Source organism: Shewanella sp. GJ50-10 (genome assembly GCF_055808815.1).
Genome location: NZ_JBVVSS010000001.1, coordinates 2,249,185 through 2,364,527, shown reverse-complemented (window position 1 = coordinate 2,364,527; position 115,343 = coordinate 2,249,185). Strand labels below are relative to the sequence as shown.

Sequence of the window (115,343 nt, the reverse complement as noted above, 5' to 3'; positions counted from 1 at the left end):
TGTCGTTACAGGAATCAGAGCTATTTACAACAGAAGAATTGGCATCAAAAGAATCGACAACACAAGCATCTAAAACAGCTGGTAATAACTCCAGTGTGATTTACTTTGAGCATCAAGAGCTGGACAAATGGGTCGCAGACTTGATACACAAAGGGATTCAGTTTGAACAACTGCCAGTTGATGAGGCATATTTATGGCGCGAGGCGGTTTTATTTGACCCTAGTGGTAATAAAATCAAGCTGTATTGGGCAGGTGAAAACAGGTTAAACCCGCCATGGCGAGTGGATATTCAAGCTAGTAGTTAACTTATGTATACGATAAGTCATTGCACAACCCCATAAAAAAGCCTACTGAATAACGCAGTAGGCTTTAATTTATCCTAATTACACATTAAAGCTGATAAGCATGGATTCGGCTTAGGAAGCTAACTAATGACTTAATTTTATTATTGCTTCCACGGGTTTTCGCTGCCGCTGCCATTAGGTACCGAACTTGGCTTGTTATCCGATGAGCGTTCATTGCGTCCACTTTGTGATGAGCCATGACTGCTTTTAGAAGCATTGGATACGTATGGTGAGCGCGAAGACCCACTGGCTTCTTCTTGGTTAAACTTTTTGGCTTTATTTTTGTTGTAGTGGTTATTCTTTGGTTTGTCTGACTTACCACGAGACAATTTAGGCTGTTCTTGATCCGACTTTGGTTTTGGCGTTTTAGGGTTTTTAGGCACAAAATCTAAAATCGAAATAGGCACCTCTTTTCTCGGCGCAAAACCTTCAATCTCTTTACGTTCAATAATATGGCCTAAACGTCGTTCAATGGCGCAAAGGTTTTTGAAGTCATCCTTAGACACTAAAGAAACTGCAGTACCTTGTGCTCCAGCTCGACCTGTTCTGCCTATTCGGTGAACATAGTCATCAGCTGGAAAGGGTAGGTCGTAGTTAATTACCAATGGCAAATCATCAATATCAATACCACGAGCAGCAACGCCTGTGGCGATTAAGTAGGTAATTTTACCTGCTTTAAAATCAGCTAAGATTTGTTCACGAATAGGCTGGCTTCGCCCACTATGGAAAGACTCTGCAATAATGCCGCGTTTTTCGAGTTGAGTTACCAGTTTCGCTGCGCCGTGCTTGGTTTCGATAAAGATTAAGGCTTGTTTCCAGTCATTTTCTTGGATCAAATGACTTAGTAGCGCAGATTTTTTATCTTTATCAACGGTCACTAACCATTGATCAATTTTTGGTTTAGCAGCGGCATCCGTTTCAACAGAAATCTGCACCGGTGTTTTCATTGCCGTTTTAGCTAAAGCGCGAACTTGATTAGACAGCGTCGCTGAAAACAGCATGTTCTGACGTTCATCTGGTAAGAGTTCGATAATGCGGTTAATGTCTTCAATAAATCCCATGTCGAGCATGCGATCGGCTTCATCGAGGACAAGTACTTCAAGCTCATCAAAGTGGACTGCACGCTGGGTGTATAAGTCTAATAAACGACCAGGTGTTGCCACTAAAATATCAATACCTTCGATGAGGCGCTGCTTTTGTTGTTTACTATCAACTCCGCCGTACATCACCATTGAATTGATGGATAAGTGCTTACTGTATTGCTGAATGTTTTGCTCTACTTGCACTACTAGCTCACGGGTTGGAGCAAGTACCAGTGCTTTAACTCGTTTACCACGCACTTTACGAGGTTCTTTAAAACGCTCAAGTATTGGCAAGACAAAGCTGGCAGTTTTACCCGTTCCTGTTTGCGCTGCAGCAATGATATTTTTACCCGACAAGGCCACTGGAATTGCTTTTTGTTGAATTGGAGTCGGTGCGCTGTAGCCTAATTCATTAAGAGCAAGTGTGATGGGTTCGCTTAATCCAAGCTTGGAAAATGGCATGTGTTATCTCAGGTAAAATGTCAGTAGTGTCTGTAATTTTAGTTGATAAAATTAGGACATTGAAAAGCATAGTATTATAGCAGAGTGGATAAAGTATAGGATAGTTGAGTTTGTGGCTAAGGATTAAAAAAGGGAGCAAATGCTCCCTTTATGGTTCGATGTTTAAAGCTATTAAAGCTATTAAAGCTATTAAAGCTATTAAAGCTATTAAAGCTATTAAAGCTATTAAAGCTATTAAAGCTATTAAAGCTATTAAAGCTATTAAAGCTATTAAAGCTATTAAAGCTATTAAAGCTGAAAAAGGTAAGGTTACGCTTTCATGGCTTTATCACCACGTGCAAGACCTACAACACCCGAACGAGACACTTCAATGACTTTAGTGACTTCTGCAAGCGCACCAATAAAGGCATCTATTTTATCACTGGTTCCGGCCATTTGGATGGTATACAAACTCGAAGTAACATCGACAATTTGACCACGGAAAATATCAGCTGTGCGCTTAACTTCTTCACGCATATCGCCTTGAGCTTTTACTTTAACTAATGCCAGCTCGCGTTCGATATGCGCGTTTTCAGTAATGTTAGACACTTTAAGAATATCGATAAGTTTGTGTAGCTGCTTTTCGATTTGCTCATGGGTGTCAGCTTCAGCATTAACAGTGATATTAAGGCGTGACAGTGTCGTATCTTCAGTTGGTGCCACGGTCAAACTTTCAATGTTATAGCCACGTTGTGAGAATAATCCCACTACGCGAGATAATGCACCGGGTTGGTTTTCAAGTAATACAGAAATAATACGACGCATTAGCTTCTCTCCGTTTTGCTTAACCACATATCTTTCATTGACTCACCACGAATTAGCATTGGGTAAACGTGCTCTGTTTCATCCACGCTGATATCCACAAATACCAGTTTATCTTTCATCGCTAGTGCTTCAGCAAGCTTGGATTCAAGCTCGTTTGGATCGCTAATGGTCATACCAACATGCCCGTAAGCTTCGGCAATTTTGGCAAAGTTAGGCACAGAGTCCATATAAGAATGTGAATGACGGCCTGAATAAATCATGTCTTGCCATTGTTTTACCATGCCAAGGAAGCGGTTATTCAAGTTAATAATTTTTACTGGCGTGTCATATTGAAGCGCTGTTGAAAGCTCTTGAATATTCATTTGGATTGAACCATCACCTGTAACACACACTACGGTTTCATCTGGCATTGCCATTTTAACGCCCATAGCAGCAGGTAAGCCAAAGCCCATGGTGCCAAGACCACCAGAGTTAATCCAGCGACGTGGTTTATCAAAAGGGTAATACAATGCTGCAAACATTTGGTGCTGACCAACATCCGAAGTCACGTAGGCATCGCCATCAGTTAGCTTGTGTAAGGTTTCAATCACTTGTTGTGGCTTAATACGATCAGTTGTTTTGTCGTACGCTAAACTGTCGCGTTCGCGCCACTTATTAATTTGTGTCCACCAAGTATCGAGTGCTTCACTGTCATTGGTTTTTTGGGTTTCATCCAACAGCTTTAGCATGCTGTTTAGAATATTTTCAGCAGAGCCAACAATAGGAATATCGACACGAACGGTTTTTGAGATCGATGCAGGATCAATATCAATATGTAATATGGTTGCGTTAGGGCAGTACTTTTCAACATTATTGGTGGTCCGGTCATCAAAACGTACTCCAATACCAAAAATAAGGTCACTTTCGTGCATGGCCATATTGGCTTCATAACGGCCATGCATACCTAACATACCTAAGAATTGCGGATGACTTCCAGGGAAGGCGCCTAAGCCCATCAGGGTATTGATAACTGGGATGTTTAAACGCTCTGCTAACTGCAGTATTTGCTGGTCACACTCTGAAATGATTGCACCACCACCGACATACAGTACTGGTTTTTTTGCAGATAATAATGCGTGTAAACCTCGGCGGATCTGACCTTTATGGCCTGAGGTTGTTGGGTTATATGAACGCATATTCACCGACTCTGGGTATACATAGTCGTGAAGCAATTCTGGGTTTAAACAGTCTTTTGGTAAATCAACAACAACTGGACCAGGTCGGCCTGTTGACGCGATAAAAAATGCTTTTTTGATGATTTCAGGGATATCGCGAGGATCTTTAACTAAAAAGCTATGTTTAACTATTGGGCGTGAGATACCAATCATGTCACATTCTTGGAATGCGTCATTACCAATGAGGTTGCTTGGTACTTGACCCGATAACACTACCATCGGAATAGAATCCATATAGGCAGTAGCGATACCGGTAATAGCATTGGTAGCACCTGGACCAGAGGTCACCAAAACAACTCCAACGTCGCCAGTTGCGCGTGCATAGCCATCGGCCATATGTACGGCAGCTTGTTCGTGTCTTACAAGGATGTGTTCTACACCTGCAATTTTATGAAGTGCATCGTAGATATCGAGAACTGAGCCACCAGGGTAGCCGAAAATGTGTTTTACGCCTTCATCGATTAACGAGCGCACAATCATGCTTGCGCCGGATAATTTTTCCATTGCTAAATCCTCTTAAGTTACCGTTGTGGGTAAACAGTATCTTGTTACAACGACGGTAATCGTTCTAAAAGTAAGCCCGAATGGTAATTCGAACTCGTTTATCTTTGCAGTCGATAACCGCCTTAGATAATTGCCTTGATATAGGTGATGTTGAGATAACATCAAGTGAAACAAGGTAAATTCATCATAATTAATTTTGAACTTGAAACAAGGGGCAATTTGAAATTAATTAAGAAACTTGAGTGTATTTCATGAATATTGAAAATTAATAAAAATTAACTCGTAAAAGTGCACTAAATCATCAATTAATTGCACTTTATTAAATACGGCCTTATTAAATAGCACAGCTGAATTGCTCAGTGCTTTAACCTCAGTTGTATCCATATTCAACAATAATCTTATAAATGCTTCTTTTTTAGTAACCAGACTAAGGCATCAAGGTATGTTCGTTATAGCCAGCGTGAATGAGTGTTTAAGCTTTTTTATTTGAGTTTTCTTATTACTAAAACTTAAATTTATCAGTAAGTTCTACCAACTTAAAACTTACCCAGATGTCTAATAGTTTTTGTCATATAAATCTGCTAAGTTCATATGATAATTAGAATTAATCTCGATATTTAGCTTATCAGTTACCCACAGCATTGATGATCCATTAAGTTATTTATTAAGAGACGATATAAAAAGAACAAGGAATGGTTAATGACGGCACAGTTAAATAGTGAGCAAGTTATTCGTAGGCTTTACCAAATTACCCATGATCATAAAAAAGGATTTGAAGCTCAAATAGTCGAGCTAATACAAATGGGGTTAGAACGTTTTGGATTAGATATTGGCATTCTTTCTAAAATAGAAAACAACAACTACTTTGTTAATCACTGTGTCACTCCAGAAGATGTTCCTATGAAACCTGGTGACAGGTTTGATTTTGATGCCACTTACTGCAGTATTACTTGTTCTGCAAAGGCGCCTGTGGCAATTGAACATGTTGGTAATGACAAAAGGTTCGCTTTTCATCCTGCCTATAAAGCATTCGGCTTAGAGTCATACATTGGGGTTCCAATTCATTTTAAAGATGAATTATATGGCACGCTAAATTTTTCTAGTCCGACTCCTTTTTCAAGACAATTTCGTGATAGTGATATAGATGCACTGCAACTAATGGCTTCATGGATAGAAGTTGAATTGATCCGCAGGGAGCAAGAAACAGAGCTGAAAAACTTGAATAATAAGCTTAAATATCAAGCTAATTATGACAGTCTAACTAATATTCCCAACCGCCGAGGCATGCATAGAAAGCTTTTAAAAGGTATGAACCATTTAAATCGTATGGGAGGGGAATGTACTCTAGCCATAGTCGATATAGATCATTTTAAGAAGTTAAATGATGCTTATGGCCACCCAAAAGGCGACGAAGCATTGGTGATTATTGCCAATGGGATTAATGATTCATTACGTGACTATGAGTTTGTGGCGAGATTAGGCGGTGAAGAGTTTATGATCTGGTTACCAGACACTAACGCCAAAGGTAGCTCAATAGTGTTTAAACGAGTGATGAAAACAATCTCTGAAATTTCGATTATTCCAGATCCCATAACTGTGTCCATTGGAGCTGCCTATTATAAATTTAATGACAGTAAACAGATTAATTTAACAGAGCTAATCGATAACATGATGGGAAAGGCCGATAAGGCGCTTTACGATGCTAAACAGCAAGGCAGAAACCGCTTTAAACACTCAGAGGAGTAACGTTCAGTTTCACCATGGTGTTTGTGAAATGAACGTTCAATAGAGTTGTCAACTTACAGAATACTAGCCAGTGAACTCAGTGCGCCATTAACTTCAGTGCGCCATTAACTAAAGTATAAAGCTGATTTCATTGTTAGCTCTTATATAAATTAATTTACTGGTTGAGTTCGCTGGAATAGCAAACAAGCCATAACTAACATTACCGAAATCAGCATCATTGCAGAAAATGGTACTGCAGTGCCTGTGTAAAATAGCGCAAGCAAAGGACCTGCAAGAGAGCCAAACCCAAACCGTAATGTTCCAATCACAGCAGTCGCAGTTCCTGTTTCTTTTTGAAATTTCATCAACACAATCGCATCAGCGTTAACTGACATTATGCCTAAACAACCCATCAATGGAATAAGCATTGCTACGGTATAGTGGTAGCTCAGATCGATTAGATTCACGATGATCAATCCAGTTGCTGATAACGTGGCAAAAACTGTCGCAACGAATAACATTCGATTTGAACCATAACGGCCGACAATTCTTGAGTTAACAATATTGGCCAGCATCAACGCGCCGACATTGGTGCTAAACAAAATGGCGAATAATGATTTGTCGAGACCAAATACTTCCATATAAATAAATGGTGATGCGGTCAGATAACAAAAGAATGCGAATGATGTCAGCACGCCACAAGTAATATTAATTTTAACCCCCTGGCGGGTTAAAACAGTTTTGTAAGACTTGAGAAATGACTGAGTACTGCGTGACTCTTTGGCTTTATCGCTTGGCATTTTAAGTTTTAAAAGCACAATCATTAACAGCACAATGGCATAACAGCTTTGGCTTAAAAAGATTAATGGCCACTCGCCAAACTCTAAGATTAAGCTACCTAAGGTGGGTGCGAGTAAAGGCGCTAACATCATAATTAAACTGACATAAGACATCCCTTTAGCGGTGTTATTACCATAGACCTCTTTAATATAGCCAGGCACTACAACTGTTGCAGCAGCGCCGATAAATGCCTGTACAAATCGTAAAGCTAAAAACACCTCAATACTGTTAGATAAAGAAATGAATAAACTAATGAGTGTGAATCCACTTAAGCCAAAAATGACTAATGGTCGACGACCAAACCTGTCGGCTAATGGACCAAATGTCAGCATACCTAAGGCATAACCAGCTAAGTAAATACTCAGAGACTGCTGCACAGTCGTGACATGGGCATCATAGCTTAATGCAATTGCCGACATCGCAGGTAAGTACATATCAATTGCTAATGGAGTGATGGCGACAATCGCAGCCAGCATTGGAATCAACAAGGCAAGATTTGGAGAGTTCTGCGCCGTAGCACCAGAATGAGTGTTAGAAGACGTGCTCACACATACCTCGGTTTTACAAAAAAAGAGAAGAAGACATGGAAAGGGAAGCTGAATATTCCATTGAGAATTTTAACATGATTAGTGTTTGCTAAAGAGATTTATTTAATAAGAACTTGTATCAAAATCTTTACTGGAACAATCAACTAGGGTGTAACAATACCTTAACAAGAGTGTCGTTTGACTGTCATTGAACTTGGTTAGCTTACTTGAAATTTTTATAACAAGTACGCAACAGGAAGAAAATGATGAAAAGCAATATTTTACCACTAGCAGCGATTGTTTCTATGATGCTTTTATCTGGTTGTGATGGCGATGACGGCAAAGATGGTAGCAATGGAGCGGATGGTACAAATGGTCTGTCATCATTATTAGTGACAAGCACCTTGGCATCGGGGAATAGTTTATGTCCTTTTGGCGGCAAGCAAATACAAACAGGTATTGATGCTAACAATGATGGAATTTTGAATGATGATGAAATCATAACTGCACAAACACAAGTTATCTGTAATGCTTCGCAAGCTACTTTATCTATGGAGCTCATTGGCCGTTATGAATCTGGCGTGTTTGGAAAAAGCGCCGCAGAAATTGTCGATTACCATGGAGCAAGCCATTTGGCTTATGTTGTGAATGCGCAGAGCGGAATGGTCGATGCTATCGACTTGTCGACGTTAAATTCACAAGCAGCCGAGACTATAGAATCAAGTACTCTAAATAATCTAAGTAAATCCTTTAGTTTAGATGTTGTTGCGGATAGCGAATTATCAGGCTTAGGCAGTGTAAACAGTATCAGTATTTATAATGATCTGTTGGCTGCGGCTGTTGAGCGTGCTGATAACATAGGTAATGCTACGCAAGGCAATGGCATTATTGCCTTTTATCAATTATCAGCATCGGGTGAACCAAGTTATATTAAAGCGGTAACTGTGGGCGCTTTACCTGATAATGTGGTTTTTAGTCACGACGGTACCAAAGTCATTGTCGCTAATGAGGGGGAGCCTAACTCTGCTTACACGGTAGACCCAGAAGGTACAGTGGCAGTGATTGATGTGATTGATAATTTACCAGCCGATGAAGCGACAATGATTACCTTTAACGACTTTGATGCAGGTAATGCGCGTTTCGATGAGCTAAGTGAATTAATTAAATTAAACGGGCCAAATGCTTCGGTATCTCAAGACTTAGAGCCTGAGTATATTGCTGTATCAAAAGATGACAAATATGCCTATGTCAGTTTGCAAGAAAACAATGCCATTGCAGTTATTAATCTTGAAGATAAAAGTGTTGAAAGCATTAATGCTCTGGGACTTAAAGACTATGGTTTAGTTGGTAATGAAATCGATGCCAGTGACAAAGATGACGCAATTAATATCATGGCTTACGAGGGTGTTTATGGTATGTACCAACCTGATACCATCGCCAGTTATCAATGGCGTGGCCAAGACTTTATTGTAACTGCCAATGAGGGCGATGCCAGAGACTACGATGGCTTTTCAGAAGAAGAACGCGCCGAAGATTTAACCTTAGACCCAAACCATCCACAAATATTAGCCGCCCAAGATAACACTCAACTTGGGCGTTTAAAAATCACCACCAGTATGGGAGATGAAGACGGGGATGGCGATATGGATAAAATTCTTTCATATGGCGCTCGGTCTTTTTCTATTTGGAGTCATGATGGTCAGCAAGTTTTTGATAGTGGTAGCCAATTTGAGCGAATTACAGCCGCGATTTTAGGTCATAACTTTAATAATCATAATGAAGAAAGCAAAGGTGATAGTCGCAGCGATGATAAAGGGCCTGAACCAGAGGCGTTAGCTATAGGGGAAATTGGTGATAAAAAGTATGCCTTTATCGGTTTAGAAAGAACCGGTGGTATTATGGTTTACGACATTACTAATCCTTTTAATGTGAGCTTTATTGATTATGTCATCAATCGTAATTTTGATATCGATTTTGAAATTGATGGAGATGATATTAGTGGCCAACCTGAACTTGCTGGAGACTTAGGGCCAGAAGGTATGAAGTTTATCGGCGCAGAATCAAATCCAACTGGCATGCCTTTATTGGTGATTGGTAATGAGGTGAGTGGGACAACGAGTGTCTATCAACTGACATTTGATCTATAAGATGTTCAGTTTTAAAAATGAGTCGTCATTAAGTTATCGTTAAACCGTCATATTAATAGGTTTAACTGAAGTTGTTGGTAACAGTTCCTTCTGAATACTGACTCATATACTCAACGACAGCGCCAGCTGTACAAAGCCAATATTGCAAAATATTGGCTTTTTATTTGGCTCAATTTAACGTTCGGGATAATGAGAAACTGAAACCTAAAAAACAAAACCTAAAACATAAATTAAAAATGCAGAAGCGATTAATACAGTTATTGTTTTTCCGAATAAAAAGGTGATTTTATTCTGCTCTAGATCATGTATTCTGTATTTGTGTGAGTAAGTTAACTATTTAATGGAGAAGTAAATGGCAGAAGTAAACATTGATACTTGTTTATCTGGTGAACATGTCATTTTAGAACCACTGACACTTGAGCATGTGGCGGCATTAAGCCTAGCAGCATCGGATGGTAATTTATGGGAGCTTTGGTTTACCACGGTCCCGCATCCTGATGACATGAAGGCTTATGTTGAAAAAGCATTGGCCCAAGAGAGCCGAGGAGAAGCACTCGCGTTTGTGGTAAGAGAAAAAACCTCAGGTGCCATTATCGGTTGCACACGCATTTGTAATTGGGACCAGCCTAATAGACGATTAGAAATCGGCTATACATGGTACGCCAAACGAGCTCAGCGTACTGCAGTGAATACAGAGACTAAATTATTAATTTTGGGCTACGCATTCAACACTTTGGATGTAATGGCTGTTGAGTTTCGTACTCATTGGCACAACCAAGCTTCAAGGCAAGCCATTACGCGTTTAGGTGCGAAACAAGATGGTGTATTAAGAAATCATAAGTTGTTGAAGGACGGTACAGTTCGAGACACAGTTGTTTACTCGATCATAGACTCCGAATGGACCACAGTGGAAAAGCATTTAAAACATCGCCTAGATTATTATCAACAGCAAAATGCCAACGCCATTTTACATACCGAGATTAATTACTAAATCACAAATCGTTGATTTAAAAATTAGCGTTTTTAATAAAACTAAGTAATAAAAGCGACAAAAGTAATGAAGGATATTTCATGTTAAACAAAGGATTTCAAATAGTTGCTGTTGCAGCATTAATGACAGTTTCTTTCCATAGTGCCGCACAAGACAAAGCAGAAGAGGCTTTTAGTAATGAGCTAGTGCAATGCGCTGCATATTATGAAATTGCCTCAGGTGTAATCATGGGGATGGATGCGCCGCAAATGCAAGCCGTTGGTGGAAGGCTTAAAGATTCAGGAATCGAAGCTGAAAAATTAGCAGGCCAATATATGCCAGCAGATAAAGTTGATGCAGCAGTTGCAACAGCAAAAGAGCAGCAAATTGCTAGTTTGGGTGGTTCAAGTGGCTTAGGTCCATTGATGGGGAAGTACAAAGACTTATGTAAGAAAGTGGTATTGGATCCAAAATCTAGGCTTGAATACTGGGCGATGGTAACAATGTAAGTTGTTGACGAACTGTATAAAGAATTTGCACAGCGTATCGGTTGGTTTTAAGTTAAATCGACCGATACTGACTTAGCTAATGCAGCTAATGTAGCTAATGCAGCTAATTCAGCTAATTCAGCTAATTCAGCTAATGCAGCTAATGCAGCTAATTCAGCTAATGCAGCTAATGTAGCTAATGTAGCTAATGTAGCTATCGTAAATATTGTTACTACTAATAAGTTTAAAGTTTTGTTTATTAATAATATTTTTTGATGTCATGCTAGTAGCTTAAAAACATCGTATTACTGTTTAATTTTTATCAGCTTTAACATCTCACTTTTATTCAATTTCATTTATCAATCATCTATTCGACTTTGACATTATATTTGTCAGCGATTCGTTTTAGCCTGCCTGATTTTCTAATTTGATTAAACCAGTTGCTGATGTCATTGGTCGAAACAATAGAATTGGGACTGAGTAAAATACTATGGGTGTATGCTTGATCTAATCTGTCAGAAATTAATAACTGGGATCTGGCTTTAGGGTGAACCTGTAAATAATGTTGAAGATATGATTGAGTCACTGGCGCGACATCCGCTCGTCCTTTCAAAACACTTTCAATTGATGCACTGTTGCTATGAACAAACTGAATATCAAAGTTAATCCCGAGTTCATGGCTATTAGTATTCCAATCGGCAAATTGATAATGGTAGCCGCTGACTAAACTAAGGGATTTATCATTAAATGATGCAAAGTAATCTTGATTCTTTTCACTGTCTCGTAAGGTAATGAATACTTCGCCATCAATAATATCGAGCGGGATAAAACTGGTATCAAAATTCTGCCAACCCCAGATAGGGCTTTCAAAAATCATCATATCAAAGCGACCAATCTCATAGGCTTGATAACGGTTTTCAATGCTGGTATTTACAAATTGGAATTCTACTTCGGCTTGCAGTTCATTGAACGCGGCAATTAAATCGATGGTAAAACCTTGAAACAAGCCTTCGTCAGTTAAATTAACATAAGGGGCAAACAAATAGCCGCCAACATTAACGACAGGTTTGGCTTGTGCAGGAGAAATTAGAAATATAAGTGCTGTTAGTGCAGAAAAAATTTTGTTCATATGCTCAAAAATAAATACGCCAGTGAATATGACACTAGACAAAAAATTGACTATGTAACAAATGTAACACTTTTGGATTACAAAAAGAATACCCAGTAAGAGAGTAAGGATATACAAAGTCTGATTTGGGAGGATTAATTAACTCGTTATAAATACAAAAAGCAGGACGAGAAAACTATAGAAATAATTTTGATTTCTATTGAGTGTAATTACTTTATTTATTAATTGGTTAATAAAGAAAAGGTCGATGTACTTCAAAGGTGATACTTATATTCAATGTAGAAATGTCATCTCTTTTAAAGCAGTTTAAGATTGCCAAGCTTTAAAATTATAATGACAATTTACATTGTAAGTGCAGTCAATACCTTGGGTGAAAGCACTATTTTTGTTGCCATTTACCTGCGGCAGTTTGAACGTAATGATTTTTATCAGCTGCTGCGATTGCTTTTTTTGCCGCTCTATTAGCCACATCAGCAGTTGAAAGTTTATTCTTTTTGGCTATTTTTTGATAATGCTGTTTGCGCTTATTGTTAACTTCTAACATTAAAGCTTCAGCTTCAGGGTTATTAACGACTAAGCCTAAATATCCATTGGTTTGCTCGCCTACTAAACCTTGTGTTTTAGCTTGTTGCAGTGTCAAAGCATAGGCGTTTGCAGACATTAATAGCCCTGTTAATAAGGCAATGATGGGTAACTTCATAATCTGATTTCCTTATTAATTAAAATAACTCGTCATCTTCTAATAGTAAGTCGAGCTCTTTATCAATTTTAATGATGATTTCGTGCTCGATTTTTACATTGAGATTAATCTCAATGGGTTTATCGGGTGGCGCTATTTTTACTGTGGGTGAGCACGCTGAGATAAAAAAAGTGCTGGCACACATTAGTAATAAATTATTAATCGAATGAGTTTTCACTGAGTCGTCCTTACTGCTTAAAAGTCATTAAATAAATTGCATCAAAAATTCACGCTTAAATGTGTTCTGCTCAAGTATTCATTTCACGGAACGTTCTATGTCATTTTGCAGTTGGTTCCCAATTTGAGTACTTTTGTACAGTTGAAATAAGTTCTCTTCATGAGAGTAGTTCAAATGTATAGGTCTTTCAATATCTTGGCTTTTCCCTTTAACCTGAACTTTAAGAAGTGCATCGCCATTATCTTCCATATCAAAGCTACTACTCAATTGGCTATATTCTAGATGTTCAAGAGCTTGCACTACAAAATCTAAGTATGGCTGTGTGGTTCTAATTTGTTCAAGGGCAGGGTTGTTAGAAACTTGAATGAGTCCGCCAGGTTGTCTAGCAGCTAAATGTCCTCCCTTAATCGTCACTTTCCCATCGATTAAAGAGGCGGGTAACACGCCGTCAAAAATACCGTCGGCATATACTCCGACCTGAGGTTGCGCTGCTAATAATGCCTCCAAACTGATGCCATTTAAAACAAAATAACCTTCTGACTGATCGTGCAATTTTACATAAAATTCTGGTACTAAGAATTCACCATCTAACAAATTACCACTCGCGGTTAAATTAATGTCAGTATCACTGAGTCCACTAATTTCTTGTAACCAATTTTTCGCTGCAATTTCATCATTCTTTCCTAAGGAAATATTGGCGTTGAGCTTGATGTTTTCAAGATTAATACCGACATAGGCATCAGCAATATTAAGCTCAGCTTTCTGGCAAAGTAGTCGGCTCTGACTGAAGGTCGTTGGCTGGCTGGGCGTGCTATGCACTTGTTGCCAGTTAAATTGGCAGTTAGAGGTTAAATTAGCGTCATAAAAGAAGTTTTCATTATATTGTGCATCTAATTGAGTCAGTTGTTGCTCAAATTTCATTTCAAATAAAGATACGCCTTGGCTTTCATTTAATGCGAACCCCGCATTTAACTTGTTATGCCCTGAAATCATTAAGTTATCAGGTAACATTTGAGTTTGCCCAAGTGTGCTGATTACTGACTGTAAATCAGTATCAACCTTCCATTGACCTGCTAACGATACAGGCATCCCTTGTTGAGGTAATCTTAATAAGTGATAACTTGATAAATTAAGATCATCTAGCTGCCAAAGTTCTGTGCCCCTTAATAGCTGTTGCTGTAAAGCTAAGGTTTGCTTGATTGTTACATCGTCAAGGCGTAACACTTTATAGCGTCTAAGCTTTGATTTAGAAGGAATAAGTTTATCGATACGTATGTCTTGTAGTTGCCAATCTAATTGAGCTTGATTGGTTTGTGCGAGTATTTGCTCAATTAATGGCGGCTGTTCATCGCTGTTTTCAGAATCAGAACTAAAGCCAGAGCCTGAAGTAAAAGGTGTTAATAGTTCAATGTTTTGCCTAGCATCAATCTCAAATTGTCCTAAATGAATCTCAAATTTTTCTGATGTTAATTGTTTTTCGTTGTTTACCGAATAGGCGAACGAGTCAAAACCAAGCTTAAAATCACCTAGGGTGAACTTTGATGTAGCTTCTGTGGATGAGATTAAAGAGGATTGCTTATTTACAGGGCTTAACGGTTTAGTCAGGCTAATCACTGATGGCTTTTCAAGTCGCCAGTGCAATTGTTCAAAAATCATTGAGTTATGGGGCGTTTGTATATCAAGCTGCTGCGTTTGAATTGCCGACTGTGGAAGTAAAGTCAATTCTGCAAAATGGTCTTTAACTGACATTTGTGCACTTAGGTTTATTTGTGTGCCTGCAACGAAAATGGTGTTATTGATTGACTCTGGTATCTGAGCTTCAGGTACGTTTTGACTTATTAATTGGCTGGTTTTTATAGTCGTTGTAAGATTTTTAGCGGCTATTAAATCAAAAGTTTGATGTTGATGAATATTAAGGTCGAGTTGAGAGGTTATTTGAAAAGTAGCCTCATCATGTTTAGTAATATTATTAAAACTAGAGATAGGCAAACTAGTTGCAGATAGTTTGTCTATATTCAATGTCGCTGAGGCTACAGGGTGCACAAGAGATAACTTAATATCAGTTTCCATGACATTAATTAATGACGGCGCATTCAATGGCATTTCAATAGTCAGTGGCTGTTCAAGAGCTAATGACCAATCAATTTTCTGTTCTAGTTCTGCAAGAAATGGCTGCAGTTGATGACTAATCTCTGGGTTATCTAATAACGCGATAATATCTGTTAATTGCTGCTGATTAGTACTTATTTGCCATAGTATAGGTTGAAGATTAAATATCAGAGTTGCAGTTGTCTGCTGTTCTTCAGGTGTTTGCTCTTTTTGAGGAGCGAGCTCTTTTCTAGGTTCATAAGTTATTGAAAAAGTGACTTCTTCTTTTGGTGAGAAATCAATATTTGGCAGTAACTCACTGCTAATCATTGGGATAAAAGCAGATTGATTAACAGGTAGAGCTTGGGACGATATAGGAATAATTTGATGTTGGCTTTCGATAGAACCATGAATCAAATCAAGTTCAGTTTGACTTTTCCACTTGCTATTAACCATTAATTTTAAATCCTCGATGGGTTTTAAAATAGTTTCTATATCATCAATTAGCTGCGGTTTTGCAGACTTTATCATTGAATTATTATTAGCAGTATTAACACCAGATTGCTGTGAAAGGTTATTTTGCAAAGCAAGGGAGAGTGCTTGATTAAAACCTGATAAAGCTGAAATTAAGGTCGCTATATCTGTTTGATGACTTAGGACCCACTGTGTTTGCTTCATCTGTAAATCAAACAACAATACGGATTGCTCCATCAAACTTAGCTCACCTGACAAGGTGTGTTTAATGTCTGAAGCTTTTGCTTGCTCAAGCTTTAGGTTATGAGTTTGAATTATCGGGAATGGTATTTGTGTTTGAAGTGATTTAGGTAGGTAAACACTGATATTGTCCAGTGATATTTGCGGGATTTGATTTAAGCTTAAACCTATATTATCCGAGTTTTCACCTTGCTCTTGGCGAGTAATAAAACTTTTTCCTAAAGTGACCTTTATATCGCCGATGTGTAACTCGCGAATATCTTCAACAGATAATGACATGCTCTTTAGGGTATTGTAGCCATCCTTTAAATCTAACCTGATATCTTGAAGCTCTATTAAACTATCTTGATAGCGCATTTGCAGCCAAGGCAATGACAGTTGGTTTAGATCGCTCAGCTTAAATTTATTAAGTTCTGTGACATTAATTTTGAGAGCGTTAACTTCAACATCTATGACCTCAATATTGTAGGGCTGAGTTAAAGAGTTAACGATATTGAGTGCGATAGGTCTGAAGTTTTGTTGGAGCAGCAGTAGACCTAATGCGATTAAAAAAAGCAGAATAAAAATAATCGCTTAACAGTAAAAATTCGAACTGCCATTAGGGTTTTATGTCTTTTAAAATATTGATTTATTTGATTGAGCAAAGAATAGCATAGCTTAACTATAATGGCTCCGTGTCATTGATATTTGATACGAAAGCATTTGAGTTCCAGTGTATTTATGCGCCTGATACTAGAGTTTGAAATTGGGGCTGGCTAACTTTGATTTAGTTACAGTTTTAGCTTGGATAAAACCTACTGAGTAGGCCTGACCAAGCTACATCAAAAATAGACATCAGACTAAGTCGGGCTTAAGCCCAACGAATATGAGTGGTGAGGGTATGACTTTCCCCTGATGCTAATTGCACTTCATCTTCAAGAACATTAGCCGCTTCGTGGCACACCATGGTTAAGTAGTCATTATCATTAAAGCGCGATAATCGCTGAGATTTATCAATCCACGGATTCCAAAGCACTGCAGACTGGCTATTCTCACGACTGACTTCAATAGTGCCATTTGGAGTATGTAACAGCTGTTTGTGGGCTAAGTCTGTATAGACACGGTCAGTTTCTCGAGTAAAGCTGACCTCATCACCGTCTTGCTGATAGGGGCCTTTACCAAATTCAATATATTTAGACCCGCTAAAGCCAGTGCCTTTTAACTGATGTATATCTTCAATAGGGAAATAAGTATGTAACGCTTGGGTAAGGTTAACTGGGTAGTCGCAGTTGTTTTTATTAACAATGCTGACTGATAATGATTCACCAAGGGTAAACAGCACACTGACTTCGGTATCGTGAGGCCAATATTGTTTGTTTTCTTCGGTAATTTTTAGGGTGAAGATTAAATCAACCACTTGGTTGCGCATTTTTACTGATGCTAAAGACCAGATACTGGTACGGGCAAAACCATGTTGCGGATAACCTTCAATAGGACTTGCACCAAACCAAGGCCAACACACAGGAATACCACCACGGATCCCATTACCAGGCTGGTAATCATCGGCTTCAGATACCCAAAGCAATGGTGCTTTGTTCGCTGGTTTAAAATAATCTATTTGTGCGCCCTGAAGAAAAATACTCGCTTGGCATAAATCAGTATTCACTTCGACATAATCTAAACCGTTAGGGTGTTTTTTAGTGGTAACCGAACCCATAATGCGCTGTCCTTATGTGAGGTATTTATTGTGTATCTGATACTAGCTTACAAATTTTTTACTAGTAATTTAAGAGGCTAACTCTTTGTTATTACGGTTTGAGTGTTTGATAAATGACATAAACAGAATCGATTAACATCGACTGAAATGAAGTAGTCGATTATTTGCAGGCATCTCGATATCTGACTGTAATGTTAAGCCTTGTCCTTGAGCCAGTGTTATGACCCACTCAATATCACGAATGCCACTTTCAGGATTGTTTTGCTTTAACCATTGATCAAATGAGGCGTTACTTTCACTGCTAAACTTACCTTGATAGTTAAAAGGTCCATATATTGCGACATTTGCAGTTGTTGATAACGCTTGTCCTAAGCCATTAAAGAAGGCTTCAACCATCGCTTTACTCATAATATGTAAAGTATTTGCGCTGAATAAACCATCTAGCTTGGGAGATATCATGCTTATTGGCCAATCAAGGGTAACGTCTAGTCCAAAAGCGGGTAATAAATTAGGACTACCGACTAGCTCAATACGAGCATTTAAGTGGGTTAGATAACTGTTTTGATCGCTGGCTTGCCAAGTTAAATGGGGCAGATTAGCGGCAAAATGAACACTATGTTGACCTGTGCCGCTGCCGATTTCTAATACTTGCTGGCTATCTGAAAAAATATACTTTAACTCAGCAAGTATTGGTTCTTTATTGTTTTCACAGGCTTGAGAAAACGGCAATTGAGAAACATGACTTAAGATAGGTCTACCTTTTCCATTTCAAGTTGCTGTAATGCAATAACTGCTTGGGTGCGATTTCTAACACCTAATTTACGGAAAATAGCCGTAGCATGAGCTTTAATTGTCGCTTCAGAAACGCCAAAGTCATAGGCAATTTGTTTATTCAGCAAACCTTCAGCAAACATCTGTAAAACACGATATTGCTGTGGAGTTAAGTCAGATAGCTTACTGGCCATTTGACTGGTTGGATCGTCATTGACCTCGAGTATTTCAGTTCCTTCTGGCAACCAGATATCACCATAAAGCACTGCGTCTAGCGCTTCTTTTAATGTATCCATCGAAGCAGATTTAGGAATAAAACCAGAGCTGCCGTAATGGATAGCGCGGCTGATAGTCTGAATATCTTCATGGGCTGAGATAACGACGACAGGAATGTCTGGATAATGGCCTCGAAGATGAATTAACGTCGAGTAGCCGTGAGAACCAGGCATTTGAAGATCAAGTAAAATCAAATCAAGATCAGTTTCTTTATCATCAAGAATTTTTTGCAGTGCATCGGCACTGTCTGCTTCAAACCAATTAGTACCTTGAAAAGCATTATTTAATGCTTGTCTTAAGGCATTACGGAATAAGGGATGATCGTCAGCAATAATAATATTTAAATTTTGTAGCTTCATGGCTTTTTAGTTGTCTTGGTTGCACGTGAAGGTAATTTTAATGTAACAGATAACTTGGTTATCGATCCACGCTAAAATGCAAGAGTATAACGAAAACAGTTAAATAATATTATGAGTTAGACTTTGGTCTAGTGTTGATGCAGCATTCTGGCAAAATCCAAAATTATTAACTGCTTGCGAACAGTTGCAAGCAGTTAATGTTTGGTTTGTTTTATGAACAATAGTCTAAAACGAACATCGTCATGTGTTGTTAAATAATGCCATTCTCAGCGAATAGAGCAATTCAGGTGCTATAGGATTATTAGTATGTTAAACACTAACGCTCGTTTATACGCTAGTTTTTACTGGCCAAACTGGAATTGGGTTTCTTTGTTCATCCACAGCCACAAAAGTGAATACGCCTCTTATGGCATGTTCACGTAAGTCTTGGTACATGTCTTCGACAAATATATTGACCTCAACTTTTAAAGACGTGTTACCAACATGAATAACCCGAGCCACGAGTTCAGCTAAACTGCCTGCAGGTATCGCTTTTTTAAAATCAATTCGATCAGAACTCACTGTCACCAAGGCTTTTCGGCAAAAACGGGTCGCTGCAATAAAAGCGGTTTCATCCATCCATGCTAATGCATCACCACCAAATAAAGTGTTGTGATGATTAGTATTTGACGGAAAAATTGCCTTAATCACTTTAGCTTCAGATTGGTTGATTCTGTCACTAATTTCTTTTGGTAATGATGGGTTTTCTTCAGGTGATACGTTACTGGTAAAGGGCATTCAACTACCTAATTGTTATTTTTAGTACTTCTAGTAGGAGGCCGGATTATACGGATATGTGATTTAAATAGGTAGAGTAGATAAACAGACTTACTCATTTATCTTTATGAAAAAGAGAAAACGGCGAATAGAGCAAAAATAATACAAAGGATTTGTCTGATATTGAGTGTCGATATTGAGTGTTGATGATAACTGTTGATTTGTACTTTTGGTGTTAAGTACTGAAGCTAAGTAATAGAGCTAAGCGCTGGTAAAATCTATATAGCTAAACACAGGCTTAGGTGTGAGGACTTTAACGGACTTAATCTGTTCTATCTCAACAATAACCTGAGAGTTATCATCATTTATAGCACCTTTGATTACTTCCTTTTTATTACCGTTAATTTCGGTGAATCCAGTATCAGTAAATTGGTCGTTAATTACCGATTTATCTAACATGGTTAACTCTACTTGGTATTGATACAAGCACATAATTTCAAGGTAATCATGTAAGTCACACTTGAGCATAATGCTTCCTTTACTATCTTTTGAAGTCCAATTATTGGCATCCTGGACAAATGACATTCTAGGCCTAAATACTCGCTTAACCCCTAATAACGTAATACTAAGGTGCTTACTTCATTACCTATGCTGGTTAATACATATAACCTATCAAACTCACTTTGTTCATTAATATCTTCGCCAGCATCTCCGCCTAAGAGTGTCACTAGTTCTGGCGTGGTGTTGCTATGGCCAACAACTAAGATATGCGACTGTGAACTGGATTGAAGCTTTGATGCAAAAGCAGCAAGTTGACGTGGGTCGTAATGCGTTAAAGGGATAGCAGTAAGTTCAGAGGTCGGCAGGGCTGTTAATTTTGTTCTTTTGTAATCAGTGCTATAAATCGCAGATAACGGCACAGAAGAGAGTGTATCAGCAAGTCGCTTGGCTCTTTGCTGGCCTTGTTGAGTTAATTCGGGATTATCACCTTTTTGTTTCTCTGCGTGGCGAACTAAAATGTAAGTCTTATTATGAATATCTGAAGCTTGATTAATTGAGTTTTCAGCAGCGATTAAACCACTACTAAACATCATGATACTTAATACAGTTATTAATCCAAAGGTCATCAATAATCCTGTGATATACCTTCGGTTAAGTTGTTTTTTGTAGTTGCTATCCATGTTGACTTCCACGTTTTATTGTAATTATTTTTGTAATTTTATTGATTAATCCGCTAGGTAATACTCTATGGTCGAGACCACTCTCACACGTTTAATGTGTGGGTTATTTTTGTCTCTATTCGAAATACTGAATTGGCCTTGGGATGCACGTTTAATTTTGCCTAGCTGGCTTTGTGAGTCAGTGGCAAACTTTTCAGCCACTAAGCGGGCATTATTAGTCGATTGTTCAATCATTTGCGGCTTTATTTCGTTCAAGCGGGTAAAGATGTATTCAATTTGTGCATCGTAGTTGTTTTGCGAGAAAACTATCCCTTGTTTACCTAGCTGAGAAAGTGTCGGCATGGCAGCGCGCACCTTATCTATATCTGTTGAATAAACGGTAATAGTTTGTAGTGCGGTATAACGAAATTCTACGGTTTGGTTACCGCCATATTGTTGAGCTAACTTATCTGTAATGGTAGGTGCTGAAATTGAAATTTCGTCAGTACTAATGCTGTTTTTTATCAAAAAGTCATTGATGAGAACGTTTTGTTTATCAACCTGTGCGTATAAATCTTCTAATTTATTGCTTGCTGCTGTGTACTGGATAGGCCAAATAACAACATCAGCAGGGTATTCGTTTTCAGCAAGCCCTTTTACGGTGACGCTTCGATCAAGTAATTTGTACTCAATGATGGCCTGTTTGAGCGACAAGCCTAGTACTGACAAGCCAATCAACAGCAATAAACCAAGAATGGCGGCGCTGGTTTTAGACTGGGTATTTAGCGTGCTGTTCACTAGATATTCTCCTGTAGCCTTGTTAATCATTTACTTGAGTCGATTTAAGTGTTGCGCGCTAGAATCTATAACATTGGGGGATTTTATCTAGCCAAATTTAACGTTAATCTAACACTTGATTATTAAAGACCTTATCCGTAAGTTGACGTCTTAGTCAACTTTTTAGGTTTTTAGGTTAATTAATGCACATTGAAGTGCCAAAGGAATAAAGGATTATATTTGAATTTAAATAGCGAGTATCACTATCGTTAGCCATCAGTTTTATATTGATAAGTCAGGTTTCTTTTGCCGAAACATATCAACATGCCAACTCATTTGAGGCTTTTACTGTTGAAAATGATGCGGAAATTGATTTAAGCGTGGTTAAGCAATTTACGTAGCAAGTCGGTCGTGACCGAAGCTTGTGTTAGGTTATTTAAGTCAATCGATTGAATATAATGACCAGCAATAAAAGAGCCATTGGTGGCATTATTTCGAAAACAAAATGAAGTCCGTATCAAGATTGGAATACAATTCATATTCCAGAAAATCGAGTATTACAATCGATGGCAAATCAAGAGCATAATGGTATGGCTCTCAATCATGAGTTAACTCATGTGCATGCTGTGAGTTATCAACGTAAAAAATTAAAAATGGTTATGAAGATCGTTTTTATGATGATGGTTTAGCTGTTATCTTACAGCACCGCTTTGGCAACAAATCTGAATATCCTAATTTTGGTATTGATTTATATACTCAGACTGCAAAATTAGCAGCTAAGCACGGACCGTTAATTTTATTATCTAAAGCTGAAGATGCTAAACATGAATCTAGCACACGAGTTGAAAGACAATTAGCTTATGTGCAAGAAGGTGCCTTTCCCCAATTCTTGATTGAGAACCCTTAGCTATAAATAGTGGGCTAGATGCTTATTTTAAAATCTATAAAGGTCAAGATATAAAAGAGGTGACAGGTAAAAGCTTTGGGAAATTAGAGCAAGAGTGGACTGCAATGGTTAATCTATTTAATTAATGTTTGATGCTCAGTGTTTATAGAGGTTGGAGGACAACGGCTGTTGCCCTCTTATTTCAAATATCTAACCTATCTTATAATCCAATTGAACGGTTGATGTGGCTTTAACAGGTTTACCATCAACGAATTTAGGGGCGTAGCGCCATTGCTTAAGGACTTTAATACTTTCTTTTTCAAAAGCTTTACCACCTTCAGATCTAATGACTTCAGGTTCGGATACGAAACCTTGTTCATCGACAACAAAGCTTAATTGCACCAGCCCTTCAGCTCTTGATCTGAGCTTACTTGATGGATATTCAGGGTTTACACGGTAGATAGGTGTTTGTTGCTGTTCTTGACTCCAAGGCTTCATGCTTCCGATCGCTAAGCAATGTTGAGTGGCAAGATCTGTTTTTTCTCTTTCACTATACATGGCAACTAAACGTGCATGTGCTGCTAACTCATAAGGGTGGGTATAATCCAGAGCTTGGTACTGATTGATTACTTCCAGTAATTCTATTTCTGCTTTGTCATATTTTTTATTTGCTAGGTAAACTGCTGAGCTTTCAAATCTTGAATTAACCAAAACAGTCGAGTCAATTGGAAGGAACTCACTGTATATTTCCTTTGCTTGTAAAATATATTTACGGACTTGTTTCTTATCGTATTTAGTTTGGACAAGTTTGTCATAAGAAGCTGAAAGAGTATGGGCATATAAAATTGGATTTTCGCTATCTGAAGCAATGCTTCGGGCTTCAGACAGTAAGCTTTTAGCGAGTTTTAAATCTTTAATTTTATCAGCATAGGTTAAAAGAGGATCTACCAATTGAACACTATCGTCACCGTAATGTGTTCTATATTGCACCAATGTTTGCTCAAAATAAGGGGCCGCTTCTTCATATTGCCTATTATTGCTAAGAGCAATGGCCAGATTAAAGCCTAGGTTAGCTGTATCTATACTGGCTTCACCATAAATACTTCTACCTAATTCATAAGCTTGTTGGGCTGATTTAGCGGCTTGTTCGGTATTGCCTGACTCAAAGGCGACATTATAAGCTTCATAGGCTTGCTTAAATTCTGTAGGCGTAGCTAATGATTGCGAAGAAATCAATAAACTGCCTACCAGTATGCTTATATTGCTTATCTTCAAGAAATTTAACTGGTTTGATACTAGCTTAGCGGGTGTTAACTTAGCTGGATAACGACTCATTACAAATCCTTTTTGAATATCACTGAACATTTCCATTTTATATGTTCACCTTATCTTTTGGTTGACTTCATAACAATAACAATTACGTATCAAATTAATTCATTTGTACTTTGGGAGTATCGAATGTTGCTTTATGGAAGAGATCAACAATAATTAATTAATAGTTTTGAAATACTTTTATAAAGCTTGGCACTTCAAGGATGAAATATGTCACTAGCAGGTTTGCCGTTTATTGAAAACATCACTATTGGAGATTCTCTAGCTTATTGGCGGAGAGTTATTTTTAATCGTATTTTTGGTTTGTTAGCCATTGTCTGTATCCCCGTATATTTCACAAGTATTTACTTGTGCATTCAAGCTAATCTTTATGCTATGGCGGTATTCGATACTATTGTTTATGCCATCTTACTGTTTATTATTTATGACAAAAACCTCACTGATAAGGCACGTTTTAACATTGGCTGCATGTTGGCTTTTAGTCTTGGACTCGGTTTTTTAATCGCCATTGGACCAAGTGGTGCAGGGTTCTTCTGGTTATTTATATTCCCACCGTTAACTTGTGTTTTGTTGGGAAAAATAGCCAGTAATTATGCGCAACTCATTAACCTTATATGTCTTTTGGGGTTAGGCGTGGCTTTTCATTTTAATCTACATATATGGCCCAATATTGAAGGCTACAGCACGATAATTTGGGCTGTGGTTGTAATCAATTTTATTGCCACCAATGCCATAGTGACTATGTCTATTGCCTTCTTATTAGGCAAACTATCGCACTCCTTAGAAAGTACGTTAACATCAAGGCGAGCAACGGTAATTGGTTTAGCAAAACTAGCCGAGTATCGTGATAACGAAACAGGTGCGCATTTATTGAGAATGCAGCGATACGCAGCAATGTTAGCCACCCAAAGATACAGCGAGTTTGACGCGCCAAAAGAACTGACCGTGTCTTTTATTGAAGAAATCACTTTGTCTTCAGTACTACATGATATTGGCAAAGTCGGCATTGCTGATGCTATTTTACTTAAACCGGGAAGATTAACGCCTGACGAGTTTGAACAAATAAAAGCTCACCCTGTCATAGGTGCTTCGGTTTTAAATAGTCTGACTGAATATGCGCCAGATTGTAATTTTATAAAAATGGGACGTGATATTGCTGGCGGTCATCATGAGAAGTGGGATGGTAATGGCTACCCTAAAGGTTTATCAGGTATAGAAATTCCTCTTGCTGCGCGTATCGTTGCCTTAGTTGATGTGTACGATGCGTTAACTTCACCTCGATGTTATAAAAAGCCCTTTAGCCATCAAGATGCGGTTAAGTTAATCGTAGAGGGGAAGGGCAAACATTTTGACCCTAAACTAGTAGAAAGTTTTATGGTAATTAACCATTTGTTTCAGCAACTTTCATTGGCATCAATTGAAGAGGATGCAATTGAAGAGGATGCAATTGAAGAGGGTGCAATTGATGCCAGTATTGCCTAAATGAAAATCACAAAGTTTCATAAACTTATTCCTGCCAATAAAAAAGCCAGTCATATTCATGACTGGCTTTCATTTCTATCAGTTTCGATTGTTTACAAAACTCATGCTAGATAAGTGAAAATAATCCTAAGTTATTTAAAAATAGCTTTTAAATAACTTATATAGGTCTATTTGCTTAGCAGGGCTTTACGCTCTTTTGAAGCCTGAGCTAAATCACGTAGTAGCTTTTCCGAGTCTTCCCAGTGTAAACAGGCATCTGTTATGCTTTGACCATAAGTTAAAGGCTGACCTTCTACGACTTTTTGATTACCTTCAATCATAAAGCTTTCAGCCATAATACCTGCAACAGCTGTGCTGCCACTGCGCATTTGTTGCATGATGCTGTCGGCAACGTTTAACTGGTTTTTATGTTTCTTTTCACTGTTACCGTGGCTGAAATCAACAACCATACGTTGTGTTACACCTACTTTTTCAAGTTGTGCACGCACGACTTCGACATCTTCTGCCGAATAGTTCGGCTTTTTGCCACCGCGTAAAATGATGTGACCATATGGATTACCGTGAGTACGGTAAACAGCCATTGCACCATCTTTATCTGGAGAGTAAAAAATGTGTGGAACTTGCGCTGCACGGACGGCATCAACTGCAATGTTGATATTACCGTCAGTACCGTTTTTAAAACCAACAGGACATGAAAGTGCCGATGCCATTTCGCGATGAATTTGGCTTTCCGTTGTACGAGCACCAATAGCGCCCCAAGTAATTAAATCAGCAATATACTGACCATTCACCATGTCTAAAAACTCAGTTGCGATAGGGAGTTTTAATTCAGTAATTTGTTGCAGCAAATGGCGCGCCATTCTCAAGCCTTTGTTTGGGCTAAAGCTGCCATCCAAATCAGGATCAGATATTAATCCTTTCCAACCTACGATTGTGCGTGGTTTTTCAAAATAAACACGCATTACAATACATAAGTCTTCTTTTAGCTCATGATGTAATTTGGCAAGACGCTGAGCGTATTCTAATGCAGCTTCTGTATCGTGAATTGAGCAAGGGCCGATGATAACGAGTAAACGTTGATCTTCGCCTGCAATAATGGCTTCAACTTCACGACGTTGCTCAACTAAGTAGTCAGCAGCATCTTGGGTTAATGGATATTCAGATGCGAGTTGCGCAGGTGAAATTACCTTACATAAAAGTGAGGTACGTAGTTCATCAGTTTTAATTGTCATTCATTTTACCGAGCATGTTTGCGATGAATTAACATCATATTGCTCGGGATTATAACTAATTAGCCAGCGTTAGACACGCTGAAATCGAGTTAGATATGGAACAAAAGCGGACAAATTGGAATAAGTTAGCCGAAAATGCTGCGTTATTAACATTTTCGGCCATTCAAGTTGTAGTTAACGTTTTGTCTCAATAACCATTGCGACTTAGAACATGTGGCGTTTTAGGCCCGTGATATCGAGGATTTTTGCAGAAATTTCTTCTACCGAATGGAAAGTGGTGTTCACAAAAGGAATGCGCTCTTTCTTATACATCATTTCAACTTCTTTGACTTCAATTCGGCATTGCCTTAATGAAGAGTATCGACTGTTTTCCATGCGCCCTTGACGAATTTCATGCAATCGATTTGGGTCGATGGTGAGGCCAAATAATTTCGATTTATTGCGCTTTAATGCTTCAGGCAGTTTTAAGTTATCCATATCGTCTTCAGTAAACGGATAGTTGGCTGCTTTTATCCCAAATTGCATCGATAAATATAAGCTTGAAGGGGTTTTACCACAGCGCGAAACACCCAATAAAATGATGTCGGCTTTATCCATATGTTTCATGGTTTGGCCATCATCGTTCTCCATTGTGTAATTTATCGCTTCTATCCGAGAGTCATAGCCCAAGTTACTTTTACCATGAGTTCGGTTCATCACCGGCTTCGCTTCTATACCCAATTGTTTTTCTAACGGGCTAACGAAAGTGTTCAAAAAATCATAATCCAAGCCTTCGCTTGAATAAATAATGTCACGGATTTCTGGTTTGACGATTGAATGGAAAAGTATTGGTCTTTCGCCTGTTGTAATAAAACAATCATTAATTTGCTGCTTAACCTTCTCAGCTTTTTGAGTTGTTTCTACAAATGGAATTGTAAGTGCTTCAAATTCAACTGGAAATTGTGAAAGCACAGCATGTCCAAATACTTCTGCAGTGATTGCAGTCCCGTCTGAGATATAGAATACTTTTGGTGCCATTATGACCTCTTGTAGTAATAAAATTACAAATAAAATTATAGATTTACGTCACTTGTGTGGGAGTGTAGAATGCCGCTGCCCTCGTGTGAAGGGGCCATTGAAATAAACTTGTGGAGAGATAACTGTGCAGCAATACATACTCTGGTATCAAGAACTAGGCATGGGTGATGTAAACAAGGTTGGCGGCAAGAATGCGTCACTTGGTGAAATGATCAGTAACCTAGCAAACGCAGGCGTTCAAGTTCCAGGCGGATTTGCGACAACTTCTCATGCGTTTAATGAGTTCCTAGAGCAAAGTGGTGTTAACCAGAAAATTTTCGACATTCTAGCAACTTTAGATGTTGATGACGTTAATGAATTAGCGAAAGTTGGTGCACAGATCAGACAGTGGGTTATCGATACCCCATTTCAACCAGAACTAGAAAACGCAATTCGCGAAGCTTACGAGCAACTTTCTAGTGAGACTCAAGAAGCATCATTTGCAGTACGTTCATCAGCAACTGCTGAAGATATGCCTGATGCATCATTTGCGGGTCAGCAAGAAACTTTCCTAAACGTTAAAGGCTTTGAAGCGGTACTACTTGCTATTAAGCATGTATACGCATCGCTATTTAACGACCGTGCAATTTCTTACCGTGTTCACCAAGGTTACGAGCATCAAGGTGTAGCATTATCTGCTGGCGTACAACGTATGGTACGTTCAGATAAAGCATCATCAGGTGTGATGTTCACTATGGACACTGAATCAGGTAACAACGACGTTGTCTTTATCACTTCATCATTTGGTTTAGGTGAAATGGTAGTACAAGGTGCAGTTAACCCTGATGAATTCTACGTTCACAAACCAATTCTAGCGCAAGGGCATCAAGCCGTTGTGCGCCGTAATATCGGCAGCAAGTTGATTCAAATGGTTTACTCTGATGATGCTTCACATGGTAAGCAAGTGAAGATTGAAGATATTCCAGCTGAGCAGCGCAGCATTTTCTCAATTAATGATGAAGAAGTGATGGAGCTTGCTAAACAAGCTGTCATTATTGAACAGCATTATGGCCGTCCAATGGACATCGAATGGGCTAAAGATGGCAACGACGGTAAGTTATATATCGTTCAAGCGCGTCCAGAAACAGTTCGTAGCCGTGAAGATGTGCAATTAATTGAACGTTACCACTTAAAAACTAAGGGCGATGTTGTCTGTGAAGGCCGTGCTATTGGCCATAAAATCGGTACTGGTGTAGCTAAAGTGCTTGCATCAATCGAAGACATGGATCAAATCGAGCCAGGTGATGTACTTGTCACTGACATGACTGACCCAGATTGGGAACCAATCATGAAGCGTGCAAGCGCAATCGTCACTAACCGTGGTGGCCGTACATGTCACGCTGCGATTATCGCACGTGAACTTGGCGTACCAGCAGTTGTTGGTTGTGGTGATGTCACTGACCGTATTAAAAATGGTCAAGTGGTGACAGTATCTTGTGCTGAAGGTGACACTGGTTTCATCTATGACGGCAAGCAAGAGTTTGAAGTTATCACTAACCGTGTTGACTCATTACCTGATTTACCGATGAAAATCATGATGAATGTGGGTAACCCTGATCGTGCATTTGATTTTGCTCGTTTACCAAACGAAGGTGTAGGTCTTGCGCGTCTTGAGTTCATCATCAACCGCATGATCGGTATTCACCCGAAAGCATTGCTTGAGTTCAACTCACAGCCTGCTGAGCTTCAAGAAGAAATCAACGAGATGATTGCTGGTTATGAATCGCCAGTTGAATACTATGTTGCTCGCCTTGTTGAAGGTATCGCGACTATTGGTAGTGCGTTCTACCCTAAGAAAGTAATCGTACGTATGTCAGACTTTAAGTCTAACGAATACGCTAACCTTGTTGGTGGTGACCGTTACGAGCCAGAAGAAGAAAACCCAATGTTGGGCTTCCGTGGTGCTAGCCGTTATATCTCTGAGTCATTCCGTGACTGTTTCGCACTTGAGTGTGAAGCGATTAAACGCGTTCGTAACGATATGGGTCTAAAGAACGTAGAAATCATGATCCCGTTTGTACGTACTGTTGATGAAGCTGCTCAAGTCATTGAATTGCTGAAAGAGCAGGGCTTAGAGCGAGGAATAGACGGACTTCGCGTTATCATGATGTGTGAGCTACCTTCTAATGCATTGTTGGCTGATCAGTTCTTAGAGCACTTCGATGGTTTCTCTATCGGTTCTAACGATTTAACTCAGTTAACTTTGGGTCTTGACCGTGACTCAGGCATCATCAGCCATTTATTCGATGAGCGTAATGATGCGGTTAAAGCATTACTATCGTTAGCGATAAAAGCGGCTAAAGCGAAAGGTGCATACGTAGGTATTTGTGGCCAAGGCCCATCTGACCATGCAGACTTTGCACAATGGTTAGTTGAGCAAGGCATCGACACAGTTTCACTTAACCCTGATACTGTTATCGACACTTGGTTATACCTAGCAGAAGAGCACGCTTAATTGCTCGGTTAATTTGGCTAATAAGTTAGCTAAATGAAAAAAGCCGCTTAAATGCGGCTTTTTTGTGTCTGTAATTTGTGTTTTTTTATTGTGACTCTGTTTAAGTCTTTAACTGCCAGACATATATTATGGCTTTATCAAGACATGGAATTTAGTGCTTAGGTATAAATTGAGATTTATGAATAAAAGGATAGATTCAAATGGCATTAGCAAAAATCATTAGTTGTCATGTTACTGACGAACAAAAAGAGAGTTTTTCCCACAGCCAAAGCCAATGGGGCTTAAGCGCATTAATTAAAGTCATACCATCTATTAGGTACAATTTTTTATTGAGTTTGATTGGATATATTTCCTAAATAAATACTAAATGTAAATTGCGCTCAATGAAGGTTTAATTTAAAAATGAGTCGCATTGTAATGACTTTTCTTTACTGAAAATAACTATATCAAATAAGTAAAGTGTTCTTATTGTAAATGTATAGATAGCTGTGGAATAAAAAGCACGAAAGCTTATTTGCTTTTGTTTGTAGCTGGGGAGCTGAAATTAGCTTGGACTAATAAGTAAAAACACCTCTTGTTTGAAAGAAGTGTTTTAATTTGTATACTGAACAAACGTTTACCTAATGTTCGAGCTGACTTGATTCGCTAAGTATTGATGTATTGCAGTCGCTTTTTGCTGAACCTCTACACAACGTTTAGTGATTTGTTTGTAGTTTTCGACGTTTGAGCGACCTCTATATTTGTTTACAGCTAATCTAACTTCGTTTTGATTTTCAAACAAATTGAGAACGCCTTCAATTTCAGTAGTGTTTTGACTCCATACCTCACGTGTTGCATAGCATTCAGCTAATTCTGCTATTAAATCTTGCTCTGCTTTTGAGCTATCTTTAGCACTGTTATTAATTAAACTACTATTTGCGGACAAGTCGAATGAACATAAAGAAACTAAGCTTATGATAATCAATAAATATGTCTTCATAAAATTGTACCTGTGATGGTTTACTAACCTTAGAAAACATAAACTGTTTATGTTTTCTAAGAGTTAGGTTTAAGACATTTATAATTGAGCTAACTTTACTCTGCAGCTAAGTTGGTTTTTTCATTAACATAGTTGTTAATGGATACCGCTCTTTGATTGATTCGAGTACATCCACGTGCGATTTGAGTTCGATCTAAGCTTTGAACGCCTAAAGCCATTGTTTGATAAAAACGGCTGTTATATTTATTTATAGATACTCTCACTTGCTCTTGATCATATAAACTTAAAACATTTTCTATTGACGTTGTATCTTTGCCTAAAAAATCAAACTTAACGTAACAATCTGTGAGATCTTTTAATAACTCATTTGCTACGTAATGATTTTGATTTGCTTGCGGCACATTATTTTCTGCAAAGGCGTTAAGGCTAACTAAAGTTGTCAAAGCTATAGCTACTGATAGAGTTTTCATCATATTAAATTTCCTAAAATATAGTTGGTAACTAGGTAAAGGCAATATAATCAATCATTTGCTCAGATACAGAAAAGGGTGAAGAATACGTTACTCTTTCCATGAGCTATTGCGTCCATTCCTTGGTTTGATTTCATCTAAGAACAATGCGGATAGCTTAATACATTACATAATCTTAGTAATATAATCATAGCAGATATTTTAACCATGTCTAAGGTAATTTAGGAAGGGCTAAATTGGTGTTAATGTGTATATTTTTCAGATGATTAAAGTTTGCATGGAGTTGAATTATTTTCTACACTTGCTTTATATAGTTAGGTATTCCTAATCGTGCTATCGATATTACTAAATTATCAGTTGAACCAGAAAGATCATTTATAATTTTTAATGACATTCCTATACTAATCATCTGAGAGGATAAGAATACAATCAATTTTTTGTAATTGAGACATGTTATCAATCTTGTATTACCGAAATAACAGTTTACTCAGTGTTGACTGTAATTGAGTGCATAATTTCACTTAAGTAGAAATTTATTGATGAAAGTTAAACCACCTACCATTAACTACAACTAAACTTGCCTATTTTGACAGCTTGATAAGCCTCAATGATGTGCTGCACATTGGCAGTTTTGCCGTTTTGAATACGTTGATAATGAGCTAATGTTTTATTCAAATAACGTTTTGGGGTATTTGTTTGTTCAAGCTTTTTTGAACTCCAAATTTGTTTGCCTGCTAGGCTGACTGCTTCATACTTTGATTTATGATGAATATCATTTTGATTAGAGGTTAAAATGATTTCATAAAAGCGCTGATTTTCTTCAATCAATACTTCATGCTCTAAACTAAATTTTAAAGCTATTAGGTTTTCTCTTAAGCTATATTGATGATGAACAGGGCAAAGTAAGAAATCAATTTTTAACGCTGAATATCGCTGTTGAATACTGGTAATAAAATCATTCATCAAATCGCCGCCAACGCCTGCAATAATAACCAAATGTTTGCCTGAATATTGTGTTAAAGGTAGCACCGCAACATCAATACAATGTGTAAACCATTTAGATTGTACTGGTTTGTTCAGTTGAACTTTTTGGGTCAACTTTTTACCTGCCCCTGAATTGGGGGAAGAGAACTCGTTAAAGGTTTCATCTTTAACAATCTTACTGTGCGAAGCTGGAAAATATTTAGTTAAGCTTTTATCAAGCTTAGCCATTAGCTCAGGCACTATATCAACAAAGTGTATGTTAGGCGCGGCGTTACGCTTTAATAAAGCAGCACCAAGAAACCCATGGTCACAACAACAATCCCAAATATGCTCATAGTCTTTTTCAACCATACTATTGATCTGCTGTAATCTTTTACTGAGTTTCATTTGATATTTAATCCGAGCTAAAAAATGGTTTGATAATGTGCAGCGACTGGAATGCTTTCAAAATGGTGTTGAAAGTTGGAGGAGTTTAAATTGAATTAAATATTAAAACTTCTAATCCCAAAAAATTGCCGCATAAAGCGGCGCATTGTAATGGTTTTCAGTGGTTATGGCTAAGTATTCATAACAGTACAACTGGATTAGTTTATGTCTGCGATCATATCTTTGTATAACTTAAGTAAAACGAGCAAGGTGGTTCACTTCTTCAGGTCATGGGTTAATAAATCAATAGCGGTATGATCTTTTAAATTCAATTTTCGCTTTGCATTTCGCAAGGGGCTTTTATCTGTTCTATGAAATGAGAATCTGTCTATTTAAACTAATTATTACCTTAAAGTTATGCAAATATATCAAAGTAAATTAAAACAGAACCTTAGCTTAGTATGATGACTTTTCAGTAAAGATAATTTATCAGCTAACTGACTGATGAAAATTACTAACTCAACTACTTAGCGGCTCTTTTTTTGTTTATAATGATCACAAAATTACTATAAACAGAAGTCCAATATGCTGCCGCTGCTATCTCATCATCAAACTTTAGAACCTATTTATTTAAGCTTTCTAGATGCGCTTGAAGCGTCATCGTTTGCAGGCGAAATAGATAAGCGTTACAGCGCAAGATTGATTCAAGCAACCGACAATTCTGTTTATCAATTTCTGCCACAAGCGGTTATTTACCCATTCAATCAAACTGATGTCGAGCTAGTATTAACCCTGGCAGCAGATCCTCAATACAAACAAGTAACGTTTAGTGCACGGGGTGGCGGGACAGGTACTAATGGTCAGTCGCTTACCCATGGTCTAATACTTGATGTTTCAAGACACATGAACCAAGTGCTTGAAGTTAATGCCGAAGAGGGCTGGGTAAAGGTTCAGGCTGGTGTGGTCAAAGATGCGTTAAATGATGCACTGCGACCTCATGGTTTCTTTTTCAGTCCTGATTTATCGACTTCAAATCGCGCAACCGTGGGTGGTATGATCAACACTGATGCCTCTGGTGCAGGTTCATTAGTGTATGGTAAAACTTCTGATCATGTTTTAGGGCTTACCAGTGTTTTAGTGGATGGTAGCGTATTAACTACGGCTCCTATTAAGGCTGAGACTGCGCTTAATCAGCAAGTTGAAGCTAATCCATTTGCGCAAAATATCATTGGTCAGATTGCAAAGCGTTGTCATGACAAACGCGATTTAATTGTTAATCAGTTTCCTGCTTTAAATCGCTTTTTAACTGGTTACGATTTACGTCATGTTTGGAACGATGAGCTAACCCAATTCGATTTATCGCGTATTTTAGCCGGCTCTGAAGGCACTTTAGCAGTATTAACCGAAGCGAAGCTTAACATTACGCCGCTTCCAAATACGCGAATGATGCTGAATATCAAATATGACTCGTTTGAATCGGCATTACGCCATGCACCTTCTTTGGTCGCTGCGAGCGCTACAGTGGTTGAGACCATTGACTCGAAAGTATTAAATCTTGCCCGCGAAGATATCATTTGGCATTCGGTATCGCACCTTATTGAAGCAGTACCCAATAAAACCATCGAAGGCCTCAACATGGTTGAGTTTGCAGGCGATGAAGATGACGTTAAGCAACGTATTGGTAAACTTGAGGCGGTTTTAGCAAGCCAATTGGCTAATGAAGAGGCTGGCGTTGTTGGGTATCAAATCACTTCAGATAAACCGAGTATCAATAAAATTTATGCCATGCGTAAAAAAGCTGTGGGACTACTTGGGGCAACAAAGGGCCGCCGTAAGCCATTAGCCTTTGCTGAAGATACCGCTGTACCGCCAGAGAATTTAGCTGATTTTATTATGGAATTTCGTGACTTATTAGATGGTCACAAACTGCAATATGGCATGTTTGGTCATGTCGATGCTGGAGTTTTACACGTGCGTCCCGCACTGGATATGTGTGATGAAGCAGATGAAAAACTGTTAAAAACCATTTCGGATCAAGTTGCTGAGCTTACCCTTAAATATGGCGGGTTAATGTGGGGTGAGCATGGTAAGGGGGTACGCGGCGAATATGGTCCAGCGGTATTTGGCGATGAACTGTATGGTGAACTAGAAGAAATTAAAGGTTTATTCGATCCGCAAAACCGCTTGAACCCAGGTAAGTTAGTTGCTCCGAAAGACAGTGGTCCAATGATGTTTAATGTTGATAGCGTTAAACGTGGCACATTCGACAGACAAATCCCAGTTCAAGTACGTGATGCCTTTCCTGATGTGATGAACTGTAATGGTAATGGGCTGTGTTTTAACTACAGTAGCTATTCATTCATGTGTCCGTCATTCAAAGCAACAGGGGATCGTATTCATTCGCCCAAAGGGCGCAGTGGATTAATGCGTGAATGGCTACGTTTGCTAGAAGCTGAAGGTGTTGATGTTGATGCTCTGGCTAAGTCAAAACCTTTAAGCTTTTTACAACGGGCTCAAAATAGCTATAACGCAGAGCGTGACTACGATTACTCCCATGAAGTTATGGAGTCATTAAAAGGCTGTCTAGCTTGTAAAGCGTGTTCAGGGCAATGTCCTGTAAAAGTGGATGTGCCAAAATTTAGAGCGCAGTTCTTCAATATTTATTACAAGCGCTATATGCGTCCAGCAAAAGATTACCTAGTTGCAGGTATCGAAGACTTGCTACCTATGATGGCAGCTATGCCAAAAGTGACTAATTTAGCGTCACAAAATAAGTTAAGCCAATGGGTAATTAAAAAGTCGATTGGCTATGTAGACTCGCCAGCGTTATCTGTTCCTACCCTTAAACAACGTTTAGATGGTCATGAAAGCCGTGGCTATGATTTAGAGGCACTACAAAAAATTCCAGAATCTGAACGTTCTGAATATGTGTTAGTGGTACAAGATCCTTTCAATAGTTTTTATGATGCAGAGCTGGTATATCGCTTTATTCAGCTGATTAAAGAAATGGGCTTAAAACCAGTGTTACTTCCATTTAAACCCAATGGTAAGCCGACACATATTAAAGGCTTTTTAGATAAGTTCGCCAAAACAGCGCAATCCAGTGCTGACTTTTTAAATCAAGTTCATACACTTAATATGCCGATGGTGGGGTTAGATCCTGCACTTGTGCTTTGTTACCGCGATGAATATCAGCAAGTGCTTGGCGATTCCCGTGGTAATTTTGAAGTGTTACTGGCAAATGAGTGGCTAACCTATGCCATTAAAACAATGCCCGCGCTGAATAAAACTGAGCAAAAGTTTAGCTGGTTTAGTCACTGCACAGAATCTACAGCAAAACCTGCCACGCCAGCTGAATGGAAAACCATTTTTAGTCATTTTGGTGCTGAATTTGATGTGATAAACGTTGGTTGCTGCGGTATGGCGGGTACATACGGCCATGAACAAGATAACTTGGGTCGCTCTACTAAATTGTTTGCCATGTCTTGGCAGCCAACGCTCGACAATATTGACGATAAAACCCAAATTTTAGTGTCTGGGTATTCTTGTCGTAGTCAGGTTAAACGATTTGCAGGCTTTAAACCCAAGCATCCAATTGAAGCACTGCTTCAATTAATTGTACAGACGAGCAAAGCTAATGGCTGAACCGGTTAATATTGCTAAGCAAATTGGGCAGTTATCAACTGCTCATTCCAATAGCAATGAAGTCGAACTTTGCAGTGAAACACCCATGTTTGAGATTAACGGCGAGGGGGACTGGTCATACCTAAACAGTCCGCTTCCTGCTAAGTTTGCTAAGTTGTTTTCCAGTGTGCTGAATTACATTGATGGGGAATATTTTTTAATAACCCCCGTTGAGAAAGTCAAAGTGCTCGTTAAACGACATGCGATAGTGTTGGTGGATTACGATATAAACGATCAAGATGGATTAACATTCATTAGCAGTATCGGAACTAAGCATGCTATAGCTAATACATCAGCTGTTATTTTGTTAGATGATGCCATTGAAATTGAAATTGAAATAGAAAGAGGAGTTAAAGCGGGCTTAGGACGTGCTTGTTACTACCGATATATTAATCAATTTGTAACAGACTGACTAAAATAACGGTCTTATACGTACTATGTCTAATAATCAGTGGCATTATAAAATCAGATTGTAGTAAAGCCATATTAAAGTGAAAACTTGTTTATATGATAGTAATCTAAAGTACAACTCAACAGTCGTATTCTTAGCTTGATTCATCTACTGACCAGTAGCTAAGACTTGATGAGCATGTAGGAGCGGTTTATGAAACGTTATGAAAGTCTTTATTATCAAATATCTCACCTCAACATCATGCTGCAAAATGAGCTTGATGAACGCCTAAAACGCTACGAACTAGACGTTAAACTTTGGCCTGTGTTGTTTTCGTTGTGGCAAGAAGAGGGCATAAGCCAAACTGAGCTATCAAAGCTTTGTGATGTGGCTAACTACACCATGACGCGCCTACTCGATCAACTTCAAGTGCAAGGCTATATTACTCGCCATCAAGAGTCAGACAATCGCCGTGCATTCCAAATTTTCTTAACTGACGCGGGTAAAGCGCTAGAGCAAGATTTAATCCATGAAGCGCAGTGGGTTAATGAGAAGTGCTTGGAGGCTCTTGATGAGCAAGAACAGCAAACCTTATTGCAGTTATTGAATAAGATTAATCAATAAAGTTTATTGATAGTGCTGCGCTTGATTCATAGCTTTGATTACTGATCACATTCTTTATTTAATATCATCACTGCTCCACATTAAACATCACAATAGTCTTGAGCACCTATCGCCAAACTTAGTAATTTGGTTCGAAAATTAGTACTTTTATTTGAAACTCATTGCTGTTGCTTGAAGTTTAGGCTTGAAGCTGAATAATTTAGTTGAAGCTGCTAATACATAATATGATGAGTGTTTTTAAAGAATAAACTGTGAAATTTAAGCTTAATTTACATGGCATCGAGTGGGTAAAACAAACATTATCTGTTTCAAGAAGGAATCGAGTTGAACAATTATTTTGAAAGCCCTTTTGTTGGTAAGTCTCTGAAAGAACAAGTGACTAACCCTAATATTATAGTGGGCGAGCATAGCTATTACTCTGGTTATTATCACAATCATAGCTTTGATGATTGTGCGCGTTATTTACTCGCTGACAGGACTGATGTAGATAAATTAATTATCGGAAGTTATTGCTCAATAGGTTCTGGTGCTGTGTTTATGATGGCGGGCAACCAAGGGCATCAACATCATTGGGTTAGTACGTTTCCATTTTTTTACCAAGACAATGAAAACTTTGCTGAAGCTAAAGATGGTTTTGTACGTTCGGGTGATACGGTCATAGGAAATGATGTTTGGATTGGCACTGAAGCAATGATTATGAGTGGTGTATGTGTTGGCGATGGTGCAATTATCGCAAGCCGCGCAGTCGTCACTAAAGATGTGGCACCATATTCTATTGTTGGTTCAAACCCTGCAAAACATATACGTTACAGGTTTACAGAGACTGAGATTTTACAGTTATTAGAAATGAAATGGTGGCAATGGAGTGATGAACAAATTAAAGGTGCAATGAGCTTTATGTGTTCATCAAATATTGAAGGGCTTTACGAATACTGGCAAAACATGAAGCGTATGTAACAAACACATTGTCATTGAAGCCCAATTAAAAAGGCCGCTAATGTTATCATTAACGGCCTTTTTAGTGCTCATGTATTGGGTTTAATCCTTATGCTGATAACTCTTCATGCTTATGCACTAAGTTAAAGTCAGCTAGTACCGCGTAGGCACTAGGGATAATAAATAACACCAACAAGGTTGAGGTGAAAATACCGAACACGATTGAAATTACAATCGGTTTAACGACTTGTGCTTGCAAAGAGGTTTCCATAAGCAACGGTAATAAGCCTGCAGCTGTTGTTAGTGAGGTTAAAAATACCGCTCTGAATCTATCTCGACTTGCCTTAACCACGGCTTCTTGAATGTTATCGCCAATGTCGACATGGTGGCGAATATATTGCACCAGCAAGATGGAGTCGTTCACTACAATCCCGGCTAATGAAACGAAGCCTAAAATTGATGGCATTGATAAACTATGACCTGTGAGTAAATGTCCCCAGAACACGCCAATTAACGCAAGAGGAATGGCTAACATGACCACGAAAGGCTCTAAGTAGCTTCTAAATTGGAAACTTAAAATCGCGAATAAACCAAATAAACCAATGATAAAACCTTGCATGAAAGATGCACCGGTTTTAGCGGTTTCTTTAGCTGCGCCTTCATAATCCACTCTTAGCCCTGGGTATTTTTCGCGAAGTTCGTGGGCATATTCATTTTGTACTTTACTGACTATTTCACTGCCATTGGCTTTAGTGTTATCTATGTCTGCCATGACAGTCACCGTGCGTTGGCTTTCAATTCGTTGAATACGAACATATGAGCGCTCGTAATCAAGGGTGGCTACAGCGCTTAGGGGTAACTGATTACCATCACCTAACATAATGGGGAAGTTGGCTAATGCCTGTAAGTCACCAGCTTGTTGTTTGTTTAAACGTACCTGAATTTCAATGTTTTCAGGCCCTGCTTGCACGTCATCTGCGGTCTGGCCAAAGTATGCTGCACGTAATTGTGATGCAATCATTTGCCCGTCGACACCATAGTTTTCAGCGCCGTCTCGCAGTTTTACAAGCACTTCTTCTTTACCTGGGCGCATGTCATCTAATATGCCGTTGACGCCTGAGAACTGGCTTAAATAAGACTGTAAATCTACTGAGGCCATTTTAAGCAATTCAAGATTGTCATGTTGAAGTCTGACTTCGACATCTCGTCCTGCAGGGCCCATGCTAGGCTGTTTGAAGACGAGAGATAATGGCTCAGCGATATCACCACTTTCTAAGCGCCAGTCCCGAATAAAATCGTCAATTAAGCTTTCGCGGGTTTCAGCTGATAGCAAATCTAAACGAACCGTTGCCACGTGTGGGCCTGATTCACCTGCATCGGCGTTCATGTTGTATTGCTCGGTGATATAACGAATTAAATCTGAGTCTTCTTGATTTTCTTCGGTATAACGTTCGCCCACTTTATTGGCACTGGCAACTAACTTTTCTACCACTTGTTTAGTTTGATCGAGTGTTGAGCCCGGCGGCAAAATAATCCGCGCTTCGGCGATATCACCATCGAGTTCTGGGAAACCGACAAACTTAACAGCGCCGCCAGCGACGAGGGCAATAGAGACAAACAATAACCCTAAAGTTGCGCCAAGGCTTGCATAACGCCATTTAACTACAAAGGTCACGGCATTGACTAAATTGTTATTGCGAAAGTGCTCAAACTTTTCCAAGAAAACACGTTTAAATTTAAGTGGTGGCTTTTCATTTTTATTTGATTTTAAAGAGTGACTTAAATGATTCGGTAAAATCAAAAATGCTTCAATTAGGCTGACGCTGAGCACCATGATAAGCACTAAAGGCACCACTGATAATACATCGCCCATTTGGCCATCAAGCCATAACAGGCTACCAAAGATGAATACAGTGGTTAAAAAGGATGAAAATACCCCTGGGGCGACTTTTTTAACACCTTGAGTCACTGCATCATTTATGGGTAAACCTTTTTCAACGTGGGCGGCTACAGATTCAGCAATCACAATCGCATCGTCCATCATAATACCAATGGCCATTAATAGACCCACTAGGCTCATGATGTTGATTGATACGCCAAATACCCACATTAAAAATAGCCCTCCCATAAAGGCTACTGGCAGACCTGCCGACACCCAAAAAGAGTAACGCAGTGAGAAAAATAACCACATTGAGAAGAACACTAAGATGATCCCTTGCCAACCATTTTTAAGTAGCATGGATAATCTATCTTGCAGTAAGGATGACATATCGTTAGTGAGGGTCAGAGTCACGCCATCTGGCGCGACAAGTTGCTCTTGGGCGACAAATTCAGTGACACGTTCTTTTATTCGTAAGGCATCATCAGCTTTGTTTTTCTGAATTTTAAGCACAGCAGCGGCTTTACCGTTAAATATGGTGTGCTCTTCTTCGAGTTCAAACAGATCTTCAATTTTGGCTATGTCTCGCAAGCGTACTACGCCGCCTTCAGGGTTAGATGACACGATTATTTTACCCAAATTTTCAGGGGTAATACGGCGCTCATCGAAGCGAATTAATAAGTTTTTATCTGATAATTCAACGCTACCGGCTGGCATTTGTACATTTTGTCTACCGACTTTATCGGCAACTTCTGCAACTGTTAGCCCTAAACGCCTGATGTCCGCTTCGTTTAACTCAACCCGTATTTGATGATCAGAAAACCCAGAAACGGTAACTAAGTTCACGCCAGCATCAATTTTTAAACGACGCTTTAAATCTTCTGCATAAGACTTTAAGTGGGGTAAACTTGCATCGGCTGCAATGGCGATATCTACCACAGGTTCAGCCCAATCAAGTTCTTTAACCGTTGGCGGATCAATTTGTGATGGGAAGTCTTTAATGGCGTTAATCTCAGTTTGGATATCAACTAGACTGCGCCCCATATCCGCATCGCCGGTTAATTTAACGGTTAACGAAGCAAAACCTTCTTGGGCATCACATTTGGTTTCTTCAATGTCGCTTAACCCATCAATGGCATCTTCCATTCGCAGACATAAGCTTTCTTCAACTTCAGCTGGAGAAGCACCTGGGTAAACCACGCTGGCAATAATGTAAGGTGGGCTAAATTCAGGGAACGTCTCTCGTTTAATCTTGCCAATACTGCTGAGACCGACGACAAAGAATGCCAACATCATCAAGTTTGCAATTGTCGGGTGACGAGTGAAAAAATTAATCACTGGTTAGACTCCTCAACATTTGGCTTGTTGTGCTCAGCAATTTTTAAACTCATGCCTGCAATGGCTGGAATGAGATCGTTAGTGACTATTTTATCGCCTTGAACTATTGGGTTTTCGTTTGTTTGGCTTTCAATGGCGACGCCATCTTCAGTGCGATATACCACATTGACCTTGGTAATCTGTAACTTGTTTTCTGCATTCATAACATAGATTTGGTCGCCATGGAGCGCTTTTTCAGGGATGACAAATTGTTTCGATGGGTAGCCATGAATATAAGCAGTCACAAACATCCCATTGGTTAAAGGCGGGCGTTTAACTAAATTCATATCATTGAAGTCTTGTTCGACTTCTAAGTAAAAACCAATGGTTGCCTGATCTGGGTTGATGGTGTCGGCAATACGAGTCAGTTTTGCTTGCCACTGGTGATGCTTTTGACCCATGTTGATTTCAACGAGAGAGTCAAAGTTCACCTTTTCAATTGAGGGTAATGATGCAGTGTCACGGGGAATGTCCGAAATGCTGCTAATTAAAGTTTCAGCATCTTGCAGTGATAACTCTGCTTTTATTTCAACCGCGCCAAGCTGGTGGGCTTCAAATAATACTGAACCATTATTAACAGCTTGTGCACGTTCAATATTAACCTCGGCAATACGGGCATCAAAGGGCAGGGTAAAGCGAGTATTATTTAATTGCCTTTGTGCATCATTGAATAATGCTTGGTTTACTTTGACCTGAGCCTGGGTGACTTTTCTATCGTCAGGTAGCAAGCTTAGGCTACTGTTTAAATCTTGCACTAAGTTACGCTGCGCCAGAAGAGCCTGTTTTTGGGTTTCAAGTTCTGATTTAGAAATCAGATTCTTGGCATTCAGGGCCTGTTTACGTTGGTATTCTTGATCCACTAAGGTGAGCTTTTGTTGCTCGATTTCTAAACTGGTTTCAAGGTTTACTTGTTTTTGAGTTAGCTGAATAAGCTGCGCTTCTGCCGAATTTACATTCGCTTCAGCTTGGGCTAGTTTTAGTTCGTATTCAAGCGGGTCAATAGCAAGCACTAAGGTGTCAGCTTTTATTAAACGACCAGTCTCAAGCTCTGGATGACGGTAAATGATTTTACCACCCACTTCAGCAATACCCTGCCAACTATGCTTTGGTGCAACGCGGCCATAGGCTTTAATTACTGGCATACTTTGCTGTTTGTCGAGGCTAAATACTTCAACCAAACGAGACTTATCATGACCTGCTTCGAGTTCGGGTGAAGATCGCATCGCAATGGCAATAAATAAAATAATAAATCCAGCTGCAATGCCGGGAAATACGTAACGTCTTTTTAAGCTGGTCATGTTTAGCGGTCCTGACTTGGTTTAGATTCATCGGCGATTAGCCCATGACGTAAAAGTGATGCATTGTGTTTAGCGAGTTTTTGAAAAAATTCAGGATTTGTTTTTATGCCCACGGCTTGTTTAATTAAGTCCGGCATAAGAAATGGAAATACCAAAAGGCTGATAAAACTCATTTTGGCGCACATGATATCTACATCTGATTTAAGCATGTCAGCTTGTTTGAGTTGATCAAATATCGTCATGCGAGTCGTTGGAAATATTGCGAATAAATTCGCTTGTAGTTCTTGATTTACTTCAGTAGCAGCAAGATTAGCTGTGCGGAAAATAAGCTTGGGGAAATCTGGGTTTTGACTCATTAAGGTATAATAAGTCGTTAAAATATCCTCAGGAGAACTGGCAGCAAATTGTTTATTGGTTTGTTGAATCTTTTCAAACATAGGCGCTAAAGTTTCTTTTAGCATTTGACTGAATAAACCCATTTTAGAGTGAAAATAATAGCGAATAAGGCTGGCGTCGACATCGGCTTTTAATGCTATGGCGCGCACTGATACTTTTTCATAATCATTTTCAACAAATAAAGATCTCGCGGCATCGATTAAAGCACCACGTTTATCCATTTGTGTTAATGGTCTTCCTGCTGACTTTTTAGTTGTTGCCATGATATCTGTGGGTTTGAGTGTAATTATTCAAGTGTAGAATATAGTAAGCTAATGTGGTGACATCGCTAAGGGAATTAATTCTACAATATTCATCTAATGATGAATAAATTGCGGTTATAAAGGTTAGATCACACTTTAAGCTTCATTTAAACAAACGTTTAGCTGAAAACAAAACAGGCTAGCAAATTGCTAGCCTTCGAAATGACTTACCGAAATTATAAATATAATTACATTTTAAAAAGCATGAGCCTAACTTATAAAGCCGTTGTTAAAATCTCACGGCTCACAGCTAAGTCGATATCGCCATGTTCACCTAATTTGGTCATGCCGTGCTTTTCAAGTGCTGCAACTAATACATCCACTTGCTCTGCGCCAACATCAATATCACTTAAGCGTGTTGGTACTTGCATTAGCTTGAAGAAGTCTTCAGTTGCGCTAATGGCTTGATCAATTTTTTGCCCATCAGTGCCAGTTGTAATGCCAAATACACGTTCAGCGTACTGGACTAATTTGCCATGTTTTTGCTCACGGCGTACTTTCATGACTGCTGGCAAAACTATTGATAACGTTCTTGCATGGTCAATACCGTGGCTGGCAGTTAATTCATGACCAATCATATGTGTTGACCAATCTTGAGGAACACCGGCGCCAATTAAGCCGTTTAGTGCCATAGTCGCAGACCACATGATATTGGCTCTGATTTCTAAGTCTTCTTTAGTGTCTGCAGCCAGTGCTTTCGGGCCTTCTTCGATTAATGTTTGCAGTAAACCTTCACTGAAACGATCTTGTACTTTACCGTTTACATCGAATGTTAAATATTGCTCCATAATATGGATATAAGCATCAATAACGCCGTTGCCAATTTGGCGATCTGACAGTGAAAGAGTCACCGCAGGATCAAGTACTGCAAATAATGGGCGCAATAACGGGCTACCAAAAGGAAGTTTATTGCCATCACGAGTGATAACACTACCACCGTTAGACTCTGAACCTGTCGCAGGCAGAGTTAATACTGCGCCAATAGGTAATGCGTCAGCAACTGAAGCGCCTTTTGCAACCATATCCCACGGGTCTTGACCTTCAAACTTAGCAGCAGCGGCAATAAATTTAACCCCATCGACCACGGAACCACCGCCCACAGCCAGTAAGTAATCAATCTTTTCTGCTTCAATGATGGCTTGAGCTTTCATTAGGGTGTTGTATTGAGGGTTTGGCTCAATACCTGAAAATTCAAACCAAGTGTGGTCTTTAAGTGCTTCAGTCACTTGCTGATAAACACCGTTAGATTTAATCGAACCACCGCCGTAAATCATTAACACTCTTGCATCAGTAGGGATTTCACTACTGATTGCATTAATTTGGTTCTCACCAAAAAGGATTTTGGTGTTGTTTTGAAATGAAAAATTAAGCATGAGATTGTCCTAAATAATGTGTTATGCGCTGATATGAGAGACGAGTTTTTGCGCTGTAATGGACGAGCTTGCAGGGTTTTGACCTGTTATTACTAAGCCATCTTGTACCGAAAATGCATGCCAGTCAGCTACTTTTTGATAGTCTGCATCACGTTTTTGTAATTCATCTTCAAGAAGAAACGGTACAACATCAGTTAATTGAACAGCGTCTTCTTCAGTATTACTAAATCCTGTTACTGCTTTACCAGCCACTATATAGCTACCATCGTTATTTTTCGCATTTAATAGCGCTGCACTTGCATGGCAAACAGCAGCGACAGGTTTGCTTTGTTTAATAAATTGCTCGATTAATGCAATAGAGTCAGCATTATCTGTTAAATCCCATAATGGTCCATGACCGCCTGGGTAAAATACTGCGTCATAATCGTCTGCTTTGACTTCAGATAATATTAACGTTGAAGCGAGATGTGCTTGGGCTTCTTTATCGTTATCAAATCTACGTGTGTCATCGGTTTGAAAGTCAGCAAGTTCGCTGCTTGGATCAATAGGCGGTTGCCCGCCAGCAGGTGATGCTAAAGTGATTTCAAAACCCGCATCTTTAAATACAAAGTAAGGCGCGGCGAACTCTTCTATCCAAAAGCCAGTCTTGTTACCTGTGTCACCTAAAGCATCATGTGATGTAAGCACCATTAATAATGTTTTTGCGTTTACTTGAGTCATGAGAAATCCTTGTATGCTGTTTATATCAAACCGTGTTTGGTTTTAGTCTGTTATCTAAATCTTGAAGCCAGTATAGAAACAAGAACTAAATCAAACAATGCAGACTTTTTAGACTTCATTGTTTGAATAATTGATACAATGGTGCGGTTAAGGTAGATTTATGCCTAGTGTTGATCCGGTTAGAACAAGTTGAGTGAATAATGAATGTATCTTTTGAGCAATTAAAAAGTATGGTGGTTTTTTCGCAAGTGGTTGAACAAGGCAGTTTAAGTGGGGCAGCTAAGCATATTGGCCTTTCAAGGGCGGTAGTGAGCTACCATTTGAAAAAGCTAGAAGAACATTTACAAGTCAAGTTACTCAATCGTTCAACAAGAAGTATCAGACTTACCGAAGAAGGGCATGCTTATTACCAATCCTGCAAGGTCATTGCAGAGCAAGCTTATTCGGCGAATAAACAGATTGAAAATATGAAGAGCGAGCCTATGGGCTTGATTAAAATAACTTGTCCTGTCAATGCGGGCCTTGAAACCATTGTGCCTGCATTAAATGAATTCAAAACCTTGTATCCAAAAATTGAGTTGGATGTCATGTTGACTGATGAAGTTGTCAACATTATTAATCAAGGCATTGATATTGCTATTCGAGGTGCACCACTGGTTGATTCAAGTTTACAAGCCACTAAATTATCTGTGTTAAAAACCTGCTTATGTGGTGCGCCAGAATATTTTGAAAAACACGGTAGACCGAAAAATCCGGGGGATCTTAGTGCTTATGACTGGGTGGTATATAAACCATTAAAGAAAATATTAGAGCTAAAAAAGGGCACTCGCTCCTTTAGTATCGAAATGAAAGGCAGTATTACGACCAATAACGCATCTGCTCGAACTGCTTTTGTAGAAGGAGGACATGGCATTGGCCGTATACCAACATATGATGCTTGGCCTAAAGTAAAGCAAGGGACGTTAGAAACTGTGTTAGATGATTACCAACTATCTGACATCAACATTTATGCGGTATTTCCTCCCGGTGCTGCCGACTCCAAAAAAGTCCGTTTATTATTAGATTTTTTGAAGGTTTACTTCGATAAGAAGGTAAACAGTCTCGAGATAGGCTTGAAATAGAACTATAAAATGTTGTTCTTAATTTTGATAATCAATTACTTGGGTGAAACTTTTGACATTAACTTAATGAAAATTTTGTGTTTGATTAAGGTAATGTTCCGATATGACAGTAGCTCAGGAAGAGTAATGACTAAGCAATAGCAACCAAAAAAGAATGACCAAGCAGCAAATAAAAATGTAAAGCTCACAAAAGGGTGATTGTTGTTCAGCGAATACATTTTTAAATCTAGAATGACTGAATACCAGAAATAGGATGACAATGTAATCAATATACCGCTAGCAACAGCTAAAGAAATTGAAGATACAGTGCGTTGTTGATGCTTAGAAATTTTTTGTGCTTTAAAGTGATAATTACAAAGACTTTTATCATGCTTTATACATTGTTTTTGGCAGGCACATTTGTCTGAAATTTTAACAATTTCTGTCTGACACCGAGTACAAACGACTTTTCCCTGATTAACTTTACCCATTACTTCGGTACCCCCAATACCTTAGAAATTTTTACTTAGCCTTTCTTTTTATTTTATTACCTTAACGATTGTTACAATTGTTTTCTTTGCATTAAATCAATAAAGATTATAAATATTAAAAAATAGAGTAATTAATTATCAAGCAGCTTGAAAATATAAAGGTAACTTTTCATACATTTAAAGTCGTTTTAATAATATTTTTATTGCTGATGAAAGTTTTTATCATATCTCGAGGTCTTATAGTTTGTGTGGTGTGAAATGAATTTTATATGGATTAATTTATCGAGACTGGAGTTTGACATGAATACTAAATTAACTTTATCAGCAGCGTTAAGTTTACTTTTAACAAGTTTTGCTGCGCAATCTTCAAGCATAACCTTACATGATGATCTTGATATCGATAGTGTCAATGGCATCGTGATTGAATTTCAACGTGAAGTGGATCTTGTTGCTGGTGAGCAGCTCATTGAAGTCAGCTACAGTGACTTGTTTCAAGACAATGCAGATGACTCAGGTCATTGGGTTAAATCTGAACCACTATACTTAAAGCTGGATGTGGCTGGTAATGAGAATTACCATCTTGAATTACCAGAGCTTTATTCGGCTGAGGCTGCAAAAGATTTTCTACAAAACCCAGTCATGACTTTATCAATTGATGGTCAATCTAAAGACGTCACTTTATTGAGCCAGTCTCAATTATTTACTTTACTTTTATTAAAGCAATAGTAAATAGTATTAAAGCGGTTGAATTTTTTTATAAGTTAATATTAATAATTCACTATTTTACTCTTAAATTATTAGAGTATGCTTTATTTTACGACTAAATTGAATACATTGAATAATGTGTTAATTTTTCAATGTGAATATACATTAATGTCCTTCTTTAACTTTTCTTTATATTAATAAAGTATATAGCTGTAAAGTTATAAATAATAATTTCGTCATTAATTTAGCTAAAGCATAGGATCTGTCCTAGGGGAAACGCCATTTAAATTATTTAAATGGCGTTTTTATTCAATAATTTAAAAATTATTGAATCTGCTGTTAATCAGGAGGTTTAGTCCACAAAATCCGTCTAATTGCTGATTGTAACTTGCGTTCCCATGTTAGGATCCTTATCATCGCGATCCCAAAATGAAAAAGGCAACATCATGGCTATCAGAATCAAGCTAAGACCCAAGCGTGAAAAATCACTAGAACGTAAACACCCATGGGTTTTTGCTAGTGGTATACATAACATTAAAGGTAAACCACAAGCGGGTGAAACTGTAGATGTTGTTGCGCATGATGGGCATTGGTTAGGCCGTGGTGCATGGTCACCAGAGTCTCAAATCCAAGTTAGAGTTTGGACTTTTGATAAAGAAGAACAAATAGATAAAGACTTCTTTATGCGTAGAGTTCAGCGAGCTCAAGCTGGGCGAGAAGCGCTTATCTTAGAGCAGGGCTTAACTGGCTACCGTTTGATTGCCGCTGAATCTGATGGGTTACCGGGAATTACCATTGATAAGTACGCTAATGTTTTGGTCTGTCAATTATTAAGTACAGGTGCTGATTATTGGAGAGATACCTTAGTTGAAGTATTAGCTGAGCTTTATCCTGATTGCGCTATTTACGAACGCTCTGATGTGGACTCTCGCAAAAAAGAAGGTCTAAAACCTGTTACAGGTTTATTGCATGGTGAATTGCCTGAAATGCCAGTCGTTATTGAAGAGAATGGTATTAAAATTTCGGTAGACGTCACTAAAGGGCATAAAACTGGCTTTTATTTAGATCAACGTGATAATCGTGCTATTGCTGCGCGTTTCGTTAAAGATAAAGCGGTATTAAATTGCTTCTGTTATACGGGGACTTTTGGTTTATATGCTGCAAAAGGTGGAGCTGCTAGTATTGAAAATGTCGATGTGTCTAAACTCGCGTTAGATACCGCCCGTTTAAATATGGAAATTAACGGCTTTAATGATGATCATGTTAACTACCATGAAGCGGATGTTTTTAAGCTATTACGCCAATATCGTGATGAAGGTAAAACCTTTGATGTCATTGTATTAGACCCGCCGAAGTTTGCAGATAATAAAGCACAGCTTAATGGTGCTTGTCGTGGTTATAAAGACATTAATATGATTGCGATGCAATTACTTAATCCTGGTGGAACTTTGCTGACTTTCTCTTGCTCTGGTTTGATGGCCGCTGATTTATTCCAAAAAGTGGTTGCTGATGCAGCGTTAGATGCTAAACGTGATGTACAGTTTATTGATAGATTGAGCCAAGCAAGCGATCACCCTATTGGCAGTGCTTTCCCTGAAGGCTTCTACCTTAAAGGTTTAGTGGCGCGAGTTTTCTAAATTTGGTAATGACTTCTAGCTATTTGCTAAAAGCTAAAGGCTACCTAAGGTAGCCTTTTTTGTTTTAAATTCGCTAATTAGTGTAGTTTGGTCAATGATTATAGTTATAAGCTGATGTCGTTATTTCGATAAATTTGGGTCTGTCGTATATAGGTGAAAGTGATGAAGTTATTTACTAAAACAATAGCGTTAATATCAATGTTCATGCTCACGTTTGTAAGCATTGCCCCTGCTCAATCCCATGAGTTGTATGAGTTAACTACATCAAATGGTGGCACATATGTGAAATCCTTCACCTTTAACAATGGTCAAAGTGTTGTGGTTGCAGAAGGGCGTATTGAACCTCGCTCAATTGGATCGATAAGCATCAAATTATATAAAGACCTCAATGTGGGTGATTTTACTCAAGGGATTTTTATACCAAGAGATGGCACTATTTTATCTGTCGAAGTTGTTGAAGATACTATTGATAAACAGAAGCTTAAAATAATTACAGTAACCGCAGGTAGTGGAAATTATCAGGCTATTGGTTATGTTTGTGTTGAAAATGAGCAAGTTAGCCAATGTGAGTAACGCACTAATTTAAGTTGGAAACTGATATAAAAAAAGCCGCAATAGCGGCTTTTTATGTGATTGAATTTCGCACCAGATCTAGACTGACATTATTTAATCATTAACTAAGAATCTGGACGTTTAGCTTAACCAATACAGCCCTAAGCTGCTCATACATGCCAGCATCAAAGAGGCTTCAAAAACCATTTTGCTACTGAACAAGCTCTGCTTTCCTTGTTTTAAACTCGCTATAAACTCATTCTGCTTATAAAGCTTGCAGGTAAGTCTCTCTGTTTGAGGATCAATCAGTAATTGTAAGCGACAGGGCTTACCATTGTTTAGCTTAATTTTGTGGGTACTACGTTGTCCAAAATTAACTTTTGTCGATACGATCTTGTCATTTACAAGTACACGCTCTAAACCAATCCAGTCACTAGCCAGCAATTCTATTTTTTCCTGATTTAAATGATATTTGAAACTCGTCATGAATATCTCCTTGGCCTGTGAACCTACCCTAAGATAAGCAGACAAATGTGACGTTTTCCACCAAGAAAAATGAAGTTTATTTGAATGAAAGGGTATGTGACTGTTGAGATTAAGGAATTTATTTTTATTATTTTTTATTGACAACAAAGGGTTTTGAACTAGCTACAAATTGATGGTTGGCATATGAAAGCGCAATTAAAAAGTTATTAAAACAGTAGGTTAACCTTATCTTTTGTCTGTGTCGTTAACTTATTCCTTTAAAGCACAGTAATGACCTAATAGATCCCGCCAACTGACGATCCCAACTAATTCATCATCTTGCAGTACTGGAAAGCAGGTAATACCTTTGGTCAGCATTAACTGTGACGCAGTTTGAATATCAAGCGAAGGATTTACTGTAATAGGACCATGTGCCATGACTTGATGTACCCGTTTATTGAGTGTTTCAATATCACGTGTTAGCTCAGCTGCAGTGCCAATATTTGGGCTGATGGCGTTGATTAAATCTGTTCGAGCCAAAATACCTGCAATGGTATTATTTTCGTCAAGCACGACTAAATGATGAAAAGGCACATTATCAAAGATTTCTTTGGCAGTGCTGATGCGGTCATCCATTTCGATGGTGACAACTCTTGGGCTCATTATTTGCTCAATTGTGACCATATTGCTTCTCCTTTTCAATTAATCTAGTTATATCAGACAATTGTAAAGTGAACAAATAAACCCATTGTTCTTAAAGCTTATAAGTGCGGCATAAAAATAATCAAGAGTCACGCAGTAAAGATAATAGGCTTAATTTTAATACATGACTTTCTGCTGTTAAGTACATGATGTCTTAATCATGTTTTTGCACGTCTAAATGAAAATCAATATAGCGCTGTCTTTTTTTCGGTTTCAGCGCATGTACGTCCACTAATACAAGCCCATCAATACAATTACCAAAATCGGTATCGATACCAAAATCAACAAACTTCACTCCATCTTCTTGGCAGAGTTCGCCATATTGCTTGTACAGGGGGGAACAGCAGCGCCCATATTGGCTAGGGTGTGTTTTAACACCTTAAAACAACTTGAATAGTCATTATCTACATATAAACGGTTTAATTCGTGTAATCGTTTATCAGTGAACTGATATGGACAGTTAGATGTTGCTAATTTTACTGGTATTGAAAAATGTTGTTGGTAAAAGTGGACCATCATTTCTTTGGCTTGTTCTGGTAATTGATCGCTAATAGACACGGGACCAAATAAGTATCGGAACTGTGGATTTTTAGCCAAATACGCGCCAATGCCTAACCAAAGGTAGTCAAGGCTTCGCTTACCCCAGTATTTAGGTTGCACAAAACTTCTACCAAGTTCCAATCCATTTTCGAAATAGGGCGCGAACTCTTCCGAGTAATTAAACAAGGATTGACTATATAGTTCTGTTTTACCTTGTTGCTCATGAACTTGTTTTGCACTGGCAAATCGGTACGAGCCTACTATTTCTAAAGCATCTTTATCCCATAGGACTAAGTGTTGGTAGTATGGATCGTATTGATCATTATCGCGGCGATTCCCGCTCCCTTCGCCTACTGCGCGAAAGGCAATTTCCCGCAAGCGACCAATTTCTCGCATAATCGGGCTGCAGTCGTGATGTTGATATAAAAATATTTGTTTGTTGTCGTTAGTTTCGCCCAGTAATTCACATTGCTGTAATGCGCTTTGCAGTTCACTACGTGACTCAGGATGCGCAATAGCGTTTTGAGTGGCAAATATTGGGCTACGATCTTTACCGATGCGATATAGGTGATTTTTAAGTAGCTGCACTTTGGTTTTGCGGGAAAAGTCATTACTGGTAATGGCTTCTTTGGGGATTAACTTACCAATTCTCACAGGCATGGTGCGCTTAGCTTGTTTGAACATCTCTTTGACTAACAGCAAGCTTGCTAATGGTTTGTATATCATTGAGGCGCCATAAAAAGCGGCTGAATTTTTTGCATCTACATACATAGGCAATAATGGTGCGTTACAGGTATTGGCCATTTTTAAAAAGCCCGAATGCCACTTCAAATCTGTCACGCCTGTCGGCCTTAATCTAGACACTTCTCCAGATGGGAAGATAAGCACTGCGCCTTCATTTTTAAGATGCCGATGGATATTTTCAAGGTGCTGCCTAGGCGTTCCGCCAGACATGTTATTAACAGGAAGCAGTATTGAATGCATTGGCTCTAATGCCATTAATAGCTCATTTGCCACGACTTTTATGTCAGGTCTAACTTGGCTAATCAACTTGATTAATGCGAGAGCGTCGAGTGAGCCAATAGGGTGATTGGCGTAAATTACTACTCGCCCTTCAATGGGAATGTTTTCAATTTCATTGCTTGGCACAGAGTAGTTAAAGTCGAAGCAATCTAAAACGTGTTCAACAAAATCGACACCCTTTAGATATGAAAACTCAGCAGCAATGTCATTACATTGTTTTTCGTTTAATAAATAACGCAGCATGGCTTTTGTTGGAGTAGCTAACCAGGGGGTTTTATTCAAATTAGGTAAGTTTTTTTGAACCACGTTCTCTACGGTAAAAATCATTGTGATGACCTTTTTGTTCTTATCAAGTTGATGTGTGTAGCGTTGCTATACACGACCGTTGCTATGCCACTTTTTGTTTATATTCTGGTGCTTGTTGCACATTTAGCTGAAATTGCTTGAGTACTTTTGTGGTTGATGCTTCGTCACTCCATCGCAATAGCTGTAATTCACCGGTGAGTGTTTCGGCTATCAAGGTACAGTTCTCAACCCAGTCGCCATCGTTGGCATAAATAATGTCATCGTGAAGGGAAAGTTCTGGTTGATGGATATGTCCACAGACAACAGCTTGAACATCTTGTGTTTTGGCATACCGCAGCACGGCATCACGGTACATCTCTATGGCATGTTGGGCTTTATTTACCCGTAACTTTACGTAACTGGCTAATGACCAATATGAAAAACCACATGCATGTCTTATTTGATGCAGCTTACGGTTTAGGAATAGTAAAACATCGTATAAATGATCGCCGAGCTTGGCGTAAGTGCGACTGATACAAACCTCTGAATCAAATTGATCGCCGTGCAGCATTAAGATTCGTTCACCACTAATGCATTGGTGGACATATTGATTAGCCATGGTGATTCCCCACAAATGAAAGTCGGTATATGACTTAAAGGCTTCATCATGGTTACCTGGCATGTACTTAATTTGAGTCCCATCTTTTGCGAGTTGCAATAACTTTTGCAGTACCAAATTATGGCTTTCAGGCCAATAAACACGCTTTTTTAATGCCCAGATATCAATAATGTCGCCAACCAAGTAAATTTGGTTTGCCTGTGTTTGTGACAATAGCTTTAACAAAAACTCAGCTTTACAATCTACGCTGCCTAGATGGACATCAGATAGCCAAAGAGCGTTAAAGCGCTGCTTGATATTAACAGGAGGAAGGGCGCTTCCATCAGAGGAGGTCACTTGTGAAAATGGATTAAAGCTTGCTTTGTTATCAACATGACTTTGAGACATTTACGCTTCGCCTAACAATGGATTTCAAAGCTAGCTTAGGGGATGTTTTTGAATAATAAATGACGTAATCATGTCAAATTGGTGACAGGGTTAATAAATTGTTAGTTCAAGCAAGGTGAGCTTTGCAGACATATTTAAAGAAATATAAAATTTAAATGTGTTGACGCAATTAATGATTTAACTGTTTTGTGGAACTGAAAGTATTGAAGTAGCAGATATAAAAAAGGAGCAACTGAATCCAGTTACTCCTCTAAATTTATTACGCCGCGACTTAATCAGTTGCAGTGCATTGCTTAGACTTACTTAGCAGCATTAATGATGGCGCGAGCCATATCATCTGCAACATCACCAGTAGTGCGGTTATCTTTTTCCGCTTCATCAAAGATTTTAGTCAGTGTGTTATAAATCTCTTCAACTTTAGCTGTTGATTTAGCTGCATCATAATCACTTTCAAATGACACATTGATGATACCACCAGCATTTATCACGTAATCAGGTGCGTATAAAATGCCTTTTTCTTTAAGGGTTTCACCGTGACGCACTTCTGCAAGTTGATTGTTTGCACAACCAGCAACGATGGTTGCTTTTAACTGTGGAATAGTCGTGTCGTTGATTGTTGCACCTAATGCACATGGCGCGTATACATCAACGTCTTGGCTGTAGATATCTTGTGGTGCCACGATAGTTGCACCAAATTCAGTGGCAACTTTATCGAGTGATGCCTGATGAATATCAGTAACGATAAGTTCGGCGCCTTCTTCATGTAAATGCTTACATAAGTAGTAACCTACATGGCCAACGCCTTGAACTGAAATCTTAAGACCTTTAAGGCTGTCAACACCACGTTGATGCTTAACTGCCGCTTTGATACCTAAATACGTACCTAATGCAGTGAAAGGAGATGGATCGCCACTCTTACCTTCAAGACCAGCCATATATGGGGTTTCTTCATGAGCAATCATGATATCTGCAGTCGATACGCCCACGTCTTCAGCTGAGAAGTATTTGCCGCCAAGAGTATGAATACAACGGCCAAATGCACGAAATAATGCTTCTCTATCAGTCATTTTTGGATCGGCAATAATGACTGATTTGCCACCGCCCATCGTTAAACCTGCAAGAGCATTTTTGTATGTCATGCCACGAGAAAGACGTAGTACATCGTTTACCGCTTCATCATCTGAATCGTAGTTCCACATACGACAACCACCTACGGCAGGGCCTAGGTTGGTGTTATGAATTGCAATAATTGCTTTTAAGCCACTTTCTTGATCGTGACAAAAGACGACTTGTTCGTGGTTATCAAACGATACATGATTAAATAAAGCCACTTGTGTTCTCCGCTGTGCGATAAAAAAGTCGTTAGAGTGTATGGGATAACGACTGCTTGTTATTATTTATTGCAGAACGATAGCATTTAGCGATACTCTCAACAAAGATAGATTCATATAATTTTGTGATCTACGTGGCAATTTAGCTTGCCACTTTACGTAAACGTAAACTTTTTATGCGTTTCGTTACATTTGTCACCTTTTTTGAGGTGTTGATGTTATTTTTATGATGGCAAATATAACAATAAAATAGGAAGAAACAATGACCGAGTCAGTGGCTGAGCCGAAAACAGAACAACAAGATCCTGAAGTATTAAGACAGCAGTGGGTCCAAGCGCAATTTCAAAAAGCCAATCGCTTCCTTGCTGAAAAAGGTGTCATTCCATCAAAAGTAATCGCTGATGAAAGCCGTTATTTAGTGCCTTATCTCGCTATTTGGAAAATGGAATCTAAGCAACCTACTAAGCAAACTTTCTGGGTGATGTCTGGTGATTTACCTTCAGATTATGTGGATGTAAAAGTGGCTGGAACGGCTCGTGAAGCTATCCGTCATTTCTCAATGATGTGGCAACTTAAAGCTGAAAATTTACAAAAATCTGGCGCTACGCGTGATGAAACCCAACTAAAATTTGCTAATTTATTAGTTTCTCGCGCTGAGAGCTTATATAAACTGCAAAATGATGAGAAATTGTGGGAAGAACAGGCTTAAATCTGAGCTGATAAGTTTGAGTTAAGTTTTATATTCATCAAACGAATAGCGATATATTAAAAAAGGCACCTTCAAGGTGCCTTTTTTAGTTTGAAGCATTAATTATTAACACTCGTTTTTTACGTTAGCTATAAGCGTTATTTTTCATTAATGCTTAAGCTGATAAATTACCTAGCTATTTACTCTCTAAGTGGCGCTGCATTAAGTTGTTGTTCACTTCGGCCATTGATAGTTGTTGATCTTCTAACAATACAATTAGGTGATACATTAGGTCAGAGGCTTCATTGATTAACTCTTCTTTATCGTTAGTCGCTGCAGCTAGTGCAGTTTCTAAACCTTCTTCACCGACTTTTTGCGCAATTCTTTTAGTGCCACGCTCAAATAAAGACGCGGTATAGCTTGAATCAGCACTTTGTCCTTTACGAGAAATAATTAAGTTGGTTAAGTTATCGATAAAAGGGTGGGCGTTGCCATCAGGCCAGCAACTTTCAGTGCCTGTATGGCATGTTGGACCATTAGGAATAACTTGCACCAGTAAACTGTCATTGTCACAATCTTTATCAATTGCCACTAAATCTAATGTGTTGCCAGAGGTTTCCCCCTTAGTCCATAAGCGCTGTTTTGAACGACTGAAAAAGGTCACTTTGCCAGTTTCTAAGGTATGTTCTAATGCGGCTTTATCCATATAACCTAGCATTAATACTTTACCTGTAAGATGATTTTGAACAACCGCAGGGATCATATTATCTTGCTTGTCCCAAGCAAGTGTTGAGATATCAAAATTTACTGTTGAAGATTGGGTCATCATTTTTACTCTTCTTATATTGTTCTTATCAGTTATCGAACAAACAAATTATCTATTAAAGACGTATTGCAATGTTTTCATTGGCTAAATATTGCTTTAGCTCATTGATATCGATAATGCCTTTATGGAACACACTCGCGGCTAATGCTGCATCTACTTTAGCTTGTTCAAAAACATCTTTAAAATGTGCCATTGTACCTGCGCCGCCAGAAGCGATTAACGGTACATCACATATAGCTCTGACAATACTGAGTTGTTTTATATCATAACCGCCTCGTACGCCATCTTGGTTCATGACATTAAGTACGATTTCACCGCAGCCACGTTTTTGTACCTCTTCTACCCAATCCTGTGTAAACCACTGGGTATCTTTGGTGGCAGCTTCATCACCGGTAAATTGCTTTACTTTGTAACTGTCAGACTCTGCATCGTAAAATGAGTCAATCCCAATGACGATACATTGGCGACCAAATTCATCTTGTAAACGCGAGATTAAACTTGGATCGGTTAAGGCTGGAGAGTTAATTGATATTTTATCTGCGCCGAAAGCCAACATTTGTCTAGCTTGTTCGATGGTTTTAATGCCGCCAGCAACGCAAAAGGGAATATCGATTTGCGCTGCAACACGGCTAACCCAAGACTTATCAATGACTCTGTCATGGGCGCTAGCGGTAATATCATAAAAAACCAGCTCATCAGCGCCTTCTAGTGCGTATCTTGCTGCTAATGGCTCAATTTCACCGATGATTTCATGGTTTCTAAATTGAACCCCTTTAACGACTTGTCCATCACGAACATCAAGGCAAGGAACTAAGCGTTTGGCCAACATGTAATCGCCTCCTCAACAGTGAAGTTCTCGATTAAAAGCGCTTTACCTATGATGATGCCGTCAGCTTTGCTGTCTCTAACCGCAGCGACATCATCAAGAGTGGCAATACCACCAGAGGCTTGCCATTTAATATCTGGATAAGTTGCAGCAAGCTCTTGATACAAATTAGTGTTAGCGCCTTGTAAGGTGCCGTCACGGCTGATGTCGGTCACTAGAGCGTGCTTAAGACCTACGCTACTAAATTCACTTACGAGAGATTCAAGTGACTTGCCGCCGCCTGTTTGCCAGCCCGATACCGCAACAATTTTTTCGCCATTATCATTGATGTTCACGTCTAACGCTAAGCAAATAGCGTCACTGCCATATTTTACAAACCAGCTTTTGACTAACTCAGGCTCTTTTACCGCTAATGAACCAATAACAACCCGTTTAACGCCGATGTCGAGTAACTCTTTTACTTGTTGCTCGCTACGAATACCGCCGCCCACTTGAATATCTGTTTTTAAACCTGCAACTAACTCTGAAATCAGTTTGATTTGACGTTTTTCAGGATCTTTTGCACCGGTTAAATCGACAATATGAAGTAAATTGGCACCTTGTGCCTCATAGGATTGAAGCTGAGACAGTGGACTTAAATCAAAAGTGGTTTTTTGTTGATAATCGCCCTGATAAAGTCGGACAACTTGACCATCGATTAAATCAATTGCTGGAATAATCATGCTTGGTTCCCCATATTTAGGAAATTTTGTAATATTTTTGAGCCAATAGCAGCACTTTTTTCAGGGTGAAATTGCACCCCGAAAAAGTTGTCTTTACCAATTGCGGCGCTAAATTGTTCGCCGTATTGCGATGTGGCAATCGTGTATTCGCTGATTGGTGCTTTAAAGCTATGGACGAAATACACATAGCTACCGTCTTCAATACCAGCAAAAAGAGGGTGGTCAGATACCGTAATTTGATTCCAACCCATGTGCGGTAAAGGCAAACCTTGACTGTCTAAATCGTTTATTTGCGTTGGGATTAGCCCTAAACATTCGATGTCATTGTCGCTGCGGCCACCATGTTCGTTAGATTTTTCTGTCATCATCTGCATACCTAAACACACGCCCATGACTGGTTGAGTCAGGCTTTTGATGATGTTAATTAAGTCCCGGCTAACTAATGCATCCATCGCAGCACCCGCAGTTCCTACACCGGGTAATACGACTCTGGCTGCTGACTTAATGACGTCGTGATCCGCCGATACGATGACATCTGCTTGTAAACGCTCGAATGCGAATCTTACAGAGCTTAAGTTGGCGCAGCCCGTATCCAGTATCACAGTGGTATTTTGACTCATTTTTGTTGTGGTATTTGTCATTGCTACAACCTTTAAAGAACGCCTTTACTTGATGGCAAAATATCGCCTTCGACTTTCACTGCTTGGCGAAGCGTTCGGCCTAGCACTTTAAATAGGGCTTCAACTTTGTGGTGATCGTTATCGCCATCAGTGCTGATGTGTAATGTGCAGCGAAGTCCGTCTGCAAATGAGCGGAAAAAGTGCGGCACCATTTCAGTGGCCATTTCACCCACCATTTCACGATCAAATTGAGCATTAAACTTAATTAAAGGTCGACCTGAGATATCCATTAAACATTCACCATTAGCTTCATCCATAGGCAGACTAAAGCCAAAACGAGCGATACCACGTTTATCTCCTAGGGCTTGACGCAGGGCATCACCAATGGCGAGTGCAGTGTCTTCAACGCTGTGGTGATCGTCAATTTCTAAATCGCCATCAACAGATACATCCATTTTGAAGTTACCGTGAGTTTGAATTTGATCTAGCATGTGGTCGAAAAAGCCAATGCCAGTATCAATTTTACCTTTGCTGGTGTCGTCTAAATTGATATTCACTTTGATGTCTGTTTCTTTGGTGGTGCGAACCACTTCACTGATGCGACCTTTATTAAGCAAGGCATCGGTAATCGCTAACCAATCAAGGCTTTCACGCGCATATTGGAAACTGGCAATACCCATTGCATTGGCAAGTTCTACATCGGTGTGACGATCGCCAATAACCGCAGAGGTGGTGAAATCAACTTTACCTTGAGTTAAATAATCTTTGACTAGGCCAAGCTTTGGTTTACGACAGCTACAATTTTCATGTTCAAAATGCGGACAAATCACCACGTCATCAAATTTAACCCCTTGGCTTTCGAAAATTTGCATCATCATATTATGGGGTGCATCGAAGTCTGCTTGCGGAAACGAGTCCGTGCCCAACCCATCTTGATTAGATACCATCACCAGTCGATAGCCTGCACTTTGTAACTTCAATAAAGAAGGAATGACTTGTGGCTCAAATACTAGTTTATCTAGACGATCTAATTGTTTATCGATGGCAGGTTCTTCCACTAAAGTGCCGTCTCTATCGATAAATAAAATTTTCTGCTTCATGGGACTTCCTTTAATTTTTCATTATTCTGTTTCGTTATCGAGCGCTGACTTACTCGTTCAGCTTTAAAGCTGATAACTTAATTAATTATGTTGACTAAAAATGGCGATGAGTCGGTCAGTATCAGACGCCTCACTAAAACTAAATCGAATGCGGTTTTGTAAACGGGCATCTTTATAAGCTCTTGCCACAATGCCAGCTTGTTGAAGTGTTTGGCTAACATCGGCGGTATCATCAAATTCTGCTAAAACGAAGTTACCATTAGCGGGTAATACTTTGGCGCCGTATTCAGTTAATGCTTGGCTTAGGCGTTTGCCTTGTTCTGAAAGTTGTTTTACTTGTTTCTGCATTAGTGCAATACCTTGTGAAGATAGTGCCTTTTCTGCCACTTGAGATACAGGTAGCGGGACAGGGTATGGGGCTATAACTCGCATGATTAAATCAATGATGTCGGTATTGGCCATTAAAAAACCACAACGTGCGCCAGCTAATGCAAAGGCTTTTGATAAGGTTCTAAGTACTACTAAATTGGGATAAGTTTCCACTATATCCGCAACTGTATAGGCTGCAGAAAACTCAATATAAGCTTCATCTACCACGACAATCTTATTTGGCATCGCGATAATGGCTTGTTCAATGGATTGTTTATCGATGATGGTGCCGGTGGGATTATTTGGATTACATAAAAACACGATTTTGGCATCAGCAGTTTGCTCGGCAAACCCGGTTGGCAATTGATACTCATCGGTAAGCGATAGGTTGATTACGCCAACATTAAATGTTTGCGCGCTGATAGCGTACATGCCGTAAGTTGGGCCAAAACAAGCAATGCTGTCTTTACCTGGAGTACAAAAAGCGCGAATCAATAACTCAATCCCTTCATCTGCGCCGCGAGTCGATACGATGGATTGAGCATTCACACCAGAATAATCACTATATGCATTAATTAAACTATCAGGTTGGCACTCTGGGTAACGGTTTAGTTTGTCTAACTCACTATTATTGAACGGTGATTCATTAGCATTGATCCACACATCGCCGCGACCGCCAATACGTCTAGCACTTTCATAGGGCGTTAACGCCAATAACTCAGGCCTTGCTAATTGTTCAGCTAGGCTTAGATTGCTGTTAGGTGCTATTGAGTCACTAATTTTTGTGTTTACATTGGCCATTATCAATTCTTCTGTTATCTGCTTTCTGCTATGTGTTTTTACTTATCAAGTATCAAGTATCAAGTATCAAGTATGTTAGTTAGCGTTACCGCTTGCCTGACAAAAACCTTGCGCTATAGAGTACTCAAACGGATAGCTACGGCATTTTTATGTGCATCTAATAATTCGTTTTCAGCTAATACCATTACTGTTTCACCTAAGTTCTGTAGACCTTGCGGTGTTAGCTCTTGCACAGTGAACCTGCGACAAAAATCTGCTAATGAGAGACTTGATACGCTGCGGCTATAACCATATGTTGGTAATACATGGTTGGTTCCGCTGGCGTAATCACCCACAGATTCAGGGGTGTAAGCGCCTAAAAATACACTGCCTGCAGCGCGAATATTGGCAAGTATCGCTCTTGGATTTTCAGTTTGAATAATTAAATGCTCTGGCCCGTATAAGTTAGAAACAACCGCTGCTTCTGCTATGTTTTTAACAATAATCGAGCGACTACAACTTAAAGCTTGCGCTGCTATATCTTGTCGCGACAATTGCGCCAGCTGTTTTTCAAGCTCACAATTTACAGCATCTGCAATAGCTATTGATTCTGTTACTAACATGACTTGTGAGTCTGGGCCGTGCTCTGCTTGAGACAATAAATCAGCTGCAATAAAAGCTGGGTTTGCTTGCTCATCAGCAATCACGAGTACTTCAGAAGGACCTGCGGGCATGTCAATCGCAACGCTACAACGACCATCTTGTGACACTAATCGTTTCGCTTCAGTAACAAAACGATTGCCAGGGCCAAAGATTTTATCGACAGCAGGAACTGATTCGGTGCCAAAGGCGAGCGCTGCAATAGCTTGCGCGCCGCCAACTTGGTAAATCTCGGTGATGCCACAAACCTTGGCCGCATAAACAATAGCGTCATTGATTGGCGGAGGACTGACTAATACGCGCTGCTCACAACCTGCAATTTTTGCAGGCAAAGCTAACATCATTACCGTTGAAATCAGCGGAGCGCTGCCACCAGGAATATACAAACCCACTTTTTCAATCGCTTCAGAGCGTAATTCGCAGCGAATACCAGGCTGAGTTTCTACGTCTATAGGATTGAATTTCTGTGCTTGGTGAAAAGTATCAATATTGCTAACTGCATTTGCGACAGCTTGCTTAACTTCAGATGACACTCTTTCACAAGCTTGCTCAATTTCATCAGCTGCTAACGCGATTGATGAAATATTAACGCCGTCGAAACGTTGGCTATATTGCTTAAGTGCGCTATCGCCATCTGCTACAACGGTATTAATGATGTCACGAACGGACTGCTCAACACTGTTATCACCAATCAAGGGCGAGCGTGATAATGCTTGCTGCTGAGATTCAGGGCTTAACTGTGCCCAATTCAGGGTTTGCATTGATTGTTTAGTTTGCATTCGTGGCTCCGCTACTACTATTTTGGCTCTGACTATTTGAAACGTTACAGTGCGAGTTAAATTAACCTGCCATTTTCTCAATTGGCATAACGAGAATAGAACTTGCGCCTAATGTGGTTAATTCTTCCATGGTGTCCCAGAATAAATCTTCGGTACTTACGGCGTGGATAGCAACGCGATTGGTATCATCATTAAGTGGTAATACTGTTGGATTTTCTGCGCCAGGAAGTAAAGCAACGATTTGGTCTAAGGTTTCTCTAGGGGCGTGTAAAAGGATGTACTTGCTTTCACGTGCTCGGACAACACCATTCATGCGGGATAAAATCTTATCAATTAATGCTTGCTTGCCCGGCTCTTGCTCTTCAGCTGATTGAATAATACAAGCCATAGATTGATAGATAATGTCAGTTTCGTATAAGCCGTTTGCTTCAAGGGTTGCGCCGGTAGACACTAAATCACAAATACCATCGGATAGACCTGCACGAGGAGCTACTTCAACCGAGCCTTTTAACATACAGTCACTGTAGTTAATGCCTTTTTCTTGCATGTAACGACGAAGCAGGTTTGGATAAGAAGTTGCAATGCGTAAACCTTCAAGTGAACTTGCGTTTTCATAACTAAACTCGTTAGGAACAGCTAGTGATAGGCGACATGCGCCAAAGTCTAATTCACGCAGTTTTACGCAGTCAGCTGGCTTGCCTAAGGTTTGACGTTCTATTTGTTCTTCTTCTAGAACATTCTCGCCAATAATTCCTAAGTCGACGACACCATCCATCACTAAACCTGGAATATCATCGTCACGGACACGAAGTAAATCGATTGGCATATTATCAGCGTGAACAATTAATCTTTGCTCATTAACATTGAATTTAACGCCGCAACTTTTGAGTAGTTTTTGTGACTCTTTTGAAAGTCGACCTGATTTTTGAATCGCTATACGCAGTCTGTTATTTTCGCTCATGATGTAACCCCTAATAAATTTAATATAAAAACAATAATTTAAAGCCTAGAAACTAAAAAACCCCTGAAATCTCTTTCAGGGGTTTGTGTATCTTTTTACAACCGCCTGAAGGAAATAGTCCTCCGGCAGTGAGCATCCGAAGGCTACCGCAAATGGTGATGATGATGGTTTGTGTTGATTCGGATGAACATAATAAATTCTCTTTTAAATTAGCTTGTGTAATTTCATTACAAACAATCTAACCCCTTTTAAATTTGTTTGCAATACAGAATAAAGACTAATTGTGATTTTTTTCAAAATAAAAAACATAACTTATATCAGTATGATTTATAGACTTATTTTCACACTGCTTGTGTATACAAGTTCATTAAAAGTAGTGGTTAAATTAACTATTAATACGAGTTAATCTCATTAGCGAAATAAAGTATCGGACATTTTCTTTCATTGTTAAGCGCACTAATTAATTAGATAATATGAACATTATGATTAAGTAGATCGGAATTCCTTCAAATAGTGATGCAAATGAGTCAATTTTTAAGAGTTAATTGTGAGCAGTAGATTACAAAAAGAAGTTGAATTGGCTTTTTCTTCTGCGGGCGCTTTGGCTAAAAGCGTTCATCAATATCGCCCGAGACAAAGTCAATTTGATATGGCAATGGCAGTTAGTAGCGCCATTGCAGATAAACATAATTTGATTTTAGAAGCGGGTACTGGGGTAGGTAAAACTTATGCTTATTTGATCCCCGCATTGTTAAGCGGTAAACAAGTCATCATTAGTACTGGTAGTAAAAACCTACAAGAGCAATTATTTTTTAAAGATTTACCTTTGCTACTAAAGATGTTTTCAGTCGCGCCTAAAGTCGCATTATTAAAAGGCCGTAGTAACTATTTATGTCAGCTTAGGCTTGAAAAAATCTACAGCAAATCAGTCAAATGTCACCTCAAGTGGTTGATGAATTGATCAAGATAAATCAATGGGCGAGTATGACCAAAGATGGTGATACTGGTAATTTAACCTCTGTTGCTGAAAACTCTGCCACTATCGCGACTGTCACCAGTACTAAAGAGAGCTGTACAGGTAAAAGATGCAGTTATTACGATGCATGTTTTAGCCGTAAAGCAAAAATAAAGGCGCAAGATGCTAAAGTCGTCGTAGTAAATCATCATTTATTCTTTGCTGACAGATTACTTAAAGACACTGGCTTTGCAGAGCTGTTACCAGAAGCTGATGTTGTCGTTTTTGATGAAGCCCATTTAGTCCCCGATGTGTGTATTAACTATTTTGGACAGCAAATCTCGACTCGAGATATTGACCGTTTACTTAATCAAGTTATCGATATCTACCGCACTGAACTGCGTGACAGTATTCAATTAGAACAACTTAGCCAACGCATTTTAGTAAAACTATCCCATTGGCAAAATGAGTTACTGGAAGCAGAAGTAATAGATTGGCGTCAGGTAATATCTAACAAAGCACTTGCGACACATTCATGGGATTTATTAAAAGAGCTTACCTTGATGTTAACGGTGACCACAGAACATGTTGGTCGAAGTGAGTCGTTAGATGATGTGGTGACACAGTTATCAGCTGTAATTGGTAACTTACAAAGCTATTTTGAATGTAACGATCAAAACGCCGCTTATAGTGTTGAGCCAAGTGGACGCTTTACCATGTTGCGAATTGCGCCCATTAATATTGCCAAACAATGTCAGCAATTATTTGATAAACAAACCCAATGGATTTTTACTTCGGCTACGTTGCAAGTTAATCGTCAGCTAAAACATTTTGCAGATGAACTAGGGCTTGGCAAAGCTAAACAAATTATCCTCGACAGTCCTTTTGATTATCCCAATCAAGCCTTATTTTGTGTACCTAGACATTTGGCAAAGTCTGGGCAATCGGCCGCTAATGTAAATCAATTAGTCGATGTGTGTACTCAAGCGATAAACGCCGCTCAAGGTCGTACCTTTATACTGTTCACTAGTCACCATATGTTGCAACAGGTGGCTATAGCGCTGCAACGAAAGGTTAATTACCCTTTGTTAGTACAAGGACAAGCGAGTAAACAAAGCTTGTTAAATAAATTCCGTCAGCTAGGTAACGGGGTATTATTAGGCACGAGCAGTTTTTGGGAGGGGATTGATGTAAGAGGGCGGCTATTGAGCTGCGTGATAATCGATAAACTCCCATTTGTGTCACCAGATGACACTTTATATCGAGCTAGAGCAGCTAACGCAGAGCGAAGTAATAAAGATCCATTTAATACTATTTCCTTGCCACAAGCTGTCATTAGTTTAAAGCAAGGTGTCGGCCGGCTTATTAGAGATGAAAAGGATCGCGGTGTATTAATATTGTGCGATAACCGAATTGTTAATCGACCCTATGGTGAGGCATTTATTAACTCATTGCCGCCAATGAGCCGTACTCGTGATTTAGATGCCGCGTTAAGCTTTTTAAAAAGTATCCCATAAGTTATTATATTGGCCATTATTTAAAGATTTACTCTAGGGTTAACACGTCTTACATGACTCAAATTTATTCAGATTTAACGATACTTGCATTAGATACATGTACAGAATCTTGTTCTGCTGCGTTATTACATCAGCAATGTTTACATACCCGTTCAGCTAATGCTCCAAGAGAACATAGCCAACGTTTATTACCTATGGTTGATGAAGTACTAAAAGAAGCAGAGATTAAAATTGCGAATGTAAACTTGATTGCATATGGCCGTGGACCAGGTAGTTTTACTGGGATCCGTATATGTACTAGCATGACGCAAGGGCTAGCATTGGGTCATGATATTCCTGTTATTGGAATTTCAACTTTGGCAGCAATGGCGCAAATGGCGATTGATTCAGCCCAAGCTAAACAAGTTTTTGTTGCGATTGATGCGCGAATGAATGAAGTCTACTGGGCTCAGTTTGTTGATGTGGATGGCATTGCGACCTTAGTGGGCGACGAGCATGTTACTAACCCTGATAAAGTACTCATCAGTTTGGACACCAAACAAGAGATCGTATTATGCGGTACTGGTTTTGATGCTTACCCAGATTTATTAACTAAAATTGACTCAACTAAGATGTCTGATATTAAGTTACCCGATGCCGAAGCAATGATAAAACTTGCTCAGGTTGGTTTCGCACAAGGTTTATCAACACCAGTTGATGATTTAGCACCTGTGTATTTACGTGATACGGTGACTTGGAAAAAGCTTCCGGGTAGAGAATAAATCCGTTAACGTTTTAGTTTATTCAATATTGTTTATTCAAAATAGTTTCAGAAAATAATAGGAGGACGATGTTAATGCAATCTACAATGTATTCGGCCATTCAGCCTTTGTCTTCCTATAATCCTTTCTCGCTCAATAATAGTGCTGCTACACAGCCTATTAAACAAAACAGTTCTGCAGTTAAAGTTGATGGTTTGAATGACATTTCGGCCATCAAAAAACAAGCGAAAGTTAATGAAACTGTTAATAGTCAGTCTGAAGGCCAGCAGGCAAGTCATCCTGGCTCAACTTCTATATTCGATCAGCAAGTATTGTACTTTGATGAATCAGCGATTAAGTCAGCGGTTGATGCCAAAGTACATTATGATAATCAAACATCGACGAATGCACAGCAGCATCACTCTCAAGGTAGTCCAGGAGCGATAAAAGAATACTTGCTTAATCAGCATGCTGCACAGCGAGATCAAATTCAACAAATGGTGGGCATTGATTTATATGCATGATCCTAAGCCGAAAAGCTTATCTGCTATTCCTTCTAAAGGAATATTTTTCCTAGAAGTTCTTGTCGCATTCCTTATCACCAAACTCCCTTTTATTAGTATTCCGTTTAAATGGTTTGAAAGTTACTTCCATGAGATCTCTCACGGGCTCGCTGCAATTGTTTCTGGCGGAATGGTTAACCAAATTCAATTGTTTCCAAATGGCGCAGGTTTGTGCTTTACCCAAGGTGGTTTTGCACCGTTAATTACCTTTAGTGGTTATTTTGGCGCAGCTTTGTGGGGTTATCTTATTTTCTTACTAGCCACCTGGCGTGCGGGGATTCGATTAACCCTAGGCTTATTAGGTCTGACCGTTGTCGCTTCAATTATATTTTGGGCACGAGATTTATTAACCATTGCTATTCTTATTAGCCTTGCTTTATTTTTACTACTGCCTCTTAAATTTGACCATTCAACTTGGTTGAATACTTTACTGCGTATGCTCGGTCTTATGATTATCCTTAATGCTATGACGAGCCCAACTGTGTTATTTGGCTTATCAACTCAGGGCGATGCGGCTAAACTTTCGCAGTTAACATGGCTGCCGTCTTGGATATGGGTCATCATGTGGGTAGCGTTTAGTTGCTTTATGTTATGGATGTGCTGGCGAAGAGTTGACGACAACAAGCCACAAACAGTTTAGAGTGATCAACCTAGCAATCTTTGCCGTATCAGTTGCTGTTTATAAAAGACAATTTCTTCAGGGAGAAGACAATGAAACGTACGTTACTGTTAACCACCGCGCTTGGTTTAAGCACGTTAGGTTTAGCTACCGTTAGTCATAGTGTAATTGCACATGACCATGCAAGCAGCGAAAAAGCTCAAGCTGTCAAAATTAATCCTCAACTAGCCGCAGCGGTTGCGAGTGATTTTCGAAGCGAAAAAAATACTGCCCGTGATAACTACCGTAATCCAGCTGAGACTCTCGCATTTTTAGGTATTCAAGCTGACGATACTGTTATTGAGTTATGGCCTGGTGGTGGTTGGTATACTGAAATATTAGCGCCATACCTCGCAGAGAAAGGACAGTATATCGGCGGGATTTTCGAAACAAACCCAAAAGAAGATACCAAACGTACCCAGTATTACGCTAAAGCGGGTAAAAAGTTTGAAGCTTGGTTAAGCGATAATAAAGAAGCCGTTGGTAATGCATCTACTGTGACTTTTCAGCCTCCAGCATCAGTTGATTTAGGTATTGATAACAGTGCAGATTATGTACTGACGTTCCGTAACCTTCATAACTGGGCTGGACAAAAACAGTTAGAAAATGCCTTTACTTCATCTTATAAAGTATTAAAAGATGGCGGTGTTTTTGGTGTTGTAGAGCATCGCGCGAATCCTGGTATGTCTTTTGACAGTGGCTATATGGACCAAGCAGAAATGATCGCGTTAGCAGAAAAAGTAGGTTTTACATTCGTAGCGTCTTCAGAAGTTAATGCTAATCCTAAAGACACCAAAGATTACGCTAAAGGCGTGTGGACATTACCTCCACGCTTAGCACTTGAAGATGAAGATAAGCAAAAGTATCTTGATATAGGTGAAAGCGATCGTATGACACTTAAGTTTGTCAAAAAAGCGAAGTAAGCGTTTTTAATAGCTTTACAAGTAAACTTTAATGAATACTTCAGAGTATTCTGCAAGATAAGAAGTCATCAATGAATGAGCCAATTGTAAAATCGCCGCAATATGAGGATGTCGATTTTCAATTGGCTCATATTCGTTTAGCGGCAAAGCGATACGGACATAAAGATAAACCCATCTTATTAGCGCTTCATGGCTGGTTAGATAATGCTGACAGCTTCGTGCCTTTAGTTGAAGCATTTGAACAACAATCGCTATTTGAAGACTTCCAACTCATTGCGATTGATTGGCCAGGCCATGGCTTATCACAACATCGACCAGGCCATTATCCACTGCATTGGATTGATTACCTCTATGATCTCGATGAGTTAATGATCAAGTTAACTCAAACACAGCCGGTAAGCATTATTGGTCACTCCTTGGGAGGAATCGTTGCAGCAGCTTACAATGCGGCTTTTCCTGATAAAGTCAGCCAATTAATATTAATTGAAGCACTATCGCCAATATTTGAGTCTGCTAAACATTCTAAAGAGCGTTTAAATAGAAGTTTTAAGCAACATCATCGCTTTAATCAGACTAAGCAGAATAGTGAAAAAGGAAATCAAGCTATACCACGTGAACCTAACCGTGGACTCTCCATTGAACGTGCGGTAAACGCACGTCATCAGTTGACGGGGATGGACAAACAATGGTGCGAGTTAATTATTAGGCGTAATCTTGAAATTAAAAATCAGCAATATTGTTGGAAAAGTGATCCGCGTTTAAAACTAGATTCGCCTTATAGATTAACCTTTGAACAGGTTGATGTTTTAATGAGCGTCAGTGACACACCCTGTTTATTAATATTAGCCGAACAGGGCTTTAAACAGTTAAAATTAGCTTTGCCCCAAGCAAAGTTGTGGTTTAACCATTTAACGGATGTGCAAATTGAAGGAGATCATCATTTGCATATGGGCAGTGCGGAGCAAGTTGCTAACAAGATTAGAACATTTATTCTAAATTAAGCATCTTGAGGTGCAAAATCACTATGATTTTTTTTCATTTATGTGATTATGGTCTGAATTTAAACGGTCGTATGATTTTTTGTGTGGCTGAGAATAATAATTATCAATAACGTTTTTACTGTAACTAGTAACAATAATAAGAATTTACGCTAGTGTTGATGCAGTGATCTTTGACACCGTACTTATTGAACTAATTGGTTCATAAAAAGTGTCAGGATAAATAGGAGAAAATTGTGGACCAGCCTTGGATAAATAACTTACCAGAACACGTACCGGCAGAAATTGATACTCAGCAATTTGCTTCGTTAGTCGATATGTTTGAATCTGCAGTATCAAAATACGCTGATCAACCTGCATTTATTAATATGGGGGCGACGCTTACATACCGTAAGTTAGAAGAAAGAAGTCGTGCATTTGCAGCCTATTTACAAAATGAATTAAAGCTTGAAAAAGGTGACCGTGTTGCCTTGATGATGCCGAACTTACTGCAATACCCTATTGCACTATTTGGTGTCTTAAGAGCAGGTATGGTGGTGGTAAACGTAAACCCACTTTATACCCCAAGAGAACTAAAGCACCAATTAGTGGATTCAGGCGCTAAAGCCATTGTTGTGGTTTCAAATTTCGCCCGTACTTTAGAAGAAGTTGTTGCTGAAACGCCAGTTGAGTCAGTGATCATCACTGGTCTTGGTGACCAACTAAGTGCGCCAAAACGTACTTTGGTTAATTTCGTTGTTAAATACATCAAGAAGATGGTGCCGAAGTACAGCTTACCTCATGCGCTTTCTTTCAGGCAGTCGCTAACTAAAGGCCGTCGTCAGCAATATATTAAGCCTGAAATTACCTCTGAAGATTTATCCTTTTTACAATATACCGGTGGTACTACCGGTGTTTCAAAAGGGGCGATGCTTACCCATGGCAATGTAGTGAGTAACGTTTTACAAGCAAACGGTGCTTATTCTCCTGCGCTTAAAGACGGTACAGAGTTCGTTGTTACTGCATTACCGCTTTATCATATTTTTGCCCTTACAGTGAATTGTTTATTATTCCTCCACAAAGGCAGCAAAAACTTATTAATTACCAATCCGCGTGATTTGCCTGCTTTTGTCGGCGAGCTAAAAAAGTATCCTTTTACTGCGTTAACTGGGGTTAATACGCTATTTAATGCCTTGGTTAATGATGAAGATTTTAAAAGCCTCGATTTTAGTCGTTTAAAATTATCTATCGGCGGCGGGATGGCTGTGCAAAAAGCGGTTGCTGATAAATGGCAAAAGATTACTGAAACGCGGCTATTAGAAGGTTATGGCTTAACTGAGGCATCGCCACTCGTGACATGTTGTCCCTATAACCTAGATGGTTACAATGGCTCAATCGGTTTCCCTGCACCTTCAACTGACATCCAAATTCGAGATGATGAAGGTAAGGTTTTAGCTCAAGGCGAAACAGGCGAGCTTTTTGCTAAAGGACCGCAAGTGATGAAAGGCTACTGGCAACGTCCAGAAGAAACAGCCAAAGTGATTGATAATAACGGTTGGTTAGCCACGGGTGATATTGGTTATATGGATGAGAAGGGCTTCTTCTTTATCGTTGACCGTAAAAAAGACATGATCTTAGTTTCAGGGTTTAACGTTTTCCCAAATGAAGTTGAAGATGTGGTTGCACTACATCCGCAAGTAATTGAGGTTGCAGCTGTCGGCGTACCGAATGATGCCAGCGGTGAACTCGTTAAAATATTTGTCGTGGCTAAAGATAATAGTTTAACTGAAGGCGATATTATTAAGCATTGTCGTCATCATTTAACAGGATATAAGGTACCAAAGCTGGTAGAATTCAGAGATGAGTTACCAAAATCCAATGTAGGTAAGATTTTACGACGAGAACTTCGAGACGAAGTTAAATCAGCGTAAAGTAGAGCCGGCAATAGCCGGCTTTTTATTGCATGTCATTTAGGTTTACATTGGCGATAAGTTAATACTGGAGATAATTTTGTTATCGTTTGAATACATTAGCGATCAAGCAAGCCTTGAGCAATTAGTCGCTCAATATCAGCAAAGTGATTTACTGGTATTAGACACAGAGTTTGTCAGAACAAGAACCTATTATGCCAAGTTAGGTCTAATTCAAGCTTATGACGGTAAAACGTTGGCTTTAATCGATCCAGTAGCGTTACCAGATTTAAGCTGTTTTTGGCAGTTATTATCAGATACTAATATTACTAAACTCGTGCACTCATGCAGCGAAGATTTAGAAGTGTTTGCTCGTTATGGTAACTGTCAACCAGCACCATTATTTGATAGTCAAATCGCAGCTAGCTTATGTGGTTTAGGCCACGGTGTCGGTTACGCTAAATTGGTCCAGATGTTCTTAGAGGTTGAAATCGATAAAGGTGAATCTCGCACCGACTGGATGAAAAGACCGCTCACTGATGCACAACTTCAATATGCCGCTAACGATGTTTATTATCTCTACAAACTTTATTCGCAGCTGCTAGCCAAAGTTAACGAAGCCAACAGAATGGAATGGTTACTTGAAGAAGGTGAGCGCATGACAGAAGGGCGCCTTACGCCGCCTAACGAAGAGCTAGCCTACCTAAAAGTGAAAAATGCGTTCCAACTATTTCCGAAACAGCTTGCATATTTAAAAGTGCTAGCGACTTGGCGCTTACAAAAAGCGTTGAAAAAAGACTCAGCGCTTGGCTTTATCATTAAAGATCATGCGATGATAGCATTAGCTAAAAAGCAACCTAAAACGGTAATAGAGTTAAATCAGTTGAATGATTTAACTGATCATGAGAAACGTTTTCATGGCAAAGATTTGGTTAAGGTTCTACAAACTGCCGATCTAGATAATTTACCTGAAGCTGTTGATGTTATTGCACTTAAAAATGGATATAAAGCCTCGTTTAAGGAAGTGAAGGCGATATTAGCTGCAATAGCAGAAGAAAAAGATGTGGCAATTGAGTTTATTGGATCAAAACGTTTGATACATGAATTTTTGCTATGGCTTCATCATAAAAAACAAACTCAAACGCCTTTATTACTCTCAGGTTGGCGTGGTGCGCTTGTAAATGATGCACTTGATGCCATAAAATTTGGCTAATTATGTTTGCTTAGAGAATGATTAAATTTCTCAAAATCTTTGATAGTTTTAGTTTAACAACAAAAAGCCCAGATGAGCGAATGTCATCTGAGCTTTTTTAATATACAACTAATATCTATAACCTAAAGCAGCTTAGTAACGCTTAGTGCGCTAACTGACGCTGTATACTCTCCAACTTCTGCTTATATAATTACTTTCCGTCTGGAAGGGTAACATTAAGCTCTAATACTGAGAGTTTGTCATCGTTTTGGTCAAGTTGCACAGAAACCTGATCTTCAGATATTTGTACATACTTTCGGATCACTTCAATAATCTCTTGCTTCATTTTTGGAAAGTAATCAGGCGCATCACGTTCACCACGTTGATGAGCAACAATTATCTGTAAACGCTCTTTTGCCGTTACAGCTGTATTGGTTTTTTTATTGCTTCTGAAATAATCGAGTATTGACATAATTAGCTACCAAATATCCTTTTTAAGAATCCTTTTTTCTCTTCAGTAAGAAACCTAAATGGTACTTCTTCACCAAGTAAACGTTGGACAGTATCAGCGTAAGCTAAGCCCGCATCACTTTCATCATCATTAATAACAGGGATACCCGAGTTTGATGCTTTTAATACAGCTTGCGACTCAGGAATAACGCCCAGTAATTTAATGGCTAAAATCTCTGATACATCTTCAACACTTAACATTTCACCTGTTTTAACTCTTGCAGGTGAATAACGAGTAAGTAATAAAAACTCTTGAATTGGCTCAAGATTTTGTTCAGCGCGGCGAGAGCGACTTTGTAGCATACCTAAAATGCGGTCTGAATCTCGAACAGAGCTGACTTCAGGGTTAGTAGTTACAATGGCAATGTCTGCAAAATAGAGTGCCATCATCGCACCTTGCTCGATACCCGCTGGTGAGTCGCAAACAATGTAATCGAAATCTTTACTTAACTCATCTAATACGCCGCCAACACCTTCTTTAGTTAAGGCATCTTTATCGCGGGTTTGTGACGCTGGAAGAATAAACAATTTGTCGCAGCGCTTATCTTTAATTAAGGCTTGGTTTAAATTCGCTTCGCCATTGATGACGTTAACGAAATCATAAACTACACGACGTTCACAACCCATAATTAGGTCGAGGTTTCGTAGACCAATATCAAAATCGATAACAACAGTTTTTTTGCCTTTTAAAGCTAATCCTGTTGCAATTGCAGCGCTTGAAGTTGTTTTACCAACGCCACCTTTACCTGATGTGACAACAATTATTTGTGCCATTTGTTATTATATCCTTTTATGTTGCCAACTATTGAGGCAATGATTCAACCATGAGTGTATCGCTACTTAAGCGAACGCAACCTCGTTGATCGCTACAATGCTGCTGCAAATGTTCTGCTAACCAATATTGTCCAGCAATTGAAACTAATTCGGCGTCTAGTGAGCTTGCGATGATAATACTGTTTCTATCACCTGCAGCGCCCGCCATTGCTTTACCACGTAAAGCGCCATATATATGAATGCTACCATCAGCAATAACTTCAGCACCATTACCAACGGCACCAAAGATGATTAAGTCAGCATTTTTTGCGTAAATTTGTTGTCCTGAGCGGACATTTTGCTTAATGATTTTGGCTTCTTTAGTCGGAGCAGGCATATTCTTAGCTTGCTTGCCTGATTTCACAATCGCTAAACCTAAAGACTTTGCCTGCTGACTAATACTTTCATTAGTAGATGTTACACCAACAATGATCAGTTGGTTATCAGTGAGAAGTTGTTTTAATGCTGCGAGATCAATATCATGATTTTCAATTGCACTTAGATTTAAGATTAATGGTGCACCAATGAAAAACTGTGGTGCTTGAGATAACTTAGTATCGAGATCAGCAGCAATTGCATTAAAATCATGAGTATTAATATGAAGTACTGAAAGAGTAAAAGATGTGGCTTTTAACTCAAGACTTTGTATGGCCATCCAGACGTTAATCTCCAAAAAAGTCAGTGTGAGAACTGAATTGCAATTAAATTATTAATTGTCCATGTTATAGTGTGCGTTGTTGACTATCAAGCAAGAAACAGAGGAATTTAAGCCCAAAATGATATGCGCCATATATAAAAGTAGCCGAAAACTCGATACCTACTTATTTGTTGAGAAACGTGATGTTTTTGATGCAGTTCCTGAACCTTTAATGAAGATGTTTGGCACACCTAAATTGGTGATGATGGTACCACTATCAAAAAGAACCGAGTTAGCCATGGCAGATATTGAAAAAGTTAAATCTGAATTGACTGAAAAAGGCTTCTATCTTCAACTGCCACCACCAGTTACTAATCTATTAGATGAGCACCGCAAAAGTTTAGGGATTACTGACTAAGGTCGCTTAAAAATAGTGTGTTAATTTGATAATGGAAGTCAGTTTTGTTTTAAATACCAGTTTGTATAAGATAATAGCTTGATTTTGATATGGTTATATTTTGTATTTCGACGTTAACACAAATGTGTTAACGTTTAGTTCATAAGAATAAAAATAGCAACAATGAGTTAATTTAGGACATTTTATGATTGGGAAGATCATTTCATCTGTAATAGTCATTTTTTTTACTATTAACCTTGCGTATGCTCAGCAGAGCCTAAGCTTTGATGATTATTTAGCTACATTACAAGAAAAAGCTGCTCAAGCAGGTGTTTCACAAAACACGATTGATAAACATTTTTCAAAAATTAAAGTGTTCAAGCGTGCCACAGCTAATGGTTCAGACAAACCGTTAAACCTTGAAAGCTATATTCCACAAAATGCACCAGAAATAACCGTCAGCACAGCTCGTGCAATGTTTAAAGAACAGCAAGAGTCGTTCATTACGATAGGCGATCGTTATGGAGTTCAACCGCGTTTTTTAGTGGCTCTATGGGGTATGACTTCTGAATTCGGTGAAAAGAAGGGGAACTTCCCTATATTATCTGTTACGGCATCGAATGCTTATTCGGGTAATAAAGAACAATTTTATATTGATGAATTTATTGCAGCATTAAAAATCCTTGATACTGACCAAGTTCAATATGAGCAGTTAATAGGTTCGTCTACAGGTGCTATGGGGCATATGCAGCTAATGCCTTCGCAATATCTGGCTCATGCCCAAGACGGCAACGGTGATGGTGTAAAAGATATTTGGAATAATCAATTTGATGCGTTTGCCACTGCAGCATCTATGTTAAAAGATGCTGGCTGGAAAAATAGTGAGACTTGGGGCCGCCAGGTAAGCGCTATTAATCCAATAGAAAATGAATTTGTTGGCACGGACCACACTGAAACATTTAATAAATGGCAAGATTTAGGTGTAAGACGATATAACGGTAATGACTTACCTAAACGTGACGATATGCAAGTTTCACTATTAATGCCTGATGGTGCTAATGGCCGACAATATTTGGTCTATAACAACTTTCGCTTGTTACAAGCTTGGTCAGTAAAGGAACATTTTTTACTCACTGTGACTTACCTTTCAGAACGAATCAAAAATCCTCCAATCAATTAATGATATAATGCTGGCAATGTAAGGTTAATGCTGTACTGAATTATGTCTTTTTGGGTTGAAAAAAAACTTAGCGAACTTACCACTGTACAATGGGAAGCATTGTGCGATGGTTGCGGTAAGTGTTGTTTAAATAAATTAATTGATGATGAAACAGAAGAGCTGTATTACACCGATGCTGCTTGTCATTTATTAGATGATGAAACCTGCGGTTGTCGCCGCTATCCTGAACGTTTTAAATATGTGCCAGCTTGCACTGCAATAACGGTAGATAATGTTGCTGAATTAACTTGGTTACCAGACTCTTGTGCTTATAAACGTTTGCATGAAGGTAGAGAGCTACCAACTTGGCACCCGTTAATTACTGGTTCGAAAGATGAGATGCATGCTGCGGGAATTTCAGTTAAAGGTAAAACCATTAACGAAAATAAAGTGCGTGATGTATTTGATCATATCGTTCTTTGGCCGCTTAAAGACGTAGATTAAGTAACTTAAATTCTAGTGTTTAATGTCAAAATTAATAAAAAAGCACTCATATGTGAGTGCTTTTTTTATAATTATTTGATTGAGTTAAGCTTTAAAATGGTATTTATATCTTATTTAAAGCTTATACAAATTAGCTATTTAGATTTTAACGGTTTTAACGCAGGGATTAGCATCACAGCAAGCACAATAAGATAAATGATAAAAGTGACTATCATCCATTGAGCCATGCTGACAGATAAAAACGTCCAAGGGTCATCACTGCACATTCCTGTTGGTGAAAATACCGAAGGCAACCATTCATCTAATGGCATCCAACTTGGAAACTCAGGAAAAAATGAACAAGTTGAAAAAGGTGAGGGGTCGACTTGTAAATCATTTAATTCAAGGGAAAGTTTTAAGCCCCAAACGGCACTTACGCCCCATCCAACTAAGCCTGTAATTCTGGTTAACCAGAAACTAGGTGCTATAGCGCCAATAACACTGGCTATGATTAAACCAAGCACTGCAACACGAACATATACGCACATGACACAGGGATCTAATTCCATGATGTATTGAAAGAATAACGCTGCAGCTTCAAGCCCAATAGCGGATAAAAGCAACACCATCCATGCGGTGCGAGAGCGAGTAAATTTCTGTAAACCAGTCAAATCAATCTCCTGTCGATTTATGACGATAAAAAAACACCCTCGAATGAGGGTGTTTTCAAAACAAACGTTAAATCAAATCAGTGTTAATGTCCAACAGTGCCGCCAATAACATCTTTAGCAGAGTGATGAATAATAATGTGATTATCATAATAGTATTGCGTCATATCCGTTAAGAATCCTGATTCAATCATAACGATACCAACAATAGAAAGTACGATTGTATAAGGTAGTGCCATCCAAACCATGCGACCGTACGACAGTCTAACCAATGGTGCAAGAGCTGAGGTTAGCAAGAATAAGAACGCTGCTTGGCCATTTGGAGTTGCAACAGAAGGTAAGTTTGTACCAGTATTAATAGCAACGGCTAGGAGGTCAAATTGGTCACGGGTGATTTGGCCGCTGATTAATGCAGCTTTAACCTCATTGATGTAAACGGTACCAACAAATACGTTATCGCTCACCATAGACAACAAACCATTCGCAATATAGAAAACAACTAATTGTGCGTTACCTTCGAAGCTTAGTGCCCATTGAATGACTGGCGCGAACAAATGTTGGTCGATGATGACACCAACTACAGCAAAGAAAACGGCTAATAACGCGGTAAAAGGGAGCGCTTCCTCAAATGCTTTACCTAGAGCATGCTCATCAGTTACACCATTAAACGCCGTGGTTAAGATAATAACTGAAAGGCCAATTAACCCAACTGAAGCTAAATGAAAAGCAAGTCCTATAACTAGCCATACACCAACTAAAGCTTGTACTAGCAGTTTCATTTTGTCTGCTTTTGTACGGTTTTGATCTTCGTAATCAGAATAATCACTTAAGATTTTATGAACTGCATCAGGAAGCTGTGCACCATAACTAAACCATTTAAATTTTTCGACTATAAAACAGGTGGTAACACCTGCAATGAATACCGGAATAGTGACAGGCGACATGCGAATAAAGAATTCACTAAACTGCCAATGGGCCTGTGCTGCAATTATTAAGTTTTGTGGCTCACCGACCATAGTACAAACGCCACCTAATGCAGTACCAACACCAGCGTGCATTAAAAGATTACGTAAGAAACCACGGAAAGCTTCAAGCTCTTCATCATTCAATTGCTCGCGTTCTTCAGAGGTATGATCATGGTCGCTGCTAAAGTCTTTACCCGACGCCACTTTGTGGTAGATCGAATAGAAACCAATTGCGACAGCAATAATTACCGCGATAACAGTTAATGCATCTAGAAAAGCTGATAAAAAAGCAGAAGAGACACAAAACATCAATGAAACAATGACTTTCGAGCGTACTTTTGTGATCATTTTAGTGAACACAAACAGCAATAGCTGTTTCATGAAGTAAATACCAGCAACCATAAAGATCAATAGTAGTAGCACTTCTAAGTTTGCTTCAATCTCATGCAAGACTTGTGTGGGGGAAGTCATGCCGATAAATACGGCTTGAATGGCCAAAAGACCACCGGGTTGAAGTGGGTAACACTTTAACGCCATTGCAAGAGTAAAAATAAATTCTAAGACAAGAACCCACCCGGCTACGAATGGACTGACATAGAAAAATAATAATGGGTTTATAACAAGAAACGATAAAATTGCATATTTGTACCATCTTGGGGAATTACCCAAGAAGTTACTAAAAAATGCAGCACCAGTGGTTAACGGCATAATAGCCTCTCCAGTTGTGAATTTATGATAGTGAACTTTTGAGGAAGGAATCTGACAGACAAATCGAAGCCGAAATGAGAGTTTAAAAGGTAAAAGGATGATTTATAGTGCGTTAACTATGTTGTTTATTAGCTACTACTTCTACTTTTACCGTGTTGATACAATTATTTCTTAGCGCTTTAATTTGTTATTTCAAAATTCGTTAGTTGTGCCACTAACTTACATCCATTTTGTTTGGCGCGTAGTTTAGCGCAAACGTTCGATATTGTAATGCGATAAAAAAATCCACGACAAAAACATAACCAATATAACTACTACCTCACAATCTTTTCTATGGCTGGATAATTAATAACCATTAGTGCATCTAAATCGGTCGTTTAACCGCTATCGATGGTGTGTAATTGCAAGAGCTCTGGTATGATCAGTTCATAGGATAACTACGGGATGTTCAAGTTGACAATTATCAATGCAAAAGGTCCTGCAAGTTTTGCAGAGAAGTATATCGTTCGTTCGATATGGGAAAACAAGTTTCCACCAGGTTCGATATTGCCTGCAGAACGCGAGCTATCAGAATTAATTGGTGTTACAAGAACCACGTTACGCGAAGTGTTACAGCGTTTAGCACGTGATGGCTGGTTGAAAATTCAACATGGTAAGCCAACTCAAGTAAACAACTTTTGGGAAACATCGGGTCTTAATATTCTTGAGACTATTGCCGATTTAAATCCTGATGGCTTTCCGTTACTCGTTGATCAGCTATTATCAGCAAGAGCCAATGTTAGTACGATTTATTTCCGCGGTGCGGTTCGTAATAACCCTGATAAAGCACAGGAAGTTTTAGCCAAAATACACCAACTAGAAGACAGTGCTGAAGCTTACGCAGATTACGATTATGAATTACATCACGCTTTAGCGTTTTCATCGGGTAATCCGTTGTATGTATTAATTCTTAATGGTTTTAAAGGTTTATATAGTCGAGTAGGGCGTTATTATTTCTCGAGTCAAGAAGCCCGTACTATAGCTTTAGACTTTTATAAAGCATTAGAAAAACTGGCTATTGAAGGTAAATACACCGAAGTTAATGCGTTGATGAAAACTAATGGCATTAACAGTGGCATTATGTGGCAAAAGCTTCGTGATGATATGCCTGCAGAAATTGCTATTAACGACAAATAATATTTGGCTGTGACTAGTAAATACAGTGTCTAGCAAATAATAAAAACCAACCTCAAGGTTGGTTTTTTTGTGAATAGAACTTTCTAATCCTGCTTATAGCGTCGTCATTTTACTATCATCGGTGGCTGGAGGGCATTGAGCCAGTTTTATGACCTTACCACTTGCATCGACTTGCTCTAAAGTGACGTCAAACCCCCATAATCGATGTAAATGTTTCAAAACTTCTTCATTGGTTCCGCCTAGAGGAATCCGCTTATTGGGCACATATCTTAATGTTAATGAACGATCACCATTAATATCAACTCGCTGCACCTGAATATTTGGCTCAAGGTTTGACAAGTTATACTGCTGAGAAAGCTTCTCTCGAATTAGATGATAACCTCGGTCATCATGAATCGCTGATACTGATAATTTATTACAACTGTCATCATCAAGAATACTGAATAATTTAAAGTCACGAATCACTTTTGGTGAAAGATACTGACTAATAAAACTTTCATCCTTAAAGTTTTCCATTGCAAAAGTCACAGTGGTTAACCAATCACTACCTGCAATATCAGGAAACCATCGTTTATCTTCTTCTGTAGGCTCTTCGCAAATTCGTCTGATATCAACAAACATGTTAAAGCCGAGAGCATAAGGGTTAATGCCACTGTAATAAGGGCTGTTATAGGCAGGTTGTGCAACTACGCCAGTATGACTTTGTAAAAACTCCAGCATAAACCTGTCGGTTACTGTGCCTTCATCAAACATATGATTCAAAATAGTGTAATGCCAAAACGTTGCCCAACCTTCATTCATCACTTGGGTTTGCTTTTGGGGATAAAAATATTGCGCCATTTTACGCACTATCCTTACTATTTCACGTTGCCATGGTTCTAGCAGTGGCGCATTTTTTTCGATGAAATATAAAATGTTTTCCTGAGGTTCATCAGGGAAATTGATTTGATTATCTATTTTTTGTTCATCAGGATTTTTAGGTACAGTACGCCATAAATCGTTAACCTGGCTTTGTAAGTATGCTTCACGATCTTTTTGACGCATTTTTTCTTCTTTAAACGACACTTCAGCAGGGCGTTTATACCTGTCTACACCATAGTTCATTAATGCATGGCATGAGTCCAGTGTCAGTTCGACTTGTTCTACACCAAAAGTTAATTCACACTCATGGATATAATTTTTGGCAAAGACCAAATAGTCGATAATTGAACTGGCATCAGTCCAAGTTTTAAATAAGTAATTATTTTTAAAAAAGCTGTTATGGCCAAAACTTGCATGTGCCATCACTAACGCTTGCATTGTGATGGTGTTTTCTTCCATTAAGTAGGCGATACAGGGATCTGAATTAATGACAATCTCATAAGCCAAGCCCATCTGACCACGGCGATAACCTTGCTCGGTTTCGATAAAACGTTTACCAAAAGACCAATGGGTATAACCTATTGGCATCCCAATGCCTGCATAGGCGTCCATCATTTGTTCAGCCGTTATTACTTCAATTTGATTGGGATAGCTGTCTAGTTTGTAAAAAGCAGCCACTTTTTCAATTTCTTCCATGTAAGTTTCGAGCAGTGAAAAACTCCAATCAGGCCCGTCATCAAGAGGTTGCTTTTTTATTTTGTCAGCTTCGGTCGAATGATTTAGTTCTGCTGTCATTGTGTTCTCCTTAGCTTGGCTGCTTTTTAAATAATTCACGGAACACGGGGTAGATATCATCAACTTCTTTAATGTGTTGCACTGCAATATTGCCAAACTCTTGTTGCAAGGCTTCATACTCGCGCCATAGTGTTTGATGTGCGCGGCGGGTGATTTCGATATAACTAAAATAGCGCGACACTGGAAGAATTTTATCTGCTAATAATTGTTTACATGCAGGTGAGTCATCGGCCCAGTTATCGCCATCTGATGCTTGAGCTGCGTAGATATTCCATTCATCTGCAGGATAGCGGGCTTGTTGAATTTCATGCATTAAATTCAATGCACTAGAAACAATTGTGCCGCCTGTCTCTTGAGAATAGAAAAATTCATGTTCGTCGACTTCTTTGGCTTGAGTATGATGTCGTATATAGACGACTTCTAAATTTTTATATGTTTGGGTTAAAAATAAATACAGTAAGATATAGAAGCGTTTAGCCATATCTTTGGTTGCTTGATCCATCGAGCCTGACACATCCATTAAACAAAACATTACTGCTTGGCTAGAAGGCTTTTCACGTTTGGCAAAATTATTAAACCTTAAATCGAAGCTGTCGATAAACGGCACACTGTTTATTTTCTTCTGTAAACCCTCTATTTGCTGTTTTAAATCCATGATGACTTCAGCTTGAGTACCAGGCGTGTTTTCAAGCTCATTTAGTTCAGCTTTAAGTTCTGCTAACTTTTTCTTTTTGCCTGCTGTCATGGCAATACGACGGGCATGGGATGAGCGTAGTGAGCGCACAATATTGATATTGGCAGGTACACCAACATTAGTGAATCCTGCTCGGTAGGTTTCAAATTCAACCATTTGTTTAGCGTTAGTTTGTTGAAGATCTGGCAGGGCTAAATCTTCAAATAGCAGTTCTAAATACTCGTCGTTGGAAATTTCAAATAAAAACTCATCTTTTCCTTCACCAGTGTTTGAAGCATCTCCTTCACCACTACCTTCGCCCGCACCACCACCCTTAGGTCGCTCAATTTGATCTCCTTGATTAAATTGATCATTACCTGGGTGAACGCGTTCGCGAATCCCCCCTTGTCCTTGATGAAAGATTGGCTCGCTAATGTCGCGGGTAGGGATGCTGATTTTCTCGCCTTTATCAATGTCAGTTACACTTCGGCGGGTGACAGCTTCGCTAACGGATTTTTTGATTTGTTTCTTATAGCGTTCAATAAATCGTTGTCGATTAACGGTGCTTTTGCCCTTAGCATTGAGGCGTCTATCTATAAAATTTGCCATACACAACTCCTAATGAACTTTGACCTTAATCATAAATACACTGACTAAGGCCAAAGTGAGCAAGACCTATGACGATTTACGAACCCTCAAGTACCACTCTGAAAGTAATCTAACTTGTTTTTGGGTGTATCCTTTTTCCATCATACGATTGATAAAGTCGTCATGTTTGCGCTGATCATCAGCAGACGTTTTAGCATTGAATGAAATAACTGGCAGAAGGTCCTCTGTGTTGGAAAACATTTTCTTCTCGATGACCACTCTTAGTTTTTCATAACTGGTCCATAGTGGGTTATTACCTTCGTTATTGGCTCTAGCACGTAATACAAAGTTAACGATTTCATTACGAAAATCCTTTGGATTACTAATGCCAGCAGGCTTTTCAATTTTCTCAAGCTCTGCATTAAGCGCAGCTCTATCAAATAATTGCCCAGTTTCAGGGTCGCGAAACTCTTGATCTTGGATCCAGAAATCTGCATAGGTGACATATCTATCAAAGATGTTTTGACCGTATTCAGAGTAAGATTCAAGGTAAGCTGTTTGGATCTCTTTACCAATAAACTCGACATATTTCGGGATCAAGTAGCCTTTTAAGAACTCTAAATAGCGTTCACTGAGTTCATTTGGGAATTGTTCCTGCTCGATTTGCTTCTCGAGTACATAAAATAAGTGCACAGGGTTTGCGGCAATTTCAGTGTCATCGAAGTTAAATACTCGCGATAAAATTTTAAATGCAAAACGAGTAGATAAGCCTTGCATACCTTCATCGACACCGGCGTAATCTCGGTATTCTTGGAATGACTTAGCTTTAGGATCGGTATCTTTTAATGTTTCACCATTATAAACCCGCATTTTAGAGTAAATTGATGAGTTTTCTGGCGCTTTTAAGCGAGATAAAATACTAAATTGTGCCAGAGTTTCTAAAGTACCAGGAGCACAGGGAGCAGTTGAAAGCTCTGAGTTACTTAGCAGTTTTTGGTAAATCTCCATTTCTTCAGATACACGTAAGCAATAAGGTACTTTGACGATATAAACCCTATCTAAGAATGCTTCGTTATTTTTGTTATTTCTGAATGTGGTCCACTCTGACTCATTCGAGTGAGCGAGGATCATGCCATTATAAGGCAGGGCAGATAACCCTTCAGTACCGTTATAGTTCCCTTCTTGAGTTGCTGTTAACAGTGGATGAAGCACTTTAATTGGTGCTTTAAACATTTCAACAAATTCCATTACCCCTTGGTTTGCACGACACAATGCACCTGAATAGGCGTAAGCATCGGCATCATCTTGAGAGAAATGTTCTAATTGACGAATATCTACTTTACCCACAAGTGCTGAAATATCTTGGTTGTTTTCGTCCCCAGGCTCAGTTTTGGCAATTGCCGTTTGATCAAGTATTGAAGGATAGACTTTAACAACTTTGAATTTAGTTATATCACCACCAAATTCGTGCAAGCGCTTAACAGCCCATGGTGACATGATGGTTTTAATGTAACGAGTTGGAATATTATATTCGTTTTTTAATAGCTCACCGTCTTCTTCTGAGTCAAATAAACACAGCGGACTGTCGTTGACTGGGCTGCGAACACCGTTAGCGGTTAAAATAAAAATGGGTACCTTTTGCATTAACGACTTTAGCTTTTCAGCCAGTGAAGATTTACCACCACCCACAGGGCCGAGTAAATACAAAATCTGTTTAGATTCTTCTAAGCCCTGCGCTGAATGCTTAAGGTAAGATACGATTTGTTCAATAGACTCTTCCATACCGTAAAAGTCTTTAAAGCTTGGATAGTGAGTGATAAGACGGTTTGAAAAAATACGGCTAAGTACTGGGTCTTTAGACGTATCAATTGTTTCAGATTCACCGATAGCCATCAGCATTCTTTCAGCTGCAGACACATATGCACTTCTATCTTCTTTACAGATTTCAAGAAACTGCTGTAGTGAATACTCTTCATCTAGCTTTTGTTCATAACGTTGTTGGTAATGTTCGAATATGCCCATAAGAAACCCCTTGAAACTTAGCTGAAAGAAAGTGATGGATAGCGCATTTTTAGTGACTAAATCTGAAAATAATTTCCATTATTTTTTGTCTTTAAAAACCATTTGCTAAATTAAGTCTAGGTCAGAGGGTTGCTATTTGCGAGGTGAGATATGCAAAAACTTCAATAAAAACAAAGATAAACAGTTGCAATTGCAACTATTGCAAAAGTTGGCAGGTGTTCGGGCTATATAAAGAGTTGGGTTATTCGGTTGTTATCTATCTCGTTTTGAGTAATAAAAAAGGAGCCAAAAGGCTCCTTTTACATCATCTCATTTGTACCTAAATAGGTAGATTAACCTGCGAAGTTCGCGTTAACGAAATCCCAGTTAACCAGTTCCCAAAACGCAGCCATGTAGTTAGGGCGAACGTTACGGTAATCAATGTAGTAAGCATGTTCCCAAACATCAACAGTAAGTAGTGAAGTTACTGATTCATCAGTTAAAGGAGTCGCAGCATTGCTAGTGTTAACGATTGAAACTGAACCGTCAGCATTTTTTACTAACCAAGTCCAAGCACTACCGAAGTTATTTACTGCAGAATCAGTAAATTTAGCTTTAAATTCTTCAAAAGAACCGAATGCAGCGTTGATTGCATCAGCAATCGCACCAGTAGGAGCGCCGCCAGCATTTGGTGCTAAACAGTTCCAGTAAAAAGTGTGGTTCCAGATTTGAGCAGCGTTGTTGAACATGCCACCAGTAGAAGTTTTAACAACTTCTTCTAATGTTTTGTTTGCAAATTCAGTACCTTCAACAAGACCATTAAGCTTAACAACGTATGTGTTGTGATGCTTACCGTAGTGATATTCAATAGTCTCTTCAGAAATGTGTGGTGCAAGTGCGTTCTTAGCATATGGTAATGCTGGTAATTCGAAAGCCATTTTTATCTCTCCATGGACATAGGTTATCGTTTTTTTATGAGTACCACTTAGGCATCATTGCTCTGCCGACATTGTACTGCAAATTTTTGTGATGTGAATCATTGTTTGATGAATAATGTCGATAGACGCAATCTATAAAAGCTATTTTTATTATAACCCTACAAACTGTGGGATTTTGTTCTTGGCTAAGCTCGCGTACAATGGCGAAAGATTATTAAGTTGCACTTAGGAATTACAATGGAAACAGTAGACAAGATTAAACAGCAAATCAGTGAAAACCCAATCATCGTATACATGAAAGGGTCACCAAAGTTACCAAGCTGTGGTTTTTCATCGCAAGTTGCACAAGTTATGATTAACTGCGGTGAGCAGTTTGCATTCGTTGATATTTTACAGCATCCAGATATTCGTGCTGAATTACCAAAATTTGCTAACTGGCCAACATTCCCACAATTATGGGTAGAAGGTGAGTTGATTGGTGGTTGTGACATCATCACTGAAATGTACCAAAAAGGTGAATTACAGCCAATCATCAAAGAAACTGCTGATAAGTTTCGTACTGAAGAAGACGCTGAATAATTTAAGTTAACTTTATTTATAGATTAAATATGGTTAAAACAAAAAAGCCCTAAACTGATTGCAGTTAGGGCTTTTTTATTCTTGAAACCAATTAAGTAATTCCAGTTATTGCGCTTTTTGATCTTCAGGTGTTTTAGGCAGGATAAGATTCATTAAAATAGCCACTAAACCACATAAGCTGATCCCGGTTAAACTAAACTCACCGATACCAAATGCCATTCCACCAATACCAAAAACTAATGTAACCCCAACAATACTCAAATTTCTTGGTTCATTTAAATCTACTTGATTACGTATTAAGGTGTTAAGTCCTACTGCTGCGATTGAGCCAAACAATAAGCACATAATGCCACCCATGACAGGTAATGGGATAGTTTGCATTAATGCACCTAATTTACCGATAAACGCCAGAGTGATGGCTGTAATTGCCGTCCAGGTCATGATTCTTGGGTCAAAACTTTTGGTCAGGGTCACTGCGCCTGTGACTTCTGAATAGGTTGTATTTGGCGGTCCCCCGAATGCTGATGCAGCCATGGTCGCAATCCCATCACCAGTTAATGTGCGATGTAAGCCGGGCTTTTTCATATAGTCTTTGCCAGTTACATTGGATATTGCCAGTAAATCTCCAATATGCTCAACAGCTGGGGCGATAGCGACAGGGATCATAAATAGAATCGCTTGCCAATGAAACTCTGGCACAACAAAGTTAGGAACAGCGAGCCATGGCGCTTGATTCACTGGGGTAAAATCAATAATACCAAATGCCATACTGAGTCCGTAACCGACTAAAATACCAGCAAGAATTGGCATCACTTTTAATATGCCCTTTGCAAACACGGCAATAGCAACGGTAGTTGAAAGCGACATAATCGCAATAAATAATGCAATGTTTGGCTCAACGAGCACAGCGCTGCCATCACCTGTTTTACCTAACGCCATATTGACGGCCATTGGCGCGAGCCCTAAACCGATAATGATGATCACAGGGCCAACGACAACAGGTGGCAATAATTTATGAATAAAACCACTACCATTTATTTTAACCAAGGCACCAAGAATCACATAAACAAAACCTGCAACCATTAAACCTCCCATGGTTGCGGGTATTCCCCATGTTTGTACGCCATACATAATTGGAGCAATAAAGGCAAAAGAGGAAGCTAGAAATATTGGAACCTGCCTTTTGGTAATGACTTGAAACAGCAAGGTTCCTAAACCTGCAGTAAACAATGCCACGCTGGTGTCTAAACCACTGAGTAATGGCATTAACACTAAGGCGCCAAATGCGACAAATAACATTTGCGCGCCTTGTAATGGGATGAATAGACGATTCATATGTAGGTGATTTCCTGTCAGGTATAAATTAAGCTGTAAGATAGGCTAATATTGGTTAAATGTCTGTAATGTAAATCAAGTTTAAATCCTTTTACGTAACAATTAGTGGTTAATTCGCCTGTTAAATTGGTAAGGGAATGTAATTTTAGAAGCAAAATTAATATGCTACACTTCGCTTACTTTCATCTATTGCTTATATCTTCCTTATGCAAAAAATATTTTTACAAATTATTGTTATCAGTGCGCTATTTGGCTTATTTAGTCCTAAAGCGATATCAGCTGAAGTCGGTCTGTTAGATGAAGCTGATGTGGTCGTCACTTCAAGAGCAAGATCTGAGCGACAAGCTGCACTAAAAACGGCGTTATCAGCGGTATTTGTAAAAAATTCAGGCTTACCTTCGGTATTAGAGCATCCATTAGTTAAGGCACAAATCAATAAACCAGAAGTGTTATTGACCCAATATGGCTACAGTGAAGTTGATAAAGAATTAATTTTAAAAGCTAATTTTGATCACAAGCGCATTATCTCCACACTACGCCAAGCTGAATTACCTGTTTGGGGGCGTCAACGTCCGCTAACATTATTATGGTTGTCTATTGAAGATGAAGGCGAGCACAGTATTTTATCTGATGCGTCTGAAATGGATACACGTTCACAAATCGATTTAGACTCGAGTAATAAAGGTATCCCAGTCATTTTACCGATAATGGATTTAGATGATGTAATGAAGATAAGCGTATCTGACGTGCGGGGCATGTTTACTGATGTCGTTGCAGAGGCATCGACTCGATACCGTGCAGATTATTTTGCTGTGGCAGATATGGATAAAGTTGGTGGGTTTGTTCGTTTTCAAGTTTCTCTGTTTGATAAAGACAGTAAAGCAGGGTTAATGCAGCCTCTTATACATCATCAAGCCGAAGTCCTTGATTATCAAGAAGCGACAGATCAAATACTCAGTACCTTAGCTGAATATTTTGTTAGTCAGTATGCCTTTGCTGATAGTGGCAACAGTGCAGAAACATTGCTGTCATTAGCAGGTGTTCAAAGTATGGCGCAATTGGTTGAAATCGAAGCTTACCTTAATCAACTGAGTGCGATTAAAACGGTAAGTTTAAGCCAGTTTAAAGCCAATACCGTGACTTATAAACTTGAGTTATTTGGTGATGCTGAAGATTTACAGAAACTACTAAATATCAATAAACGTTTAACAGAGGTGCCAGTGTCAGAAGCTGTAGATGAGCTGCCTGACCTAGAGTTCTCGCCAGAGCAGCAAGCAACTAAACTATTTTATCAATGGCATTAAGTTCTGATTTATTAATTTGAGAACTGAGTTTTATCAGTTTGCTTGTCTGTTTGTACATAGTTGATAGTTTTATAGCCACTCGATACGTGATAACGATCTAACTGTTCATTGTTGAACTCGTTAGTCTGGCTAAACAACAGCAGACCTCAAAACGATTGTGTTATACTCAGCATCGCTTGTTTACATTATTAGAGAATTTTTGAGTGACCCAAAACTCACCAAAACAGTTATCGTTACCCGTATATTTACCTGACGATGAGACTTTTCAAAGTTATTATCCTGCAGTGGGTAATGATGAGCTAATTCAAAAGCTTCAAGCTACTGCTGAAGGTAGTTTGTCGTCTAGTTTATATTTATTTGGTCCGATTAAGTCAGGGCGAACTCATCTTATGCATGCTGCGTGTGCTCATGCAAATGATCTTGATAGACGTACCCTTTATATTCCTTTAGGCATTCACGCCAGTATATCTCCTGAACTTTTTGAAGGTGTTGAGTCATTACAATTAATTTGTATCGATGACATCGATGCCATTGCAGGACATCCCATTTGGGAAGAAGCATTATTTCATTTATATAATCGCGTGGCTGAGCAAGAAGATTGCCGCTTGATTGTCAGTGGCAGCTCATCTCCGACCGAAGCAGGCTTCGCGCTTCCAGATTTAATTTCTCGGATGCAGTGGGGGCTAATTTATCAACTGCAACCGATGGCAGATGAAGAGAAGTTAGTCGCATTACAGCGCCGCGCCGCAATGCGAGGACTGCAATTATCTGATGAAGTTGGGCGGTTCTTATTAACACGCATGGCGAGAGATTTACGTACTTTATTTGATGTACTAGATAAACTTGATAAAGCCTCTATGGTTCACCAACGTAAGCTCACGATTCCCTTTATCAAAGAAATGCTTAGGTTATAATTTTTGCAGATGATTTAAATAAAAAAGCCACCTAAGGGTGGCTTTTTCTGTTTATTTAAAACTTAAGCACTGAGCTGCCTTGTTTTAGCGCTTATTTTTTAGCGCTTTGGAATAGGCATATCTCTGTGCTCTCTGCCTATTTGAACAGGGCGTCTTTCTGTGGTGTTGTCAGTGGTATTTAAGCTACTAACTTTTGATAGTGAATGGCTACTAGGGCTTATCCCAAGATTGTCATACCAATCTTGCCCAGCAGTCATATTAATCGGCTCTGGTAAATTGTTGAGTAAGGTTTTACCGTCTTCTTCAGGCATGATTTGATCAATAACAAACGCAGCTCTATCTAATAACTCAGGTGAACCAATTCTGCCACGCTGTCCCCAGTCGACAATTAACTCTGTAGGGTCTGTAACTGCAACATCCCTTTGTATTTGGTAACGATGACTCATAAATGACTCTTCAAATAACATTGCTGCATCTTCGCGAGTAGAAGAGTAAGCATAAAAGTCATTAGCATGATCAGTTAAGAAAAAACTAGTCACATCATTTGGAAGGTAAGCTTTTTGGGTATTGTTTGCTGTTTCTCCTTGAAAACTCACACCAGCTAAACCATACATTTCACTGCTAGTTAGCGGGTCAACATTTTTAAGCTGATCAGACACCAGCGCGTTATCATCTGTACGACGATAGAAGTCATCAATTAATGTCGGGCCAGTTAATGTATTATGTATAGAGCGGGGGAAGAAGTCATTGGCATGGGCTAGCTCGTGGTAAAGCAAGCTGGCTAAGTTTGGTGTTATGTCCTCTAATGTACGAGTTTGCCTTACAGCTCGGTCGATACGACTATAGGCGTAATCATTATCTTTTACGTAACGCCAAGGCATGATGAATTGTAAATCATTACCAAAGTCGCTGCGATAATCAGGTGCTTCATTAATGCTGTCACGCTGCTCTGGTGTAAACCACAGATATTCAGGATCAAGATAAATCGCACCAGTGGCTACCCAATAAAAAGAAGGCCTAACATCATAACTAATAACAACGGCTGTGACTGATTGAAGTAATTTTATAAAGTCGCTATTGGGATCTGCTTGGGTTAAAAAGGTTTCGAAGTTTTCTCCCATCCAGTCATGAGAAACGACGACTCTGTCCATCACAGATTGAACATTTTCTGAATTAGCGACTTGTCCAACTAAGGGTAAGTCGGCGATATTACAAGTTTGATTGAGTTGGTTTGAATAAACACAGTTTGACGCGTTAGCAGCGTATTTGGATGAATCTTTATAGGAGTATGTACGTGCTACGGGCTGATCAAAATACGGAGAAGAAATTGTTGATTCGTTAGTGACTAACACAAACACTTCATCAGATAAGGTTTCACCTGCAAATTGCCCCGTGGCTTTTAATCCGATAATACTATCAGAGTTGACATTGGGTGCTGTAAATAAAGGCCGTTCAGGGTTGGTTAAATCAAGTTCAACCGCTTGATTAGAGAAGTAACACCATTCAATGTCATCAACAATGAGATCGTTTATCCTTTCAACGCGAAGACTAACTCCATTACCCTCAACGACTTGATGATCGCTATTAATATTCAATTGATTGATTGACGCGTTTGCATTGATAGATACTGATTCAGTTAAATTTGTTTGGTTGCCAGAAACGTTTACAGAAAAACTATATTCGCCAGATTCTGGAATAATAAATGATAAGACTGGGCTGTTTTTTGATACTAAAGAAAGTACGGGACCAGACGTTTGTTGCCATTCATAAGTCAGCCCTGCTGAATCAGTGTTTTCTACACTGGCAAGGATTGTAGCTGATTGACCAGCAGTATAAGTTTGTTCAACATTAAAGCTTAAATTCGAAGACGTGGTAACTAAAGTGAGCCCTGAACTTATTTCACAAGTATTAATTGGTAATGAATTATCGGGTGTGACCGAGTTTCCTGATGATGAATCACTAGAACTACCGCCACAGCCGCTTAATACCACAGCAGCAATAACTAAATTCGTCATAGCAAAAGATTTTGTTTTGCTTAAGTAGCGATTGTTAGTTAATGCATTCAAAATACTTTTATCAATAAAAGTCTTGTTAAACAATGTGTTCATATACAATCTCCGTTGCTTTTTACTACATTCAATCAAATGACTGACATTTCACTATAGCATGGGATTTGTTGCACAAAAAGAAGGGATTAACCAATTGATAACCAGATTGTAATCGTTTGTTTACTCCCTAAAAAGGATATAAAAAAAGCGCCTAAAGGCGCTTTTGGGGTTTTGAATAAACTGTGAAAGTTAGTCTGCTTTAGATTTCTTTTTTAAGCCTAAGCCTAACTCTCTGCCACGCATACGCGCGTAGAAAGGGAAACCGACTAACAATGCACTGATTAAGACAGATTCGATTAACGCAAAGTAAAGCGCATCTTCAGTGACATACACTAAGGTCAAACCATGAAGTAAGTATAAGCAAAGAATAAAGCTTGCCCAAGCGTAGGTGTATGGCTTGCCGGTTAAGATCCCTTTGATAGGGAGTAATAAAGGTAAGATCCATAATAAGCTAAACGCCATTGAATATTCACCGGTCAATCCTTGTTGTATAAACCATCCTGATAACAGCATGAGTAAAGCAACATAACCCACACGGCATAACTGAAATAAAGTATGTGTTGTCATTTTGAAGCTCACAATATCGCTAAAACATTTTCAGGAGGGCGACCTATTGCAGCTTTTCCGTTTGCTAAGGCGATTGGTCTTTCAATTAATTTTGGTGTTTCAATCATAGCTTGAACTAATTGTGCGTTTGATAAAGACTCGTCGGCTAAGTGAAGTTCTTTATATTCAGTTTCTTTAGTTCGCATTAACTCTCTAGGAGATATCGCTAGTAAAGTTAAAATATGGTTGAGTTCTTCGGTAGTTGGTACCGTTTTGAGGTATTCAACAATAGTGACGTTAGCATTGTTTTCTTCAAGTAATGCTAGTGTTTGACGGCTTTTTGAGCAGCGAGGGTTATGGTATAGCGTTACGTTTGTCATAGGATCACTTGTTATCTTTATTTTGGCGACAGTTTATCAAACTTTAGATGAGATGGTTAGCCACATCGGGTCGATGTGGCTGAGTCATAAATAAATTTACAGAGTTACTTCAATGCGTCTAAAGACCGTTTAGCTTGTCTAAATTGACGTATACGGGCTTCTATTCGGGCAATTTGTAATGTTTGTCCTTCTGAATGGCGGTAAGCATAATTAAGTTGGTCAATTGCGCCGTCATAATTGGCAGCAAGAGCCATGGCTTCGGCATTACTGTAATGCTCAAGCGCTTTATTCCCAAGCTTCCGATAGGCTTGAGTCATTAGCTGATAAGGTAATGTATTTTGCTTATCTAAGAAAATTAGATCTTCTAATAATGGAATTGCTTTACGTGGCTGGTCCGCCTCCACATAAATGTTAGCTAGGTTTGCAGCAATAACCAGTGATGTTGGCTTAAGGCGCTTATGATGCTTTAGGAGTTCTATTGCTGTTTCATAATCGTCTTTTTGGGCTAACAAATCTGTTTTGGTATCGATATAGAATAAATTATTACGATCATTTTCAAGTAACTCATCGATAATTTTTTCAGCCTCGTCAAACTTCTTAACTCTAAATAACGTTAAAGCTTTACCGTAAAGCGCTGCACTTTTAAAAGTATATGTTTTCTTCTTTAACTGTTTATCAAACAGAGACATTGCAGCTTGATCGCTATAACTCGAAAATCGAACTTGTATACGCGCTTTAGCAAGTTGGTAATTTAATTGGTCCGGTATAAATCGATTAGGATATTGTGCTGCTCTGTTTCTGGCATCAGTAATACGTGATTCAGGTAAAGGGTGAGTCAACAACATTTGCGGCGGAGTAGTGGTAAAGCGATAACGAATAGCTAACTTTTGGAAAAAATCAGAGGCGCCATTAGGATCGAAACCCGCATCGGCTAAAATTTGCATTCCAATTCTATCGGCTTCACGTTCATGTAAACGGGTGAAGTTAATTCTAGCTTGCGTTGATAATGCTTGAGTAGTTGCTAAAGCAGCCATACCCGCTTGAGGGGCTGCAATGGTAAGTAGAATAGCGCCTAGCATTCCTACAATCGTTGCGGTAGAGCTTTTATCTTGCGCTTCAAGTGAGCGAGCTAAATGCCGTTGAGTAACGTGAGTGATTTCGTGGGCAAGTACCGATGCAAGCTCACTTTCAGTATCAGCATGTAAAAACAAACCTGTATGGACACCGACATGACCGCCAAAAAAAGCGAACGCATTGATTTCGTCATTTCTTAACAAAAAGAAATAAAAGGGGGTTTTTACTCCGGTAGCATGAGCAACCAATTTATTACCAAGCTCTGATAAGTATTGATTTAACATTGGATCGCTAATAACAGGTGCTGATGAACGGATAACGCGCATATAGGCATCGCCATACACCATCTCTTTTTCAAGACTGAATGTGTTTACGGCGGCGGTACCTAGATCTGGAAGGTCATTATTCGCGAAGCTTTTAGCAACTCCGGCAGTGAGTAGTAAACTGACAGCAGTCGTTACAACACCTTTAGAAAACTGAGAAAACGATAATTTGCGCAAATGAAACCTTTATTATAATTATTTCAATAGGGTGGCAAGCAAAATTACATCAACACCTTAATGGTATCGCTTGTGGTTTATTGTCCTTGCTAGGATAATAGCCATAGAATGTGTAAAGCAAGTTCATAATGAAATTTATTGATTTAACTGCTCATCAATGCCCCTATCCTTTGGTGCAAATTAAGCTAGCCTTAAAAAAAATGCTACCTGGTGAAACATTGGCAATTAGTATCTCTGACTCTGGTTCACGTCGAGATGTTCCGCTGTTTTTGAAAAAATTTGGATTTCAGGTTCAAATTACTGATGATAATGACAAAGCTATGTCATTGCACATCACAAAACTTAACAATATATAAGTATAATCTTATAGTTCTATTAAGATAGAATCCGATTATAACAATTAAAACTGTATTTCTTTTTTAGGTAAAACGATGCTCTCATTTTTAAGTGATTGGTATAAAGCCAGATTCAGCGATCCTCACGCGATAACATTAGTGTTTATTTTACTTGGGATAGGCTTACTGCTTTATTTTGCTGGTGGACTCCTGGCACCATTGTTGGTTGCGTTAGTATTGGCTTTTTTATTGGAGTGGCCTGTTGCACAGATTGCAAAATTTGGTATTAATCGCACTCTAGGAGCTTCGTTAATTTTAGTATTGTTTATCGGGTTGATGGTGTTACTGGCATTCGGTTTAGTTCCAAGTCTTTGGCGCCAAGGCATCGCGTTGGCAACAGACTTACCTTTGATGATTGATACAGGGATGCAGTCTCTAGTTTCCTTAAGTGAAAATTACCCGCAATATATTAGTATCGAACAAATTGATGCCATGGTGATAGAACTAAAAAAACTTGTTGATACCCAACATTTACTGGATATAGGTAAACAATTATTAGGTTTTTCGGCTTCATTATTAGTGCTGATGGTATATGTGATTTTAGTACCGTTATTAGTGTTCTTCTTTTTAAAAGACAAAGATCAGCTGATTAAAAGCAGCAAACGTTTTTTCCCTAATAATCGTGATTTAGCTAGAAAAGTTTGGTTCGAAATGGATCAGCAAATTTTCAACTATATTCGCGGCAAAGTAATAGAAATTGTCATTGTCGGTACCGTTAGCTATATTTTTTTCGCTGTAATGGGTCTTAGATATTCTGCGTTATTGGGTGTGTTGACTGGACTTTCGGTTCTTATCCCATATGTTGGCGCTACATTAGTCACATTGCCAATTGCATTAGTTGCTTTTGTACAATGGGGGGTAAGCCCTGAATTTGGCTATGTAATGATTGGTTACGGGATAATTCAAGCATTAGATGGCAATGTGCTCGTTCCTGTTTTGTTCTCAGATGCTGTCGATTTACATCCAGTTTTGATTATTGCTGCAGTGCTTGTTTTTGGTGGGCTTTGGGGTGTTTGGGGCGTGTTCTTTGCAATACCTTTGGCATCTTTAGTCAAAGCAGTTATCAACGCTTGGCCTGATAATAGACCTCCAACAGAAATTAAAGTTGATGAAGAAGTGTCTTCTAACTAGTTAAGTCAGATTATTTAATCTAAAAAAAGAGACTCGAATGAGTCTCTTTTTTATGTATAAACAATTAATACTGCGACTAATTTCTTTTACTCATCGTATTTATTTTTCGATTTTATTTATCGATTTTAGTTATTGATTTCAGTATCGCTATTATTGTCAGTGGCACTTTCTGCTTTATCACTACTGTCAGCGTTGTTGTCACTGTTTGGTTTTTTGGGGTCACCAAATTGCGGCATTTTAAATTTAGCGCTGTATTTTAAAACGGCTAAATTACTGGCAATGATACCAACAACTAAAATGATGATGATCCACACTTCTAAACCTGATAAATCCATGCCTACCTCAATTAATAATAACGAGCTTAATCAACAGCTAAACGCTGTTCACATTTACGAATATCTTCAGGCGTGTCAACTTCTGGCGAATCAAATGCGCTAATTGCAACTTTGATCTTATGGCCATATTCTAAAGCGCGAAGTTGCTCTAATTTCTCTAAATCTTCTAAACGCCCTAGAGGCAATTTAGCAAAGGCATTAACAAAGCGACGGGTATAAGCATAAACGCCAAGGTGCTTATAAACAGGGTAGTCATCTGTGTCACGACCAAATGGAATGCATGAGCGAGAGAAATACAATGCATTAAATTCATTATCAAAAACCATTTTAACGTGAAGCGGGTCATCACGTTCTTGCTTGTCGATAATTTCAAAGCCTAATGTCGCCATTTCAAACTCACCTGGATGGCGTTCAAAAAGGCTAATAATCTGTTCGATTGATATAGGGTCAATAAGTGGTTGGTCACCTTGAAGGTTGATCACCAAATCATCATCAGCTAAACCAAGTTGGCTAATAGCATCATTAATGCGATCGGTGCCTGATGCAGCTTCTGGGCTAGTCATGACAACTTGGCCGCCAAATGACTCTACCGCTTCTTTAATACGGTCGTCGTCAGTTGCAACATAAATATTATCTAATCCTTTTGCTAATGAAGCACGTTCGAAAACGTGTTGGATCATTGGCTTACCATTAATAGGTGCTAGTGGTTTGCCAGGAAAACGGCTAGAACCATATCTAGCAGGGATTAAAAGAGTAACTTTCATCAATAAACCTACTTATCTTAAAACGATAAACAAAAGGGCTCAAATGAGCCCTTAAAGATAGCTTTTAGGGCTAAATTAAATGCGTCGGAATAACTTAGTCAGCATTTCATCAGTAACTTTTTCTTCCCAGCCAGCACCGTAAACATTGTCCCATAATGGGCCCATGCTCTTAGTTACTGCAACCATCTTAGCGATAGTTTCATCTGGTAGATCTTTACAGATGTTTTTCGGTAACGTGATGTTATGAACTTCCATCATTTTACGGAATTCTTTAACGCCTTCTGGGTAAAACTCTTCAAGTACGTCAAATGCTAAACAGTTACCTATACCGTGATGGTAACCTAATACATAACCTAAGCCGTATGAAACAGCGTGACATGCGCCAACTTGGCTATAAGCGATACTCATACCACCCATGTATGATGCCATCATTAACTTGTCGTCTTTTTCTTCGTGATTGTCAACGAAGACCTCGCGACATAAGTCCATAGACTTTTCAGCGAATGCTTTAGCAAATTCGTTTAGGTAGGTACCCTCTAGCGATTCAACACAATGGATGTAGCAATCCATACCAGTGTAGAACCATTGATCAGTCGGTACGCCAGCAATAAGCTCAGAGTCCATGATGATTTGGTCAAATACAGTGTAGTCAGAGTTCAAACCTAATTTACGAACTGGCCCACAAAGTACAGCAGTACGTGACGCTTCAGCACCTGTACCAGATACAGTTGGAATACCAATGTGATGAACAGCAGGGTTCTTAATTAAATCCCAACCTTGGTATTCAGCACTGCCACCTTCGTTGGTTAGCATAAGTGATACTGCTTTAGCTAAATCAAGGGTAGAACCACCACCAAGACCAATAACACTTACTGGAAGTTTAGTATTAAAAGCTTGAACTTGTTCAGTTAGTGCATCAACTTGTTTAGTCGTTGGTTCATCATCGACATTAACGTAAATCAGTAAGTCATGTGCTTTAGCTGGTACACGACCTGCAAGCGGCTTATCTTGATGTACGTCATCAACTAAAAATATCACAAAGTCATTTTCGACTTTACGTTCTTCAGCTAAAACTGAATCTAACTGAGCAAATGAACCACGACCAAAAATCATTTTTGGTACGCATTTGAAATTTTTGAAACTCATTACAACATTCTCCGTTGAGATTAGTACTGTAAAAGTACTATCGCGCCAGTTAGTAAAAAGGCGCGATAGAGATAATCTGATTAATTAAGCAAAAGCACGTTTGATGTTTTCAATACGCTGGGCTATTTCTTCTTCTGTCCAAGACAGTTTAATTAGCATAGAAATAGTACGACTCATGATGGCATCAGACTTAGGCGTTTCAACCTTAGTGTAATCTGGACGATCTTGAATTAATGTGATCGGTAATGCAGCAGGAGACTTAAGCTCTTGAATGTGCTTCCAGTTATTTAGGTAATGCCAGTTGTTCACATACCAGTAGAAACAACCATCAACGCCGTTTTCAGCTAACTTTTTGTTAATTTCAACAGTACGTTCTTCTGTAGGCATTAAGAAGGTTAAGAAACCAGCTGAATCACCTTCAGGATCTGGAATTTCACGGAAAGTCACTTCTGGGATATCAGCCATGGCATCTTTAATCAGCTTTTTGTTGGTACGCTGAATATCAATGATTTTGTCTAGCTTACGTAACTGAGCAAGACCCATTGCAGAGTTCATTTCAGAAATACGGAAGTTTAGACCCATGATAGGGTGGCCTTCAGCACCGCGATCATTACCAACGTGGTCATGGCCGTGATCTGAGAACATGTGTGCATGGTTATAAATAGTTTCGTTATTCGTCATGATTGCGCCGCCTTCACCACAGGTGATGGTTTTAACAGAATCAAATGAATAACAACCCACATCACCAATAGTACCTAAGGCTTTACCTTTATAGCTGCCGCCAATGGCTTGACAAGCATCTTCAAGAATAACTAGGTTGTGCTTTTTACATACCGCTAAAATTTCATCCATTTTAGCCATAGAACCACACATGTGAACAAGGTTGATTGCTTTAGTGCGTGGGGTAATTGCCGCTTCAATTCCTTCTGGAGATAAACAAAGTGTTTCATCAATCTCAGCAAAAATAGGGACTGCGCCAGCCATAAATACTGCTTCTACTGAAGCAACAAAGGTAAACGGAGGAACGATAACTTCATCACCAGCGCCAATACCTGCTGCAGCCATAGCTGTTTGTAATGCGGCGGTGCCACTAGAAACAAGATGAGCATGCTTAGCATTCATCTTTTCGCAAAGAAGGGCTTCCATCTCACGAGTCTTCCAACGATCGTTACGCATGTGATCGAAGTTATAACGAAAGGTAAAACCATTTTCCATCACATCAGCGACTTCTTGCTTTTCCTCTGGACCAAATAATTCAAAACCTGGCATGGAAATTATCTCCTAAAAAATGCAGTGCGCGAGGTCGCGCTAAATAAACCCGAAGATTATAACTGGGTTAGGGCGTTAATTGCATTAACTATATGACGTTTACGTGTGATTGCATGGAAGTTTCAGCATAATAGATTCATTAAATGCTAATTTTTATGTCACAGAAGCTAAACTCAAGTGCGTAACTGTTTAAAATCAAGAGATAAAAACAACAAAACCCACATTATCAGTGGGCTTTGTTGAGTGTTATTAGATTTTATTAATCTTACTTCATAGATATCAACTTGTTGGCGTTTCGGCCTTCGTGTTAGCGTGTTCACTGAAAACAGTTACATCTAAGTCGGTTAATAACCCATTATTAATTCCGTAAATCCAACCGTGAATAGCGACTTCTTGACCACGATCCCAAGCATCTTGAACAATTGATGTGCTGGTGACATTGGCAACTTGTTCCATCACGTTCAATTCGCATAGACGATTAAAACGTTGCTCTTCATCAAGCTTCTCAAGATCTATGCTATGTAGGCGATAAATATCTTTTAAGTGACCTAGCCAGTTATCAATAAGTCCAAAACGTTCGTTACTCATTGAGGCTTTAACACCGCCACAACCGTAATGGCCAACCACCATAATGTGTTTAACTTTAAGAACTTCAACAGCATACTGAATAACAGACAAGCAGTTTAAATCAGTGTGAATGACCATATTGGCAATATTACGATGAACAAAAACTTCACCAGGCATTAAGTCAATAATCTGATTAGAGGGTACGCGGCTATCAGAACATCCAATCCATAAATATTCAGGATTCTGTTGTTCTGCGAGTTGCTTGAAGAAATCAGGGTCTTCTTCGTTTATACGTTCAGCCCAGCGGCGATTGTTATCAAATAGAGGCTTTAGTAATTTCATTGATTGTTTAGACCCAAATAATAGTGAAAGATGTAGAGTTATTTTTATTCAGCCATTAGCTGATTTTTATCATTTTCAAGAGTATATCAGCAAATTAAATTATGCTGGTCTATCCATTTAATTTATTAAATTGAAATCATTTCACGCTTAGCGAAGAAATGTTTCTAAGGTTTGATTCACTTTCTCTGCTTGTTCAATATTTGAAAAATGTCCGCTATTAGCGATTTGCACCAGTTGACTACCTGAGATGCAATCTTGCATTAAGTAAGCTTCAAGCATTGTTCTAAGTTGGTTTTGCTCACCAATCATGATCAAGCAGGGTAAAGCAAATTGTTCAACCAATTCTAGAGTGTCACGTTTATATAGTGCCAATGGGCTAAATAATGCGAGTTGTTCAATTTGTAATGCTGATAAATTAGTAAGCTTATTAACTAACGCCTTTTTCGCTTCTGACTCTTGTGATGCAATAAAGAATTTGTTTGCTACTGTTTCAGCTAATGAAGCACTGCATTGTTTCTGCTCATTGGCTTGGTCAATCCACCCTTGATATTTGGCGCAATTAACTTGAGGCTCAAAACCGATAAAAGCATTTGAAAGTACCAGTTTTGAAATTTTTGTAGGCTCTGACAACACCATTTCAGCAGCAATTGCGCCACCTGTGCCATTACCTAAAACAGAGCAGTTTTCAATTTCAAGAGACGAAAGTAATGCTAAGCAGTTCTCAGCAATTGTAATCAATGAGGTAGTGCCTGAAGGCATGGCTTCTGACTGGCCATGCGCCCACAAATCAACAGCAATACAGCGATAGTGTTGGCTTAATTGTTCAATCTGAGGTCGCCACATCGTATTATCAGCGAGGAAACCATGGATAAAAAATAACACAGGTCCTTGGCCTTCATCTGTGTAATGAAGCTTGTGATTGTCGATGTTAACACTTAGCGGTACTGTTAGAGGTACTGATTGAGTCATGGTGTTCTCTAAAACGGGAAACGATAAAAATTATCAACCTAGGCTGATGTGAATGACAGTGCTTAAATAAAACGACAATATCGGTTCAACGATTATGCATCTTTAAAGAGTAACTTCTGATTACTCGGGTGTATTAGCGACAAAAAACACATAATGGTCGACTAGAGTATCGAGTTTTTTAAGCAGGGCTGATTGTAAAGTGATTTCAGCTTGAGACAAGAGCTGTCTTAAGGAATCTGGCTGATATTGTGATAAAATCTGTGAAGACTCGGGAAAATAGCTTAAATGCCAAGGCTCAGGGCTAACACCACTTTTGTTTGCTTGATAAGGTAAGTAAAATCCATGCTCGCTTGCATGTTGAGTTAGCCAAATAGCTAACTGAGCGCAAGGGCCATCATCAACATACTCATCACTGATTAATTTTAAATCAGCTTTGCTGATGTTATTACCATCAAATACATCAATATCAGTCCCCCAATGATGCCGTGAAGCACCAGGTAATGCAGACCAACATAAAATGGCATCCACTAATTGCTCATCAGTTAAGAGTGAGTGATCTATTGGCTGGTTATTAATATCAAGCAACGTGCGCTTGCCTAGCGCTTTACCGTTCCAAATGGCCATTTGGCGCTCGAAATTGCGATAAGCTGAACAAATCTGAACATCAATACCATCAGATAGGGCATGTTGCTGCATTTTATTAAACGCAGTTAAAGTTCTAGCGGTCAGTAAGAATTGGCCTAGTGGTACGAGGTGAGACTCATCCAGCCCATATAAGGCTGGATACTGTAAATTTGTCAATTGAGCCAAGCTTTTTGGCTCTGACGTGTTGGTTACTCGCAAAGCAGTTTTTCTAAAATTGATTCATAGCAAAGTGCTAAAATTTCTAGGTCAGACACTTTTACGCACTCATTAATTTTATGAATGGTGGCATTCACAGGGCCAAGCTCGATGACTTGAGCGCCTGTTGGTGCGATAAAGCGTCCATCTGATGTGCCGCCTGATGTTTGTGGATCGGTTTCGTAGCCTGTGACATCCAAAATAGCAGCTTTTGTCGCTTCCAGTAATGGTCCGTCACCGGTCAAAAACGGCAAGCCGTTAAATACCCAATCGATGTCATAATCTAAACCGTGGGCATCAAGAATATTTAATACTCGTTTAATTAATTCTTCCGCAGTGACTTCAGTTGAGTACCTGAAGTTAAACATCACCTGCAAATCACCTGGTATTACATTTGATGCACCAGTTCCGCCATTAATGTTGGCAATTTGAAAACTGGTTGGTGGGAAAAACTCGTTACCATTATCCCAATGCATTTGTGCAAGCTCAGCTAAAGCTGGTGATGCTTTGTGTATTGGGTTATCAGCAAGGTGAGGGTAGGCTACATGGCCTTGAATACCTTTGACTGTTAAATTGCCAGTAAGACTTCCTCGGCGGCCGTTTTTGACCACATCACCCAGTTTGTGAGTCGATGAAGGCTCACCTACTAATGACCAAGTGATTTTCTCATTTCGTGCTTCAAGAGTATCAATAACACGGGTTGTACCATTGATGAATGGTCCTTCTTCATCGCTGGTAATTAAAAACGCAATTGAGCCGTTATGATCAGGATGCTTAGCAACAAAACGTTCAGTTGCCACAACCATTGCGGCTAACGAGCCTTTCATGTCTGCAGCGCCGCGGCCGTGAATATAATCATCAATGACTGTTGGCTCAAAAGGTGGCGTGTGCCATTTACTTAAATCGCCAGTAGGGACAACATCAGTGTGGCCAGCAAAACAGAAAACTGGGCTTTTTGTGCCACGTCTTGCCCACATGTTTGTTGTGTCATCAAACACCATAGATTCAATATTGAATCCAGCTGTAGCGAGTCTGTCACCCATAAGTTTTTGACAGCCTTCATCTAGCGGGGTAACTGATGGGCGAGCAAGCAAGTCTTTAGTGAGTTCTAATACTTCTTGAGTCATTATTTAAACCACGCTTGGTAATCTGCTGCTTTGAAACCGATTAAGATTTGATTGTTTTGAACTAACACTGGTCGTTTAATTAAAGTAGGAAACTCCACCATTAACTGCAGCGCTTTCTCTTTAGTAATATCGGCTTTTTGATCATCGGTTAGATTGCGGAAACTGGTGCTGCGTTTATTAAACAGTAGCTCCCAATCTGCAAGTTCAAACCATTGGTTAATGATGTCAGCGTTAATGCCTTGCTCACGAAAGTCGTGGAAAGTGAAAGCTTGGTCTTCAGATTCTAACCATTTACGTGCTTTACGAACGGTATCGCAATTCTTGATGCCATAAATAACGCTATTACTCATTGTGTGTTCTTTTCCTTGGTTCTTGTTTTATCGCAGTACTGATTAATGAATTATACAGTCGAATATTTCAAAGTAATTTATTGCACAGTACTACTTAATAATTTGTAGGGTTAAATAAATTGATACTATAAAATTTTGAGCTCAACTATTACAACTCAACAGTAAAGATGACATCTTTACCGGCGATAACCTGACCTTGCGCTTTAACTAAATATTGTACATCTTCCATATTTGCCAGCACGACAGGGGTCAATAAGCTTTCTACTTGGTCAGTTAAGTATTCCAAGTCAAATTCTAATATTGGATCGCCCACTTTTACTTGTTGGCCTTCTTCAGCTAAGCGCTTGAACCCATTACCACGAAGCTCGACTGTACCAACACCAAAATGGACAAACAGCTCTAGACCTTGAGGTGACTCAATACTAAACGCATGGTTAGTTTCAAATATCTTGCCAATAGTGCCATCGATAGGCGCTAAAATGAGCTTGCCAGTTGGATTGATAGCTAACCCATCGCCGACGATTTTCTCCGCAAAAACTACATCGGGTACTTGTTCAATTTCTACTAGGTCGCCTGAAACAGGTGCAAAAATTTCGATACCGCCAGTTAAGGTCGGTTGCCCTGAAATAAGTCGGCGTATACGGCTTAAAAATCCCATGAGATATAGCCTCTTTTTATAATGTTTTTATGGTTTTATTCTAGTGTTGTCTGATTTTTTTATAAACAATAAATATTGAAAAATACTAAATAAAGTCAAATTAACTGAATAACTGGTTTAATTGTTCTATGTGGCTAAAGCCTAACGCTTGCTGTGCCTGGGTGTAAAACTGTTGATATTGGCCATTACAAATAGTGGCTTTAACATCTAATAAGCTGGAGGTATTAACACTAAGCTCGTCAATTCCTAGACCGACTAATAAACTAATTAGTTTCGTATCACTGGCTAATTCACCACACAAACACACTTTGGTTTGATGTATTTTGCAGGTATCGACCGCCATTTTAATAAATCGGATCATTGCTGGTGATACAGGAGGATAGTCTTTGACTAATACAGGGTTGCCCCTGTCTGCGGCTAATGTATATTGAGTTAAGTCGTTGCTGCCAATACTAACAAAGTCTAACTTAGGCAATAAGTGTGGCAAATTAAGTACTGCTGCTGGTGTTTCCACCATAATGCCAATATTCAGCTCGCCAAACCCTTTTTCTTCTTCAATAAGCTGCTGTTTGCACCAATCAATTAACTCGAAAGCTTGTTCAAGTTCTTCAACCTGGTTCACCATTGGAAATAACAGCCTAATTCGGCCGTGATTAGCCGCTCGGAGCACTGCTTTGACTTGGGTAGTAAATAGTGATTGATGTTGAAGGCTATAACGTATGCCACGAACACCTAAGGCAGGGTTATCTTCATATTGCTGGCTTAAACAAGGGATTTCCTTATCAGCACCGATGTCAAAGGTACGAATGGTGAGTACTTTGCCATTTAAGCTATGCAATGCATCACAATATTGTTGATATTGCTGTTTTTCATCTGGCACAGAATCAACTTGCATCAGTAAAAATTCGGTTCTAAATAAGCCAATGCCGGCAGCGCCACTGTGTTCAATTTGAGTAATATCATTGAGACTGCTGACATTTGCCAGTAAGCAAACAGGATGACCATCACGGGTAACGCTTGGCTTATCAACATATTGTAATAACGCGGCGCGGCGTTGGGTTTCTTGTGCTGATTTTTGTTGTAATAGCTGCTCAGTTTCTGGCGTTGGGTTGATATGAAGCTCACCACTAATGGCATCTAAAATCAGCGGGCTACCATCATTGATGTCATAAGTATTAAATTGGCAACTGAGTAGAGCGGGGATCCCAGCAGCTTTTGCTAAAATAGCGGTATGACTGGTTAAGCCGCCTGTTTGTAGAACAATCCCTTTAATTTTGTTTAACGGAATAGTGGCAAATTCAGCTGGGGTGATATCTTCAGCAAGTAAAATACTGTTATCTGTTAGCTTTGAGACATCCCATTGCAATGTTCCGTTTACCGCTGACATCAGCCGTTTACCTAAACAAATAACATCATTACTGCGATTCGCCATATAAGGGTCATCGAGTTGCGCTAATTCTTCAGCATGTTGGGCAAATATTCGCTCAACTGAAACGACAGCAGAAAATCTAAATCGGGTAATATAATTTTTTAGTTGTAGTGCTAAATCATCATCTTCTAACAGCATGATGTCGGCATCGATTAAGTGAAAGTGTTCACTATCGGGTTCGATTTTGGTTTGGCAGTGTTTTAAGTGACTACTGAGGAAACCAATAGCTTTGGTGGCTTTTTCGCACTCTTTAGGGATATCGGCAACAGGTAATAAACGATAATCGACAGTTTGATTATGCAGGTTAATATGAACCGCTTGGCCAAATGCGATTCCGGGGGAAACTACAATACCTGTTACTGCCATAAACGTTCCTGTTAGCTGAGAGTGATAAGTAATTCAGAGACAGTTTCTACTGCTTTTTCAGCCTGTTCTCCGTCAGCAAATACCTTAACAGATTGACCTTGATATAACCCTAAGGTTTGTAATTTAAACAAACTTTTGGCACTTGCTTGTTTGCCATTACATTCGACTATGACGTCACAGTCAAAGTTTTTTGCGGCTTTGACTAATAAAGCGGCAGGGCGGGTGTGTATTCCGTGGGGTGCAATAATGGTGACGGTCTTTTCGTACATCTAGACTAACTCGATCATTAATAATAAGACAAATACTACCGCAAACCTGTGGCTGCTAACAGTAACTTGTCAGCAATTGTCTGGTTTAGAAATTAAAAATGATTCATTTAGCTAAGAAGTTAACTAGAGAGGTTAAATTTGGAGCAGATGATAGAAGTTTTATGATGGATATCAAGGTGCCATCAAAATGATGGCACCTTAAAATTATGACAACTTGCAAAAGTTAGTCTGTTTTGAATTGGCCAAGATTTTCAGTCACATTCTGACTAATAGTTTGTAGTGATTGCGCGGCAAGAGAGTTAGTTTCGTTGGTTCTTACTGCTATTTCAGTTAACTCTGAAATTGTGGTGATATTACGGTTAATTTCTTCGGTGACTTGAGACTGTTCTTCAGTTGCACTGGCAAGCTGAGTATTCATGTCGCTGATGTTTGCTATAACAGCTAATATTTCTGTCATTGCTTCTTGAGACTGAATCGCTTTACTTTGCAACTGTATAGATTGCTCTTGAGTTTCGGTATTGCTCTTAATCACTAGTTCAACACCATCGTGGATGTTGGTAATGATTTTATTGATTTCATTGGTAGAAGCTTGTGTACGAGTTGCTAATGCTCGTACCTCATCTGCAACGACCGCAAAACCACGGCCATATTCACCAGCACGGGCAGCTTCGATCGCTGCATTTAGTGCAAGCAAGTTGGTTTGATCTGCAATACCACCAATGGTGTCTAAAATTGAGCTAATCTCTGCAGAAGACTTACCTAAATCATGGGTGACGTTTTCAGCATTTTTAAGCTCATTAACCAAAAGGTCTGTTTCATGCACGGTTTCTTGCATGAAGGCATGGGATTGCTGCGCTTGCTGCTTAACGTTATTTGCCCCATCAGCCGCTTGGTATGTATTTTGCGCCATATCATTTGTAGTCGCGAGCATTTGATTTACAGCAGTAGCAACACTTTGAGTTTCACTGTGAATGAGTTCAGCGCTTTGGTTTGACTCTTCAACTGCGACTAATAAATGCTGTGCATCAGTATCCAACTCTTTGCCTAACGGCTTTAACTCTGAAACAACAGCTGCAATTTTAATGACAAAATCGTTAAAGGCATCAGCCATTTTGGCAACTTCATCTTTACCGCTGTTATCTAGACGTTTAGATAAATCGCCTTCACCTTTAGCAATATCTTCCATTGCTTGAATTGCTGCATTAATAGGCGAGGTGATAGATACATTTAGTAGTAAGAAAAAGCCAAAAATTGGAATTGATATAAGCATCATGATTATCAGATAGTTAATCACTACGCTTCCCATGCTGTCTTTCACATCACTTGCACTGGCGTGGGCGATGATGGTCCAGCCCCAATCTGAAAAATATTCAGCACCGGATAAAATAGTTTCTACCCCTGAAGTAGATGACAAATTATGTTGGTACTCAAGTTGGCTGGTGGCCATTCTACGTGCATTGCTGACGAGTTCGATTAAAGGTTTAGAGCCATCAGCTGCTACATAGCTATCAAAAGACCGTCCCTCAAGAGAGCTGACTTCAGGGAAGCTGATGATGACATTATCTTGGTTTACTAAAATGTAAGATTCATTGTGACCATAACGCAGCTCTGATATGAGGGTTAAAGATTGCTGCTTTAAACTGGCTAGATCTTGTTGGTGATTACTTTGTCTAATTAAGGCATTTAATAAAGATGTTGCAGTAGATACTTGCGCTTCTATCTGCACTTTCTTTTGATTGATAAGGTTATTGTATTGTTCATTGATTGAGAAACTCGCAAAGCAGACAGTACCTATTGCCGCCAGAGCTAACATAATGATGAGGCGTTTCAAAATGGTTAACTGTCTTAAGAAGGCGATCATAACTATCCTTAATAATGTTTTTTTACAATATATTACGCAAATATAGACAGTTTTAGTTCTGGAAAGAACTCCTAAATACGAGAAGTGTGATCCACTGATATCTTTTTACATAAAGATACAAATATTGCCTAATAAAGAGTCGTTGAGTGAAGTTTAGAAAAGCTTAATTTTCAAATTGTTAATGCACTCTATGTTATGTCGTTTTTTTATTTTTGCTAATGAGATGTTTTGGCTTTGATTTATTTTTCGATAAGCCTCAGAATGAGAGAAAAGTAAAACTAGGTAAAAATTGCTATGGATTCAGTTCAAATTGTTACTACCGATGACATCTTGCTTAAGCTTTGTCATTCGGTTTCCCACGTCCTTTCTAGTACAAGTGACAGCCAAGTTACCCATGCTGGCATGGTGCAAAATATTACTCGCACTTGTTTAAAGCCTGATTTAGGTTGTTTTTCCATTTTTGATGGCGGTTTTTCGGGTTTAGTGGTGATTAATTTTTCAAAAGAAGCTGCCATTGAAATTTATCGTCGCTACATGATCAATATGGGCATGCCTGAGTCTGAATTAGCTTTTTCACATACTTCTGATGATGTTGGTAATGTGATGGGTGAGTTGATGAACCAAATTTTAGGGGATTTCATCAAAACAATCTCAAAAGAATTGCAGACCTCAATTAGTCAAAGTCAGCCAAAGATGTTAACCATTAATAAAGAGTTAACTATATCAATTGACACTAATTTAGATGAAGCGGTATCAAGAAGGGTATCTTTTAAAACTGCTGATAATCATATTTTTTATCTTGAATTTGCAATGGACAAAACTGAATTCATTAAGCTGAAAGAGTTTGAATTAGATGAAGAATTTGACCCTGACTCGCTTATAGAAGCACACGGTAATGGCAATAATAATCAAGCTAAAACCAAAGCTAAAAAAGACGAGCAAGTGGTAGTTGCAGATGATGCTGATGATTTATTGAGTGAATTGGGCTTATAAATTAAATTAAAACGGTGATTATTAGCGTTATTTTAGGTATAAACAGGGTGTGAGTACCTAAAATAACTATAAAAAGGTCTGATGCTAATATGACATCTAAAGCTACTTCAATTGATATCGCCTATCGCGCTGGCGTTTCTCAGTCAACTGTTTCTCGGGCGTTGAGAAACAGTCCCTTGGTTAACCTCGAAACTCGTCAACGAATTCAAGCTATTGCCAAAGAGCTTAATTATAAAGTTGATAAGAATGCCAGTAACTTACGCACTCAAAATAGTCACACATTAGCTTTATTGATTTGTGAAGATCCTACCAACGATGAGTCATTAATTAACCCTTTCTTCTTGTCTATGCTTGGCTCTATTACCCGTGCTACTGCGCAGCAAGGTTACGATCTATTAGTTTCTTTCCAGCAATTATCAAGCGATTGGCATGCTGATTACGAAGACAGTAATAAAGCGGATGGCATTATTTTATTGGGTTATGGCGATTATGTGGATTATGAACATAAGTTACAAAAGCTATTAGAACAAAATACCCATTTTATTATCTGGGGTGCTGAGCACAACAACAAAGAAGTTTTGTCTATTGGTTGCGACAATCATCAAGGCGGTGTAATTGCCACTGAGCATATTATTTCTTTGGGGTTAAGTAAGATTGCTTTTTTAGGTGACGCCTCTGAGCACAGTCCTGAGTTTCGCGACCGCTACCTTGGCCATGCAGAAGTGTTAAAAAAACAAGGTATTAAACTGAATAAAAAATGTCAGTTTGATGCAATCAGCACCGAAAGTTCAGGCTTTGATGCTGCAATGAAACTTTTAGATAGTGGTCATGAATTTGATGCTATTTTTGCTGCGAGCGACCTCATTGCAATTGGTGCTATCCGCGCACTTAAAAAACGGGGTGTTAGAGTACCAGAAGATATTGCAGTGGTTGGTTATGATGATATACCTGTTGCAAGTTTTGCGAATCCGTCGTTAACGACAGTGAAGCAAAACACTAAGTTAGCAGGTGAAATCTTAGTAGAAAGTTTATTAAAATTAATCCGTGGTAAAGAAGTTGGACCGCAGCTTATCCCAACAAATATGGTAGTTCGTCATTCTTGTGGTAGTAAAGTGGACACTGAAAATGAGTCATAAGTATTCGTTATTAGCTGTGAAATTATTTGATCTAAGCTAGCAAATACTGATGTGTAAAGTCGCTATTTCATTCAAGTCATGGCGGCTCATACTTAAAAGCTTGATTCCATATGTCAGAAACTTAATAAATACTTCGAACGTAAACAATTCAATATAAGAGCAATTATGGACAATGCTTTGAATCAATCTGACCATTATACAACCTCATTTCGTTCACTTTACTTCAAGCATACGCTCATCACTTTTGGGCTATGCAGCTTTATTTTTTTGTCATCCTTTAAGGCTATTTCACAAGACCTCGAACCTCGCAGTTATACAAATATACCTATCGATATGCATTTTATGGCGGCAGGATACCTGCATTCAGAAGGCGCACTATCTCCGTCTCCTTCAGTACCACTAAAAGATGCAGAGTTGAATCTTGATGCTGCCGTCTTGGCTTATGCTCATTCATTTGCATTAGCTGGTAGCTCTTCGAAACTTGATATGTCGATGGCTAGAATTTGCATGCAGGGCTCAGCAAATTATCAAGGCGAGATCGTTGAAGCTGATCGCTGTGGATATGGCGACCCTAATGTGAGACTTACTTGGAACTTCTATGGTGCACCAGCTCTAGAGCGAAAAGATTTTGCTCAATATCAAGAAGGCTTGGTGATGGGGGCCAGTTTACAACTAAGTTTACCGCTAGGTACATATGACGAAAATAAATTAATTAATGCCGGTGCTAATCAATGGGTGTTCAGACCCGGCGTCGGCATGTCTTATACCGTTGGCGATTGGCAATATAGTGCGATGACTTCGATTCGGTTTTATAGTGATAACGACGAGTTTTATAATCAAACATCTCTCGAAAAACAGGCCCAATATACCTTTCAAGGGCATATTATTTATAGTATTGCTCGAGGCCAGTGGCTGTCATTAAGTGGTAACTATTTTATTGGTGGTGAAACAAGCAAAAACGGTATTGATGCAGATGATGCACAAGACAACTCTCGGTTTGGTCTCACATACTCTTTAGCTTTTAATCAACACCACAGTATGAAACTTTATGCCAGTACCGGTGTTATTACCCGAATTGGTAATGATTTCGATACGCTGGGGCTTGTCTGGCAATATGCTTTTTAATTGAGTCATTTTGGCCTGTATCGCTCAGCTTATTGATAATTCAGTTCATTGAAAACAAAGTTCATTGAAAAAATTTATTGAATTGGCACTGACAAGACGTATGTTTAATTTCAAGCTACAAACAATAAAAGTGCATTAAACAACACAAGGAAGAAACATGGCAGGTGCAAGCTTATTAATGTTATTGGACGACATAGCTGCGATTTTGGATGATGTTGCAGCAATGAGTAAAATTGCGGCCAGAAAGACTGCAGGTGTGTTAGGTGACGACTTAGCCCTAAATGCTCAGCAAGTCTCAGGTGTTGCCTCGGAGCGCGAATTACCCGTAGTTTGGGCCGTAGCGAAAGGCTCCTTTATGAATAAACTCATATTGGTACCTGCAGCATTACTTATTAGTGCTTTTATTCCTTGGGCGATTACTCCGCTATTAATGTTTGGCGGTTTATTTCTATGTTTTGAAGGATTTGAGAAGATTCACCATTCATATGTACAGCGAAAAGATAAAAAAGTCGAAATTTCAGAACAAGAGATTATTGAAAAGTCTCAACAAGATATAGCCGATTTTGAAAAGAAAAAAGTCAAAGGCGCTATTAGAACCGATTTTGTTCTATCAGCTGAGATTATTGCTATAAGTTTGGGCGTAGTCGCTGAAAGCAGCTTATTAAGTCAATTTCTTACCTTGAGCGTGATTGCTATTATCATGACTGTTGGGGTTTACGGATTAGTGGCTGGTATTGTCAAAATCGATGACTTGGGCTTATATCTAACACAGCGAAAAGGTGAGGGTGCTTTGGTCGCTATGTGGCATAAGATTGGCTTTTGGTTACTTGCTTCGGCGCCTTATTTGATGAAAGGGTTAACGATTGTGGGCACCATTGCCATGTTTATGGTTGGAGGTGGTATTTTAACTCATGGAATTCACGCGATCAGTGCTCAGATAACAGTCATAGCGACAATGGTGAGTGATATAAGCTATATCGGCGGTTTATTTGGCATACTCACTCCAAGCATTTTAAATGCGGTGTTTGGCGTGATTGCAGGTGCAATAGCGGTAACCTTGATAAATCTACTATCGAAAATGCGCAGTTAATCCTCAATAACACTATTTGTTCAATTGAACTGCATCGAGTAAATCAACATGGGCAAGTATCTCTTGCCCATCAAAACAACCACTTCCCTTTATCTGTTTGGCCTTATACATAAACTCGTCAGCTTGTTTGATTAAACTGTCTCTTGTATGAGCCTGAAACGGATAATAGCTAACTCCCATACTGATAGTTATCGTTAAATCTGAATCATTAAACTTAATTGGTGTGCTAAGCGAGTCTAGAATTGTTTGTGCCTTTTGAGCTACTTGATCAACTTTTTCAATTAAGCCCAAACAGACCACAAATTCATCTCCGCCTAAACGTCCGACAATATCTGATTTACGGGTACAAGATTGCAATCTAATAGCGACTTGCTGCAGCACTGCATCTCCAGCGTCGTGACCAATTGAATCGTTAATAATTTTAAAATCATCAATATCTAGAAAAAACAACGCGACTTTACTTTGTGAAAGTTTCGCATTGTGTATAGTTCCGTCGAGGGCTTTTTCTAATGCTCTGCGATTCATTATTCCAGTTAAATGATCTTTTTCTGAGAGAACTAATAGCTGTTGCTTTTGCCTCTCAAGTTCACTGGTTTGCCTATCTACTTCTTGTTGTAACTCTTGTTTTGTTACCATGCTTTCATCAAGCTTACTGGTCATATTATTAAAAAAAGATGCAAGCATGCGAAATTCTATATCTAGATTTTCAGAATTTATCTTATTGGCCAGTTCTCCTTTTGATAATGCATGTATCCCAAGTTTCATTCTGCCGAATCCTATTTTAAATCGTTGATAAATGGAGAAGCTAATCGCAAGTACTATCATGGCAGTAAAAATTAAACCTAGTGCGGAATAAAGCATGACAGAGGTGATTGATAACTCATTGCTGTCTAGAGTTTTTTGGTTCAAATAGGCGACTTCTTCTGACATGTTTTCAATCAAAATATTATAGCGATAGCGTAATAGCTGACGTGCTTGGTTGATTTGATGTTCAGATAAGCTATTTGATTGGGTTGAAAGATTTTGCTCTTGTGATAGTAATGACGCCATATCATTGGTTAATTTTTTAAGGTTAAAAACACGTTGAGTATAAAAATTTTGCTTTCCAAGCTTTAGCGCCAGTGTTTGGTGGGACAGCTTTACTTGAGTAAAGCTGGCGCTATCTTGCCTTTGAGAAAATAACCATAGCTGGCTGCGAAGGTCATCAATATTTTTCTGTAAACCAGAAAAATACCGCAAAGCATCAGTCGTTTTATGCTGAGCCGAATGAATTTGTAAAAACGAAAAGCTTAACAGCAAAGTAAAAATAAAACTGACGCAAAGCAGAAGTATCAGTTTTCCATTGATGGAATTTACCATTTCGCATCCTCGAAGGCTTTAGCTTTTTCAAATGGTTGCCTATAAATCACTTCTCGAAAGTTAGGCTCTTGTCCATGGACTAGACCACCTTGTTTCGCCCAGTGAGATTGAGTCTGCAGGCTTGATAGTAGAGAA

At 39.0% G+C, this 115,343-nt stretch carries 103 protein-coding genes and 2 pseudogenes (2 of these 105 only partly in view); 37 read left to right on the top strand and 68 right to left on the bottom strand.

Going from position 1 to position 115,343, the window contains the following annotated elements:
- Positions 1-305, top strand: the 3' portion of a protein-coding gene (locus AC0L4E_RS09910) for a VOC family protein (RefSeq protein ID WP_473679066.1). 154 nt of this gene lie to the left of the window's left edge; only the last 305 of its 459 coding nucleotides appear in the window; its start codon lies beyond the left edge, outside the window; the stop codon is at positions 303-305.
- 140 nt (positions 306-445) lie between these two features.
- On the opposite strand, the gene AC0L4E_RS09905 is transcribed toward AC0L4E_RS09910, so the two are convergent.
- The 3 genes from AC0L4E_RS09905 to AC0L4E_RS09895 form a co-directional block, all read right to left on the bottom strand.
- Positions 446-1,888: a DEAD/DEAH box helicase gene (locus AC0L4E_RS09905; protein ID WP_473679065.1), complete on the bottom strand. Its 1,443-nt coding sequence runs from the start codon at positions 1,886-1,888 to the stop codon at positions 446-448.
- A 309-nt stretch (positions 1,889-2,197) separates the two neighbouring features.
- Positions 2,198-2,692 carry an acetolactate synthase small subunit gene (gene ilvN / locus AC0L4E_RS09900; protein ID WP_473679064.1) on the bottom strand — a complete coding sequence of 165 codons (495 nt, stop codon included), beginning with the start codon at positions 2,690-2,692 and terminating at the stop codon, positions 2,198-2,200.
- Positions 2,692-4,410 carry an acetolactate synthase 3 large subunit gene (locus AC0L4E_RS09895; RefSeq protein WP_473679063.1) on the bottom strand — a complete coding sequence of 573 codons (1,719 nt, stop codon included), beginning with the start codon at positions 4,408-4,410 and terminating at the stop codon, positions 2,692-2,694. The genes ilvN and AC0L4E_RS09895 overlap by 1 nt, the downstream gene beginning before the upstream one ends.
- 699 nt (positions 4,411-5,109) lie before the next feature.
- Between AC0L4E_RS09895 and AC0L4E_RS09890 the strand changes: the two genes are divergently transcribed.
- On the top strand, positions 5,110-6,156 hold the full coding sequence (locus AC0L4E_RS09890) for a sensor domain-containing diguanylate cyclase (RefSeq protein ID WP_473679062.1): 1,047 nt from the start codon (positions 5,110-5,112) through the stop codon (positions 6,154-6,156).
- 149 nt (positions 6,157-6,305) lie between these two features.
- Here the strand turns inward: AC0L4E_RS09890 and AC0L4E_RS09885 are convergent, their stop codons facing one another.
- The gene (locus AC0L4E_RS09885) at positions 6,306-7,523 is read right to left on the bottom strand and encodes a multidrug effflux MFS transporter (protein ID WP_473679061.1); all 1,218 of its coding nucleotides are present in this window, start codon (positions 7,521-7,523) and stop codon (positions 6,306-6,308) included.
- A gap of 245 nt (positions 7,524-7,768) precedes the next feature.
- Between AC0L4E_RS09885 and AC0L4E_RS09880 the strand changes: the two genes are divergently transcribed.
- The 3 genes from AC0L4E_RS09880 (at position 7,769) to AC0L4E_RS09870 (ending at position 11,128) form a co-directional block, all read left to right on the top strand.
- A complete protein-coding gene (locus AC0L4E_RS09880) occupies positions 7,769-9,649 on the top strand; it encodes a choice-of-anchor I family protein (RefSeq protein ID WP_473681596.1) in 1,881 nt (626 codons plus the stop codon).
- 352 nt (positions 9,650-10,001) lie between these two features.
- Positions 10,002-10,640 (top strand): GNAT family N-acetyltransferase, encoded by a 639-nt coding sequence (locus AC0L4E_RS09875; RefSeq protein ID WP_473679060.1) that lies wholly within the window; start codon positions 10,002-10,004, stop codon positions 10,638-10,640.
- Positions 10,641-10,762: 122 nt separating this feature from the next.
- Positions 10,763-11,128 carry a hypothetical protein gene (locus AC0L4E_RS09870; RefSeq protein WP_473681594.1) on the top strand — a complete coding sequence of 122 codons (366 nt, stop codon included), beginning with the start codon at positions 10,763-10,765 and terminating at the stop codon, positions 11,126-11,128.
- Between the two features lie 346 nt (positions 11,129-11,474).
- Here the strand turns inward: AC0L4E_RS09870 and AC0L4E_RS09865 are convergent, their stop codons facing one another.
- From AC0L4E_RS09865 to AC0L4E_RS09810, 12 genes are all read right to left on the bottom strand, one after another.
- The gene (locus AC0L4E_RS09865) at positions 11,475-12,236 is read right to left on the bottom strand and encodes a substrate-binding periplasmic protein (RefSeq protein WP_473679059.1); all 762 of its coding nucleotides are present in this window, start codon (positions 12,234-12,236) and stop codon (positions 11,475-11,477) included.
- 379 nt (positions 12,237-12,615) lie between these two features.
- The gene (locus AC0L4E_RS09860) at positions 12,616-12,936 is read right to left on the bottom strand and encodes a YdbL family probable chaperone protein (protein ID WP_473679058.1); all 321 of its coding nucleotides are present in this window, start codon (positions 12,934-12,936) and stop codon (positions 12,616-12,618) included.
- 19 nt (positions 12,937-12,955) lie between these two features.
- A complete protein-coding gene (locus AC0L4E_RS09855) occupies positions 12,956-13,120 on the bottom strand; it encodes a YnbE family lipoprotein (protein ID WP_473681592.1) in 165 nt (54 codons plus the stop codon).
- 111 nt (positions 13,121-13,231) lie between these two features.
- Positions 13,232-16,501, bottom strand: a complete 3,270-nt coding sequence (locus AC0L4E_RS09850) for an intermembrane phospholipid transport YdbH family protein (protein ID WP_473681590.1) — start codon at positions 16,499-16,501, stop codon at positions 13,232-13,234.
- Positions 16,502-16,805: 304 nt separating this feature from the next.
- Positions 16,806-17,651 carry a D-hexose-6-phosphate mutarotase gene (locus AC0L4E_RS09845; RefSeq protein WP_473679057.1) on the bottom strand — a complete coding sequence of 282 codons (846 nt, stop codon included), beginning with the start codon at positions 17,649-17,651 and terminating at the stop codon, positions 16,806-16,808.
- Positions 17,652-17,783: 132 nt separating this feature from the next.
- On the bottom strand, positions 17,784-18,380 hold the full coding sequence (locus AC0L4E_RS09840) for a DUF938 domain-containing protein (protein ID WP_473679056.1): 597 nt from the start codon (positions 18,378-18,380) through the stop codon (positions 17,784-17,786).
- Between the two features lie 14 nt (positions 18,381-18,394).
- Entirely contained in the window at positions 18,395-19,057 is a 663-nt protein-coding gene (locus tag AC0L4E_RS09835) for a response regulator transcription factor (protein ID WP_220755462.1), read from the bottom strand.
- Between the two features lie 327 nt (positions 19,058-19,384).
- Positions 19,385-19,834: an acyl-CoA thioesterase gene (locus tag AC0L4E_RS09830; RefSeq protein ID WP_473679055.1), complete on the bottom strand. Its 450-nt coding sequence runs from the start codon at positions 19,832-19,834 to the stop codon at positions 19,385-19,387.
- 240 nt (positions 19,835-20,074) lie between these two features.
- Positions 20,075-20,398: a Rho-binding antiterminator gene (locus tag AC0L4E_RS09825; RefSeq protein WP_473679054.1), complete on the bottom strand. Its 324-nt coding sequence runs from the start codon at positions 20,396-20,398 to the stop codon at positions 20,075-20,077.
- Between the two features lie 26 nt (positions 20,399-20,424).
- Positions 20,425-20,940 (bottom strand): SixA phosphatase family protein, encoded by a 516-nt coding sequence (locus AC0L4E_RS09820; protein ID WP_473679053.1) that lies wholly within the window; start codon positions 20,938-20,940, stop codon positions 20,425-20,427.
- A gap of 99 nt (positions 20,941-21,039) precedes the next feature.
- Positions 21,040-21,801 carry an SIMPL domain-containing protein gene (locus AC0L4E_RS09815; protein WP_473679052.1) on the bottom strand — a complete coding sequence of 254 codons (762 nt, stop codon included), beginning with the start codon at positions 21,799-21,801 and terminating at the stop codon, positions 21,040-21,042.
- Between the two features lie 1,045 nt (positions 21,802-22,846).
- Complete coding sequence (locus AC0L4E_RS09810; protein ID WP_473679051.1) at positions 22,847-23,971, bottom strand: TonB family protein; 1,125 nt, start codon at positions 23,969-23,971, stop codon at positions 22,847-22,849.
- 207 nt (positions 23,972-24,178) lie between these two features.
- Here AC0L4E_RS09810 and AC0L4E_RS09805 point away from each other — a divergent pair, with 207 nt between their 5' ends.
- Complete coding sequence (locus AC0L4E_RS09805) at positions 24,179-25,450, top strand: HD-GYP domain-containing protein (protein ID WP_473679050.1); 1,272 nt, start codon at positions 24,179-24,181, stop codon at positions 25,448-25,450.
- Between the two features lie 167 nt (positions 25,451-25,617).
- On the opposite strand, the gene AC0L4E_RS09800 is transcribed toward AC0L4E_RS09805, so the two are convergent.
- Both AC0L4E_RS09800 and ppsR read right to left on the bottom strand, forming a co-directional pair.
- Complete coding sequence (locus AC0L4E_RS09800) at positions 25,618-26,682, bottom strand: 3-deoxy-7-phosphoheptulonate synthase (RefSeq protein ID WP_473679049.1); 1,065 nt, start codon at positions 26,680-26,682, stop codon at positions 25,618-25,620.
- Positions 26,683-26,886: 204 nt separating this feature from the next.
- A complete protein-coding gene (gene ppsR / locus AC0L4E_RS09795; RefSeq protein WP_473679048.1) occupies positions 26,887-27,699 on the bottom strand; it encodes a posphoenolpyruvate synthetase regulatory kinase/phosphorylase PpsR in 813 nt (270 codons plus the stop codon).
- A gap of 124 nt (positions 27,700-27,823) precedes the next feature.
- Here ppsR and ppsA point away from each other — a divergent pair, with 124 nt between their 5' ends.
- Complete coding sequence (ppsA, locus tag AC0L4E_RS09790; protein WP_473679047.1) at positions 27,824-30,193, top strand: phosphoenolpyruvate synthase; 2,370 nt, start codon at positions 27,824-27,826, stop codon at positions 30,191-30,193.
- A gap of 616 nt (positions 30,194-30,809) precedes the next feature.
- Here ppsA and AC0L4E_RS09785 read toward each other — a convergent pair.
- The 3 genes from AC0L4E_RS09785 to AC0L4E_RS09775 all read right to left on the bottom strand — a co-directional run bounded on the left by AC0L4E_RS09785 (position 30,810) and on the right by AC0L4E_RS09775 (position 33,013).
- The gene (locus AC0L4E_RS09785; protein ID WP_473679046.1) at positions 30,810-31,172 is read right to left on the bottom strand and encodes a hypothetical protein; all 363 of its coding nucleotides are present in this window, start codon (positions 31,170-31,172) and stop codon (positions 30,810-30,812) included.
- Positions 31,173-31,267: 95 nt separating this feature from the next.
- Positions 31,268-31,645, bottom strand: coding sequence for a hypothetical protein (locus AC0L4E_RS09780; RefSeq protein ID WP_473679045.1), 378 nt, complete (start codon positions 31,643-31,645; stop codon positions 31,268-31,270).
- A 558-nt stretch (positions 31,646-32,203) separates the two neighbouring features.
- Entirely contained in the window at positions 32,204-33,013 is an 810-nt protein-coding gene (locus AC0L4E_RS09775) for a tRNA (adenine(22)-N(1))-methyltransferase (RefSeq protein WP_473679044.1), read from the bottom strand.
- A gap of 564 nt (positions 33,014-33,577) precedes the next feature.
- On the opposite strand from AC0L4E_RS09775, the gene ydiJ reads away from it, so the two are divergent.
- The 4 genes from ydiJ (at position 33,578) to catB (ending at position 38,648) form a co-directional block, all read left to right on the top strand.
- Positions 33,578-36,637, top strand: coding sequence for a D-2-hydroxyglutarate dehydrogenase YdiJ (gene ydiJ / locus AC0L4E_RS09770; protein WP_473679043.1), 3,060 nt, complete (start codon positions 33,578-33,580; stop codon positions 36,635-36,637).
- Positions 36,630-37,088: a DUF1285 domain-containing protein gene (locus tag AC0L4E_RS09765; protein ID WP_473679042.1), complete on the top strand. Its 459-nt coding sequence runs from the start codon at positions 36,630-36,632 to the stop codon at positions 37,086-37,088. The genes ydiJ and AC0L4E_RS09765 overlap by 8 nt, the downstream gene beginning before the upstream one ends.
- A 192-nt stretch (positions 37,089-37,280) precedes the next feature.
- Positions 37,281-37,691, top strand: a complete 411-nt coding sequence (locus AC0L4E_RS09760; RefSeq protein ID WP_473679041.1) for a MarR family winged helix-turn-helix transcriptional regulator — start codon at positions 37,281-37,283, stop codon at positions 37,689-37,691.
- Positions 37,692-38,015: 324 nt separating this feature from the next.
- Positions 38,016-38,648, top strand: coding sequence for a type B chloramphenicol O-acetyltransferase (gene catB / locus AC0L4E_RS09755; RefSeq protein WP_473679040.1), 633 nt, complete (start codon positions 38,016-38,018; stop codon positions 38,646-38,648).
- A gap of 88 nt (positions 38,649-38,736) precedes the next feature.
- Here the strand turns inward: catB and AC0L4E_RS09750 are convergent, their stop codons facing one another.
- From AC0L4E_RS09750 to AC0L4E_RS09730, 5 genes are all read right to left on the bottom strand, one after another.
- Positions 38,737-41,844: an efflux RND transporter permease subunit gene (locus AC0L4E_RS09750; protein ID WP_473679039.1), complete on the bottom strand. Its 3,108-nt coding sequence runs from the start codon at positions 41,842-41,844 to the stop codon at positions 38,737-38,739.
- The gene (locus tag AC0L4E_RS09745; protein WP_473679038.1) at positions 41,841-43,181 is read right to left on the bottom strand and encodes an efflux RND transporter periplasmic adaptor subunit; all 1,341 of its coding nucleotides are present in this window, start codon (positions 43,179-43,181) and stop codon (positions 41,841-41,843) included. Before AC0L4E_RS09745 ends, AC0L4E_RS09750 begins: the two co-directional genes overlap by 4 nt.
- Positions 43,182-43,183: 2 nt before the next feature.
- Complete coding sequence (locus AC0L4E_RS09740) at positions 43,184-43,840, bottom strand: TetR/AcrR family transcriptional regulator (RefSeq protein WP_473679037.1); 657 nt, start codon at positions 43,838-43,840, stop codon at positions 43,184-43,186.
- A 254-nt stretch (positions 43,841-44,094) separates the two neighbouring features.
- Positions 44,095-45,252, bottom strand: a complete 1,158-nt coding sequence (locus AC0L4E_RS09735; protein WP_473679036.1) for an iron-containing alcohol dehydrogenase — start codon at positions 45,250-45,252, stop codon at positions 44,095-44,097.
- Positions 45,253-45,273: 21 nt separating this feature from the next.
- Entirely contained in the window at positions 45,274-45,972 is a 699-nt protein-coding gene (locus AC0L4E_RS09730) for a type 1 glutamine amidotransferase domain-containing protein (protein WP_473679035.1), read from the bottom strand.
- Positions 45,973-46,172: 200 nt separating this feature from the next.
- Here AC0L4E_RS09730 and AC0L4E_RS09725 point away from each other — a divergent pair, with 200 nt between their 5' ends.
- From AC0L4E_RS09725 to AC0L4E_RS09710, 4 genes are all read left to right on the top strand, one after another.
- On the top strand, positions 46,173-47,093 hold the full coding sequence (locus AC0L4E_RS09725; RefSeq protein ID WP_473679034.1) for a LysR family transcriptional regulator: 921 nt from the start codon (positions 46,173-46,175) through the stop codon (positions 47,091-47,093).
- 770 nt (positions 47,094-47,863) lie between these two features.
- On the top strand, positions 47,864-48,289 hold the full coding sequence (locus tag AC0L4E_RS09720) for a DUF2057 family protein (protein WP_473679033.1): 426 nt from the start codon (positions 47,864-47,866) through the stop codon (positions 48,287-48,289).
- A 425-nt stretch (positions 48,290-48,714) separates the two neighbouring features.
- Complete coding sequence (locus AC0L4E_RS09715) at positions 48,715-49,905, top strand: class I SAM-dependent rRNA methyltransferase (protein WP_473679032.1); 1,191 nt, start codon at positions 48,715-48,717, stop codon at positions 49,903-49,905.
- A 162-nt stretch (positions 49,906-50,067) separates the two neighbouring features.
- Positions 50,068-50,478 (top strand): PliI family lysozyme inhibitor of I-type lysozyme, encoded by a 411-nt coding sequence (locus AC0L4E_RS09710; protein ID WP_473679031.1) that lies wholly within the window; start codon positions 50,068-50,070, stop codon positions 50,476-50,478.
- Positions 50,479-50,598: 120 nt separating this feature from the next.
- On the opposite strand, the gene AC0L4E_RS09705 is transcribed toward AC0L4E_RS09710, so the two are convergent.
- The 5 genes and pseudogenes from AC0L4E_RS09705 to AC0L4E_RS09685 all read right to left on the bottom strand — a co-directional run bounded on the left by AC0L4E_RS09705 (position 50,599) and on the right by AC0L4E_RS09685 (position 55,809).
- Positions 50,599-50,943: a hypothetical protein gene (locus tag AC0L4E_RS09705; protein WP_473679030.1), complete on the bottom strand. Its 345-nt coding sequence runs from the start codon at positions 50,941-50,943 to the stop codon at positions 50,599-50,601.
- A 249-nt stretch (positions 50,944-51,192) separates the two neighbouring features.
- A complete protein-coding gene (locus AC0L4E_RS09700) occupies positions 51,193-51,606 on the bottom strand; it encodes a CBS domain-containing protein (protein WP_473679029.1) in 414 nt (137 codons plus the stop codon).
- A gap of 172 nt (positions 51,607-51,778) precedes the next feature.
- Positions 51,779-53,514, bottom strand: a pseudogene (gene olsF, locus AC0L4E_RS09695) (bifunctional ornithine lipid synthase OlsF).
- A 61-nt stretch (positions 53,515-53,575) separates the two neighbouring features.
- Positions 53,576-54,478: a UDP-2,3-diacylglucosamine diphosphatase gene (locus tag AC0L4E_RS09690; protein ID WP_473679028.1), complete on the bottom strand. Its 903-nt coding sequence runs from the start codon at positions 54,476-54,478 to the stop codon at positions 53,576-53,578.
- Between the two features lie 299 nt (positions 54,479-54,777).
- On the bottom strand, positions 54,778-55,809 hold the full coding sequence (locus tag AC0L4E_RS09685) for a Glu/Leu/Phe/Val dehydrogenase dimerization domain-containing protein (protein ID WP_299569410.1): 1,032 nt from the start codon (positions 55,807-55,809) through the stop codon (positions 54,778-54,780).
- 262 nt (positions 55,810-56,071) lie between these two features.
- On the opposite strand from AC0L4E_RS09685, the gene AC0L4E_RS09680 reads away from it, so the two are divergent.
- Positions 56,072-56,518 (top strand): DUF4826 family protein, encoded by a 447-nt coding sequence (locus AC0L4E_RS09680; protein WP_473679027.1) that lies wholly within the window; start codon positions 56,072-56,074, stop codon positions 56,516-56,518.
- Positions 56,519-56,693: 175 nt separating this feature from the next.
- Here the strand turns inward: AC0L4E_RS09680 and hisIE are convergent, their stop codons facing one another.
- The 8 genes from hisIE to hisG form a co-directional block, all read right to left on the bottom strand.
- Positions 56,694-57,326 carry a bifunctional phosphoribosyl-AMP cyclohydrolase/phosphoribosyl-ATP diphosphatase HisIE gene (gene hisIE / locus AC0L4E_RS09675; RefSeq protein WP_473679026.1) on the bottom strand — a complete coding sequence of 211 codons (633 nt, stop codon included), beginning with the start codon at positions 57,324-57,326 and terminating at the stop codon, positions 56,694-56,696.
- Between the two features lie 52 nt (positions 57,327-57,378).
- Positions 57,379-58,152 (bottom strand): imidazole glycerol phosphate synthase subunit HisF, encoded by a 774-nt coding sequence (hisF, locus tag AC0L4E_RS09670; RefSeq protein WP_473679025.1) that lies wholly within the window; start codon positions 58,150-58,152, stop codon positions 57,379-57,381.
- Positions 58,134-58,871 (bottom strand): 1-(5-phosphoribosyl)-5-[(5-phosphoribosylamino)methylideneamino]imidazole-4-carboxamide isomerase, encoded by a 738-nt coding sequence (hisA, locus tag AC0L4E_RS09665; RefSeq protein WP_473679024.1) that lies wholly within the window; start codon positions 58,869-58,871, stop codon positions 58,134-58,136. The genes hisF and hisA overlap by 19 nt, the downstream gene beginning before the upstream one ends.
- Positions 58,868-59,491, bottom strand: coding sequence for an imidazole glycerol phosphate synthase subunit HisH (gene hisH / locus AC0L4E_RS09660; protein WP_473681588.1), 624 nt, complete (start codon positions 59,489-59,491; stop codon positions 58,868-58,870). The genes hisA and hisH overlap by 4 nt, the downstream gene beginning before the upstream one ends.
- Positions 59,492-59,523: 32 nt before the next feature.
- Positions 59,524-60,591, bottom strand: coding sequence for a bifunctional histidinol-phosphatase/imidazoleglycerol-phosphate dehydratase HisB (hisB, locus tag AC0L4E_RS09655; protein ID WP_473679023.1), 1,068 nt, complete (start codon positions 60,589-60,591; stop codon positions 59,524-59,526).
- 81 nt (positions 60,592-60,672) lie between these two features.
- The gene (gene hisC / locus AC0L4E_RS09650; protein WP_473679022.1) at positions 60,673-61,761 is read right to left on the bottom strand and encodes a histidinol-phosphate transaminase; all 1,089 of its coding nucleotides are present in this window, start codon (positions 61,759-61,761) and stop codon (positions 60,673-60,675) included.
- Positions 61,762-61,874: 113 nt separating this feature from the next.
- On the bottom strand, positions 61,875-63,161 hold the full coding sequence (gene hisD / locus AC0L4E_RS09645; RefSeq protein ID WP_473681586.1) for a histidinol dehydrogenase: 1,287 nt from the start codon (positions 63,159-63,161) through the stop codon (positions 61,875-61,877).
- A gap of 79 nt (positions 63,162-63,240) precedes the next feature.
- Positions 63,241-64,140, bottom strand: coding sequence for an ATP phosphoribosyltransferase (hisG, locus tag AC0L4E_RS09640; protein WP_473679021.1), 900 nt, complete (start codon positions 64,138-64,140; stop codon positions 63,241-63,243).
- A gap of 547 nt (positions 64,141-64,687) precedes the next feature.
- Between hisG and AC0L4E_RS09635 the strand changes: the two are divergent.
- The 8 genes and pseudogenes from AC0L4E_RS09635 to rnd all read left to right on the top strand — a co-directional run bounded on the left by AC0L4E_RS09635 (position 64,688) and on the right by rnd (position 73,596).
- A pseudogene (locus AC0L4E_RS09635) lies at positions 64,688-66,612 on the top strand (ATP-dependent DNA helicase).
- A 53-nt stretch (positions 66,613-66,665) separates the two neighbouring features.
- The gene (gene tsaB / locus AC0L4E_RS09630; protein ID WP_473679020.1) at positions 66,666-67,373 is read left to right on the top strand and encodes a tRNA (adenosine(37)-N6)-threonylcarbamoyltransferase complex dimerization subunit type 1 TsaB; all 708 of its coding nucleotides are present in this window, start codon (positions 66,666-66,668) and stop codon (positions 67,371-67,373) included.
- A 74-nt stretch (positions 67,374-67,447) separates the two neighbouring features.
- Positions 67,448-67,876 (top strand): hypothetical protein, encoded by a 429-nt coding sequence (locus AC0L4E_RS09625; RefSeq protein WP_473679019.1) that lies wholly within the window; start codon positions 67,448-67,450, stop codon positions 67,874-67,876.
- Complete coding sequence (locus AC0L4E_RS09620; protein ID WP_473679018.1) at positions 67,869-68,555, top strand: M50 family metallopeptidase; 687 nt, start codon at positions 67,869-67,871, stop codon at positions 68,553-68,555. Before AC0L4E_RS09625 ends, AC0L4E_RS09620 begins: the two co-directional genes overlap by 8 nt.
- Before the next feature lie 71 nt (positions 68,556-68,626).
- Positions 68,627-69,496 carry a class I SAM-dependent methyltransferase gene (locus AC0L4E_RS09615; protein ID WP_473679017.1) on the top strand — a complete coding sequence of 290 codons (870 nt, stop codon included), beginning with the start codon at positions 68,627-68,629 and terminating at the stop codon, positions 69,494-69,496.
- Between the two features lie 71 nt (positions 69,497-69,567).
- Complete coding sequence (locus tag AC0L4E_RS09610) at positions 69,568-70,497, top strand: alpha/beta fold hydrolase (RefSeq protein ID WP_473679016.1); 930 nt, start codon at positions 69,568-69,570, stop codon at positions 70,495-70,497.
- Between the two features lie 233 nt (positions 70,498-70,730).
- Complete coding sequence (fadD, locus tag AC0L4E_RS09605) at positions 70,731-72,404, top strand: long-chain-fatty-acid--CoA ligase FadD (RefSeq protein WP_473679015.1); 1,674 nt, start codon at positions 70,731-70,733, stop codon at positions 72,402-72,404.
- A gap of 79 nt (positions 72,405-72,483) precedes the next feature.
- Positions 72,484-73,596 carry a ribonuclease D gene (gene rnd / locus AC0L4E_RS09600; protein ID WP_473679014.1) on the top strand — a complete coding sequence of 371 codons (1,113 nt, stop codon included), beginning with the start codon at positions 72,484-72,486 and terminating at the stop codon, positions 73,594-73,596.
- 190 nt (positions 73,597-73,786) lie between these two features.
- Here the strand turns inward: rnd and minE are convergent, their stop codons facing one another.
- From minE to minC, 3 genes are read right to left on the bottom strand one after another with little or no spacing between them, the layout of a single operon-like run.
- A complete protein-coding gene (gene minE, locus AC0L4E_RS09595; RefSeq protein WP_285165026.1) occupies positions 73,787-74,047 on the bottom strand; it encodes a cell division topological specificity factor MinE in 261 nt (86 codons plus the stop codon).
- Positions 74,048-74,049: 2 nt separating this feature from the next.
- Positions 74,050-74,859, bottom strand: coding sequence for a septum site-determining protein MinD (minD, locus tag AC0L4E_RS09590; RefSeq protein WP_102526246.1), 810 nt, complete (start codon positions 74,857-74,859; stop codon positions 74,050-74,052).
- Between the two features lie 28 nt (positions 74,860-74,887).
- Complete coding sequence (minC, locus tag AC0L4E_RS09585) at positions 74,888-75,553, bottom strand: septum site-determining protein MinC (RefSeq protein ID WP_473679013.1); 666 nt, start codon at positions 75,551-75,553, stop codon at positions 74,888-74,890.
- A gap of 121 nt (positions 75,554-75,674) precedes the next feature.
- Between minC and AC0L4E_RS09580 the strand changes: the two genes are divergently transcribed.
- From AC0L4E_RS09580 to AC0L4E_RS09570, 3 genes are all read left to right on the top strand, one after another.
- Entirely contained in the window at positions 75,675-75,953 is a 279-nt protein-coding gene (locus AC0L4E_RS09580; RefSeq protein WP_473681584.1) for a YcgL domain-containing protein, read from the top strand.
- A gap of 184 nt (positions 75,954-76,137) precedes the next feature.
- Positions 76,138-77,112, top strand: coding sequence for a lytic murein transglycosylase (locus tag AC0L4E_RS09575; RefSeq protein WP_473679012.1), 975 nt, complete (start codon positions 76,138-76,140; stop codon positions 77,110-77,112).
- A gap of 42 nt (positions 77,113-77,154) precedes the next feature.
- Positions 77,155-77,595 (top strand): YcgN family cysteine cluster protein, encoded by a 441-nt coding sequence (locus AC0L4E_RS09570; RefSeq protein WP_473679011.1) that lies wholly within the window; start codon positions 77,155-77,157, stop codon positions 77,593-77,595.
- 134 nt (positions 77,596-77,729) lie between these two features.
- Here the strand turns inward: AC0L4E_RS09570 and dsbB are convergent, their stop codons facing one another.
- Positions 77,730-78,245 (bottom strand): disulfide bond formation protein DsbB, encoded by a 516-nt coding sequence (dsbB, locus tag AC0L4E_RS09565; RefSeq protein ID WP_473679010.1) that lies wholly within the window; start codon positions 78,243-78,245, stop codon positions 77,730-77,732.
- 83 nt (positions 78,246-78,328) lie between these two features.
- Positions 78,329-79,915, bottom strand: a complete 1,587-nt coding sequence (nhaB, locus tag AC0L4E_RS09560; protein WP_473679009.1) for a sodium/proton antiporter NhaB — start codon at positions 79,913-79,915, stop codon at positions 78,329-78,331.
- A 444-nt stretch (positions 79,916-80,359) separates the two neighbouring features.
- Here nhaB and fadR point away from each other — a divergent pair, with 444 nt between their 5' ends.
- The gene (gene fadR / locus AC0L4E_RS09555; protein ID WP_473679008.1) at positions 80,360-81,091 is read left to right on the top strand and encodes a fatty acid metabolism transcriptional regulator FadR; all 732 of its coding nucleotides are present in this window, start codon (positions 80,360-80,362) and stop codon (positions 81,089-81,091) included.
- Between the two features lie 93 nt (positions 81,092-81,184).
- Here fadR and AC0L4E_RS09550 read toward each other — a convergent pair whose 3' ends face one another.
- The 4 genes from AC0L4E_RS09550 to sodB all read right to left on the bottom strand — a co-directional run bounded on the left by AC0L4E_RS09550 (position 81,185) and on the right by sodB (position 86,947).
- Positions 81,185-82,747, bottom strand: coding sequence for a SpoVR family protein (locus AC0L4E_RS09550; RefSeq protein WP_473679007.1), 1,563 nt, complete (start codon positions 82,745-82,747; stop codon positions 81,185-81,187).
- A gap of 10 nt (positions 82,748-82,757) precedes the next feature.
- A complete protein-coding gene (locus AC0L4E_RS09545) occupies positions 82,758-84,029 on the bottom strand; it encodes a YeaH/YhbH family protein (protein WP_473679006.1) in 1,272 nt (423 codons plus the stop codon).
- A 66-nt stretch (positions 84,030-84,095) separates the two neighbouring features.
- On the bottom strand, positions 84,096-86,030 hold the full coding sequence (locus tag AC0L4E_RS09540; RefSeq protein WP_473679005.1) for a PrkA family serine protein kinase: 1,935 nt from the start codon (positions 86,028-86,030) through the stop codon (positions 84,096-84,098).
- Between the two features lie 332 nt (positions 86,031-86,362).
- A complete protein-coding gene (sodB, locus tag AC0L4E_RS09535) occupies positions 86,363-86,947 on the bottom strand; it encodes a superoxide dismutase [Fe] (RefSeq protein WP_102526236.1) in 585 nt (194 codons plus the stop codon).
- 237 nt (positions 86,948-87,184) lie between these two features.
- Here sodB and AC0L4E_RS09530 point away from each other — a divergent pair, with 237 nt between their 5' ends.
- Positions 87,185-87,526, top strand: a complete 342-nt coding sequence (locus tag AC0L4E_RS09530; protein ID WP_102526235.1) for a Grx4 family monothiol glutaredoxin — start codon at positions 87,185-87,187, stop codon at positions 87,524-87,526.
- A 105-nt stretch (positions 87,527-87,631) separates the two neighbouring features.
- Here AC0L4E_RS09530 and AC0L4E_RS09525 read toward each other — a convergent pair whose 3' ends face one another.
- Positions 87,632-88,861 (bottom strand): uracil-xanthine permease family protein, encoded by a 1,230-nt coding sequence (locus AC0L4E_RS09525; RefSeq protein ID WP_473679004.1) that lies wholly within the window; start codon positions 88,859-88,861, stop codon positions 87,632-87,634.
- A gap of 206 nt (positions 88,862-89,067) precedes the next feature.
- Here AC0L4E_RS09525 and AC0L4E_RS09520 point away from each other — a divergent pair, with 206 nt between their 5' ends.
- Both AC0L4E_RS09520 and hda read left to right on the top strand, forming a co-directional pair.
- Positions 89,068-90,165, top strand: a complete 1,098-nt coding sequence (locus AC0L4E_RS09520; protein WP_473679003.1) for a DUF2066 domain-containing protein — start codon at positions 89,068-89,070, stop codon at positions 90,163-90,165.
- A 203-nt stretch (positions 90,166-90,368) separates the two neighbouring features.
- On the top strand, positions 90,369-91,079 hold the full coding sequence (gene hda / locus AC0L4E_RS09515; RefSeq protein WP_299569363.1) for a DnaA inactivator Hda: 711 nt from the start codon (positions 90,369-90,371) through the stop codon (positions 91,077-91,079).
- A 98-nt stretch (positions 91,080-91,177) separates the two neighbouring features.
- Here hda and AC0L4E_RS09510 read toward each other — a convergent pair whose 3' ends face one another.
- The 4 genes from AC0L4E_RS09510 to bepA form a co-directional block, all read right to left on the bottom strand.
- Positions 91,178-93,187: a PKD domain-containing protein gene (locus AC0L4E_RS09510; RefSeq protein WP_473679002.1), complete on the bottom strand. Its 2,010-nt coding sequence runs from the start codon at positions 93,185-93,187 to the stop codon at positions 91,178-91,180.
- Between the two features lie 189 nt (positions 93,188-93,376).
- Positions 93,377-93,754, bottom strand: coding sequence for a DUF2069 domain-containing protein (locus tag AC0L4E_RS09505; protein WP_473679001.1), 378 nt, complete (start codon positions 93,752-93,754; stop codon positions 93,377-93,379).
- A gap of 8 nt (positions 93,755-93,762) precedes the next feature.
- Positions 93,763-94,113 carry an arsenate reductase (glutaredoxin) gene (arsC, locus tag AC0L4E_RS09500; protein WP_473679000.1) on the bottom strand — a complete coding sequence of 117 codons (351 nt, stop codon included), beginning with the start codon at positions 94,111-94,113 and terminating at the stop codon, positions 93,763-93,765.
- 104 nt (positions 94,114-94,217) lie between these two features.
- Positions 94,218-95,687, bottom strand: coding sequence for a beta-barrel assembly-enhancing protease (gene bepA / locus AC0L4E_RS09495; RefSeq protein ID WP_473678999.1), 1,470 nt, complete (start codon positions 95,685-95,687; stop codon positions 94,218-94,220).
- A 128-nt stretch (positions 95,688-95,815) separates the two neighbouring features.
- On the opposite strand from bepA, the gene AC0L4E_RS09490 reads away from it, so the two are divergent.
- Together AC0L4E_RS09490 and AC0L4E_RS09485 are read left to right on the top strand one after the other, a co-directional pair.
- Entirely contained in the window at positions 95,816-96,043 is a 228-nt protein-coding gene (locus AC0L4E_RS09490) for a sulfurtransferase TusA family protein (protein WP_473678998.1), read from the top strand.
- A 75-nt stretch (positions 96,044-96,118) separates the two neighbouring features.
- Positions 96,119-97,213, top strand: coding sequence for an AI-2E family transporter (locus AC0L4E_RS09485; RefSeq protein WP_473678997.1), 1,095 nt, complete (start codon positions 96,119-96,121; stop codon positions 97,211-97,213).
- A gap of 125 nt (positions 97,214-97,338) precedes the next feature.
- On the opposite strand, the gene AC0L4E_RS09480 is transcribed toward AC0L4E_RS09485, so the two are convergent.
- The 13 genes from AC0L4E_RS09480 to AC0L4E_RS09420 all read right to left on the bottom strand — a co-directional run bounded on the left by AC0L4E_RS09480 (position 97,339) and on the right by AC0L4E_RS09420 (position 109,505).
- Positions 97,339-97,548, bottom strand: a complete 210-nt coding sequence (locus AC0L4E_RS09480; protein WP_473678996.1) for a DUF2897 family protein — start codon at positions 97,546-97,548, stop codon at positions 97,339-97,341.
- A gap of 26 nt (positions 97,549-97,574) precedes the next feature.
- Positions 97,575-98,312: an 8-amino-3,8-dideoxy-manno-octulosonate cytidylyltransferase KdsB gene (gene kdsB, locus AC0L4E_RS09475; protein ID WP_153913475.1), complete on the bottom strand. Its 738-nt coding sequence runs from the start codon at positions 98,310-98,312 to the stop codon at positions 97,575-97,577.
- A 75-nt stretch (positions 98,313-98,387) separates the two neighbouring features.
- A complete protein-coding gene (gene kdnB, locus AC0L4E_RS09470; protein WP_473678995.1) occupies positions 98,388-99,458 on the bottom strand; it encodes a 3-deoxy-alpha-D-manno-octulosonate 8-oxidase KdnB in 1,071 nt (356 codons plus the stop codon).
- A gap of 84 nt (positions 99,459-99,542) precedes the next feature.
- Positions 99,543-100,727, bottom strand: coding sequence for an 8-amino-3,8-dideoxy-alpha-D-manno-octulosonate transaminase KdnA (kdnA, locus tag AC0L4E_RS09465; protein ID WP_299569348.1), 1,185 nt, complete (start codon positions 100,725-100,727; stop codon positions 99,543-99,545).
- 279 nt (positions 100,728-101,006) lie between these two features.
- On the bottom strand, positions 101,007-101,636 hold the full coding sequence (gene can, locus AC0L4E_RS09460; protein WP_473678994.1) for a carbonate dehydratase: 630 nt from the start codon (positions 101,634-101,636) through the stop codon (positions 101,007-101,009).
- A gap of 147 nt (positions 101,637-101,783) precedes the next feature.
- Positions 101,784-102,605 carry an alpha/beta fold hydrolase gene (locus AC0L4E_RS09455; protein ID WP_473678993.1) on the bottom strand — a complete coding sequence of 274 codons (822 nt, stop codon included), beginning with the start codon at positions 102,603-102,605 and terminating at the stop codon, positions 101,784-101,786.
- A gap of 120 nt (positions 102,606-102,725) precedes the next feature.
- Positions 102,726-103,415, bottom strand: a complete 690-nt coding sequence (locus AC0L4E_RS09450; protein ID WP_473678992.1) for a M15 family metallopeptidase — start codon at positions 103,413-103,415, stop codon at positions 102,726-102,728.
- A 23-nt stretch (positions 103,416-103,438) separates the two neighbouring features.
- Positions 103,439-104,572, bottom strand: coding sequence for a succinyl-diaminopimelate desuccinylase (dapE, locus tag AC0L4E_RS09445; protein WP_473678991.1), 1,134 nt, complete (start codon positions 104,570-104,572; stop codon positions 103,439-103,441).
- Positions 104,572-104,922, bottom strand: a complete 351-nt coding sequence (locus tag AC0L4E_RS09440; RefSeq protein WP_473678990.1) for an arsenate reductase — start codon at positions 104,920-104,922, stop codon at positions 104,572-104,574. The genes dapE and AC0L4E_RS09440 overlap by 1 nt, the downstream gene beginning before the upstream one ends.
- A gap of 148 nt (positions 104,923-105,070) precedes the next feature.
- Positions 105,071-105,580, bottom strand: coding sequence for a PTS glucose transporter subunit IIA (gene crr / locus AC0L4E_RS09435; protein ID WP_299569336.1), 510 nt, complete (start codon positions 105,578-105,580; stop codon positions 105,071-105,073).
- A gap of 100 nt (positions 105,581-105,680) precedes the next feature.
- Entirely contained in the window at positions 105,681-107,375 is a 1,695-nt protein-coding gene (ptsP, locus tag AC0L4E_RS09430; protein WP_473678989.1) for a phosphoenolpyruvate--protein phosphotransferase, read from the bottom strand.
- A gap of 11 nt (positions 107,376-107,386) precedes the next feature.
- Complete coding sequence (locus AC0L4E_RS09425; RefSeq protein ID WP_102526216.1) at positions 107,387-107,644, bottom strand: HPr family phosphocarrier protein; 258 nt, start codon at positions 107,642-107,644, stop codon at positions 107,387-107,389.
- 223 nt (positions 107,645-107,867) lie between these two features.
- Positions 107,868-109,505 (bottom strand): methyl-accepting chemotaxis protein, encoded by a 1,638-nt coding sequence (locus tag AC0L4E_RS09420; protein ID WP_473678988.1) that lies wholly within the window; start codon positions 109,503-109,505, stop codon positions 107,868-107,870.
- A gap of 294 nt (positions 109,506-109,799) precedes the next feature.
- Between AC0L4E_RS09420 and AC0L4E_RS09415 the strand changes: the two genes are divergently transcribed.
- The 4 genes from AC0L4E_RS09415 (at position 109,800) to AC0L4E_RS09400 (ending at position 113,849) form a co-directional block, all read left to right on the top strand.
- A complete protein-coding gene (locus AC0L4E_RS09415; protein WP_299569329.1) occupies positions 109,800-110,498 on the top strand; it encodes a DUF3334 family protein in 699 nt (232 codons plus the stop codon).
- 89 nt (positions 110,499-110,587) lie between these two features.
- Positions 110,588-111,634: a LacI family DNA-binding transcriptional regulator gene (locus AC0L4E_RS09410; RefSeq protein WP_299569326.1), complete on the top strand. Its 1,047-nt coding sequence runs from the start codon at positions 110,588-110,590 to the stop codon at positions 111,632-111,634.
- 267 nt (positions 111,635-111,901) lie between these two features.
- Positions 111,902-112,759, top strand: coding sequence for a transporter (locus AC0L4E_RS09405; protein WP_473678987.1), 858 nt, complete (start codon positions 111,902-111,904; stop codon positions 112,757-112,759).
- A gap of 157 nt (positions 112,760-112,916) precedes the next feature.
- Positions 112,917-113,849 (top strand): DUF808 domain-containing protein, encoded by a 933-nt coding sequence (locus tag AC0L4E_RS09400; protein WP_473678985.1) that lies wholly within the window; start codon positions 112,917-112,919, stop codon positions 113,847-113,849.
- A 12-nt stretch (positions 113,850-113,861) separates the two neighbouring features.
- On the opposite strand, the gene AC0L4E_RS09395 is transcribed toward AC0L4E_RS09400, so the two are convergent.
- Positions 113,862-115,208 (bottom strand): diguanylate cyclase domain-containing protein, encoded by a 1,347-nt coding sequence (locus AC0L4E_RS09395; protein WP_473678984.1) that lies wholly within the window; start codon positions 115,206-115,208, stop codon positions 113,862-113,864.
- Positions 115,202-115,343 carry the final stretch of an ABC transporter substrate-binding protein gene (locus tag AC0L4E_RS09390; RefSeq protein ID WP_473678983.1) on the bottom strand. It continues 989 nt past the right edge of the window, so the window shows 142 of its 1,131 coding nt (coding positions 990-1,131); its start codon lies off the right edge, out of view; it ends in the stop codon at positions 115,202-115,204. Before AC0L4E_RS09390 ends, AC0L4E_RS09395 begins: the two co-directional genes overlap by 7 nt.

Coding starts and splice junctions, on each gene's coding strand:
- AC0L4E_RS09845 (WP_473679057.1), bottom strand. CDS start 17,651: ATGGGTTCGGTTACCACTAAAAAACACCCTAACGGTTTAGATTATGTC.
- AC0L4E_RS09690 (WP_473679028.1), bottom strand. CDS start 54,478: ATGTCTCAAAGTCATGTTGATAACAAAGCAAGCTTTAATCCATTTTCA.
- minC (WP_473679013.1), bottom strand. CDS start 75,553: ATGGCCATACAAAGTCTTGAGTTAAAAGCCACATCTTTTACTCTTTCA.
- AC0L4E_RS09800 (WP_473679049.1), bottom strand. CDS start 26,682: ATGACAATTAAAACTGATGAACTACGTACCTCACTTTTATGTAAGGTA.
- AC0L4E_RS09425 (WP_102526216.1), bottom strand. CDS start 107,644: ATGTACGAAAAGACCGTCACCATTATTGCACCCCACGGAATACACACC.
- hisG (WP_473679021.1), bottom strand. CDS start 64,140: ATGAGCGAAAATAACAGACTGCGTATAGCGATTCAAAAATCAGGTCGA.
- AC0L4E_RS09720 (WP_473679033.1), top strand. CDS start 47,864: ATGAATACTAAATTAACTTTATCAGCAGCGTTAAGTTTACTTTTAACA.
- AC0L4E_RS09805 (WP_473679050.1), top strand. CDS start 24,179: ATGTCACTAGCAGGTTTGCCGTTTATTGAAAACATCACTATTGGAGAT.
- ptsP (WP_473678989.1), bottom strand. CDS start 107,375: ATGGCAGTAACAGGTATTGTAGTTTCCCCCGGAATCGCATTTGGCCAA.
- AC0L4E_RS09580 (WP_473681584.1), top strand. CDS start 75,675: ATGATATGCGCCATATATAAAAGTAGCCGAAAACTCGATACCTACTTA.
- AC0L4E_RS09705 (WP_473679030.1), bottom strand. CDS start 50,943: ATGACGAGTTTCAAATATCATTTAAATCAGGAAAAAATAGAATTGCTG.
- AC0L4E_RS09550 (WP_473679007.1), bottom strand. CDS start 82,747: ATGACAGCAGAACTAAATCATTCGACCGAAGCTGACAAAATAAAAAAG.
- AC0L4E_RS09875 (WP_473679060.1), top strand. CDS start 10,002: ATGGCAGAAGTAAACATTGATACTTGTTTATCTGGTGAACATGTCATT.
- tsaB (WP_473679020.1), top strand. CDS start 66,666: ATGACTCAAATTTATTCAGATTTAACGATACTTGCATTAGATACATGT.
- AC0L4E_RS09510 (WP_473679002.1), bottom strand. CDS start 93,187: ATGAACACATTGTTTAACAAGACTTTTATTGATAAAAGTATTTTGAAT.
- AC0L4E_RS09480 (WP_473678996.1), bottom strand. CDS start 97,548: ATGGATTTATCAGGTTTAGAAGTGTGGATCATCATCATTTTAGTTGTT.
- AC0L4E_RS09830 (WP_473679055.1), bottom strand. CDS start 19,834: ATGCCCTTTACCAGTAACGTATCACCTGAAGAAAACCCATCATTACCA.
- AC0L4E_RS09700 (WP_473679029.1), bottom strand. CDS start 51,606: ATGGTCACAATTGAGCAAATAATGAGCCCAAGAGTTGTCACCATCGAA.
- hisIE (WP_473679026.1), bottom strand. CDS start 57,326: ATGATGACCCAATCTTCAACAGTAAATTTTGATATCTCAACACTTGCT.
- AC0L4E_RS09400 (WP_473678985.1), top strand. CDS start 112,917: ATGGCAGGTGCAAGCTTATTAATGTTATTGGACGACATAGCTGCGATT.
- AC0L4E_RS09815 (WP_473679052.1), bottom strand. CDS start 21,801: ATGATTAACAAGGCTACAGGAGAATATCTAGTGAACAGCACGCTAAAT.
- AC0L4E_RS09505 (WP_473679001.1), bottom strand. CDS start 93,754: ATGACAACACATACTTTATTTCAGTTATGCCGTGTGGGTTATGTTGCT.
- AC0L4E_RS09735 (WP_473679036.1), bottom strand. CDS start 45,252: ATGCTTAATTTTTCATTTCAAAACAACACCAAAATCCTTTTTGGTGAG.
- AC0L4E_RS09865 (WP_473679059.1), bottom strand. CDS start 12,236: ATGAACAAAATTTTTTCTGCACTAACAGCACTTATATTTCTAATTTCT.
- minD (WP_102526246.1), bottom strand. CDS start 74,859: ATGGCACAAATAATTGTTGTCACATCAGGTAAAGGTGGCGTTGGTAAA.
- AC0L4E_RS09610 (WP_473679016.1), top strand. CDS start 69,568: ATGAATGAGCCAATTGTAAAATCGCCGCAATATGAGGATGTCGATTTT.
- AC0L4E_RS09575 (WP_473679012.1), top strand. CDS start 76,138: ATGATTGGGAAGATCATTTCATCTGTAATAGTCATTTTTTTTACTATT.
- minE (WP_285165026.1), bottom strand. CDS start 74,047: ATGTCAATACTCGATTATTTCAGAAGCAATAAAAAAACCAATACAGCT.
- can (WP_473678994.1), bottom strand. CDS start 101,636: ATGAAATTACTAAAGCCTCTATTTGATAACAATCGCCGCTGGGCTGAA.
- hisD (WP_473681586.1), bottom strand. CDS start 63,161: ATGCAAACCCTGAATTGGGCACAGTTAAGCCCTGAATCTCAGCAGCAA.
- AC0L4E_RS09810 (WP_473679051.1), bottom strand. CDS start 23,971: ATGAGTCGTTATCCAGCTAAGTTAACACCCGCTAAGCTAGTATCAAAC.
- crr (WP_299569336.1), bottom strand. CDS start 105,580: ATGGGATTTTTAAGCCGTATACGCCGACTTATTTCAGGGCAACCGACC.
- AC0L4E_RS09410 (WP_299569326.1), top strand. CDS start 110,588: ATGACATCTAAAGCTACTTCAATTGATATCGCCTATCGCGCTGGCGTT.
- AC0L4E_RS09625 (WP_473679019.1), top strand. CDS start 67,448: ATGCAATCTACAATGTATTCGGCCATTCAGCCTTTGTCTTCCTATAAT.
- kdsB (WP_153913475.1), bottom strand. CDS start 98,312: ATGAAAGTTACTCTTTTAATCCCTGCTAGATATGGTTCTAGCCGTTTT.
- AC0L4E_RS09530 (WP_102526235.1), top strand. CDS start 87,185: ATGGAAACAGTAGACAAGATTAAACAGCAAATCAGTGAAAACCCAATC.
- AC0L4E_RS09855 (WP_473681592.1), bottom strand. CDS start 13,120: ATGTGTGCCAGCACTTTTTTTATCTCAGCGTGCTCACCCACAGTAAAA.
- hisC (WP_473679022.1), bottom strand. CDS start 61,761: ATGGCCAATGTAAACACAAAAATTAGTGACTCAATAGCACCTAACAGC.
- kdnA (WP_299569348.1), bottom strand. CDS start 100,727: ATGCCAGGTTTTGAATTATTTGGTCCAGAGGAAAAGCAAGAAGTCGCT.
- ppsR (WP_473679048.1), bottom strand. CDS start 27,699: ATGGCACCAAAAGTATTCTATATCTCAGACGGGACTGCAATCACTGCA.
- AC0L4E_RS09420 (WP_473678988.1), bottom strand. CDS start 109,505: ATGATCGCCTTCTTAAGACAGTTAACCATTTTGAAACGCCTCATCATT.
- ydiJ (WP_473679043.1), top strand. CDS start 33,578: ATGCTGCCGCTGCTATCTCATCATCAAACTTTAGAACCTATTTATTTA.
- nhaB (WP_473679009.1), bottom strand. CDS start 79,915: ATGCCGTTAACCACTGGTGCTGCATTTTTTAGTAACTTCTTGGGTAAT.
- AC0L4E_RS09725 (WP_473679034.1), top strand. CDS start 46,173: ATGAATGTATCTTTTGAGCAATTAAAAAGTATGGTGGTTTTTTCGCAA.
- sodB (WP_102526236.1), bottom strand. CDS start 86,947: ATGGCTTTCGAATTACCAGCATTACCATATGCTAAGAACGCACTTGCA.
- AC0L4E_RS09620 (WP_473679018.1), top strand. CDS start 67,869: ATGCATGATCCTAAGCCGAAAAGCTTATCTGCTATTCCTTCTAAAGGA.
- arsC (WP_473679000.1), bottom strand. CDS start 94,113: ATGACAAACGTAACGCTATACCATAACCCTCGCTGCTCAAAAAGCCGT.
- AC0L4E_RS09765 (WP_473679042.1), top strand. CDS start 36,630: ATGGCTGAACCGGTTAATATTGCTAAGCAAATTGGGCAGTTATCAACT.
- AC0L4E_RS09525 (WP_473679004.1), bottom strand. CDS start 88,861: ATGAATCGTCTATTCATCCCATTACAAGGCGCGCAAATGTTATTTGTC.
- AC0L4E_RS09905 (WP_473679065.1), bottom strand. CDS start 1,888: ATGCCATTTTCCAAGCTTGGATTAAGCGAACCCATCACACTTGCTCTT.
- AC0L4E_RS09760 (WP_473679041.1), top strand. CDS start 37,281: ATGAAACGTTATGAAAGTCTTTATTATCAAATATCTCACCTCAACATC.
- ilvN (WP_473679064.1), bottom strand. CDS start 2,692: ATGCGTCGTATTATTTCTGTATTACTTGAAAACCAACCCGGTGCATTA.
- AC0L4E_RS09785 (WP_473679046.1), bottom strand. CDS start 31,172: ATGAAGACATATTTATTGATTATCATAAGCTTAGTTTCTTTATGTTCA.
- AC0L4E_RS09570 (WP_473679011.1), top strand. CDS start 77,155: ATGTCTTTTTGGGTTGAAAAAAAACTTAGCGAACTTACCACTGTACAA.
- hisF (WP_473679025.1), bottom strand. CDS start 58,152: ATGTTGGCCAAACGCTTAGTTCCTTGCCTTGATGTTCGTGATGGACAA.
- AC0L4E_RS09545 (WP_473679006.1), bottom strand. CDS start 84,029: ATGGCAAATTTTATAGATAGACGCCTCAATGCTAAGGGCAAAAGCACC.
- AC0L4E_RS09880 (WP_473681596.1), top strand. CDS start 7,769: ATGAAAAGCAATATTTTACCACTAGCAGCGATTGTTTCTATGATGCTT.
- AC0L4E_RS09745 (WP_473679038.1), bottom strand. CDS start 43,181: ATGACCAGCTTAAAAAGACGTTACGTATTTCCCGGCATTGCAGCTGGA.
- AC0L4E_RS09455 (WP_473678993.1), bottom strand. CDS start 102,605: ATGACTCAATCAGTACCTCTAACAGTACCGCTAAGTGTTAACATCGAC.
- AC0L4E_RS09395 (WP_473678984.1), bottom strand. CDS start 115,208: ATGGTAAATTCCATCAATGGAAAACTGATACTTCTGCTTTGCGTCAGT.
- AC0L4E_RS09895 (WP_473679063.1), bottom strand. CDS start 4,410: ATGGAAAAATTATCCGGCGCAAGCATGATTGTGCGCTCGTTAATCGAT.
- hisB (WP_473679023.1), bottom strand. CDS start 60,591: ATGAAGCAGAAAATTTTATTTATCGATAGAGACGGCACTTTAGTGGAA.
- dapE (WP_473678991.1), bottom strand. CDS start 104,572: ATGACTCAAGAAGTATTAGAACTCACTAAAGACTTGCTTGCTCGCCCA.
- AC0L4E_RS09615 (WP_473679017.1), top strand. CDS start 68,627: ATGAAACGTACGTTACTGTTAACCACCGCGCTTGGTTTAAGCACGTTA.
- AC0L4E_RS09835 (WP_220755462.1), bottom strand. CDS start 19,057: ATGAAGCTACAAAATTTAAATATTATTATTGCTGACGATCATCCCTTA.
- AC0L4E_RS09730 (WP_473679035.1), bottom strand. CDS start 45,972: ATGACTCAAGTAAACGCAAAAACATTATTAATGGTGCTTACATCACAT.
- AC0L4E_RS09680 (WP_473679027.1), top strand. CDS start 56,072: ATGACCGAGTCAGTGGCTGAGCCGAAAACAGAACAACAAGATCCTGAA.
- AC0L4E_RS09775 (WP_473679044.1), bottom strand. CDS start 33,013: ATGAAACTCAGTAAAAGATTACAGCAGATCAATAGTATGGTTGAAAAA.
- AC0L4E_RS09825 (WP_473679054.1), bottom strand. CDS start 20,398: ATGTCATTTGTCCAGGATGCCAATAATTGGACTTCAAAAGATAGTAAA.
- AC0L4E_RS09890 (WP_473679062.1), top strand. CDS start 5,110: ATGACGGCACAGTTAAATAGTGAGCAAGTTATTCGTAGGCTTTACCAA.
- AC0L4E_RS09540 (WP_473679005.1), bottom strand. CDS start 86,030: ATGGGCATATTCGAACATTACCAACAACGTTATGAACAAAAGCTAGAT.
- AC0L4E_RS09715 (WP_473679032.1), top strand. CDS start 48,715: ATGGCTATCAGAATCAAGCTAAGACCCAAGCGTGAAAAATCACTAGAA.
- hisH (WP_473681588.1), bottom strand. CDS start 59,491: ATGAGTCAAAATACCACTGTGATACTGGATACGGGCTGCGCCAACTTA.
- fadR (WP_473679008.1), top strand. CDS start 80,360: ATGTTCAAGTTGACAATTATCAATGCAAAAGGTCCTGCAAGTTTTGCA.
- AC0L4E_RS09490 (WP_473678998.1), top strand. CDS start 95,816: ATGAAATTTATTGATTTAACTGCTCATCAATGCCCCTATCCTTTGGTG.
- AC0L4E_RS09440 (WP_473678990.1), bottom strand. CDS start 104,922: ATGAGTAATAGCGTTATTTATGGCATCAAGAATTGCGATACCGTTCGT.
- AC0L4E_RS09485 (WP_473678997.1), top strand. CDS start 96,119: ATGCTCTCATTTTTAAGTGATTGGTATAAAGCCAGATTCAGCGATCCT.
- AC0L4E_RS09520 (WP_473679003.1), top strand. CDS start 89,068: ATGCAAAAAATATTTTTACAAATTATTGTTATCAGTGCGCTATTTGGC.
- hisA (WP_473679024.1), bottom strand. CDS start 58,871: ATGATTATTCCAGCAATTGATTTAATCGATGGTCAAGTTGTCCGACTT.
- AC0L4E_RS09820 (WP_473679053.1), bottom strand. CDS start 20,940: ATGACCTTTGGATTAATAACTGTATTAAGTATCATGATGTTTAGTAGT.
- AC0L4E_RS09780 (WP_473679045.1), bottom strand. CDS start 31,645: ATGATGAAAACTCTATCAGTAGCTATAGCTTTGACAACTTTAGTTAGC.
- AC0L4E_RS09870 (WP_473681594.1), top strand. CDS start 10,763: ATGACAGTTTCTTTCCATAGTGCCGCACAAGACAAAGCAGAAGAGGCT.
- AC0L4E_RS09740 (WP_473679037.1), bottom strand. CDS start 43,840: ATGGCAACAACTAAAAAGTCAGCAGGAAGACCATTAACACAAATGGAT.
- kdnB (WP_473678995.1), bottom strand. CDS start 99,458: ATGAGTTTCAAAAATTTCAAATGCGTACCAAAAATGATTTTTGGTCGT.
- AC0L4E_RS09860 (WP_473679058.1), bottom strand. CDS start 12,936: ATGAAGTTACCCATCATTGCCTTATTAACAGGGCTATTAATGTCTGCA.
- AC0L4E_RS09415 (WP_299569329.1), top strand. CDS start 109,800: ATGGATTCAGTTCAAATTGTTACTACCGATGACATCTTGCTTAAGCTT.
- AC0L4E_RS09710 (WP_473679031.1), top strand. CDS start 50,068: ATGAAGTTATTTACTAAAACAATAGCGTTAATATCAATGTTCATGCTC.